Origin of the sequence: Bacillus paramycoides (assembly GCF_001884235.1) — a bacterium.
GTDB lineage: Bacteria > Bacillota > Bacilli > Bacillales > Bacillaceae_G > Bacillus_A > Bacillus_A paramycoides.
In genome coordinates this window covers 173,014-288,356 of sequence record NZ_MAOI01000079.1, presented here as the reverse complement: position 1 = coordinate 288,356, position 115,343 = coordinate 173,014, and the positions used below count along the sequence as shown (strand labels likewise).

Annotated in this window: 130 protein-coding genes and 9 pseudogenes (2 of these 139 only partly in view); 41 read left to right on the top strand and 98 right to left on the bottom strand. The window is 33.6% G+C overall.

Annotated elements, in window-relative coordinates; translation table 11 throughout:
- The 3 genes from BAU28_RS17595 to BAU28_RS17585 form a co-directional block, all read right to left on the bottom strand.
- Positions 1-593 carry the 5' end (the start) of a HelD family protein gene (locus tag BAU28_RS17595; protein ID WP_071719345.1) on the bottom strand. It extends 1,483 nt beyond the left edge of the window, so the window shows 593 of its 2,076 coding nt (coding positions 1-593); it begins with the start codon at positions 591-593; its stop codon lies beyond the left edge, outside the window.
- Between the two features lie 232 nt (positions 594-825).
- Positions 826-1,812 carry an LLM class flavin-dependent oxidoreductase gene (locus tag BAU28_RS17590; RefSeq protein WP_071719344.1) on the bottom strand — a complete coding sequence of 329 codons (987 nt, stop codon included), beginning with the start codon at positions 1,810-1,812 and terminating at the stop codon, positions 826-828.
- 92 nt (positions 1,813-1,904) lie between these two features.
- Complete coding sequence (locus tag BAU28_RS17585; protein WP_071719343.1) at positions 1,905-2,192, bottom strand: hypothetical protein; 288 nt, start codon at positions 2,190-2,192, stop codon at positions 1,905-1,907.
- 280 nt (positions 2,193-2,472) lie between these two features.
- Between BAU28_RS17585 and BAU28_RS30985 the strand changes: the two are divergent.
- A pseudogene (locus BAU28_RS30985) lies at positions 2,473-2,670 on the top strand (IS4 family transposase); the annotation flags it as partial.
- A gap of 108 nt (positions 2,671-2,778) precedes the next feature.
- On the opposite strand, the gene BAU28_RS17580 reads toward BAU28_RS30985, so the two are convergent.
- From BAU28_RS17580 to recQ, 3 genes are all read right to left on the bottom strand, one after another.
- Complete coding sequence (locus BAU28_RS17580; RefSeq protein ID WP_071719342.1) at positions 2,779-3,516, bottom strand: class I SAM-dependent methyltransferase; 738 nt, start codon at positions 3,514-3,516, stop codon at positions 2,779-2,781.
- 419 nt (positions 3,517-3,935) lie between these two features.
- Positions 3,936-4,319 (bottom strand): gamma-glutamylcyclotransferase family protein, encoded by a 384-nt coding sequence (locus tag BAU28_RS17570; RefSeq protein ID WP_071719341.1) that lies wholly within the window; start codon positions 4,317-4,319, stop codon positions 3,936-3,938.
- A 25-nt stretch (positions 4,320-4,344) separates the two neighbouring features.
- Complete coding sequence (recQ, locus tag BAU28_RS17565) at positions 4,345-6,462, bottom strand: DNA helicase RecQ (RefSeq protein ID WP_071719340.1); 2,118 nt, start codon at positions 6,460-6,462, stop codon at positions 4,345-4,347.
- A 228-nt stretch (positions 6,463-6,690) separates the two neighbouring features.
- Between recQ and BAU28_RS30455 the strand changes: the two genes are divergently transcribed.
- From BAU28_RS30455 to BAU28_RS17550, 4 genes are all read left to right on the top strand, one after another.
- Entirely contained in the window at positions 6,691-6,852 is a 162-nt protein-coding gene (locus BAU28_RS30455; RefSeq protein ID WP_083594784.1) for a hypothetical protein, read from the top strand.
- Between the two features lie 699 nt (positions 6,853-7,551).
- Positions 7,552-8,175, top strand: coding sequence for an acetylglutamate kinase (locus tag BAU28_RS17560; protein ID WP_071719339.1), 624 nt, complete (start codon positions 7,552-7,554; stop codon positions 8,173-8,175).
- Positions 8,176-8,304: 129 nt separating this feature from the next.
- A complete protein-coding gene (locus tag BAU28_RS17555) occupies positions 8,305-8,661 on the top strand; it encodes a cytoplasmic protein (RefSeq protein ID WP_071719338.1) in 357 nt (118 codons plus the stop codon).
- Between the two features lie 137 nt (positions 8,662-8,798).
- Positions 8,799-9,251, top strand: a complete 453-nt coding sequence (locus BAU28_RS17550) for a hypothetical protein (RefSeq protein WP_071719337.1) — start codon at positions 8,799-8,801, stop codon at positions 9,249-9,251.
- Between the two features lie 342 nt (positions 9,252-9,593).
- Here BAU28_RS17550 and BAU28_RS17545 read toward each other — a convergent pair whose 3' ends face one another.
- Positions 9,594-10,043: a DUF6884 domain-containing protein gene (locus BAU28_RS17545; protein ID WP_071719336.1), complete on the bottom strand. Its 450-nt coding sequence runs from the start codon at positions 10,041-10,043 to the stop codon at positions 9,594-9,596.
- Between the two features lie 319 nt (positions 10,044-10,362).
- Between BAU28_RS17545 and BAU28_RS17540 the strand changes: the two genes are divergently transcribed.
- Positions 10,363-10,551 carry a DUF4017 family protein gene (locus BAU28_RS17540; RefSeq protein ID WP_071719335.1) on the top strand — a complete coding sequence of 63 codons (189 nt, stop codon included), beginning with the start codon at positions 10,363-10,365 and terminating at the stop codon, positions 10,549-10,551.
- Positions 10,552-10,579: 28 nt separating this feature from the next.
- Here the strand turns inward: BAU28_RS17540 and BAU28_RS17535 are convergent, their stop codons facing one another.
- The 4 genes and pseudogenes from BAU28_RS17535 to BAU28_RS17520 form a co-directional block, all read right to left on the bottom strand.
- Positions 10,580-12,277 (bottom strand): M3 family oligoendopeptidase, encoded by a 1,698-nt coding sequence (locus BAU28_RS17535; protein ID WP_071719334.1) that lies wholly within the window; start codon positions 12,275-12,277, stop codon positions 10,580-10,582.
- A gap of 112 nt (positions 12,278-12,389) precedes the next feature.
- Entirely contained in the window at positions 12,390-13,319 is a 930-nt protein-coding gene (gene ppaC, locus BAU28_RS17530) for a manganese-dependent inorganic pyrophosphatase (RefSeq protein ID WP_071719333.1), read from the bottom strand.
- A gap of 178 nt (positions 13,320-13,497) precedes the next feature.
- Positions 13,498-13,713 (bottom strand): annotated as a pseudogene (locus tag BAU28_RS17525) (lytic polysaccharide monooxygenase); the annotation flags it as partial.
- Complete coding sequence (locus BAU28_RS17520) at positions 13,707-14,210, bottom strand: GNAT family N-acetyltransferase (protein WP_071719332.1); 504 nt, start codon at positions 14,208-14,210, stop codon at positions 13,707-13,709. The gene BAU28_RS17520 and the pseudogene BAU28_RS17525, both read right to left, overlap by 7 nt.
- Before the next feature lie 106 nt (positions 14,211-14,316).
- Here BAU28_RS17520 and BAU28_RS17515 point away from each other — a divergent pair, with 106 nt between their 5' ends.
- The 3 genes from BAU28_RS17515 (at position 14,317) to BAU28_RS17505 (ending at position 15,922) form a co-directional block, all read left to right on the top strand.
- Positions 14,317-14,958, top strand: coding sequence for an HD domain-containing protein (locus tag BAU28_RS17515; protein WP_071719331.1), 642 nt, complete (start codon positions 14,317-14,319; stop codon positions 14,956-14,958).
- A 97-nt stretch (positions 14,959-15,055) separates the two neighbouring features.
- Positions 15,056-15,580, top strand: coding sequence for a GNAT family N-acetyltransferase (locus tag BAU28_RS17510; RefSeq protein WP_071719568.1), 525 nt, complete (start codon positions 15,056-15,058; stop codon positions 15,578-15,580).
- Positions 15,581-15,649: 69 nt separating this feature from the next.
- Positions 15,650-15,922 carry a ribosome small subunit-dependent GTPase A gene (locus BAU28_RS17505; RefSeq protein ID WP_048371019.1) on the top strand — a complete coding sequence of 91 codons (273 nt, stop codon included), beginning with the start codon at positions 15,650-15,652 and terminating at the stop codon, positions 15,920-15,922.
- A 273-nt stretch (positions 15,923-16,195) separates the two neighbouring features.
- Here BAU28_RS17505 and BAU28_RS17500 read toward each other — a convergent pair whose 3' ends face one another.
- The 6 genes from BAU28_RS17500 to BAU28_RS17475 all read right to left on the bottom strand — a co-directional run bounded on the left by BAU28_RS17500 (position 16,196) and on the right by BAU28_RS17475 (position 23,508).
- Entirely contained in the window at positions 16,196-17,686 is a 1,491-nt protein-coding gene (locus BAU28_RS17500; RefSeq protein ID WP_071719330.1) for an alanine/glycine:cation symporter family protein, read from the bottom strand.
- A 102-nt stretch (positions 17,687-17,788) separates the two neighbouring features.
- Positions 17,789-19,276: an aldehyde dehydrogenase family protein gene (locus BAU28_RS17495; RefSeq protein WP_071719329.1), complete on the bottom strand. Its 1,488-nt coding sequence runs from the start codon at positions 19,274-19,276 to the stop codon at positions 17,789-17,791.
- 150 nt (positions 19,277-19,426) lie between these two features.
- Positions 19,427-20,359 (bottom strand): 4-hydroxy-tetrahydrodipicolinate synthase, encoded by a 933-nt coding sequence (gene dapA / locus BAU28_RS17490; protein ID WP_116500377.1) that lies wholly within the window; start codon positions 20,357-20,359, stop codon positions 19,427-19,429.
- 1 nt (position 20,360) lies between these two features.
- Positions 20,361-21,302 carry a proline racemase family protein gene (locus BAU28_RS17485; protein WP_071719327.1) on the bottom strand — a complete coding sequence of 314 codons (942 nt, stop codon included), beginning with the start codon at positions 21,300-21,302 and terminating at the stop codon, positions 20,361-20,363.
- Positions 21,299-22,336, bottom strand: coding sequence for a proline racemase family protein (locus BAU28_RS17480; RefSeq protein WP_071719326.1), 1,038 nt, complete (start codon positions 22,334-22,336; stop codon positions 21,299-21,301). The genes BAU28_RS17485 and BAU28_RS17480 overlap by 4 nt, the downstream gene beginning before the upstream one ends.
- A complete protein-coding gene (locus tag BAU28_RS17475) occupies positions 22,333-23,508 on the bottom strand; it encodes an NAD(P)/FAD-dependent oxidoreductase (protein ID WP_071719325.1) in 1,176 nt (391 codons plus the stop codon). Before BAU28_RS17475 ends, BAU28_RS17480 begins: the two co-directional genes overlap by 4 nt.
- Before the next feature lie 181 nt (positions 23,509-23,689).
- Here BAU28_RS17475 and BAU28_RS17470 point away from each other — a divergent pair, with 181 nt between their 5' ends.
- The 4 genes from BAU28_RS17470 (at position 23,690) to BAU28_RS17455 (ending at position 27,260) form a co-directional block, all read left to right on the top strand.
- Positions 23,690-25,351, top strand: a complete 1,662-nt coding sequence (locus BAU28_RS17470) for a sigma-54 interaction domain-containing protein (RefSeq protein ID WP_071719324.1) — start codon at positions 23,690-23,692, stop codon at positions 25,349-25,351.
- A 75-nt stretch (positions 25,352-25,426) separates the two neighbouring features.
- Positions 25,427-25,699, top strand: a complete 273-nt coding sequence (locus BAU28_RS17465; protein WP_071719323.1) for a (2Fe-2S)-binding protein — start codon at positions 25,427-25,429, stop codon at positions 25,697-25,699.
- Positions 25,696-26,028 (top strand): (2Fe-2S)-binding protein, encoded by a 333-nt coding sequence (locus BAU28_RS17460; RefSeq protein WP_025148574.1) that lies wholly within the window; start codon positions 25,696-25,698, stop codon positions 26,026-26,028. Before BAU28_RS17465 ends, BAU28_RS17460 begins: the two co-directional genes overlap by 4 nt.
- On the top strand, positions 26,025-27,260 hold the full coding sequence (locus tag BAU28_RS17455) for an NAD(P)/FAD-dependent oxidoreductase (protein WP_071719322.1): 1,236 nt from the start codon (positions 26,025-26,027) through the stop codon (positions 27,258-27,260). Before BAU28_RS17460 ends, BAU28_RS17455 begins: the two co-directional genes overlap by 4 nt.
- Positions 27,261-27,368: 108 nt before the next feature.
- Here BAU28_RS17455 and BAU28_RS30980 read toward each other — a convergent pair whose 3' ends face one another.
- The 4 genes from BAU28_RS30980 to BAU28_RS17435 all read right to left on the bottom strand — a co-directional run bounded on the left by BAU28_RS30980 (position 27,369) and on the right by BAU28_RS17435 (position 29,544).
- Complete coding sequence (locus BAU28_RS30980) at positions 27,369-27,842, bottom strand: hypothetical protein (protein ID WP_071719321.1); 474 nt, start codon at positions 27,840-27,842, stop codon at positions 27,369-27,371.
- Positions 27,843-27,881: 39 nt separating this feature from the next.
- On the bottom strand, positions 27,882-28,400 hold the full coding sequence (locus tag BAU28_RS17445) for a DUF6609 family protein (protein ID WP_071719320.1): 519 nt from the start codon (positions 28,398-28,400) through the stop codon (positions 27,882-27,884).
- A 398-nt stretch (positions 28,401-28,798) separates the two neighbouring features.
- Positions 28,799-29,107 (bottom strand): YxcD family protein, encoded by a 309-nt coding sequence (locus BAU28_RS17440; protein WP_071719319.1) that lies wholly within the window; start codon positions 29,105-29,107, stop codon positions 28,799-28,801.
- Positions 29,095-29,544, bottom strand: coding sequence for a hypothetical protein (locus BAU28_RS17435; RefSeq protein ID WP_002172319.1), 450 nt, complete (start codon positions 29,542-29,544; stop codon positions 29,095-29,097). Before BAU28_RS17435 ends, BAU28_RS17440 begins: the two co-directional genes overlap by 13 nt.
- A 257-nt stretch (positions 29,545-29,801) precedes the next feature.
- On the opposite strand from BAU28_RS17435, the gene BAU28_RS17430 reads away from it, so the two are divergent.
- Positions 29,802-30,566 (top strand): DUF1836 domain-containing protein, encoded by a 765-nt coding sequence (locus tag BAU28_RS17430; protein ID WP_000447229.1) that lies wholly within the window; start codon positions 29,802-29,804, stop codon positions 30,564-30,566.
- A 35-nt stretch (positions 30,567-30,601) separates the two neighbouring features.
- Here the strand turns inward: BAU28_RS17430 and BAU28_RS17425 are convergent, their stop codons facing one another.
- Complete coding sequence (locus BAU28_RS17425; protein ID WP_071719318.1) at positions 30,602-31,099, bottom strand: GNAT family N-acetyltransferase; 498 nt, start codon at positions 31,097-31,099, stop codon at positions 30,602-30,604.
- A gap of 38 nt (positions 31,100-31,137) precedes the next feature.
- Positions 31,138-31,305, bottom strand: a pseudogene (locus tag BAU28_RS30975) (HD domain-containing protein); the annotation flags it as partial.
- A gap of 281 nt (positions 31,306-31,586) precedes the next feature.
- On the opposite strand from BAU28_RS30975, the gene uptA reads away from it, so the two are divergent.
- On the top strand, positions 31,587-32,192 hold the full coding sequence (uptA, locus tag BAU28_RS17415; RefSeq protein WP_071719317.1) for an undecaprenyl phosphate transporter UptA: 606 nt from the start codon (positions 31,587-31,589) through the stop codon (positions 32,190-32,192).
- A 26-nt stretch (positions 32,193-32,218) separates the two neighbouring features.
- Here the strand turns inward: uptA and BAU28_RS17410 are convergent.
- A pseudogene (locus BAU28_RS17410) lies at positions 32,219-32,717 on the bottom strand (DinB family protein).
- A 145-nt stretch (positions 32,718-32,862) separates the two neighbouring features.
- Here BAU28_RS17410 and BAU28_RS17405 point away from each other — a divergent pair.
- Positions 32,863-33,087: a hypothetical protein gene (locus BAU28_RS17405; RefSeq protein WP_071719315.1), complete on the top strand. Its 225-nt coding sequence runs from the start codon at positions 32,863-32,865 to the stop codon at positions 33,085-33,087.
- 48 nt (positions 33,088-33,135) lie between these two features.
- On the opposite strand, the gene dltD is transcribed toward BAU28_RS17405, so the two are convergent.
- From dltD to BAU28_RS17365, 8 genes are all read right to left on the bottom strand, one after another.
- Complete coding sequence (gene dltD / locus BAU28_RS17400; RefSeq protein WP_071719314.1) at positions 33,136-34,317, bottom strand: D-alanyl-lipoteichoic acid biosynthesis protein DltD; 1,182 nt, start codon at positions 34,315-34,317, stop codon at positions 33,136-33,138.
- A gap of 269 nt (positions 34,318-34,586) precedes the next feature.
- Complete coding sequence (locus tag BAU28_RS17395; RefSeq protein WP_071719313.1) at positions 34,587-35,120, bottom strand: GNAT family N-acetyltransferase; 534 nt, start codon at positions 35,118-35,120, stop codon at positions 34,587-34,589.
- A gap of 113 nt (positions 35,121-35,233) precedes the next feature.
- Positions 35,234-36,856 carry a peptide ABC transporter substrate-binding protein gene (locus tag BAU28_RS17390; protein ID WP_071719312.1) on the bottom strand — a complete coding sequence of 541 codons (1,623 nt, stop codon included), beginning with the start codon at positions 36,854-36,856 and terminating at the stop codon, positions 35,234-35,236.
- Positions 36,857-36,875: 19 nt separating this feature from the next.
- The gene (locus BAU28_RS17385; protein ID WP_071719311.1) at positions 36,876-37,877 is read right to left on the bottom strand and encodes a C40 family peptidase; all 1,002 of its coding nucleotides are present in this window, start codon (positions 37,875-37,877) and stop codon (positions 36,876-36,878) included.
- 39 nt (positions 37,878-37,916) lie between these two features.
- Positions 37,917-38,969 carry a dipeptide epimerase gene (locus BAU28_RS17380; protein WP_071719310.1) on the bottom strand — a complete coding sequence of 351 codons (1,053 nt, stop codon included), beginning with the start codon at positions 38,967-38,969 and terminating at the stop codon, positions 37,917-37,919.
- 68 nt (positions 38,970-39,037) lie between these two features.
- On the bottom strand, positions 39,038-39,364 hold the full coding sequence (locus tag BAU28_RS17375; protein ID WP_002012954.1) for a DUF3870 domain-containing protein: 327 nt from the start codon (positions 39,362-39,364) through the stop codon (positions 39,038-39,040).
- Positions 39,365-39,452: 88 nt separating this feature from the next.
- On the bottom strand, positions 39,453-39,725 hold the full coding sequence (locus tag BAU28_RS31440; protein ID WP_071719309.1) for a hypothetical protein: 273 nt from the start codon (positions 39,723-39,725) through the stop codon (positions 39,453-39,455).
- Complete coding sequence (locus BAU28_RS17365) at positions 39,664-40,020, bottom strand: FtsB family cell division protein (protein ID WP_071719308.1); 357 nt, start codon at positions 40,018-40,020, stop codon at positions 39,664-39,666. Before BAU28_RS17365 ends, BAU28_RS31440 begins: the two co-directional genes overlap by 62 nt.
- 286 nt (positions 40,021-40,306) lie before the next feature.
- On the opposite strand from BAU28_RS17365, the gene BAU28_RS17360 reads away from it, so the two are divergent.
- On the top strand, positions 40,307-41,233 hold the full coding sequence (locus tag BAU28_RS17360; RefSeq protein WP_071719307.1) for an aldo/keto reductase: 927 nt from the start codon (positions 40,307-40,309) through the stop codon (positions 41,231-41,233).
- A 48-nt stretch (positions 41,234-41,281) separates the two neighbouring features.
- Here the strand turns inward: BAU28_RS17360 and BAU28_RS17355 are convergent, their stop codons facing one another.
- The 9 genes and pseudogenes from BAU28_RS17355 to BAU28_RS17310 form a co-directional block, all read right to left on the bottom strand.
- Positions 41,282-41,878, bottom strand: coding sequence for a DJ-1/PfpI family protein (locus BAU28_RS17355; RefSeq protein WP_071719306.1), 597 nt, complete (start codon positions 41,876-41,878; stop codon positions 41,282-41,284).
- The gene (locus BAU28_RS17350; RefSeq protein WP_048371064.1) at positions 41,875-42,366 is read right to left on the bottom strand and encodes an ankyrin repeat domain-containing protein; all 492 of its coding nucleotides are present in this window, start codon (positions 42,364-42,366) and stop codon (positions 41,875-41,877) included. Before BAU28_RS17350 ends, BAU28_RS17355 begins: the two co-directional genes overlap by 4 nt.
- Positions 42,367-42,750: 384 nt before the next feature.
- Positions 42,751-42,981 (bottom strand): hypothetical protein, encoded by a 231-nt coding sequence (locus tag BAU28_RS17345; protein ID WP_071719305.1) that lies wholly within the window; start codon positions 42,979-42,981, stop codon positions 42,751-42,753.
- Between the two features lie 167 nt (positions 42,982-43,148).
- Positions 43,149-43,649, bottom strand: a complete 501-nt coding sequence (locus BAU28_RS17340) for an invasion protein (protein WP_071719304.1) — start codon at positions 43,647-43,649, stop codon at positions 43,149-43,151.
- Between the two features lie 578 nt (positions 43,650-44,227).
- Positions 44,228-44,491 (bottom strand): hypothetical protein, encoded by a 264-nt coding sequence (locus tag BAU28_RS17330; RefSeq protein ID WP_025150904.1) that lies wholly within the window; start codon positions 44,489-44,491, stop codon positions 44,228-44,230.
- Positions 44,492-44,634: 143 nt separating this feature from the next.
- A pseudogene (locus tag BAU28_RS17325) lies at positions 44,635-45,069 on the bottom strand (shikimate kinase); the annotation flags it as partial.
- A 62-nt stretch (positions 45,070-45,131) separates the two neighbouring features.
- On the bottom strand, positions 45,132-46,928 hold the full coding sequence (locus BAU28_RS17320; RefSeq protein ID WP_071719303.1) for a Xaa-Pro dipeptidyl-peptidase: 1,797 nt from the start codon (positions 46,926-46,928) through the stop codon (positions 45,132-45,134).
- A 137-nt stretch (positions 46,929-47,065) separates the two neighbouring features.
- Positions 47,066-48,442 carry a sensor histidine kinase gene (locus BAU28_RS17315; RefSeq protein WP_071719302.1) on the bottom strand — a complete coding sequence of 459 codons (1,377 nt, stop codon included), beginning with the start codon at positions 48,440-48,442 and terminating at the stop codon, positions 47,066-47,068.
- Complete coding sequence (locus BAU28_RS17310) at positions 48,435-49,082, bottom strand: response regulator transcription factor (RefSeq protein WP_071719301.1); 648 nt, start codon at positions 49,080-49,082, stop codon at positions 48,435-48,437. The genes BAU28_RS17315 and BAU28_RS17310 overlap by 8 nt, the downstream gene beginning before the upstream one ends.
- 131 nt (positions 49,083-49,213) lie before the next feature.
- Here BAU28_RS17310 and BAU28_RS17305 point away from each other — a divergent pair, with 131 nt between their 5' ends.
- Positions 49,214-49,630 (top strand): hypothetical protein, encoded by a 417-nt coding sequence (locus tag BAU28_RS17305; protein ID WP_071719300.1) that lies wholly within the window; start codon positions 49,214-49,216, stop codon positions 49,628-49,630.
- A gap of 52 nt (positions 49,631-49,682) precedes the next feature.
- Here BAU28_RS17305 and BAU28_RS17300 read toward each other — a convergent pair whose 3' ends face one another.
- The 7 genes from BAU28_RS17300 to BAU28_RS17270 form a co-directional block, all read right to left on the bottom strand.
- Complete coding sequence (locus BAU28_RS17300; RefSeq protein ID WP_071719299.1) at positions 49,683-50,189, bottom strand: DinB family protein; 507 nt, start codon at positions 50,187-50,189, stop codon at positions 49,683-49,685.
- Between the two features lie 98 nt (positions 50,190-50,287).
- Positions 50,288-50,737 (bottom strand): GNAT family N-acetyltransferase, encoded by a 450-nt coding sequence (locus BAU28_RS17295; RefSeq protein ID WP_420271268.1) that lies wholly within the window; start codon positions 50,735-50,737, stop codon positions 50,288-50,290.
- Between the two features lie 106 nt (positions 50,738-50,843).
- On the bottom strand, positions 50,844-51,518 hold the full coding sequence (locus tag BAU28_RS17290; protein WP_071719298.1) for an HAD family hydrolase: 675 nt from the start codon (positions 51,516-51,518) through the stop codon (positions 50,844-50,846).
- 29 nt (positions 51,519-51,547) lie between these two features.
- Positions 51,548-52,249: a 5'-methylthioadenosine/adenosylhomocysteine nucleosidase gene (locus tag BAU28_RS17285; RefSeq protein WP_071719297.1), complete on the bottom strand. Its 702-nt coding sequence runs from the start codon at positions 52,247-52,249 to the stop codon at positions 51,548-51,550.
- 17 nt (positions 52,250-52,266) lie between these two features.
- On the bottom strand, positions 52,267-53,019 hold the full coding sequence (locus BAU28_RS17280) for a WecB/TagA/CpsF family glycosyltransferase (protein WP_071719296.1): 753 nt from the start codon (positions 53,017-53,019) through the stop codon (positions 52,267-52,269).
- Positions 53,020-53,031: 12 nt separating this feature from the next.
- Positions 53,032-54,642, bottom strand: coding sequence for a M3 family metallopeptidase (locus tag BAU28_RS17275; RefSeq protein ID WP_071719295.1), 1,611 nt, complete (start codon positions 54,640-54,642; stop codon positions 53,032-53,034).
- Positions 54,643-54,755: 113 nt separating this feature from the next.
- Positions 54,756-56,045 (bottom strand): APC family permease, encoded by a 1,290-nt coding sequence (locus BAU28_RS17270; protein WP_071719294.1) that lies wholly within the window; start codon positions 56,043-56,045, stop codon positions 54,756-54,758.
- Positions 56,046-56,187: 142 nt separating this feature from the next.
- Between BAU28_RS17270 and BAU28_RS17265 the strand changes: the two genes are divergently transcribed.
- Positions 56,188-56,622, top strand: coding sequence for an Lrp/AsnC family transcriptional regulator (locus BAU28_RS17265; protein ID WP_071719293.1), 435 nt, complete (start codon positions 56,188-56,190; stop codon positions 56,620-56,622).
- A gap of 99 nt (positions 56,623-56,721) precedes the next feature.
- On the opposite strand, the gene BAU28_RS17260 is transcribed toward BAU28_RS17265, so the two are convergent.
- A complete protein-coding gene (locus BAU28_RS17260; protein WP_071719292.1) occupies positions 56,722-57,990 on the bottom strand; it encodes a helix-turn-helix domain-containing protein in 1,269 nt (422 codons plus the stop codon).
- Positions 57,991-58,454: 464 nt separating this feature from the next.
- Between BAU28_RS17260 and BAU28_RS17255 the strand changes: the two genes are divergently transcribed.
- A complete protein-coding gene (locus tag BAU28_RS17255; protein ID WP_071719291.1) occupies positions 58,455-58,658 on the top strand; it encodes a hypothetical protein in 204 nt (67 codons plus the stop codon).
- A 52-nt stretch (positions 58,659-58,710) separates the two neighbouring features.
- Here the strand turns inward: BAU28_RS17255 and BAU28_RS17250 are convergent, their stop codons facing one another.
- Positions 58,711-59,571, bottom strand: coding sequence for a DegV family protein (locus tag BAU28_RS17250; protein ID WP_071719290.1), 861 nt, complete (start codon positions 59,569-59,571; stop codon positions 58,711-58,713).
- 256 nt (positions 59,572-59,827) lie between these two features.
- Between BAU28_RS17250 and BAU28_RS17245 the strand changes: the two genes are divergently transcribed.
- On the top strand, positions 59,828-60,259 hold the full coding sequence (locus BAU28_RS17245; RefSeq protein WP_071719289.1) for a GNAT family N-acetyltransferase: 432 nt from the start codon (positions 59,828-59,830) through the stop codon (positions 60,257-60,259).
- A 305-nt stretch (positions 60,260-60,564) separates the two neighbouring features.
- Here the strand turns inward: BAU28_RS17245 and BAU28_RS17240 are convergent, their stop codons facing one another.
- Positions 60,565-61,335 carry a GNAT family N-acetyltransferase gene (locus BAU28_RS17240; protein ID WP_071719288.1) on the bottom strand — a complete coding sequence of 257 codons (771 nt, stop codon included), beginning with the start codon at positions 61,333-61,335 and terminating at the stop codon, positions 60,565-60,567.
- A 446-nt stretch (positions 61,336-61,781) separates the two neighbouring features.
- On the opposite strand from BAU28_RS17240, the gene BAU28_RS17235 reads away from it, so the two are divergent.
- Entirely contained in the window at positions 61,782-62,102 is a 321-nt protein-coding gene (locus BAU28_RS17235) for a hypothetical protein (RefSeq protein ID WP_001062736.1), read from the top strand.
- Positions 62,103-62,157: 55 nt separating this feature from the next.
- On the opposite strand, the gene BAU28_RS17230 is transcribed toward BAU28_RS17235, so the two are convergent.
- The 5 genes from BAU28_RS17230 to BAU28_RS17210 all read right to left on the bottom strand — a co-directional run bounded on the left by BAU28_RS17230 (position 62,158) and on the right by BAU28_RS17210 (position 67,726).
- Positions 62,158-63,693 carry an MDR family MFS transporter gene (locus BAU28_RS17230; RefSeq protein WP_071719287.1) on the bottom strand — a complete coding sequence of 512 codons (1,536 nt, stop codon included), beginning with the start codon at positions 63,691-63,693 and terminating at the stop codon, positions 62,158-62,160.
- A 24-nt stretch (positions 63,694-63,717) separates the two neighbouring features.
- Positions 63,718-64,425 carry a polymer-forming cytoskeletal protein gene (locus tag BAU28_RS17225; RefSeq protein WP_071719286.1) on the bottom strand — a complete coding sequence of 236 codons (708 nt, stop codon included), beginning with the start codon at positions 64,423-64,425 and terminating at the stop codon, positions 63,718-63,720.
- 18 nt (positions 64,426-64,443) lie between these two features.
- Entirely contained in the window at positions 64,444-65,154 is a 711-nt protein-coding gene (locus BAU28_RS17220; protein ID WP_002172355.1) for a bactofilin family protein, read from the bottom strand.
- A gap of 13 nt (positions 65,155-65,167) precedes the next feature.
- On the bottom strand, positions 65,168-65,791 hold the full coding sequence (locus tag BAU28_RS17215; RefSeq protein ID WP_071719285.1) for a YhbD family protein: 624 nt from the start codon (positions 65,789-65,791) through the stop codon (positions 65,168-65,170).
- Positions 65,792-65,950: 159 nt separating this feature from the next.
- Positions 65,951-67,726: an ABC transporter substrate-binding protein gene (locus tag BAU28_RS17210; protein WP_083594811.1), complete on the bottom strand. Its 1,776-nt coding sequence runs from the start codon at positions 67,724-67,726 to the stop codon at positions 65,951-65,953.
- A 62-nt stretch (positions 67,727-67,788) separates the two neighbouring features.
- Here BAU28_RS17210 and BAU28_RS17205 point away from each other — a divergent pair, with 62 nt between their 5' ends.
- Positions 67,789-68,994: an MDR family MFS transporter gene (locus tag BAU28_RS17205; protein ID WP_071719283.1), complete on the top strand. Its 1,206-nt coding sequence runs from the start codon at positions 67,789-67,791 to the stop codon at positions 68,992-68,994.
- A gap of 15 nt (positions 68,995-69,009) precedes the next feature.
- Here the strand turns inward: BAU28_RS17205 and BAU28_RS17200 are convergent, their stop codons facing one another.
- The 8 genes and pseudogenes from BAU28_RS17200 to BAU28_RS17165 form a co-directional block, all read right to left on the bottom strand.
- Complete coding sequence (locus BAU28_RS17200; RefSeq protein ID WP_048371114.1) at positions 69,010-69,714, bottom strand: YjgB family protein; 705 nt, start codon at positions 69,712-69,714, stop codon at positions 69,010-69,012.
- A 24-nt stretch (positions 69,715-69,738) separates the two neighbouring features.
- Positions 69,739-70,584, bottom strand: coding sequence for a DUF5700 domain-containing putative Zn-dependent protease (locus BAU28_RS17195; protein ID WP_083594780.1), 846 nt, complete (start codon positions 70,582-70,584; stop codon positions 69,739-69,741).
- 159 nt (positions 70,585-70,743) lie between these two features.
- A complete protein-coding gene (locus tag BAU28_RS17190) occupies positions 70,744-71,139 on the bottom strand; it encodes a hypothetical protein (RefSeq protein WP_002172361.1) in 396 nt (131 codons plus the stop codon).
- A gap of 78 nt (positions 71,140-71,217) precedes the next feature.
- On the bottom strand, positions 71,218-71,460 hold the full coding sequence (locus BAU28_RS17185; RefSeq protein WP_002172362.1) for a GlsB/YeaQ/YmgE family stress response membrane protein: 243 nt from the start codon (positions 71,458-71,460) through the stop codon (positions 71,218-71,220).
- Between the two features lie 123 nt (positions 71,461-71,583).
- Positions 71,584-72,500 (bottom strand): annotated as a pseudogene (locus BAU28_RS17180) (nucleoside hydrolase).
- A gap of 51 nt (positions 72,501-72,551) precedes the next feature.
- A complete protein-coding gene (locus BAU28_RS17175) occupies positions 72,552-72,740 on the bottom strand; it encodes a DUF3970 family protein (RefSeq protein WP_002013371.1) in 189 nt (62 codons plus the stop codon).
- A gap of 69 nt (positions 72,741-72,809) precedes the next feature.
- A complete protein-coding gene (locus BAU28_RS17170; protein WP_048371119.1) occupies positions 72,810-73,595 on the bottom strand; it encodes a class I SAM-dependent methyltransferase in 786 nt (261 codons plus the stop codon).
- A 218-nt stretch (positions 73,596-73,813) separates the two neighbouring features.
- Positions 73,814-74,182 (bottom strand): hypothetical protein, encoded by a 369-nt coding sequence (locus BAU28_RS17165; protein WP_071719565.1) that lies wholly within the window; start codon positions 74,180-74,182, stop codon positions 73,814-73,816.
- Positions 74,183-74,673: 491 nt separating this feature from the next.
- On the opposite strand from BAU28_RS17165, the gene BAU28_RS17155 reads away from it, so the two are divergent.
- The 9 genes from BAU28_RS17155 (at position 74,674) to coaW (ending at position 81,090) form a co-directional block, all read left to right on the top strand.
- Positions 74,674-74,826 (top strand): YqbF domain-containing protein, encoded by a 153-nt coding sequence (locus tag BAU28_RS17155; protein ID WP_071719564.1) that lies wholly within the window; start codon positions 74,674-74,676, stop codon positions 74,824-74,826.
- A 170-nt stretch (positions 74,827-74,996) separates the two neighbouring features.
- Positions 74,997-75,431: an exosporium protein ExsC gene (gene exsC, locus BAU28_RS17150; protein WP_071719281.1), complete on the top strand. Its 435-nt coding sequence runs from the start codon at positions 74,997-74,999 to the stop codon at positions 75,429-75,431.
- Positions 75,432-75,737: 306 nt separating this feature from the next.
- On the top strand, positions 75,738-76,940 hold the full coding sequence (locus BAU28_RS17145) for an MFS transporter (protein WP_071719280.1): 1,203 nt from the start codon (positions 75,738-75,740) through the stop codon (positions 76,938-76,940).
- A 163-nt stretch (positions 76,941-77,103) separates the two neighbouring features.
- Entirely contained in the window at positions 77,104-77,397 is a 294-nt protein-coding gene (locus BAU28_RS17140; RefSeq protein ID WP_071719279.1) for a hypothetical protein, read from the top strand.
- Positions 77,398-77,620: 223 nt separating this feature from the next.
- Complete coding sequence (locus BAU28_RS17135; RefSeq protein ID WP_071719278.1) at positions 77,621-77,989, top strand: hypothetical protein; 369 nt, start codon at positions 77,621-77,623, stop codon at positions 77,987-77,989.
- A 161-nt stretch (positions 77,990-78,150) separates the two neighbouring features.
- On the top strand, positions 78,151-78,348 hold the full coding sequence (locus BAU28_RS30970) for a hypothetical protein (RefSeq protein ID WP_071719277.1): 198 nt from the start codon (positions 78,151-78,153) through the stop codon (positions 78,346-78,348).
- A 237-nt stretch (positions 78,349-78,585) separates the two neighbouring features.
- Positions 78,586-79,785: an LL-diaminopimelate aminotransferase gene (locus BAU28_RS17125; RefSeq protein WP_071719276.1), complete on the top strand. Its 1,200-nt coding sequence runs from the start codon at positions 78,586-78,588 to the stop codon at positions 79,783-79,785.
- A 57-nt stretch (positions 79,786-79,842) separates the two neighbouring features.
- Positions 79,843-80,241 (top strand): 3-hydroxyacyl-ACP dehydratase FabZ family protein, encoded by a 399-nt coding sequence (locus BAU28_RS17120; RefSeq protein WP_071719275.1) that lies wholly within the window; start codon positions 79,843-79,845, stop codon positions 80,239-80,241.
- Between the two features lie 27 nt (positions 80,242-80,268).
- Positions 80,269-81,090 (top strand): type II pantothenate kinase, encoded by an 822-nt coding sequence (gene coaW / locus BAU28_RS17115; RefSeq protein ID WP_071719274.1) that lies wholly within the window; start codon positions 80,269-80,271, stop codon positions 81,088-81,090.
- Positions 81,091-81,119: 29 nt separating this feature from the next.
- On the opposite strand, the gene BAU28_RS17110 is transcribed toward coaW, so the two are convergent.
- The 7 genes and pseudogenes from BAU28_RS17110 to BAU28_RS17080 all read right to left on the bottom strand — a co-directional run bounded on the left by BAU28_RS17110 (position 81,120) and on the right by BAU28_RS17080 (position 85,387).
- Entirely contained in the window at positions 81,120-81,611 is a 492-nt protein-coding gene (locus BAU28_RS17110; protein WP_071719273.1) for a 2'-5' RNA ligase family protein, read from the bottom strand.
- Positions 81,612-81,731: 120 nt separating this feature from the next.
- A complete protein-coding gene (locus BAU28_RS17105) occupies positions 81,732-82,211 on the bottom strand; it encodes a CcdC family protein (RefSeq protein WP_071719272.1) in 480 nt (159 codons plus the stop codon).
- Positions 82,212-82,252: 41 nt separating this feature from the next.
- Positions 82,253-82,924, bottom strand: a complete 672-nt coding sequence (locus BAU28_RS17100; RefSeq protein WP_048371140.1) for a DUF4052 family protein — start codon at positions 82,922-82,924, stop codon at positions 82,253-82,255.
- Entirely contained in the window at positions 82,921-83,793 is an 873-nt protein-coding gene (locus BAU28_RS17095; RefSeq protein ID WP_071719271.1) for an ATP-binding cassette domain-containing protein, read from the bottom strand. The genes BAU28_RS17100 and BAU28_RS17095 overlap by 4 nt, the downstream gene beginning before the upstream one ends.
- Positions 83,790-84,170, bottom strand: a complete 381-nt coding sequence (locus BAU28_RS17090; RefSeq protein WP_025150867.1) for a GntR family transcriptional regulator — start codon at positions 84,168-84,170, stop codon at positions 83,790-83,792. Before BAU28_RS17090 ends, BAU28_RS17095 begins: the two co-directional genes overlap by 4 nt.
- Before the next feature lie 96 nt (positions 84,171-84,266).
- On the bottom strand, positions 84,267-84,782 hold the full coding sequence (locus BAU28_RS17085; RefSeq protein WP_071719270.1) for a DinB family protein: 516 nt from the start codon (positions 84,780-84,782) through the stop codon (positions 84,267-84,269).
- 15 nt (positions 84,783-84,797) lie between these two features.
- Positions 84,798-85,387: pseudogene (locus BAU28_RS17080) on the bottom strand (DUF4825 domain-containing protein).
- Between the two features lie 440 nt (positions 85,388-85,827).
- Here BAU28_RS17080 and BAU28_RS17075 point away from each other — a divergent pair.
- From BAU28_RS17075 to BAU28_RS17050, 6 genes are read left to right on the top strand one after another with little or no spacing between them, the layout of a single operon-like run.
- Positions 85,828-85,968 carry a YrzI family small protein gene (locus BAU28_RS17075; protein ID WP_002172379.1) on the top strand — a complete coding sequence of 47 codons (141 nt, stop codon included), beginning with the start codon at positions 85,828-85,830 and terminating at the stop codon, positions 85,966-85,968.
- Between the two features lie 27 nt (positions 85,969-85,995).
- A complete protein-coding gene (locus BAU28_RS17070; RefSeq protein WP_025150865.1) occupies positions 85,996-86,139 on the top strand; it encodes a YrzI family small protein in 144 nt (47 codons plus the stop codon).
- Positions 86,140-86,167: 28 nt separating this feature from the next.
- Positions 86,168-86,311 (top strand): YrzI family small protein, encoded by a 144-nt coding sequence (locus BAU28_RS17065; RefSeq protein ID WP_002172381.1) that lies wholly within the window; start codon positions 86,168-86,170, stop codon positions 86,309-86,311.
- Between the two features lie 26 nt (positions 86,312-86,337).
- Positions 86,338-86,481, top strand: a complete 144-nt coding sequence (locus BAU28_RS17060; RefSeq protein WP_025150864.1) for a YrzI family small protein — start codon at positions 86,338-86,340, stop codon at positions 86,479-86,481.
- Positions 86,482-86,507: 26 nt separating this feature from the next.
- The gene (locus BAU28_RS17055; protein ID WP_002172383.1) at positions 86,508-86,648 is read left to right on the top strand and encodes a YrzI family small protein; all 141 of its coding nucleotides are present in this window, start codon (positions 86,508-86,510) and stop codon (positions 86,646-86,648) included.
- Positions 86,649-86,675: 27 nt separating this feature from the next.
- Positions 86,676-86,816, top strand: coding sequence for a YrzI family small protein (locus BAU28_RS17050; RefSeq protein WP_002172384.1), 141 nt, complete (start codon positions 86,676-86,678; stop codon positions 86,814-86,816).
- A gap of 240 nt (positions 86,817-87,056) precedes the next feature.
- Here BAU28_RS17050 and BAU28_RS17045 read toward each other — a convergent pair whose 3' ends face one another.
- Positions 87,057-88,142 carry an AI-2E family transporter gene (locus tag BAU28_RS17045; RefSeq protein ID WP_002172385.1) on the bottom strand — a complete coding sequence of 362 codons (1,086 nt, stop codon included), beginning with the start codon at positions 88,140-88,142 and terminating at the stop codon, positions 87,057-87,059.
- Positions 88,143-88,291: 149 nt separating this feature from the next.
- On the opposite strand from BAU28_RS17045, the gene BAU28_RS17040 reads away from it, so the two are divergent.
- Entirely contained in the window at positions 88,292-89,113 is an 822-nt protein-coding gene (locus tag BAU28_RS17040; protein ID WP_071719269.1) for an HNH endonuclease, read from the top strand.
- A 228-nt stretch (positions 89,114-89,341) separates the two neighbouring features.
- Here the strand turns inward: BAU28_RS17040 and BAU28_RS30965 are convergent, their stop codons facing one another.
- The 19 genes and pseudogenes from BAU28_RS30965 to BAU28_RS16955 all read right to left on the bottom strand — a co-directional run bounded on the left by BAU28_RS30965 (position 89,342) and on the right by BAU28_RS16955 (position 103,054).
- A complete protein-coding gene (locus BAU28_RS30965; RefSeq protein WP_001289319.1) occupies positions 89,342-89,434 on the bottom strand; it encodes a putative holin-like toxin in 93 nt (30 codons plus the stop codon).
- A 395-nt stretch (positions 89,435-89,829) separates the two neighbouring features.
- Positions 89,830-89,937, bottom strand: a pseudogene (locus BAU28_RS17035) (DNA mismatch repair protein MutT); the annotation flags it as partial.
- The gene (locus BAU28_RS17030; RefSeq protein WP_071719268.1) at positions 89,930-90,985 is read right to left on the bottom strand and encodes a hypothetical protein; all 1,056 of its coding nucleotides are present in this window, start codon (positions 90,983-90,985) and stop codon (positions 89,930-89,932) included. The pseudogene BAU28_RS17035 and the gene BAU28_RS17030, both read right to left, overlap by 8 nt.
- A 12-nt stretch (positions 90,986-90,997) precedes the next feature.
- Positions 90,998-91,471: a tetratricopeptide repeat protein gene (locus tag BAU28_RS17025; protein WP_071719267.1), complete on the bottom strand. Its 474-nt coding sequence runs from the start codon at positions 91,469-91,471 to the stop codon at positions 90,998-91,000.
- A gap of 101 nt (positions 91,472-91,572) precedes the next feature.
- Entirely contained in the window at positions 91,573-92,262 is a 690-nt protein-coding gene (locus BAU28_RS17020; RefSeq protein WP_048371156.1) for a phosphopantothenoylcysteine decarboxylase domain-containing protein, read from the bottom strand.
- A gap of 12 nt (positions 92,263-92,274) precedes the next feature.
- On the bottom strand, positions 92,275-93,075 hold the full coding sequence (locus BAU28_RS17015) for an AAC(3) family N-acetyltransferase (RefSeq protein WP_131801207.1): 801 nt from the start codon (positions 93,073-93,075) through the stop codon (positions 92,275-92,277).
- Between the two features lie 327 nt (positions 93,076-93,402).
- Complete coding sequence (locus BAU28_RS17010) at positions 93,403-94,227, bottom strand: VanW family protein (protein WP_071719265.1); 825 nt, start codon at positions 94,225-94,227, stop codon at positions 93,403-93,405.
- A gap of 107 nt (positions 94,228-94,334) precedes the next feature.
- Positions 94,335-94,460 (bottom strand): hypothetical protein, encoded by a 126-nt coding sequence (locus tag BAU28_RS31320; protein WP_276327752.1) that lies wholly within the window; start codon positions 94,458-94,460, stop codon positions 94,335-94,337.
- Entirely contained in the window at positions 94,450-95,697 is a 1,248-nt protein-coding gene (locus BAU28_RS17005) for a glutathionylspermidine synthase family protein (RefSeq protein WP_071719264.1), read from the bottom strand. Before BAU28_RS17005 ends, BAU28_RS31320 begins: the two co-directional genes overlap by 11 nt.
- Positions 95,698-95,717: 20 nt before the next feature.
- Positions 95,718-96,323 (bottom strand): hypothetical protein, encoded by a 606-nt coding sequence (locus BAU28_RS17000; RefSeq protein WP_071719263.1) that lies wholly within the window; start codon positions 96,321-96,323, stop codon positions 95,718-95,720.
- A 107-nt stretch (positions 96,324-96,430) separates the two neighbouring features.
- A pseudogene (locus BAU28_RS16995) lies at positions 96,431-96,848 on the bottom strand (GNAT family N-acetyltransferase).
- Positions 96,849-96,908: 60 nt separating this feature from the next.
- Positions 96,909-97,847, bottom strand: a complete 939-nt coding sequence (locus tag BAU28_RS16990; RefSeq protein ID WP_071719262.1) for a DMT family transporter — start codon at positions 97,845-97,847, stop codon at positions 96,909-96,911.
- A 463-nt stretch (positions 97,848-98,310) separates the two neighbouring features.
- A complete protein-coding gene (locus BAU28_RS16985; protein ID WP_018783228.1) occupies positions 98,311-99,021 on the bottom strand; it encodes an alpha/beta hydrolase in 711 nt (236 codons plus the stop codon).
- Between the two features lie 198 nt (positions 99,022-99,219).
- Positions 99,220-99,744 carry a DinB family protein gene (locus tag BAU28_RS16980; RefSeq protein ID WP_071719261.1) on the bottom strand — a complete coding sequence of 175 codons (525 nt, stop codon included), beginning with the start codon at positions 99,742-99,744 and terminating at the stop codon, positions 99,220-99,222.
- 15 nt (positions 99,745-99,759) lie between these two features.
- Positions 99,760-100,260 (bottom strand): GNAT family N-acetyltransferase, encoded by a 501-nt coding sequence (locus BAU28_RS16975; protein ID WP_071719260.1) that lies wholly within the window; start codon positions 100,258-100,260, stop codon positions 99,760-99,762.
- Between the two features lie 31 nt (positions 100,261-100,291).
- Entirely contained in the window at positions 100,292-100,837 is a 546-nt protein-coding gene (locus tag BAU28_RS16970; protein ID WP_071719259.1) for a GNAT family N-acetyltransferase, read from the bottom strand.
- 14 nt (positions 100,838-100,851) lie between these two features.
- Entirely contained in the window at positions 100,852-101,553 is a 702-nt protein-coding gene (locus BAU28_RS16965; protein WP_071719258.1) for a nucleotidyltransferase domain-containing protein, read from the bottom strand.
- A 16-nt stretch (positions 101,554-101,569) separates the two neighbouring features.
- Positions 101,570-102,253 carry a DNA alkylation repair protein gene (locus BAU28_RS16960; RefSeq protein WP_071719257.1) on the bottom strand — a complete coding sequence of 228 codons (684 nt, stop codon included), beginning with the start codon at positions 102,251-102,253 and terminating at the stop codon, positions 101,570-101,572.
- Between the two features lie 144 nt (positions 102,254-102,397).
- Positions 102,398-103,054: a hypothetical protein gene (locus tag BAU28_RS16955; RefSeq protein ID WP_071719256.1), complete on the bottom strand. Its 657-nt coding sequence runs from the start codon at positions 103,052-103,054 to the stop codon at positions 102,398-102,400.
- A gap of 217 nt (positions 103,055-103,271) precedes the next feature.
- Here BAU28_RS16955 and BAU28_RS16950 point away from each other — a divergent pair, with 217 nt between their 5' ends.
- Complete coding sequence (locus tag BAU28_RS16950) at positions 103,272-104,099, top strand: peptidoglycan-N-acetylglucosamine deacetylase (RefSeq protein ID WP_071719255.1); 828 nt, start codon at positions 103,272-103,274, stop codon at positions 104,097-104,099.
- Positions 104,100-104,141: 42 nt separating this feature from the next.
- On the opposite strand, the gene BAU28_RS16945 is transcribed toward BAU28_RS16950, so the two are convergent.
- Together BAU28_RS16945 and BAU28_RS16940 are read right to left on the bottom strand one after the other, a co-directional pair.
- Positions 104,142-104,567, bottom strand: a complete 426-nt coding sequence (locus tag BAU28_RS16945) for a WapI family immunity protein (RefSeq protein WP_071719254.1) — start codon at positions 104,565-104,567, stop codon at positions 104,142-104,144.
- A 67-nt stretch (positions 104,568-104,634) separates the two neighbouring features.
- On the bottom strand, positions 104,635-105,180 hold the full coding sequence (locus BAU28_RS16940) for a TetR/AcrR family transcriptional regulator (protein WP_071719253.1): 546 nt from the start codon (positions 105,178-105,180) through the stop codon (positions 104,635-104,637).
- 173 nt (positions 105,181-105,353) lie between these two features.
- Here BAU28_RS16940 and BAU28_RS16935 point away from each other — a divergent pair, with 173 nt between their 5' ends.
- Positions 105,354-106,802, top strand: coding sequence for a DHA2 family efflux MFS transporter permease subunit (locus BAU28_RS16935; protein WP_071719252.1), 1,449 nt, complete (start codon positions 105,354-105,356; stop codon positions 106,800-106,802).
- 56 nt (positions 106,803-106,858) lie between these two features.
- Here the strand turns inward: BAU28_RS16935 and ltaS are convergent, their stop codons facing one another.
- The 5 genes from ltaS to BAU28_RS16910 form a co-directional block, all read right to left on the bottom strand.
- Positions 106,859-108,832 (bottom strand): lipoteichoic acid synthase, encoded by a 1,974-nt coding sequence (gene ltaS, locus BAU28_RS16930; protein WP_071719251.1) that lies wholly within the window; start codon positions 108,830-108,832, stop codon positions 106,859-106,861.
- A gap of 533 nt (positions 108,833-109,365) precedes the next feature.
- A complete protein-coding gene (locus tag BAU28_RS16925) occupies positions 109,366-110,991 on the bottom strand; it encodes an ABC-F family ATP-binding cassette domain-containing protein (RefSeq protein WP_025150843.1) in 1,626 nt (541 codons plus the stop codon).
- Positions 110,992-111,198: 207 nt separating this feature from the next.
- Positions 111,199-114,315 carry an MMPL family transporter gene (locus BAU28_RS16920; protein WP_071719250.1) on the bottom strand — a complete coding sequence of 1,039 codons (3,117 nt, stop codon included), beginning with the start codon at positions 114,313-114,315 and terminating at the stop codon, positions 111,199-111,201.
- 245 nt (positions 114,316-114,560) lie between these two features.
- Positions 114,561-115,127, bottom strand: a complete 567-nt coding sequence (locus BAU28_RS16915; protein ID WP_071719249.1) for a TetR/AcrR family transcriptional regulator — start codon at positions 115,125-115,127, stop codon at positions 114,561-114,563.
- 126 nt (positions 115,128-115,253) lie between these two features.
- Positions 115,254-115,343 carry the final stretch of an NUDIX domain-containing protein gene (locus BAU28_RS16910; RefSeq protein ID WP_071719248.1) on the bottom strand. 366 nt of this gene lie beyond the right edge of the window, so only the last 90 of its 456 coding nucleotides appear in the window; the start codon falls outside the window, past its right edge — the gene reads right to left on this strand; its stop codon occupies positions 115,254-115,256.

Here is a 115,343-nt window from a genome sequence, read left to right as displayed (position 1 = left end):
AATGGTAAGTTTCTTTCCGCACGAATAATATCATTTTGCTCCGATTGTATAGTCGAAACGATATCTTTCAATTTATTGTCTTTATTCTCGCCTAATCGATATAGAAGAAAATCATCAGCATGCGAGACATCTTCATTTCCTTTCACATATGTATCAACAACACGTTCTAATTCTCTCTTTCGAATGGAAATGTTTCGTTTTAAATAAACATCGCCTTCTACTAATCCGTCTGGTGATTGATAAAATGCTAATTCTTCTCCACCGGTAAATGAATAAAACATGCTTGCGACAGGTGCTCTCCAATCAATTACAATTGGTTTCATCGTGTCTTTATCTGAAACACCGACTTTACCGATGTAAATCGGCATAACTGCTTCTTTTCCATCCTCTTGAAAGTCTAGTCTTCCAAAGTAAGGTTCTTGTACACCAATACGTAAGTTTTGTCTATTAGACTCCCTCATACTTTCAAGAATTTGCTCTTTAAAATCTTCTCCATAATACACCGGGATTTTTTCAAGCTGTTCTAATTGATCATCCATCGTACATAAAGTATCTTTCATTGTTTGTAACTCTTCTTCAAATATGTTGCTCATTTTGATGATTCCCTCCTGTCCGTTCCAATTTTTTCAGTCGAAATATAATTTTATAAAAAACACAATCATAAAGTCAATAGTTTAAGTGAGAATTTTCCGAAATAAAGAAAAGATAGTGATAAGCCCATCCCCATCAAGCTGAGATTTTGAAATATCCTCAAAACAAATTTTTTCTCTATATTTATTTATGAGAATTACATTCATTTTTTTGTTTTGGGGACCAATCAATTTTTCACTTACATACAGGAATTACATACTTACCAAATAAATCTAAAGATGAAAGCACTTTATGATGTTCTAATCCACCAAAATTCATTACTGCCATAAAATTCGTAACACCTATTTCACTGTAGGACTGAATTTGTTTAATAACTTCATCAGGACTTCCTATTACTGGATTGAATTTATGTTTAAGGTCTTCATATGAAATATTCGTCCCACGCGGAGTATTCATAAATAGTTGATAAGGGCCTTTTGCATTTGATTCAGCATCTGCATATGTTTCACCAACATGAACATGAAATGCAATAGGGATTTCCAACTCTTCTGGATTACCGTATCCTGACTTTAGATACGTATTCTTGTAAGTATCAATCAGCTTTGCTAATTCATCTCGTGATTTACTAAACCCAAGCCCCATGAAATTGTTTCCCATACTAGCAACATGATTAACACTTTTTTCACTAGAGGTTGCAATCCAATGAGGCGGAAACGGAGCTTGTGTTGGCTGAACATTAAGCCTAAGGTCTTTGTATTGAAAAAAGTTCCCTTGATGAGAAAAAATCTTGCCTGACCATGCCTTACGTAGCACTTCTAGAGACTCGTTAAAACGCTCAGTTTTGTCCTCCAATGAAATATTATAACCATCAAATTCCTTCTGTGCATATCCACTACCTAGCCCCAAGTCTAATCTTCCGTTTGATAAAAGATCAACCATCGCATAATCTTCAGCAACTCGTATAGGGTTGTGTAATGGCAGTACTGAAACACCCACACCAAGGCGAATTCTATTCGTCCTTTGAGATACCGCAGCGAGCAAAACTGCTGGAGAAGGATTAATACCAAAATCTGAGAAATGATGTTCTGCAAACCATACTCCATCAAAATTCATTTCTTCAGCCCGAACAGCTTGCTCCAATACCTCATTATAGAATTGTTTAGGAGTTCGAGATAATTGATCGGGGTAATTGTCAAATATTGTAAACTTACTGAATTTCATTTAATATCGCTCCTGATAATTTTATTTAGTTTCTTCACTTCATAGATTGCTTACAAAAAATCTAGATGGTACTGTATTTGAAAATAATCATTCTAGTTATCCGAATCATTCCACTGACGACTTATTTCTAGCCCATAATCCATATCGTAAACTTCTTTTATAGCTTTAACTTTTTCCAGACTTTCATCGCTAAACACAGGTTTATTTTCAAAAGAATGTAGAACGATTCTTTCAAGAAGAACGCCTAGCGAAATATCATGATATTCTGCCATCGCTTTCAAAACTTTTACCATTCTTTTTTCCATCCTAATTCCAGTCTGCACACGTTCAACTTTAGTTTTTGTATTTTTTTCATTTATTTGTTCAGTATTTTGTTTCATAATTACACATCCTTACCGTTAAAAATAATATTTTGGTACCTTGATAATAATGTATCATTATAACACTGGTGCATATTTTGTCAATTGTGTCATTTTATTATTGCTTAAACATAATTGATTCTCGCCCTATTACTATCATCAAGATAATGTAAAATCGTATCCATATAACGAAAAAAACGCTATTCTTTTTATAGAAATATACAAAAAGGATAGCGTTTTTAATATGAATTTATCGATTTTTAATGAACTAGTATTAGTTTCTAAAGAATTACAATGATATATGCCACCTAATACTTTGGAGTGATTAGTTAGAAAGATCTGATTCGTTTAACAAACAAGTGAATATAGTTCACAAGAACTAGTAGACCTATGTGTTTGGTTAAGCCAAAACATAGCTCATACTTTATTAACTCAACTTTTCAGTCGATTAGAAGCTAACACAGATATTTCTATGAGTACAGAAGCACTCAACCAAAAATGTAAACCAACTATTTTCGTCGTATTTGTTTATTAGATTCTACAAATTTGAAATTCCCCTCACATAAACTTAGCTTAATGTGTATGAGGGATAAGCCCTACCTTTTCCTTATTTCTTTTTTACTTTTATACGATACGATAAGCACTTATGTAAAGAAGCTTTCTCTTTATATCGCGATTTCTCAAAATCAAATGCGCCGCCTGGGAAAATTGCTACAATATTTAAATTTGCTTCATCACATAGATTGCTAATCTCTTCCACTGTATAGCAACGTAAAGACTGTGTCACAATATCATTTGGATAATTAGGATTCCACCAATGATCTAGCATTCTTTCATTTATACTGTCATACTCATACTTTCGCATCGCTGAACCAAGTGGCATTTCTCTCCCATTCACTTCTTTCCAATACAACGGTTGATAAATATCAATTAATGCACAACCATCATCTTTCATCCATTTTTTAATCCTGTTTAATAGAAACATTTGTTCTTCATCTGTTCCTACACCAAAACCGTCTAAATAGCTGACTACATCAAATTCTTCTTGAATATCAATTTGATAGAAATCACCATGATGAATCGTAATATCTTTGCTAGAATGCCCCTTTGCAAATTCAACTAATTCTGATACAAGTTCTACAGTCGTCATTGTTACGCTTAACTTTGACATCGCTCTAGCAAATCCACCATTTCCTGCACCGAGTTCTAACATCGTTTGAAATGGATGACCAACTTGTTCTTGTACTTCTATAGCAACCTGCTCTAGCCAGCTTTCTGTATTTATATCATAATTTAGTAATTCAAATTGTTTTTTGTAAAATTCCTTTACATTTAATTCGTTCATTTTAAAAATCCCCCTTATTTATTACCTATATTTATATATTATCAAAATAAACGGAATATTCAAATGATACCCAGTCTTTATTCACAATTTTTCCCATTAGATAAATTTTGATGCGCCCTCCTCTTTATTTTGCGCACCCATAAAACAATAAACCTTTATATAGAGATTTTAAATACTATCATGTGTGAAACAAAAAACATTCAAAACTATCACTATATGTTGGAAGAAATTAGAGGTCACTCTGTCTATACCGAAGGTCACATGAAAATTAAAGATGTAATTATGGGAATGGAAGAAGCTTATAAAAAGTTTGAAGAAGATTCATTAAAAAATACTTAAGTAATTACAACCAAAACTATAGTAAAAAGCAGATAGCGAATTATTCTACTATCTGCTTTCACATTATTTTATAGCTGCTTTCATTTTCCTTTTTGATACTTCACCCAATCACCAGAAATGATAACCTTCTTCAACATTTCTTTATCTTGAGCAACATACACATATACATGTATTTCTCTATCCTCAAAATATACTGATTGTGTAAGCCGGTCATATAGATCAGTCTCTGCATTACCTGTATATTCTTCGAGCTCATCTAATTTTTGCAGCACATCATCATTTACTTCATAAATTTCCCCATATACTTTTTCCTCGCTTGAACAAATCATTGCTGGATACCCTTCTCCAGTATCAAATAATTTCCCATACGTCCATGCTCCATCTGCGATACATGTTGCACCTTGCATATAATGAGCATTCGTTTGCTCTTTTCTTAACGTACCATAAACGAAAACGTGATGCATATATCCCTATCCCCTTTATATGTCTCTACTTCCTCATTTGTAAATAAGCACGAATCATAAAGTAACTCACTTCATCTGAAAGTTGTTCTTTAATTGATTTCAAACCACCTTCTGCATTTTGTACGGCATTTTCAATAAGAGATTCACACTCTGCTGGAACGAAGCTTTTCCAGTCTACTTCCATACCATCTTCATAGCAACGAATTAAATGATTTTCGATTGTTTGTCTTGATAGATCACGCTTTTTCGCAATCTCACCTAGATTAATGCCTTGTTTATACATTTCATACGTTTCTAAATGAGAATTTGCTGATGCTTTCCCTGACTTTTTACGCTCTGTAACAACTTCCGTCTTAATTGTTTCAGCATAGTTTGGATTTTCTTCAATAAAGTGCTGAACTGCTTGTAAGAAGTGAGAACCGTACTTCACAAGTTTGTGTTCTCCAATTCCTTTTACAGTTAAGAGCTCAGAGTCACTTTGCGGCATTTTCGCGCACATATCTTTTAACGTTTGGTCAGAGAAAATAACGAACGGCGGTACACCTTCTCCTTGTGCAATTTCTTTACGCACTTCACGCAGTACTTCAAATAAAGGATGGTCTTGAACAATTTGTCTCGTTTCTACTCGTTCTTTGCGTAAAACGTTCTCTTTACCAAGTAATACGTCTTTTCCTATTTCCGTTACTTTCAATGTCGGATACGTACCATGTTCAACTGCGATTAACTCCTCTGATATTAAAAACTCAATAAACTCACTAACTTCTTTTACACTACGGTTTGATAAAAGCCCGTACGTAGGCAAAGTATGAAAATTGAATTCAATGACTTTCTTATTTTTCGATCCAGTTAATACTTGTGCAATCATTTGTTTTCCAAATCGTTGATTCGTCCTGATCATACAAGATAGTACCATTTGTGATTCTCTCGTCACATCGATACTTTCACGGTCGTCAGTACAATTACCACAGCGGCCACAATCTTCCTTCGGCTCTTCTCCAAAGTACTGTAAAATAAATGATTGTAAACATTGTTCTGTATGACAGTAATCAGTCATATTTTGGAGTTTTTCAAGCTCATTAGAAAAACGAGATTCTCCTGTTGATTGATCAATTAAAAAGCGCTGCACTTGCACATCTTGTGAAGAATATAACAAAATACATTCACTATCTAATCCATCACGACCAGCACGTCCCGCTTCTTGATAGTAACTTTCCATATTTTTCGGAAGTTGATAGTGAATAACGTAACGAATATTCGATTTATCAATCCCCATACCGAATGCAGATGTTGCTACCATAACACTGACTTCATCTCGTAAAAAGAGTTCTTGCTGTTCATTTCGATCGTGATCGCTCATACCTGCATGATATTTCGATACCGAAACTCCTGCTTTCCCTAAATCTTCATATAATTGATCGACTACTTTTCTTGTAGCTGCATATATAATCCCAGATTCCTTCTGATTTTGACGAATATAATCTGCTAAATATGCATTACGATCTTGTCCTTTAATCACCGAAAACGATAAGTTCTCGCGCTCGAACGTTGTCATAATTGTATTTTCTTGATTAATTTCAAGTGTGCTACAAATATCGTCACGTACTTGTGGTGTTGCTGTTGCGGTTAACGCTAAAACTAGCGGTTTTTCCGGAAGATAATCTAATATGCGGTGTATATGTAAGTAACTCGGGCGGAAATCATGTCCCCACTGTGAAATACAGTGTGCCTCATCAATCGCAATCATCGGGATTTTCATATCCATAAGTTGGTCAACAAACTCCATAGAATCAAGACGCTCTGGCGCCACGTAAAGTAACTTGTAGTGTCCTTGTTTTGCCAATTGAATTCGTTGATTTGCTTCTGCAATAGAAATAGAACTATTAATATACGTAGCGGAAATACCGTTTTGTATTAATGTATCTACTTGATCTTTCATAAGTGAAATCAAAGGTGATATAACTAATGTTGTTCCTTCGAATACTAATGCGGGAATTTGATAACAAATTGACTTACCACCGCCCGTAGGCATAATACAAACCGTATCTTTCCCATCTAATACATTTTTAATTGTTTCATCTTGTCCTCTTCGAAATGACGAATAGCCGAAATAAGACGCTAAAAGTTCTTGAGCTTTTGTAAACAAAAAAGAGTCACCTGCTTTTCTATATCTTTCATCTATTTCTATTATATCATCACTTATGCGTCATGAAAGTGATGAATGAAAGAGTTATATATAATCTCTCATCAAACTGATTCTCGCAAAATACAAATCTAGTACACAAAAAGAAAGAATTTCAATATAAATATTCATTTTATTTGCCTTCCTAGAATACTACTAATCGTATACATATGAATTTGAGGAGGTTAAAATATGAAACGTCGTTACAATAGCTCTATCCAGCCTAAAGCGTCAAATAAACAACTCCAATTCTCTAATAATGATGCGTGGAAATATGAATCATTTTATAAGTATCAGCCTTTATTTTCTTATAGAAAGCTATTTAATTTCCTTTCTCAACTTTTTAAGCGTTAATACATGTGTCAAAAATAAATCATTCACACTAATTTTCTCAATATAAAACGTATAGACTTACTACAATACAGTTGTTACCATATATAATAATCTGTTGGATAAACCCCTTATGTTGACCTGCTTAAATTAGCAGGTCTTTTTTATGATTGCATATTCCAATGTATCCTAATCTGGATTACAAGTCTTTTCTCCATTTTAGGACCCTATTCCACTCACTACAAATGATTATTATCCAATAAAAGCAAACTACAAATCAGTTACATTCATTTAAGCAATTCATTTTTTCTCAATACACAAAGTGACTTTCATTTGTTACTATGAAAGTACTCCAGATGAGTTTTTGCTCATCAACATTATCTAGTTAAAGGGATCTGCCGCGGGAAGCAGATCCCTTTAACTTTATTAAAAAGCACCCTTTTCATTTGGACACATTTACCAGGTCTTTTTGAGAGAATTTTATGTTAATATTACGTAGTCGAGTCCGACATCTCGGCAATACCCTTTTGAGGTCCTGCATCTTCCCTTGCAGGGCCTCTTTTATTTTGAAATTCCTTTAATCCGCATATAACGCAATTAGGTTTTTATTCATCATTTCAATCCACTCCTTTTCCTATTCTCGAAAAAATTCTTGGACACGTAACTTAAAAATAACGGTTATCATACTGTAATGTATACATGTTCAAAGGAGTGTCACTATTTATGTATACTTATTGGCAATCATATTACTCCCCCACTCATAACCCTTATGGGAACTTTGATTTATTAACACGAAATTACCGAATTAGTAAAAACGAGAACTTTTTAAAAGGTTATATGCGTTCTTTATGGGAACAACATGTCGCTTGGACGAGATTAGCTATTATAAGTATCATCTTTGACTTACCAGATGTAGATGCTACTGTTGGACGTCTTCTACAAAACGCAACACATATGGGACTATCTCTTGAACCGTTCTATGGTGAAAATGCAGTTAAAATATATAGTGCATTAATTAAAGACCACTTAGTGCTTGCTGCTGACCTTGTTAAAGCCGCAAAAGCAGGCGATCAAAATGCCGCTTCATCTATAGAGAAAAAGTGGTATGCAAACGCAGATGAAATTACTGATTTTCTTCACAGTATTAACCCGTATATAGATAAGGAAGACTTTAGAAAGATGTTTTATGAGCATCTAGCACTAACAAAAGCTGAAGCACTCGCCATTTTAAATAAAGATTATGCTTCAGGCGTAAAACTGTACGATAAAATTGAAAAAGAAGCATTGGAAATGGCTGATACTATAACGGATGCAATCGTAAAACAATTTCCTCAAGTATTTCAATAAAAACAAGCCGATTTCTCTTCAAATCGGCTTGTTAAATTTTCTATCTATATGATATTTACACCTCACCTCTTTACATTTAGCTTATATCGATATATTTTATTAATAGCCATTTTTATAGGAGGAAATAGTTTGATTAACGCCATTGGTCTCGTTTTTATCCTTACTAATAAATACGAGAAAAAGAAAAAAGTTTATCTGAATGAGAAATTTGCACTAATAGACATAATTGATTCTAAAGAAGTATTTGATGATGAAGGTAATTCATTAGTAGAACTAACTTGTAAATACAGTATTTACTTAGATGAAAAATACTATTGTAAATCTCTCGATGATTATACTGGACAAGTATTCCCTTTCTTAAGTGCAAAAATAGGAAAAGGTCTCCTTAGAAATTTAAATTATTATTTTTCTTACATTGATGTATATGATAAAAAACCACCTGTTAAAGAAATAAGACCTCTTATGAAACATGTAACTAACAGATAGCAGAAAGTATTCAAAAAGAAAGCACCTAATTTCAGATGCTTTCTTTTTTTGAATCACTAACTCGCTAACTTTCATCTCCTTCTAAATATATGTACCCAAGCATACTTTAAAATAAAAACATTGGAGGATTAGGCTGAATGAAATATTCAGAATCAATCGTAAGTAAACGGCTTCGAAGACTTAGAACAGTTGGTGTATTTTTTATACTATTTTTAATCGCGTGGCTTGGATATACAAAATTTCTTTATGGAAATGGTTTTCTTTTAGAAAAGAAAACTTCAGTTGAAGCAATGAATACTAGCGTTACTGGAGAAATAGAAAAGAATTTCCATGTAAACTTACAAGGCTTTCGCAAAACGAACCTTGATACACTTATAGAGGCTAGTAAAACCGATCTGAGCGAACTATCCTTAATTGAGCTTATCAATACATCTTGTTCTCAAGATTGCATAAGTGAGCCTTCAACTTACGTTAAATCAGACCACGGATATATCTTTTATAAGGAATCTAACGGTACTAATGTAGCTTTAAAAATTAAAAAACAAGATACGTGGGAAATTGAAAAAAAATCTGTTCAAAATGGAATTTAAAAGATTCATACACAAAAAAGAGTACTTACTTCAAAGTACTCTTTCAACAAAAATTACCACTTACGACATTTATCATCATCATCTTCTTCACGTTTACGATTGCAACGGCAATCATCACAATCGCAGTGACGTTTACGTTTACGTCTACAACAACAATCATCACAAAATCTATTACAATCTGGGAAATGTCTACAACGACAATTATTTCTCATGAATATGATTCCCCCCTAATACATAATAGAATTCATCATATTCTATGTTTGAAAGTATGAAATGACTTGTTTACTAGTCTATTATATATATCAATGTGATGTAATTTGAATCTATAGTACTAATTCATCCCTATACTTCCTGCTGCGCTTCCACAGCACCCTTCAACCTCTGCAACATATACCCAATCCCTCTACATCCTTCTAACGGATATGTAATGATTTCTTCTGGATATAACTTCGTCACTACTTTTTTATGCTTCTTCCCCGCAAGTAAGACGATCTCATCAAATTGAAGTAAGCCTTTATCAAACATCTGCTTTTGTAATTGTTCTATACTAATAATCTCACTACTTTTTGAATCAAATGCGAGATCATAATTTTCCTGTACAATATCATTTGGCCTTAAAAATCCATGCTTTGCTGATAATATAACCCAGTTTTCGAAAAACTCAGTTGCGTACGCCTGACATGCTTTTCCGAACGGACTAATATATACATCTTTTGCCTCTGTCGGGCCGTAATCTGGATACTTATCCCAAATTTTCTTTTTTCCGCATGGAATTATGCATAGCCTTTTCATCGTTATTTCTTACCTCGTTTCTATCTTACTTATGAAATATTAATTTTTCAGTACATTTTTTTGCAAAATACTATATAATAATCTCGAAAGATAAAATTACATTATCTCCCATATTTAGTTTGATTTCTTTTAGAACAGTCGATTAAACATATATATTATTACATAAACACACCGTACTAAAGTCACTTTCATACAACATGCATACACCTCATCCTTTAGTAAATTTGTTAAGATTTCGTAAAATCAAGTACACTTAATCTTCTAATCCCTATTCAATAGTATGATATATAAATGTAGTATTAAAAGGAGGTGAGCAACTATGAAAAATATACTCCCAGCATTATTAGCTTATATTATTGTTTGTATCATCGCAATTATCATTCCAGCATCTGACGGCTATAATTCTGTAGGATGGAAATTATTTGTTGGGCAAGCGTACGCAATACCTATTTTCATTATTGCTGCTATTGCTACATTTTTTATAAATAAGAAACGATCTTATGAATAAACGTTCGGGAGGATAGCGGATGCTATCCTTATTTTAATTCGCTTATCATATCAAGTACAGCCCCGGCAGTACTTTGTACAACTTCTTGCGAAAAATCAAATGTAACACCTGTATTTTCATAAATCTCCTGTATAGATAAATTCCAATCCGTACTCGCTCCTTCTTTAAACAAAGTAATCGCCTTTTCTTGATTCTCCCGATATATTTGAAATAATTGTAGTGCTCCTAATTGTGCAATTGCATATTCAATTTTGTAAAAAGGATACTGAAAATAATGGAACGATTCTATCCAACTCGCACCAATTCCTTCCTCATAGCCTGTAATATCGACTAATGAAAATTTATACCTTTTACATAATTCAAGATATTTCTCATCCCGTTCTTCTGATGAATGATTTGGATTTGTATAGAACCAGTGTTGAAATAGATCACCTGAAACTGGCGTAATTAATATAGACAAAGCCCGATGCAGTTGTTCTTGTTGTGCTTTTTTATATTCATTCTCTTCCTTATAAAAAATATCAAGCTTATCCATTAGTAATAGCTCGAGACTATGAGAATACAGCTCAGCTACTTCTTCACGAAGATATTTTTCTTGCATACTACTTTCATTGTTAAACTGTTTATAGAAATGAAGCGCATGACCCACTTCATGTATGAGTGCATTAATTGCGTTAAATGACGGGCTAAAATTAGAATAAACAAAAACATCCTTACTATGAGGGAAAGTAAAACAAGCAGCTCCTGGCGCCTTATTTTCCCGTTCTTCTACGTCAATTAATCCTGATTTCCTTATATGAATAAATTCCTCATGAAAATATGAATCCGTCTTTCGTAACATCTCTTCAACCCCATCCAATAAATCATTGGAATTTTGAAATGAAACTTTCCGCAATGTACAGGGAGCAAGATCCCATGGACGATACGCTTTTACACCAAGATCCCTTTTAAAAAGATTGCCTAATCGTTTCCATACGGGTACAACAAGCTTCTCTATAGATTCATGAAGCACATAACAGTCTTCAATACTATATTCTCTGTTTTTTAGCTTAAAAATATATTCGCTATAATTGTTAAACCCTGCATTTAGGGCTATTTGATTCCGTAATTGTACAAGTTCATTCATAATACAATCTATTTCTGGTTTTACTACACTTCTTGCTTCACATAAAGCATGCCATGCCTTTTCACGAATGATTCTATTTGGGTTATCTAACTTTGCTTTAACGTATGCGTACGTCCTTATTTCGTTATCCCAATTGATTGTTATGTTAGACATAATTTCTCTATACTTCGTTATAAGACCCTCTTCCTTAACGGCAAGAGAAATATTCTTTTCATTAAATATTTTGCTCTTCACCAATCTTATTTTTTTCATATATCCGTATTTTCGTTCATCTAATAATTTCGAAAACGGACAATCAATAAATTTCTGATCAAATTTTGCATTATATTTTTTTAAAAGTGGCTGAATCACATTTTGATTATACTTATGTAAATCACGCATAGCACTATCTTTTGAATCTCTATACACAGTAATTAAATGACTCGTTAACACCTCTTCCACTTCAGCAGTTAAACGCTGTTCCTTCATTAGCCATTCCTCTAATTCAGCAACAGAAGAAATATTTTGATTTAAAAGTGATCGAAATTTGTTTTCCAACGTTTCCAAGTCATAACATTTCCTATTTTTATCCCATTTTAACGTCTTTGAGCCATTAAACATACGCAAGCCTCCTCGTTAAAAATTCTAATTTTCTATCATTTTAAAAGAGAAAAAAAAAGACAAGCAGCCAATCTGACTACTTGTCCTTCCTGTTTATCCGTACTCAATAATATTAAGCTTGGAATGCTTCTGTTAGTACTGGTACGATTTGTTTTTTACGAGATACAACACCTTTTAAAGTAGCTGTGTTGTTTTCTAATGTTACGTTGTATGCTTTCTCAACAACGTTTGCTGCTTTACCGATCGCAAGACCGACAGAGTCGTTAGTTAAGATGTCAGTTACAACGAATAAGAATAGGTCTAAACCTTTTTCTTCTACTACTGCAGAGATAACTTTTTCAAGTTCCGCTTGGTGTACAAGAACGTCGTTTGTGTCAACAGCGTTTACTTGTGCGATTTCAACTTTCGCGTTACCCATTTGGAATTCTTTAGCGTCAAGGGAGATTAATTGCTCCATTGTTTTTCCGCTTAAATCAGCACCAGCTTTTAACATTTCTAATCCGTAGCTATCTGCGTCAACACCAGCGATTTCCGCTAGTTCACGAGCAGCTGCAACGTCTTGTTCTGTGCAAGTTGGAGATTTGAATAGTAAAGAATCTGAAATGATTGCAGATAACATTAAACCTGCAACTTCTTTACGAATTGCAACGCCATTTTCTTTGTACATTTTGTTTAAGATTGTAGCTGTACAACCAACTGGCTCACAACGGTAGTATATAGGATCGCTTGTTTCAAAATTAGCAATACGGTGATGGTCAATAACTTCTAACACTCGAACAGATTCGATATCGTTAGCACTTTGTTGACGCTCGTTATGGTCAACTAAAATAACATTGTCCACTTCGTTTGCTACTGTCTCAACAAAACGCGGTCCTTCTACTTTAAAATAGTCTAACGCAAATTGAGTTTCACCGCTGATTTCGCCTAAACGTACAGGCTCAGCATTCATTCCTAATTCTTTTTTCAATTCTGCATAAGCAATTGCAGAACAAATTGCATCTGTATCTGGGTTTTTATGCCCGAAAACTAGTACTTTTTCCATGATTTCCACCTCTTCATGAAAAGGATATCTTAAAGAAGCAAATATGACAATATTTTAGACACATTTTTTTATAAATAATTGCACTTTCTTCTATATTTTACATCGTTTTCACAAAAAAAGATCATCTAAGATGATTTAGATGATCAAAGGCTACCTTTTCTTAAAATAATGTAGGAACTTACACTACATTGTTAAATGCTAACTTTGTAGCTAAACCATTATTTACAAGGTTCACATCAATAACTTGATAAAATGCATTTCCTGTGTCTGCAATTTCCCAAACCACTAAAATAAGATGATATCCACTTCGATCAGTAGGTACATTCGCCTCATGGGTTACTGTTGTTTCTGATCTAACTCCACCATCATTTTTTACATAGAAAGGTACTAAATCATTTTATAATAAATTACCGTTGCATCTAACTCACCATTCGGAGAAATTGCATACCCTGGTATTTTACCGGATTCTTGATAGTCTAATGACTTGTACAATTTATTAGAAGGATCTCCTTCTCTAGTATCTAATACTAAAAGAGACCTGTTTTCTTGTTTTGCTCTCTCTTCTGCTTTTTGCATAAGTGAACGTCCAATACCGTTACGTCTAAAGTTTGGGTGAGTCATTAACTTGCAAATCTCGGCTCTATGGATCCCGTTAGGCTTTGTAACTAAGTGTAATTGAATACTACCTGCCACTTCATTGTTTACTTTAGCAACATATAATATCACTTCTGGTGCTAAAACCGTTTGCCAATAATTTGTTGCTTCTTTTTGCTCAAGTGTGGGTAAAAAACCAATTGATGCTCCATCATCTACTACAGTTTGCAAAAGTTTAGAAAGTTCTTCAATACTATCTTCTATTAGTTTAATTTCTTCAATTACTAAATTCTGCATTACTTTTCCCCCTTTTGTTTTTATTTTAACAATTTTTAAAGCAGGAATAATTAAATATTAAGATGAAATTATTGAAGATATGATTTTTTAGAGAAAGGATACCTATATGAAGTATATATTAGATAGGACATACGCAAGAGAATTACTCGAGTGGGCATATGAACAAAACCCAGGTCCTTGGTTCGAACATTCAATTCATGTTGCCCATGCAACTGAAAAAATAATTGTAGAACTTATTGAAAATGGGTATGACCTAGATGTTGACGTAGCATACAATGCTGCCCTCCTGCATGATATAGGAAGATACAAAGGTTTTACCAAATCTGTTATTCATTCCTATGATGGCTATATGTACATGAATGATTTAGGGTATACCGGAAACGCCATTATATGTGTGACGCATTCATTTCCTTGCAAAAATGAACATATAGATATCGCAGCGGAGTGGAGTCTTGTTCCCGATCATATGAAAATCCAGTTGGTTGACACACTGAATGAACATAGTGACTACGACTTATATAATAAAGTAATTACCCTCTGTGATGCTCTCGCTGACGCGGATGGCTTTACTACGCTTGAAAGAAGATTGGTTTCCGTTGGTTTACGTCATGGCACAACCTCTCATACCTCATTACATTGGAAAGGATTCTATGCAATTAAGAAAGAATTAGAATCTTTAATCGGTAAGAGCATATACACACTTCTCTCTGATGTAGAGAAATCAATTTATGAAGATATAGAATATTGAAATAAACACCATCACTTTAGCACAAGAGCGAAATTATTGAAGAAAGAGTTCTCCCATCAATCAAAGAAATAAAATAAAAAAACAGTTTAAGGAGTTGATATATATTTTAGGAAGAAGTGGAGAACGTGAAATACAAATTAATACTTGGCAAGAAAGCAGCCTTAATCTCCTTTTTAAAATAAACGCCCCAGAAATGATGGAATATCTAGGAGGACCTGAAACGAAAGAACAAATTTTAAAACGACATAGACGTTATCTTAAACTTGGTGATAGCGGGCAAATGTTTAGTATTACTCAATCTCCCGATTTTGTGGAGGTTGGTTCTGTCGGGTATTGGAAAACTACTTGGAATGATGAAAGTTTATATGAAATTGGATGGAGCGTACTACCTCAATTTCAAGGAAAAGGAATAGCAACACTCGCAGTTAAACTAGCAATTGATGCAGCAATGAAAGAGAATAAATATAACTTTATACATGCTTTCCCTTCAATTCATAATCCTGCTTCAAATGCAGTTTGTCGTAAGCTTAACTTTACATTTATTTCTGATTGCGAATTTGAGTACCCACCAGGTAAATTAATGCATTGTAACAATTGGCGGTTAAAAATAAATACAGATTGAAAATGATAAAATTTATATGTATGATTCTAAAAAACTCTTTCAAAAGTGGAGGGATTGCTTATTAGTAAGATGGGATTTGACTTAATAAATCATAAAGGTAACTTTGATTTTGGGTATGAAAATATAGCGGATATATCTAGGAGATGTAAGTTTTCTAACTGTTCGCATACAAATGAACCACAATGCGCGGTTAAAAAAGCTATCTCTGATGGAATTCTTTCTGAAGAAATATTTAATAATTATTATAGAGATTTAAACGAAGCACAATATGTTTCTAAGCAAAGAAATAAAACAAAAGCTATTGACTATATGAAACAACTGAAACTCTTTCAAAAAAATTAGGCTAAAATAAAAAGCTCTCCTTACAAGCTTATTTTAAGGAGAGCTGTTTCGCTTTTAATATCTTTGATTTTTCTATTCCACCATACACTCATGCGCTAGAATCATCACTGAGTACATTTTAGTTCTACAGAAATTACAACTGAGACACAACAAACTTCAAATACCCCTTTACTAAGATCAATACAGCCTTTTGTTTAAGGATAAACAAGGACCACCATATACACCTTTAAAAAGAGCGAATTTTCAGTTTTTTAATTATAAAAATTTGCATGTTTAAAATTTAACACTATCATCCACCGACACTTTTTCTTTAGAGTTTCTTCTTTCACCCTCTTTACTCCGCTCTTCCCAAATCGTTAAACCTTCAATCCCTACGTTTTTAGGATCAAAAACTGGATCTTTTCCTTCTTTTTTCTGCGTCTCATAATCTTTTAACACTTTTAATGCTGTTTTACTTAATAGTAGAATCGCGATTAGGTTTAACCATGCCATACTCCCAATTCCTAAATCTCCGAGATTCCATAAAAGCGAAGCTGATTCTACACTGCCGATATAAACCATAATTAAAAATCCAATTTTTAAAACTGGTTTTAACCAATTATATTTGAGCCCACGATCTAAATAAGTAAGCGTCGTTTCAGCAATATAGTAGTAAGCGAGTAACGTTGTAAATGCGAAGAAGAAGATTGCGATTGAAATAAATAATGGACCAAACCCTGTCATAACAGTTTCAACTGCTTGTTGTGTATAAATTGGACCTGCTTCCACATTTCCTATATTCTGTACAATAGCACTTTTCCCTTCAGGTGTTACATTGTACATACCTGTTATTAGAATCATAAGAGCTGTCGCTGTACATACGACAATTGTATCGATGTATACGGAAAATGCTTGAACTAACCCTTGTTTTGCAGGATGCGATACTTCAGCAGCGGCAGAACTATACGTCGCTTCTCCAACACCAGCGACATTTGAAAATACTGCGCGCTTTACTCCCCAAGCAATAGCTGCTCCAACGATTCCGCCAAACATTTCATTTACACCAAACGCACTTGAGAAAATAAGACCGAACATATTTGGGATTTCCGTTACATTCGCAATTAATATAATACATGTAACAATTACATATCCAACTGCCATAAAAGGAACAAGCATTTGAGAAACGCCTGCAATTCTTTTTACTCCACCAAAAATAATCGCTGCTAATAATACGACTAAAAATATACCAGTTACATACTTGCTAATGCCAGAAGAGTTTTCAAATCCAACAGCGATACTACTAGATTGAATACCTGGTAATAAAACGCCATATGAAAGTGTTACAACGACTGCTACAATGACCGCAAACCATTTCATTTTTAAGCCTTTCTCAATGAAATATGGTGTACCGCCGCGATATTCATTCCCGACTTTACTTTTATATACTTGAGATAATGTTGATTCAACAAATGCACTAGCTGCTCCTAATAGAGCCATTATCCACATCCAAAATACAGCTCCAGGCCCGCCGAAAGCAATTGCTGTCGCTACCCCTGCAATATTCCCAATTCCAACCCTACCTGATAACGCCAAACAAAATGCTTGAAAAGATGATATTCCTGTCTCTGAGCTTTTCCCTTCAAAAAGTAGTTTAATCATTTCTTTAAAATAACGAATTTGTAAAAAGCGAGTGGCTATTGTAAAATACACTCCTGCTCCTAATGCGAAAACAACTAAACCGATACTCCATACTTGCCCTACTAACCATTCTACTAACTTCTCCATCCAAATCCCCCTTATAATTCTTTTGAAAAAGCAATTTTATATATAAGAAAACGGACAACCTTTATCATACCTTCCAGTTGCCCGCATCCTCTTTTTATTCCATTATTCCTTTATATTTACCCAAACACTCTTCACTTCTGTATAATTATCAAGCGCATATGAACCTAACTCACGTCCAATACCAGATTGCTTATATCCACCAAATGGTGCAGCAGCATTTTCTAAGTTATAATCATTAATCCACACTGTTCCTGCCTTTAATTTATTGGCAACTTGATGTCCTGTTTTAATATTTTGTGTCCATACACCCGCTGCAAGTCCGTAAGATGAGCGATTCGCTCTTTCAATTACTTCTTCCGTCGAATCAAATGGGAGTACAACTACGACTGGTCCAAATATTTCTTCTTTGACGATTGTCATATCGTCTGTAACGTTCGTGAATACTGTTGGCTTGACGAAATAACCTTTTTCAAATGCACGTTCTCCACCAGCTGCAACAGTAGCGCCTTCAGCTATTCCTTGTTCAATGTAATTTAGCACACGCTCTTGTTGCTTTTTAGATACGAGCGGCCCCATTTCAGTTTCCTGCTCCATACCTGCTCCAAGCTTTACGTCATTTGCCATTTTTACAAGTTCATTTACTACTGTTTCATAATGTTTCCGATGAACAAACACGCGAGATCCTGCACTACAATTTTGACCATGATTATACATAATTCCTTGGAACGCACCGTTAATCGCTTCGTCTATATCAGCGTCTTCTAAAATGATATTTGGTGACTTACCACCAAGTTCTAACGTTACATGTTTAATTGTTTCTGCAGATTGACGCATAATATATTTCCCTGTAACTGTTGAACCTGTGAAAGCTACTTTATCAATATCATGATGGTTTACAATTGCAGCACCTGCTTCTTGACCGAAACCTGGTACAAAGTTTACAACACCGTTTGGAAAACCAGCTTCTTTAAAAAGCTTCGCTGTATATAGTAAAGATAAAGGTGTTTGCTCTGCCGGTTTTAATACAATCGTACAACCTGTCGCAAGTGCAGCTCCCATTTTCCAAGAAGACATAACGAGTGGAAAATTCCACGGAATAATTTGGCCTACAACGCCAACAGGTTCATGGCGTGTGTAATTTAAGTAATCTTTTGAAATCGGAATCGTTTGCCCGATAATTTTTGTAGCCCAACCCGCATAATAACGGTAATTTTCTACTGTCGCTGCAATGTCATCTTCAAGTGCAACTTGATAGGGTTTCCCATTATCCAATGCTTCTAGCTGTGCTAATTCTTCTTTATGCTCTTCAATTAAATCTGCTAGTTTATAAATAAGATGCGCTCTTTCAGCAGTAGTCATTTCTGTCCAAGGACCTGATTCAAATGCGGATCTTGCCGCTTTTACTGCGATATCAATATCTTCTTCTTGCGCTTCACATACGACCGCAAGAACATCCTCTGTCGCTGGATTGTAAGTTTCAAACGTCTTCCCACTAGTAGAAGGAACAAATTCGCCATTAATAAACATTTTAATTTCTTCATTTAAAAACGCTTTCACTTTTGGTTTCAGCTCAATGTTTGTCGTTAACATATATACTCTCCCCTTTATTTAAACAGCTGCATGGGCTGCAATTTCTGATAAAGTGAAACTTTAATCAGTGGGGGGTTTTTCCCCGCTGATTATTAGTTGAACCAATCGGGCTTTTACGGGCAGTCCGACTCCCACATAACTTTCTTGCATCTACCGCATTTTGAGGTGGGGGTCAAACTGCCCGTTTATGCGGGATAAAATCGTTTGAAGTTTTTGATCTTCTTCTACAGTTAAGCCTAGTCTCGGATAACGTGAAGGCCCCCCAGCTTGCCCGTGTAATTCCATTGAACGTTTAACGATTTGTACATATTTTCCTGATCCTTCAAGAAATTCACAAAGAGGTAAAATAGCATCATTTATCTCCCACGCTTTCTCTAACTCCCCATTTTGAAAATGCCCATACATTTTCGTAACGAGACCTGGAACGATATTTCCTGCTACTGAAACCCATCCCGTTGCACCAACTAAATAGGATTCCATAACTAAATCTTCAGATCCGCAGAAGACTTGAAAAGCACCTTCGCCTTGTCTTACTAAATCTCTCGCTTTTCGAATATCTCCGCTAGATTCTTTAATATGTGTAACATTTCCACACTCTTTTCCGATACGGAGCATTAGCTCTGTACTCATATCAACACCAGAAGTAAACGGATTATTGTATAACATAATTGGTATATTTACAGCGTTTGAGATTTCTTTAAAATGAAAATAGATTTCCTCTTCTTTCGGTTTACAATAGTAAGAGTTAATAATTAATGCACAATCCGCTCCGTGCGCTTCTGCATATTTCGTATATTCAATCGTTTCTTTCGTCGTCTCGGCAGCAGTTCCAACAATTACTGGAATACGGCCATCAACTTCTTTCAATACTGTTTCTACCATCTTAAATCGCTCTTCTTTTGATAAACTAACAAATTCTCCCGTACTTCCATTAATAATAATTCCAGCTACTTTTTGCTCAATAAAGTAGTTTACGTTTTGTTTTACACCATCCCAATTAATCTCTTGAAACTCATCCATCGGCGTTATTAATACTGGAAATGCCCCTTTAATCTTTTGCATCTTTATCTCTCCCTTTAACATTTTATTTTAATAAGAAACCTGTCGGAAATGGATCTGTAGGGTCTAATATAAACGTCTGCATTCCTGTAATAAACCCTCTACTTTCAAAACGGAAAATGTATCCTAGTTCTTCTTTCTTCACTTTTTCCACTGTTATAAAGCTATTAAATATACTTTCGTTTTTAAAAGGTTTATCCGTTGTAAAATCATTTTTAAATAAAGCATTAACATAAGACACAATTGTAGAAACAAACCCCGGTGAACGCACAATAAAGTTATCCTCATGAAATGTAATCGTCTTTATATGATTTTCTTCTTTTGACGAAGGATCTACTAAAATAAGTCTTTTTATAATAGATTGTTTTTGAATAGCTTGAAGTGTAGATTCTCCCCATTTTTTTAATTTAGAGATGTTTTCAATACAAATTTCTGGCGAATACGTATCCTTTTCTACAACTGCATATACTTTATCTGCTTGTATGAGAGAATAACGTATATTACCAATCTTCAAGTCTTTCTCAACCATATAACATAATTTGCTTTCAAACGAAACAGATATAACTTCATCATGCTCTATATAAGCGTTGACTGAAAATATGCCGGATAACGTTTCAATTTTGTATTGATTAGAATCTCTCTTTTTTAAATATCCGCTTTCTAGTAACATCGTTATTACCGCAACAATGCCGCCGTAATGAAGAGGAATGGATCCTTCATGATTAAAAAACAATACAGCTGCATCGACTTCAGTATGAATAGAAGGAGCAACAATACATCCATTTAAACCGATAAAACCACGTGGTTCATTTAATAAAAGCTTCATTTCTTCTGCTAATTCGCCTGAAAATTGTTCATTTAGTTGCTCCAAACTGTAGTAGTATTTGCATGGTACGTCTTTAATGACACGAAATGCCTCGCCAGCTACGTGCACATCTACTGCTGTATACATTTTTTGAATGTTCATTTTACATCCTCCGTTTCATGTTCCATCGGCGGAATTAGCAAAAAGCCTTCTTTAAGTGGATCCTTTTCATTGTAAAAAAATCTATGCATACCCATAAGCCAAGCTGATCCCGTAATTTTCGTTACTACAGCTTCAATATTTTCTACAGATGTTGTATTTATGACACACCCTTTAAATAGAGAACCTACAATACTCTCATGAACGAATTCTTCATCGATGTCGATTTTTTTATGAGCGTATAATACAGCTAACTTCGCTGATGTTCCTGTACCACATGGAGATCGATCAATTCCTCCTGGTGGAACTACAACTGTATTTTTCACATGCGCACTTTCATGAGTAGGATCTGTATAAAATTCAATATGTGTTAATCCTCTTATAAACGAATATTGCGGATGAATGATTTCAAACTTCTCATTAATTGTATTTCTAATATGAATCGCCTTATCAATAATTGCAGAAGCGTTTTCTGGCACTAACTCTAAACCTACTGACTTCGCATCGATAATGGCATAAAAATTCCCTCCATACGCAATATCAGCCTCTACAGTTCCAATTCCATCGACGTGTACAGAAATATTTTTCAGTAAAAAAGCTGGAATGTTACAGAAGGAGACTTCTTTCGCTTTACCATTTTGAACAGTAATATCTACTTCAACTAAGCCAGCTGGTGTATCTAGCTTTAAAGAAGTAACTGGTTCAACTATGGGAATTAAACCTGATTCAACTAAAGCTGTACATACACCAATTGTATCGTGACCACACATCGGTAAATATCCACCTGTCTCTATGTATATAACGCCTATATCAGCTTCCGGATGACACGGATCTGTTAAAAGTGCCCCCGACATTACATCATGACCACGTGGTTCATTCATTAACAATTTTCGAATCCAGTCATACTCCCTTTTCATATGTAACATCTTCTCTGCCATCGTCTCTCCACTTAACTTAGGAAGTCCGCTAATTAATGTCCTCGTTGGATTCCCGCCCGTATGTGTATCAATTGTCGTAAAGATTCTTTGTGACCTCATCCGTTTAACACCCTTTCTGTAAAACGACTCAAACGAAGTGGTTCAATAGGAATGATTGTTTCTTTTTCATTTAATAACTCCTCAATTACTTTCCCAGTAACCGCTGCAAGACTAATTCCATCACCTTCATGTCCTGCTGCTATAAAGTAATTCGGGATATGTTCCACTCGTGAAATTATCGGCAAATGATCTTCTGTCCACGGGCGTAATCCAGCATATGAACGAATCACCATCATATCTGCCATTTTCGGATAAAAACGAATCGCTCGGTTCGCAATACATTTAATGACTTCATTATTTATTCTCGTATGAAACCCTACAAATTCCCTACTGCTACCAATTAAAAAATTTTGGCTTTCTGTTGGCTCAAACACAAGAGCTACCCCGTATTTTTCAGTTAAAGCATCCACTTTTCGTTTTCCACCAAATTTAGAAATTAAATAACCAAATTCCATTACTTTACGAGAACCTACGTGCTGTTGTCTTGAAGCTACAATAATATGTCCCTTTCTCGGTTCAATTGGGATATTCACATCTAACATCTGTCCGATTTTAGGAGCCCAAACACCGGCTGCGTTCACAACTTGCTTCGCGGTAAACGTCCCATTTGTCGTTTCTACAATAAAGGATCCGTCTATATCCCTTTTCATTTCCTTTACTTCTGTATGATTAAAAGCTTTCGTACCAAATTTTTTCGACTCTGCAAGAAGTGAAAAAGCAAGAAGGTATGGATTTACAGTTGAATCAGTTGCGCACTCTAAACCACCCAATAAATCATCTGCAAAAAATGGTGATTCCTCTCTTATATCTTGCCTATCAAGCATTCGAAACGGTAAACCAACTTCTTTTTGACGATTCACCCATTGCTGTGCTGCCTCCATCTCTTCGTCTGATTCACAAACGAGAATGCTTCCTGGTGCCCTATATTCAAATGAGTGCTCCAACTCTTCACTTAATTCAGTTACTAATTTTTGACTTACTAACGACATTTGACTATCAAACCCTGGGTCTTTATCAATCGCTAAAATGTTCCCGTCACACCGTGAAGACGTCCCACTGACAAATTCCCCTTTTTCAATGATTGTTACGTCTCTTCCATATTTTGAAGTGTAATATGCAATAGAACATCCTATAATTCCACCACCTATTATTAAAACGTCACAGTGTCTCACATAGCACCCTCCTTTCTCCTAAATCTCTCACTTTCTATTTATGCAATTGGTGTGCCAACTCTACATACAGAAATATTTATATGAAATAATTTTTATTTGTAAAAATATTTTAAATTTATCGTAAATAGGTGTATTATTTTTTTATCACTGTCTAAATTTTTATACATAACAGGAGGGCACTATGGCATTTTCATTTCCAACAATAAAAGAGTTTATAAAAATTTTGTCAATTGATCGTACAAGTATCGTTAAGCACATGAAACAGGAAGGTGAAAAATTTTATTACATCCCTTCATCTACTGAAGAATGGCGTTGCGCAGTTATATATGAAGAGGACTCTTTCACTGCTTTAATCGACGCATTTTCTCATGAACCAGCCGTTGTCATTATTAACGAAAACCAAGAACCTATATGCTGTATAACTGCTCAGCAAACGATTCCTTTTCTTTATAAGTACTACAATGAACTACAAGCTTTTTATAACACTGTTATTCAAACGTCGGATTCTTCTGTTACAGTCATCGACGATAAAGAATGCGTTCGTACTTGGACAGATGGTGCTGAGAAAATCTTTTCAGTCAACCAGAATGAAATTATCGGACAACCCATCACTCGTTTTTTTGATTATAAAGATTTAGAAATTTTACATTCATTACATGACGGAAAAAGTATAATCGCTCAGTTCCATCAGCCTCGCCCTGATTTATTCGTTTTAATTAATTCAAATCCTGTTTATTGTAACGATGAAATTATCGGAGCAGTCGTTTCTGAAACGGATGTTACAAATCAAGTTGTATTGAATGAAAAATTATTTAATATGTCGCATGAAATGCACCGTTTAGAACAAGAAGTAGCAAAATATAAAGATACATCTGACCCTTTCCATGCGATGAATGGAAAAAGCCCTGTCATACAAAGAACGATTCAATTAGCTAGAAAGGTTTGTTCTGTGAAATCTACAGTTTTAATACTTGGCGAAAGTGGTGTTGGAAAAGAAGTATTTGCGAAGGCAATACATGAGGCGAGCGAAACAGCAAATGCCCCTTTCATTTCGATTAACTGCGGTGCAATTCCAGAAGCGTTATTTGAAAGTGAATTATTCGGTTACGAACGAGGAGCGTTTTCTGGTGCGAATAGTAAAGGTAAGAAAGGTAAAATAGAGCTTGCACAAGGCGGTACTTTATTCCTCGATGAAATAGGCGAAATGCCGCTCGATATGCAAGTGAAACTTTTACGTGTACTGCAAGAACGAAAGTATTACCGAGTTGGTGGAGAAAAAGAAATAAATATAGATTTCCGCATCATCGCTGCTACAAACCGTGATTTACAAGAAGAAATGAGGAAAGGAACTTTCCGAGAAGATTTATACTATCGCTTAAATGTAGTTAGCTTGCATATTCCACCACTGCGTGAAAGACGAGAAGATATTATCGAATTAACGTACTCCTTCTTAAACGATTTTTCAATAAACTATAACAGACCAGTTCGCGACTTACCTTCAAGCACTATGCATGAGTTGCTTCATTACAATTGGCCAGGGAATATCCGTGAGCTCCGCAACGTAGTTGAAAGACTCGTCGTATTTGCGTCAGACGGCATTATAAAACAAGAATATTTACCGTTTCATACAAATGATACTTCAGAGAACCAAACGTCTCATTCCCTATTACTCAGCAACAATAACACGATTCTTTCATTACAAGAAGAGATGGATGAGCACGAGAAAAAGGTAATTGAAAGAGCTTTACGCATTTTAGATGGTAATAAATTAGAATGTGCGAAACAACTTGGGGTAACGAGAGCCACATTATATAACCGTTTAAAAAAACTTGGGTTACAATAATCCACCACCCCTCCTCTATATTGGCATAGTTTTTGCATCATAATTAGTGCAAACCGAACTAGAGGAGGAATACATATGACGAATAAAGAGAACTTAATTGTTTGTCGTTGTGAAGAAGTTACATACGGACAACTACAAACAACAATTGCTGAATATAAATGCTCGGCAAGAGAATTAAAACTACGAACACGTGCTGGCATGGGATTTTGTGGTGGCCGTACATGTAGAATGATGATAGATCGAATGATTGAAAGTACAAACCCTGACATAACTCCTAATGAAATTCCATTAAAATATCAGCCACCAATACGTGCAGTTACTTTCGGAGCGGTAGGTGAAAATCAATGAGTAGAATTACACATCACCCTATTTTAGGTAGTTTAAATAATAGTCAGCGCATCACTTTTCAATTTAACGGTCAACAATACGAAGCATATGAACATGAAACGATAGCGGCTGCTTTACTAGCAAACGGAATACGAACGTTAAGAGTCCATGAAGATAGTGGAACGCCGCGAGGTATTTATTGTAATATCGGGCATTGTTCTGAATGCCGAGTGACGGTAAACAATCAAACGAACGTACGAGCGTGCTTAACTGTTGTAGAAAACGATATGGTTGTTGAAAGCGGAAAACAGCATCCAAATATCGTAAGAGAGATGGTGAAAAAGCGATGAGCGATGTAATTATTATTGGCGCAGGGCCGGCGGGATTATCAGCTTCCATCTCTTGTGCACGTTTTGGACTTAACGTACTTGTTATTGATGAATTTATGAAACCTGGCGGACGATTATTAGGACAGTTACACCAAGAGCCTACTGGAGATTGGTGGAACGGAATAGAAGAATCGAAACGTCTTCATGAAGAAGCAAAATCACTTTCAGTCGAAATTCGATGTGGTGTTTCCGTCTATAATTTAGATAAAGATGAAAGTTGTTGGTTCGTACATACAAATATCGGTACGTTAGAAGCGCCGTTTGTACTTATTGCTACTGGGGCTGCGGAGTATTCTATTCCCCTACCTGGCTGGACACTTCCAGGGGTTATGTCAATTGGAGCAGCTCAAGTTATGACAAATGTTCACCGAGTTCAAGTTGGTAAAAATGGAATCATTATCGGTGCTAACATTTTGTCATTCGCCATTTTAAACGAATTGCAACTAGCTGGAATTACAGTGGATCACATTGTACTTCCAGAAAAAAGCGAGTTAAGCCAAAAAGCTGGTGAACCAGAGGAAGTTTTGAACTCCCTTTTAAATGCAGCTCACCTCGCTCCGTCCGCTTTCCTACGCATAGGTAGCCGTTTTATGAAATATGATTGGATTCGAAAAGCTGGATTAACCTTCTATCCAAATAACGGGATGAAAATAAACGGAACACCACTTCATCTCCGAAAAGCTGCACTTGAAATTATCGGTACAGATCAAGTTGAAGGTGTACGTGTTGCTAACATTGACTCTAAAGGAAATATTATTAACGGATCAGAAAAGATATATGAGGCAGACTTCGTTTGTATTGCCGGAGGTCTATATCCGCTTGCCGAGCTTGCCGCTATAGCGGGATGCCCTTTCCATTACATTCCGGAATTAGGCGGACATGTTCCACTTCATTCAGAAGAAATGGAAACCCCTCTTCCAGGTTTATTTGTAGCTGGAAATATTACCGGAATTGAAAGCGGAAAAATCGCGATGGCGCAAGGAAATGTCGCTGGATATTCAATTGTAAAACAAGCTAATAGAAATTCCAATTCGGTTGAACAACACTTGAAACAAGCAATTCAAAACGTCCACACTGTACGTCAACAAGCAGCAATTCAGTTTAATCCGCTGGTTGATGTTGGTAGACGGAAAATGAATGAGATTTGGCGTGATTTTCAATCATTTGAAGAAAAGCAACAAATGAAAGCGTGAAAAACTAGTTTATAAAAAAAGCGGTGGATTCATTTCCACCGCTTTTTTTATAATTTTTAGTACTACACCTAGTATTTCTGTTACGTCAATTACAGGAACCAAAAGTAATTATCTATTTTTCATTCCGACTAAAACTTTCGATATCGCCATCCATAAATTCACAAACATTACAACTCCGCAAATATTAGCGACAACTACATACAGTCCTATAAATTGGTTTTCAAAGCGGAACAACGGAGTGTAATAAATGGCCATTATTAAGGCTATAACCATGGAAAACAGAAGCAGTTTTTTCCTAGTTATCATATAAATACAATACAAAAACGTATAATAAGCCCAGAATTGCGCAGCATACCATGCATGAGATAGTCGAATACCTGTTTTCGTATGCAAAGTTGTTAAAACCAGTATGCATATTACAAGTACTGCAATTAATGGCGCGATTCTAACAAATTGCAAAAGATTTATTATAAAGCGTTTTTTTGTACTGAGATGATTTACTTCATATTTAAACATCTGTTTCGTTATATAATGAACAAAAAATATTAATCCTACACTAATAACTAACATAAAAAATATCATTACTATGCCTTCTTTTCTGAAATTTTTATCAACTATATTTTAAAAATCAATAGGACTTAACCTAATAAAAATTACACCAAATAAAATTTTCATTAAACCATCTACTACAAAAAAGACATCTAGATTTACGTTAGTAATGATTAATCCTATGGATGCATTGATTATTAAAATAACGGACAGCAAAAACATAATCTTCCCATGTACTGGAATAAACGGTATAAAGTGAATACCTACTGCTAAAAGAATTAATAGCCAACAACTTCTATAATCATCACCACCAAAATGAAAAGCGAGAAAAACTAAAATAGCCAATATAATTATTGAAAAATTAGCCCACTTTTTTTGTTCCGGTGTTCCAGAACCAACCGCCAATCTCCTCCTAGTTTTAGGGCTCAATTGCCATATCATTCCTAATATATAAACAATAATAAAAGGCCACACATTTGGATATCCGTTATGTTTTATTAAAAGTAAGAACATTGCTATTCCAGCAATTATTAGCCAAATTCCATTAATCTTTTGCCTAGGATATTTATAAGTCTGTGTTTGTGTTTCCATGTTCCGCTCTCCCCATCTGGATATTTCTAATATTCACAATTGATATACTCCCTTTTCAAGAACCTCTAAAAGGAAATTCAGCTAAATTCACACCATCATTCATCTACCTCGCTTTGAATAACAAAGTATAAGATTCCTAAAACATCATATCAAATATAATTGCAATTCCTTTGTCGTAATTGGTCGAATAGATAAATAATAGTCGTTTTACGTCAGAAAAACCATTCTTTCATGAAATTTACGATTTATTTGGAGAGCTAACCTTGGACTAGATAGTTAAAATGATGCAAATACTAAATTGAAAATACATGAAATACTGGATTTTATCCTAATAGAAGAAACATACTAACAATATGAATCAAAATAAAAACTGTTAGAGCATACAGCTCTAACAGTTTTTATTTTGATTCATTATTAAATTTCGCTAATGCGTAAATGCCTTCTTCATCATCTAATTCAAGTTGCAATCTTGCTGCAAATGAATTGACGTTATATTCTCGGTCAAGCAACAAGCGTAGTGCTTCGATTAAGTTTGCTTGAATTAATATTTGCTTGCGACCATTTACCTCTACTTCAGCAGAGAAACCGTAGTCGTCATCATACATTAGTTCAACTAAAACTTCTTCTGGTCCAACTTGTCTTTTTTCAGCGATATATACACAAAGTGCATTTATAAGCTCTTGTTCCGAAATTTTTATTGTTTCCATGCTACTTCATCCGCCTTTTTCTTACGTTGGTCTTTGAAGTATTTAAATGCACGAACTGCTAACATTACGATACCAGCCATTACTAACATATTTACCATAAACGCTAATACAGAACCAAGAGCTCCCATATTTGCAAATAAGCTACCCATTAGTAAACCACCAAGACCACCTAGTAATAAACCTTTCATAAAGCTTCCTTTATTACTTTTTGGCGCTGTGTTTGTTGCTTTTGTTTTTGAATCAGTTGTTGTTTTTTGTGAATTTACATTAGAATCTTTTTTGTTTAAATCAACTTTTGACTTTTGACCTGAACTTGGTGTATATGATTTTTTACCAGATTTGTAACTTTTCGCTGCCGCATGATCTACGAACATAAAGCTACTAGCCCCAAAGATAACCATGAATGCTGTCATTACTGCTACAAGTTTTTTCAACATATTATATCCATTCTCCTTTTATATAGATATATGTGAAATCTATCTTTCTTGTAAATTTAGAATGATAGATTTATTTTAAAACCATTTTAAAGGTTCTTATGAACTTATTATATGAACTTTTGTCGAAATATGCAAGCATTATTTACTTACGACAATTTCATAACATAGGAAAAATTAAGCAAAACGGAATTGACTTTAAATGAAACAAAACATATTATAAGTTCATAAGAACTTTTTATACTTTTGGAGGTGAAAAGATGGAAACATTTCATCTCACACGAAACGAAATGGCAACGCTACTTCTATCACTAAGAGGATGGAATACGAAAAAGCCTCTCGGTATTTTACAAGAAGCTTGGGCAAAGTCACATAAAAAAGATATTGAAAGCGGACAAAGCGTCACTGCTTTTATTACAACCGCACTTTCACCTATTTTTGAAAAACTGATTAAGATTGACGATACGGACGTCGGTTTTTCTTTAAACGAAATAGTTGCGCTTGGCAATCAGATTGAAAACACGAGTTTCTCTGTAACTGCTATGCAAAACTGGGTGAAACGAGATATAAAAGAAATGATTGGCTCCCCTCAAAAAGGGAAGAAATATTCAATCGAACAAGCAGCCTTACTATTCATTGTTGAAGATTTAAAAACAGCGCTTGATTTTGAATCTATTCGTAAACTATTACGACTTATCGTAAATGACCCGGCCGATCGAAGTGACGATTTAATTAACCCTGTTCATTTATATGTTGCTTATTCCTCTTTATTTGAAGAACTAAATCAAGGGAATTGCATACAACTAAATGCTACAGATACAATTCATACGATTGAAAATATTGTAAAAGAAAAAGCTGATAAAATCGCAAGTAAGTTCGATCAAATAAATAACGAACAACGCGAAGCAATTCGTAACGCTATTATTATCGCTACACTCTCTGTACATACCGCATATGTACAAATGCTTGCGAAGCGATATGTGACAGCAACTTTGTTTTTACAAAATTTAGATGTGAAACCGTAAAAAATAGGAGCAGAAGTGCTCCTGTTTTTTAATTTCTATACTATTTTACCCTCCTTAACTCTTTGCATCTCATACATTTTCAAATGATTCTCTACATACGATTCAGTCTTTTTGAACCCAGCTTTCTCATAACATCGAATTGCCCTCTTATTATCTTCCCTAACTTGCAATACAACCGCTTGTATATCAGGGTCTAAAAATGATTTAGTGATAAAATAATTTGTAATCTCTGTTCCAAGCCCTTTTGAATATAAATTTGAGACGCCAATCAAGATTGAGTACACCATCACATATATATCGTCATTTCTCTTCTTTTTTAATCCAACTCTCCCTATTACTTTATCCTCTACTACGATCACATGATAACTTGCATAAGATCGGGACAGTTTTTCAGTCCAATACTTTCGAAGTTCTTCTATTGTATATCGTTTGAATGGTTTCACGTCCGCAATGTCATGTAATTCTTCGTCGTTATACCATTCTAAGATAATTGGTAAATCATCCATTTCTAATAAACGTTCATGCCAATCCATATTTTCACCTCATCTACTTTTCAAATTACTACACCTAATTAAATTGAATACGCGTATTCTTTTATTGGCAAATTCACTATGTCTTGAATGTAAAGTGATCGTTCTATAATATCTTCTAACCGACCATTCCTATGAACATAAATACCACCAACGTATGAACTATAAGCCTTCTTTTCAGTTATTACCGCCAAAGTACCATTTCCCTTTTAAAATTCAACACTTACATTATTATACAAAACTTTCAGTCTACTACCTCCTTTCCTTCTCTTTAAATATGAGAAATTTTTAATACTTTTTTCATTATCTCTTCATGAAAACTCAATTTATATCGTTTACTATAAATACAAGGAAAAAATACGAGACATAAAAAAGTATTTAAATGGAAATATGTTCATTAAATAAGGTATAATTTGCATATAGTGAACTTTTTATGTTGTTAAATAAAAAGAACTTCCCCCTAAAAATTTATGAACTAGAAGGTGCAACAATGTTAAGTAGTTTTATTCATTCAGTATTAACGTTTTTTGAAGGATTAGGTTATTGGGGCATTATGCTTGGACTTATGATTGAGATTATTCCAAGTGAAATTGTCCTTGCTTATGCGGGATACTTAGTATCAACTGGAAGTATCTCATTTGTAGGCGCAGTTATATTCGGTACCATTGGCGGAATCATTGCCCAAGTCTTTATTTATTGGATTGGACGATATGGTGGTCGCCCTGTCTTAGAACGTTATGGGAAGTATATTTTCATTCATAAAAAACAAATTGATGCTGCTGAAGATTGGTTTAATCGTTACGGAACTGGCGTAATTTTCACTGCACGTTTCATTCCTGTCGTTCGTCATGCAATTTCAATTCCTGCTGGGATTACAAAAATGCCAATTTCACGTTTCATTACTTTAACAGGACTTGCGATTATTCCTTGGTCTATCATTTTCATTTATTTAGGTGAAAAACTTGGAGAAAACTGGGGTAATATAAATGACGTTGCCGGACCATATGTGAAATCTTTCGCTATTGGCGGGGTTGTTCTTATTATTTTATATTTCGCGATAAAAATATGGTTAAAAAAACGTAAAAACCTTGCTTAAAATTCTAAGTAAAAACCGCTATACATTCAATTAGAATTATAGCGGTTTTTATTGTAGACACCATTTTTTTAGAAATTGTATAATTTCTTCTTTATGTTTTAAATCATGTTGAATGAGTGATGAAAAATAATCGTTTAATCTCACTCTTTTCGTGCCGAATTGATAGTCATCATTAAAATTCCGGGCAGGAATTTGGTTAATTTGATCAACTAATTGTTTACGAGTGAATATAAACTGATCTATTAATTCTTCTTTAGAAATACCAGACCTCGCATATCTCATTGCACTCTTGTTCATTTCTTTCACATCCGTTGGAACATCAGGTACATATTGCGAGCTTATAAAGTACAACATTCTATACTTCATTAAAAACTCATCCCAAACTATAAAATGTGAAATCACATCCGCAGTTCCCCATGAACCATTTTTAAATGATTGAAACCATATATCATCAGATATACCCTTCAATGTTTGGCACCATTCTATTAGGCTTAGCTTTTCTTCCAGAATCCTTTCTTTCTCCATAATTCACTCCTCTTCCACACTTATAATTCATTCATATTAATGACTTCTAGATATTTCATTAAAACCCTCCAGTTTAAGATGTACATGGATAAGTTACAATTCATTTGTAACTTCGTATAGTAACTCAAAAAGGAGCGATTTCCCTATGCATTGGCAGCAAAAAGTATCATACTTAATTGGTCGCCCTGTTGGTATTTCTCCCATTAATGGGCAAGGGACTTCCGGTGTTTTATGCGGCGTACAAGATAGTCAATTATTTGTTTACGAATACCTTTACCAAGCTCAGTTCGCCATGAAACATTATGACTTTAGACAAATTCAAGATATACATGCCTTTCCAAATTGCCCACATCAAAATCATTTATATTAAAAAAACAGGAACGGCTTTATCGCCATTCCTGTTTCCATTGTTTATACATTATTTTTCAGAGTAAAATTTCTGCACTGCTTCATCAAAATAGATCCAGCCTTTCCAGCCTAAATGAATTGTATCTTTTAAGAAATACTTATCATATTCATGGCTAGAAAAATCGACTACTGGGTATCCGGCTTTCTCGACTTGCTCGCGAACCTTATTATAATACACATCACGGCGTTCTTTTGGGAAACCAGCGTAATCATACCACGGTCCGTTTACAGGTACAGAAATAAAGAGTGGTTTTACATGTTTTTCTTTGAAAAGATCTAACACAATTTGTAAGTCATCATATTCTGGTGATTCATCATACGATTCATTTGCTCTAAAGTTTTTTAAAGCTTTTAACTTTTTCTTTAAATTATGTTTATAGTAATACGGATTTTCTATTCCGAATGTATTTGTTGTGGATTCCGCCTTACCTTCTTGTTCCGCTTGTTTACGTGCATCTTCCCAAGAAATTGAACGCAGTCCCGTATTTGTTTTCTCTTCCATTGGTTCGATCTTAAATAGAGAATTAAATAAATCTCTATGATCTAAAATATTCCGGTACATATATGCTAGCGGTTTAGCTAGTCCAGCTTTGACGTTATGTTTTGTATCGTCATATACAATACTTTCTAGCGAACTACTTAATATCGCATCTTTACGAACAACTTTATAATCTAGTAAACGTTTCGCAATTTTCTTCTTCATTTCAGGATTAATTTCATCATTAAAAATAAAATGATATGCTTGTTGTTTAGAAAAATTATTTGAAAAGTCTCCCTGTGATACACCCGTTTTTGTAAACCATTGTGGTGAAAGAACAAAGACTACTTTTTTACCTTCTAATTCATCCATTGTAGACGTCATATTTAAAATATGAGCCAAGCTTTGCGTACCGCCAGTTCCTATTAGAAATGGTGTAAAACCTGCAGGGTTTACTTTGAAATAATTAGACGGATGATATGCATCCATTCGTAAAAATTCTGATGAACCATACATCGGTAAATACTGCGAGTTCTCTAACATTTTCTGTTGTAGGAAAACACTTTGTAATTTCTCTTTTTGTAAGGAAGTTGCCGCATCTTCAACCTTTTTATCGCTAATAAGTGATACTAAACTTTTAGATGGGATAAGCACTACAATGAAAAAGAGTAAACACGCTAAAATAATTGGACCAAAAGCATGCTTCATTTTCATCGATTATTCCTCTTTCTATTACGAATAAATTGTAACCCTTGTTTTTGACACGCCATCATTTCTCTCCTTTTTCTATATACATGTTCCATTCTATTTATCTATTATTTACATGTATGTATTTCCTTCCTTCGCTCTATTAAGCCCTATAATTAAAGCGTAAGAAAATGTTTCCAAAGAAACATGTTAATTATACAAGATTCTACATAAATTTCACACTGGAATTTTAGTAATAATTTTATTTTTAAGCGATAAAAAAACATATAAAATGTCTATAACTCATTAGAATATGTACAGAGTTCAAAATAAGATAATAAGCGTCCACTATGGTCAACATCGAAAGTATATGTAAATCCTTGCTTCCGCAAAAGTTTCTTTGAATTCTCATTTGCTATTTTCACTCTAGCGATTATTCTTTTTAGATTCATCACCTCTGTTGCATATTGAATGGAAGCCTCTGCTGCTTCAATCGCATATCCATTCCCCCAATGCTCTGGGTCAAGAAGATACATAATTTCTATTTCCCCTGTTTCATCTACCTTTCTTAAACCACAATGTCCTAATAGCTGGCCTGTTTCATTTTTGAATAACAGCCATACACCAAAATCATACTGTTCCCAATGCAATATAAGTTGACTAATATACTCTTTAGTTTCGTCTAGTGACATACCTCTTGATTTAGCAAGCCATTTACCAACCGCTTCTTTCTTCAAAATATTATACAATTGATCAACATCTTCTAAATTTGGTCTTCTCATGGACAACCTTTTCGTACGCATTACTTTCCCCTCTACAAATACAGACATAATCCCCCTCCTAATACTGTTTACAGACTAGTAAATTATACCATGAACTACCATCCGGCTTTAACTAAAAAAAAAACAGACTATCAATACATGACATCTGTTTTTCTCTTACCTTATTTTTGTATGTCCGCCCATTTTAAGCTTGTTGCTGGACCAAATTGGTGAACATATAAATCTTTTACGTACGGTTTTTGTAAGTAAGATAGTCCGCGCTGGAATACTGGTGCAATTACTGCATCATCAAGAAGTACTTTTTCAGCATCTTGCATTGCTTTCCAACGAACTTTCTCATCATTACCTAATTCTGTTTTAATCTTCTTAATTAGCGCATCGTATTCTGGATTTGCATACCCTGTATTATTAACGGTACTTCCCGAAAGGAAAACTTCTAAGTATGTCATTGGATCTGGATAATCAGGTAGCCAGCGTGATAACGACATTTCATATTCTTTTTTCTTCTCTAACGCTAGTTTTTGAGTATGTGGTTGTAATTTCACATTTACTTTTAGCCCTGGTAAGTTTTTCTCAAGCTCTTCTTTAATATACTCTCCTACTTTTTTAAAGTTTTCTAAGTCATAGTTTAAGAATTCTAACGTTACTTCATTTGTTCCCGTCTCTTGCTTTGCTTTTTCCCAATATTCCTTTGCCTGTTTTACGTTCGTCTTATTAAACTCTCCAGCCGTATCTCTAAAATCTTTCTTATCTGGCCCCTTTAAAAATCCTTTCGGAACGTAGTAGTTCGCAGCTACCGAACCATCATTTAAAAACGAGGTTGCAAGTCCCTTCTTATCAAAAACTGTGCTAAGTGCAAGACGTGCGTTTTTATTTTTAAGAATCGGTACATTTTCATTGAAACGGAAGAAATACATAACTGGATCTGTATATTGTTTCAGTTCTTTATTATTTTTATATTTATCTACGAATTCTGTAGAAATGACAGCTCTATCTACCTTATCTGTTTCATATAAATTTACCGCAGTTAAAATTTCTTTAACAATTTGATAGTTTACTTCATCTAATTTCACTTCTTTTTTATCCCAATATTTATCGTTTTTCTTCATTGTAAAGCTCGCTTCGTGCTTCCACTCTGATAACGTAAACGGCCCATTATATATCGCTTTATTCGCCTCTAAGCCATATTTATCGCCTTGCTCCTTCGCAAACTTTTCATTTATTGGATAGAAAGACGGTAAAATTAATAGCTTTGTAAAATATGGTACTGGATGTTCTAACTCAACAACAAACGTTTTATCATCTTTTGCTATCACACCTAATTCTTCTAATCCTAATTGTTTCTTATTTATCTTTTCCGCATTTTTCACATCGTACGCAATATATGCATATTGAGAGGCTGTATCTGGATTAATAAGTTGCTTCCAAGCATATACGTAATCATGAGCTGTTACTGGATCACCGTTAGACCATTTCGCATCACGCAAGTGGAAGGTATATGTCTTTCCATCTTTACTCACTTCATATTTTTGTGCCCCAGCCTGAATCACTTCATCATTTTTCGATAAACGGAATAATCCTTCCATAACATTGTTTAAAACATTAAACGAAACTGCATCTGTTACTTTCCCTGAATTCAATGACGGAATTTCACCCGTTTCTAATAATTGTAATACTTTCTTCTCATCTTTCGGCTTTGTAACTGTTTTTTCTTTCGCACAGCCTACTAAAAATGAAGAGACAAGTAGAGTACTAACTAATGAATAGCGAACAACCTTTTTCATATAAAGCCCCCTATCTTTTTCAAGGTAAGTAACGACGAGCACCAGCGTATTCTTCTATATATCCTAGTTTATTTAGCGGAATAATTTCTACCGATCTTTCAGCTCTTGGTGAATGAATCATATTGCCATCACCAATATACATTCCAACGTGATGAACACTACCTTTTCCTTGATCATGTGCGAAGAATATTAAATCTCCCTTTTGAAGATTTTCCTTATCAACTGCGATTCCTGCTTTTGACTGTGGCCCCGAATCTCGCGGGATTGTAATACCATGCGATTTATATATCGTATGAGTAAATCCTGAGCAATCAAAGCCAAACCCACTTGTACCAGCCCATATATACGGTAATCCTAAAAACATCTTACCGGTGTTTATTAGATCATCAGCTGTTGGCGTAGGAATATCATTTTGAGAACGGTGAACAGTTCCATCTTTCTTGCGTAACCACGCCTTCTGACCATTTGGTAATAGTACGCGGTACGAAATAGTATCTTCACTTAAAAGTGGTAACCGCGTATTATAACTTACCTCAAGTGATTTATGTTTTTCAAAAGGATTTATATATAAAATAGCTGTCGGTTTTGTAATTAAAACGAAGGGCTGTCCTGCCTTATCTGCAAATTCTTGATTATACGCTAATTGTTTTTCAGGCATCCATCCGGGGTACCCTTCCTCATTTCGCGGCGTTGGCTGTCCATGCACTAGCACTTTCACCCAATCACCTCGTTTATCAATTACAGTTACTTCTTGACCGAGTAACGCTTGCGTTTCTAATTTATTTGCGTTTGTTAACCAAAGTTTCTCATCTAGTGTCATTGATTTCGTCCACTTCCATAAATCAACAGGATTACTTGCACTAGGTGCATCAATTGGCCGAAGTGAATCGGGTGCAGTCCATAACGTTGCAGCCGATACGTCTATATACGCTTTATTTTCTTTCCTCTCTTCAGCGTTCGCCGCTGTAAACGATGAAAAAATAAATAATGTTGTTAATAATGCAGTCCCCGCTTTTTTCATACATATCCCCCTTAAAAGATAGTTTGCTAGACACTACTTCTAAGACTTTATATTCACTGCAGAATGCAGGTTTACCTTTGGACCTGTGTAAGTCATTCCTTCTGGTTCTTCTACTAACCATAATGGTGCATCAAGATCAAAGTAATGAATATTCGGATGAGCCGCAGCTAAATGCGACACAGCGCTAACTGAAAGTGAAGATTCCATCATACTTCCAACCATACATTTTACACCAGCTGTTTCTGCAATATCCGCAATTCGCCAGGCTTCTCGTATACCGCCACATTTCATTAATTTAATATTAAGTAAGTCTGCATATCCTCCTTGGACGAGCTTTAACGCATCCCTTGCTGAAAAGATGCTTTCATCTGCCATAATAGGCGTTTGTACATTATCTTTCACGTATTTTAATCCATCCCAATCTTTCGCATGAACAGGTTGTTCTACAAATTCTATATTTAAATTTCTATTCTCCATTTCTTTAATGATTGAAACCGCTTCTTTCGGATTCCATCCTTGATTTGCATCTAAACGTAACGTCGTATTTTTTGGCACTACATTTCGAATTGCCTCAATGCGTTCCAGATCTAAATGTGCCTCTTTACCAACTTTAATTTTTAATGTTTGGAATCCTTTTTCTATATGCTTTTTCGCCTCTTTTGCCATTAATAATGGTTCATCCACACTTACAGTAATATCCGTATAAATCTCTTTCTTTCCACCTAGTAATGCGTATATAGGTATACTATGAAATTGACAGTACAAATCGTATAAAGCCATATCTACCGCTGCTTTCGCACTTGTATTTCCTACGCAGCTCATTTGAATTTGTAACAATAACGTTTGAAATTGCAGTATGTCTCTATCAACTAATGCGGAACGAATTGATCCTAATATTGCCTCCTCAATCCCGCTGGCGAAATCACCAGTAATAACTGGTGTTGCTGCCGCAGCTCCTTTTCCAATAATCCCTTCATCTGTATGAATAAACACATCTATACTTTCAATTTCCGTTACGGTACGAAGCGCTGTTTTAAACGGTGTATGAAGCTTTACACGTCTACGATTTACTTTTACATCGATAATTTTCATTTTGTTCATCCTTTCGTTGTCCAACAAAAAAATCCAGCCATAAGAAGATTCTTACGGCTGGATTTTGTCTATGAATGTGTAGACAAAGCAGCAATCTGATTATATTTTTTCTGCGCATCTTTTAGCGCTACAAGTAGCGCCTTTTGAGACGAACCGAAATATCGATTTTTTATTTCTGTTACTAACGCTGGGTCATTAATATTTTTATGTAGAAACAAATATTTAACAAATTGAGATGTTAATGCAATTGTCGCTGAGCAATCTGCATCTACAATTTCCCCTGTATCCTTCTCAAGAACAAATGCTACAAAATAACTTTTGAACTTTTCGGTAATGGGATTATTTTGAGGTGCTTTCGCATCCCCTACGACATAAATTGTATTTGATGCGTACACAGCTATCTTCCTTTCTTATACGAGGATAACGGTTTTCTTAGCAGGCGTATGAGCTATTAACTCAACGTTGATTAAAAAATATATCCGCTTACCTTGTATTATATACAATTGACAGAATTTTAACAATATTTATTCCGACATATATTCCATAATTATGAAAATCTCTTAAAACAATTGGAAATGGCTCACACTCCTCATTTTTACAATATGTCATCACTCCTTGTACCATGACATTCATACAACAAACTCCTTCATTCATACATAAAAAACAGTTAGCTATCGCTAACTGTTCCACCACTTCACTTCGGCAATACGAATATTGTTTCGTTTGACTTAGAAAATTGATACTCTTTTCTCGCAAACTTTAATATCTCTTCTTCATTATCGGTTAAATTCTCAATGTTAGTCTTTAAAGAACCTTGATCTTTCTCTAAAGAAACTAATTGTTTCTTTTGATTCGTAATTGTATCTTTTTTTTCATTTATTATTTCTTGCTGTTTCGTTAAAATATATTGAACGTACAAAGTAGTTGCAGCGATAAAAATGAACATGAAAATAAAACGCCTTAACTTCTTCTTATTTATTGCTCGGTTGGCATTAGGCTGTGATAGTTGCTCTGGTATATTAGGAATATTTACTCTTTTGAGTTTCCTCATTTTCAAATCCCCCTAACCCATATTTTTCACTGCCATCGGCACGATCTTATTAACTTAAATTCTATTCTTATAAAATAAGCTCCTTCACAAAAAAATCTCATAAATTAACCAATTAGAGATAGCGTTCGACGACATTTCCCTATTCAAAATGAAAATTTTTATTTATGCTGCAATAAAATAGTAGTTTATGTTATTCTTTTTCCTCTATTGTAGAAAACATTTTCACACACATTCATCCTCCCCTTTGCATACCGATGTTATAACATGCTTACAAGGAGGAAAAATGATGCACTACCGTACATTAGGTAAAACCGGAATTACCGTTTCAGAAATTGGCTTTGGAGCGTGGGCGATTGGTGGTGATGAATGGGGGCCCGTTAACGATTCACAATCTATAACCGCTATGAAAAAAGCAATCGAATGCGGTGTGAATTTTATTGATACTGCTGATGTATATGGACTAGGTCATAGTGAAAAATTAGTAGCACAGGCAATAAAAGACTACCGTAATAATATCGTTTTATCAACGAAAGGCGGACTCATTGGGCATCACTATGATCCAAATGGAGAGCCTGTTTATAATACAGCTGAAAAAGTAATCGCGGTATTTGACACTAGTTTACTGCGCCTCCAAACAGACTATATAGATGTTTATTTCTGTCACATTTGGTGGGATAAACAAGAAGAAACAGAGGCATTTTTACGCGCATTTGAAATATTAAAACGGGACGGAAAAGTAAGAGCTGTAGGTGTTTCAACTCATGACCTACAATATATAAAACACTTCAATAAACACGATGCAATTGATGTTGTGCAACTTGATTACAACATATTAAACCGAAAACCAGAAAACGACATACTGCCATACCTAAAAGAGAATAATTTAGGAGCTGTTATACGCGGTCCTTTAAAAATGGGGATATTAACTGGAAAATTCACAAACGCAACAACTTTTCCTGATGGAGATTTACGCAAAGAATGGCCAAAAGAAACTTGGTTTCAAGAAGATTTACAAAAAGTAGAGAAACTACGATTACTCTCAAATGAAAATCAAACCTTAGGGCAACTTGCACTTCGTTATGTCCTCACTCATCCAGCGGTATCGGTCGCAATTCCTGGTGCAAAAACAGAAAAGCAAGCGAAAGAAAACGCAGGTGCGTCAACTCGTCCCCTTTTTACAGATGAAGAGTTAACATATATTCGTTCACTATAGAACAAGACCAACTGCTGGAAATACCCAGCAGCTGGTCTTGTTTTACTTTTAATATTTTAAACCAATATCGTATTCCATTCTTTTCGCAGTTTCTTCAGCAATCCGAGCACCCAACAAATTTTTCACAATGTGAAATGACATGTTAATTCCGGCCGAAATTCCGCCAGACGTAATAATGTGCCCCTCATCGACAAACTTTACATTCTCTAATACTTCCACATTCGGAAAATCATTTCTAAAATTTTCAATACTTGCCCAATGTGTTGTCGCTTTGAAGCCGTCGAGTAATCCAGCTTTCGCAAGTAAAAGCGCACCGGTACAAACAGAAGTCATTAACTTTACTTCTTTCATTTGCTGACGGATCCAATTTATTATTATTTCATTTTTCATTTCGTTTTCTCTAGCACCTAACCCACCAGGAATAATTAAAATATCAACTGGAGGTAAGTCTTCGATACTATAATCTGGTTGTACCTTTAATCCATTTCTCGCTGTAATCATTTCTCCATCTTGACTAACAGTATGAACTGTAAATGGTTGACCTTCACTTGTTGCTGTAACGGAAAAAACTTCAAATGGGCCCGCAAAATCTAACACTTCCACTTCATTAAAAAGAAAAACCCCTACATTCCAGTGGCTAATCATAGGCTCACTTCCTCTTGCAAATGATGTAATAGAGATTCATGCCCTTTTTCTAAAGCAATATCATATGCGGTTTTCCCATCATTTTTCTTAATCATTTTATTAGCACCCTTTTCAAGAAGTAATATAATGATTTCTTCATTTCCTAATAACGCTGCTTCATGCAGTCCTGTCCAACCACCACTTTGCGCAGCATTCACATCTGATCCCTTTTCAATTAAGAAAGCTACAAGCTCGCTTTGCTTATTCGCAATTGCTGCTTGAAGTGGTGTATTTTCATTTTCGTTTTTTGCTCTAATATGTATATCCGCTCCCTGTTCTAAAAGGAAACTTGCAATTTCTTTCTGTCCAAAATAAGCAGCTAAATGAAGCGGTGTCCATCCATCTTCACTATATGAATTTACAATACTTTGATCCGAGTTTATTATCTCCACTACTTTTTCTTTTTCCCCGCTTATAACAGCTTGTGATATTAATATGATTTGTTCCATAATGAGCCTCCACTTATAAAGATATTAAGTATTCTTTATATAATTTCTATTAATAATCACATGTTCCTTTCAAAATATATAAGTTTACATAATAATATTATTTTTGTAATTTGTTATACCAATAAAAAAACAATCCCTCAAACGAATGGATTGTTTTTGAATTTCATTTTTATAATCACTTGAAAATTGCATCATTTTTACTTATAACAAATTAGCATTAATAAAAATGAAATGAAATTATACATTTAGCAGTCATGAACTCTTTGCATATCGAAACCGATTTTCACTTAAATCAAAAGTTTTTAATCATTCGAAAACAAAAATACAATTTACCCTTACGTTTGAAAAACACATATGTAGCAAACTTCTATAACAGTACTCTTATTATACTAATCTATAACAATTCTGCCTTCTTCCCTTACCGGTATCTTTTAATACATAAGACTTTATAACGAGCGCTGTTAGTGAATCCGTTAATGTTTTATATGATAAATTCGAAAGAGCTAATAGATCGTTCGTATATAACATTCTATGCTTCTCTAATAATAATAGTACTAATCGTTCTGACGGTTTTAATGTTTCATCACTTTCTAGTATAAAATCTATATTTTTCATATTCCCTACATCTTACTCCTTATATAAAAAAATGATTTTAGTAATTATTTAATATAAAAATACTACACAACAAATTCGAAGGTATATTAAAATAACACATCCCTCAAACACTATTATACTATAACATAAAAAAGACATTTCCCCAAATTGGAAATGCCTTTTTATATCTATTTCTCTTTTTTATATAATTGATAAGATTGTTCTAGCCCTTTATTATATTTCGTATTATTATCTGTCCATTCTCCTCCTAAATTTCCTGGCCATCCTGATGTATTAGCAACATATTTAAGTAAATCCCAATCCTTCAATCCTTTTTTCACACCGCGTTCATATGAATTAACCATGTTAGAGATTGCTATTGTTGCATTTATTTGCGAGTCCATTAAGCTCTCTTCTGACAATTGTGCTGGTGCTAAACCACCACGATGTAATTGGAATAATCCGAAAGATGTTCCATTGTCCCCTATCGCTTTTCGATTAAACTTTGTTTCATGATCAGCAATAGATAATGGTATCCAATCTGGAATACCATGCCTCTTTGCAACTTCACTAATTACTTGTTTATTATTTTTAATCTCTTTCTTCTTTTCATAGTTGGTATAAATTACATAAATTAAAGTAAATAATGTAAGTAATAAGAGTATATATTGTAGCGCTTTTTTCATCATTTCATCTCCTGCTTTGTGTATGTTTCACTATCTACATACACTATAAGACTTTTATGTGACATTCATTTGACGAAATGATATTAATCATACATAAGCAGTTACCTTTTTAACGAATTTACCGAAAGAATTCTCCTTCCTCAAGCGTGTGAAGTGCGCTAGCCCAACGGTAGGTGGGAGATGAATTTCGGTTTGGCATAGCCAAAAACTTTTGATAAACTAGCTATATGAAGTTCTTTGATAACTTGATATATAAGGTTGCAGGAAGAAAATAGAGTGCGAAAACCAAGCCATTCGGTTCCTGCGTAAAATATCAACCGTACCAAAAGAGCGTCCAAGCGTTGGACATCTAGGGTTGGAACACTCCAAAGTAACGCTCAGGGAGATGAAAGGTTGCTTTCGTCGTGGAACTGAGAAGCTCCCACTTCAAGCTTTGCTAAGTGGCGAGTAGTTCACCTATCGATCTAATAACTCAAGTTCTTCTAAAATCCCTTCAACAAATAAAAACGGTTCGTCTTTCATGCTCTAAACATGAATGGCTAACCGTTTTTCCAGTGTCTTCTTAATTAACATGCTCTACCTTAAATATTTATTGCAATATGCGGTTTGCTGTAATGACTCGTCCCACCGCCACCTACTACTACTTTACCGCCTTTTTCGAAGATTAATAATTTACTTGAACCATCTGAAAGAAGCACTATTACTTCAGCATGATCACTTGTAGCCTTGTAGATTACATAACCACTTTTTGAAATACAAGTTTCCCAATTCTCATCAAATTCTGATCTTACTACCCGATTAGAATACACTTGATTTTCAATTCTTCCTTGTTCTTCGTTTTCCAAATTTATTCACCCTAATTTCCTAAAGTGTCATTTACATTAAAATAGCAGTCCTATTTATAATAGTGACCGGCTTTAATATAAATAGTATATGTGGTTATTAGGAGAATGCTTGGACAATGAAAACGTAACAGCATTTATGTATTTTACAATCGAAATTTCTCCTTAATCATTAACGCTACTTCTTTCGCACTTAAATGAGTATTATTAATTTTTATATACTCTTCTTTTTTAATTTCACCATGAAGTGAGTTTAATCTATGTTTTTTCATCGTTTCTTTTAAATTTTTTTCAGACCATTCAATGTCTCTTTTTTTCGGTTTATGCTCTAGTCTATGTGGACTTTTATTACGCTCTAATCTTTCACCCAGTTCTGCTTCAAGTTCTACAAAATATACCGTTCCACCTTTGGACTCAAAGATACTTACTACATGTTGTATATAATCCCAATCAGATTGAAGATCCAATGCCCATACATATGTAAATATCATTCCAAAAAGGTTACTTTTAGATACTTCTTCAAATATTTCATTACGAAACAAACTTACTAACCTTTTTGCTTCATTTGTACTGTAATCAAAGTCACTCAATATAAAAGAGCTTACCTTAGTAAGCTCTCCTTTCTCATTCATCTCATAAACCTTTACTTTACAATAGGCAATGTCACTTCACTCAATTTCACTGTTAGCTTTGTTCCTGCTTTCGGCCTAATTGTATAATCGTAGTCACTTGCGATTAAAACGACTCCTATTTGATGTCCTTCTTTAAATACGTAATCATCTGGCTGCATGTCCCATGTAAATGTGTAATCTTTACCAGGTTGAATCACCGTTGAATTATTTATACTATTCAAATTTTGTGAATCCATCCAACCTCTCGTTACGATTTCAGGCTTTGCTCCGCCATAATCAACAAGTAATGCTGTTAAATTTGATACAGACCGATCAATATTCCCTTTAAATGAAATCTTCGGCGTACCGCTTATTCGCATATCTTTTTGTAGTACAGGCATTGTATATACTAATCGATTTGCTACTTCTAGCTCTGGGTTTTCTACTAATTGATTCGACTTTATTTTAGCATCATCTACAAATGAGAAAACATTGTTTACTGATCCCATACTTAATGGCAGATTGACTGCTTTATTACTTAAATACATACGGATTTTTGATGGTACAGCCGCCGGATCTGGCCAATTTTTTATTTTTTGCCACGTTTTATTTTCACGTTGCACATCTACCATCGGTTCATCCATAATTCCATTTTCAATTCCATATAACCAATAATCGAACCATTTATTTTGTGTTTGCTGCCAGTTATTACTTGTTGTCCCGCCGTGTCCCCCTTGATGTAACCACATTTTACGAGGAACATTATTTTCACCAAGAGCTTCCCACCACTGTGCGAATTGCTTCGTTTTTACATTCCAATCATTTAAACCGTGAACAACAAACACACTAGCTTTCACATTTTTAGCGTCTTTTACATAGTTACGTTTATCCCAAAAATCGTTATAATCACCTGTTTTTCGATCTTGTCCAGCAGTAAGTTCGTTAATTATTTGCCCGCAAACTTCAGGGTTCTTTCTTGTCAGTACTGCTTCCGCCATATTATCTGTATCTTCTCCTTGATAACCACCTGGCGCAATTACCGCCCCATTTGCACGATAATAATCGTACCAACTACTAATCGCCGCGATTGGGATAATTGTTTTTAAACCTTCAACTCCAGTCGTTGCGACAGCATTTGGCAATGTCCCATTATAAGAAGCTCCTGTCATACCTACATTACCCGTAGACCAATTTGCATTTACTTCCTTACCATCCTCTGTATATGCCTTTGCACGTCCATTTACCCAATCAATAACAGACTTTGTTCCAAGTATTTCTTGTTCATCTCCAGTTGTCGGACATCCATCTGATTTTCCAGTACCGATACTTTCCCCTAAAATGACTGCATATCCTCTCGGAACGTAATAATTGCCGTACGAACCAAGATTAACCGCTGCATACGGTTTTCCTTCATACGCATACAATTCTTCATCGACATTATAAACAGGAACATCTTTTAACCCAGCACGATATGGACTCATTTCATATATAACAGGAACTTTCACATTCGGATCAGTCTTTGGACGCATAACCTTAATAGATACACGATCCTTTTTACCATCTCGATCACTATCAACTTCTGTCTCTACAAATAAATTCTCAATAATTGAATCATCAAGAGAATAGATTGGTTTCGTCATCCCATTTTCTAATTCAATTTTCGTGTTTGGAATTAAAGCTTCTGAAACTTGACCATTTAACTTAATATCACTCCCTTTTACAGAGGCCCCTTCCTTACTTTCTGCATGTGCAGTCATATTAGAAACTCCTGAAGTAATTGTTAAAGATAATATAGTCGACAGCGTAATTGCTAATTTCTTTTTCTCCATGCACTTCCCTCCCATATATTCCTTCTCTTACTATACATTAAAATTACAGAAAATTCAGTTTATATTTCATATAAACAGTTGAGAAATTTGTAGAACATTCGAATCTTTTTAGATAATAGAAAAGGAACTAACAACAATTAGTTCCTATCTATATATATATAAAATTGTATTTCCCCATCTTCTACAGAAACTCCGTATTCAAAACCATGTCTTTCTAATATACTTTTTACAATCGCTAGCCCTAATCCTGTCCCTGATTTTTCTTTACTACGAGAAGATTCTAATACGTAAAAAGGCTCCCAAATTTTATCTATATCTTTAATTCCCTCAGTATCAATTCCATTTTGAACTTGAAAATACACAACATCATTTTTCTCTTCTAATGTGATTTTAATATTTTGATTCGTTGTATATTTTATCGCATTAGAAATTAAATTTTGAAAGACCATTCTCATTTTATTTATATCAGCATAAACAATCGAATTATCAGTGTTAAAGTCCACCTGCATATAGATTCCTTTCGATTCCAGTTCAATCTTATGCTTATCTACTATGCTTTGAACTAATGATTCAATAGGGAATTCTTCTTTTTGCAAAACATCTCTTTCTAGTTTAGAAAATCGTAATAGTTCTTCAATTAAGTTTGATATTTGATCTGTTTGTTTAATGATTGTATCCACAAACGCACCATCATCTAAACCGTCCTTTATGCCCATAGAATATGCTTTCACTAATGCGATTGGTGTTTTTAATTCATGAGTTACGTCACCCATAAATCGTTTTAAGTGTTCATTTCGATCTGTTAAATCTTTATGTGCTTCATGCAATTTATCACTCATGACGTTAATACTATTTGCTAAATCACCTATTTCATCATTCGTTTTCACTTTCGTTCTTTTGAAATCTAGATTTGAAATATCTTCAGCGACATCACTTAATTCTTTCAATGGAGTTGTAATTGTTTTTGAAAGTATCCAAACAAGTACAACGACAAGAAATATTGAAAAACCTATAATGTATAAATAAAATGAGTTAAGTGTTTTTATCACTTCATTGGAATGTGCGATAGAAACTCCTACTAAAATCAACATATCATCTTTCGCAATGTATTTCGCAAAAAAACTAGATTTTATCTTCTCTTGATCATAAATCTTATTTGATTGCCCAACGTTCTTCACTTTCGTAATTTCTTCTTTTGTAATCCAAAGTTTATTTAGTACAACTCTCTTTCTTGTAAGTTGCAGACGTAATTCATCATTAATATCATCTTCCGAATTATTTATTGATGTGTACGCAATCGTAACATTATCTTCACTTTCAATACTATGACTAGCGTCATCAAGTTGTTCCCTCGGTATCGACTGTATTTGTGCTGTAATTCCATCTAAACTTTCACGTGTTTTGTATATATTATATTTTGGCAAAAAATAATTAATCAATAATAAAGAGATCGAAAAAATAAGGATGACTGTTAAAGAAATACTGAAAAATAACTTTTTTCCAAGCTTATTCACACTCTTCCTCCAAACTATATCCTAAACCGCGATGCGTCTTTATTATATTTTCTCCAATTTTTTTACGCAATCTTCTTACATGCGTATCAACCGTTCGCTCTTCTCCAAAATAATCAAATCCCCAGACGATATCTAACAACTTTTTCCGTGTTAAAATCGTTCCTTTATGACTTAAAAAGCATTTTATTAATTGTAATTCTGTCTTTGTAATGTCTAATTCTTTTTCATTTTTATACACTTTATTTTTAGTGAAATCTATTTTTAAATCTTGAACTTGGATCACATCATCATGTTGTACAAGCTTTTTCGCTCGCGTTATTAGCACTCCTGGATGGAATGGTTTTTTCACATACTCATCTGCCCCGCTTTGAAGTGCTGCTAATTCATCTTCACTTTCACTTTTCGCAGTAAGCATTAATACTTTTACACTTGAATTCTTTTTTATTTCCTGACAGACAGTAATACCGCTACTTTTCGGCATCATCCAGTCTAAAATAGCTAAGTCAATTTTCTCATCATAAAATATTTGAAGTGCTTCCTCTCCATCCTTCGCTAATAAAACTTCGAAGCCTTCTTTTTCAAAATACGCTTTTAAAATCTTCAGCATATCTTGTTCATCATCTGCGATTAATACTTTCATTCTCTTTCCTCCGTTACCTTGAAACCAATAGTTACTTTATGATCTCCTATCATACAATTTCTTTGTTACATCAATGTGACAGAAAAATATTTACAACAATTGAGGGTATAGTAAGTGTGAGGTGTTGTTTTATGTTCAAAAAAATAGGAGTCATTACTCTTCTCTTCTTTTTATTATCAACAAATGCGTTCGCAAATACAAATAAACAAATTGAAGTATTTGATTGCAAAAAAGAAATGGTAGTTCAAAAACAATCTTTAGATGCGGCTATTCAAAAAGAAGCAGTTCAATATGCAGAATCAATTACTGGTCCATTTAAAAACTTAAATGTCGTTCCGAAAGATGGTCATATGATAAAAATCCCGTTATCGAAACCTGTTCCTATTACAAATCAATGGCTACATACAACAATCGATGAAGTACTCATCCTTCTCCCACTTAACGAAAAACCTTACATTATGCTTTACGATGATGAGAATAATCCGCATTTTTATTATGTAAAAGGTGATCCGAAGATTTTATTAAAACAAATGAATGTTAAACTATAATTAATTAAAGAAAGATCCCACAAGTATCATTCGTGGGATCTTTTTTTATCAGTTAACAAGTTGATTTTTTAATATGATTTTCATTTAAAAAATTAATAATCTGCCTTTTGTGATGGTTATCGTGATCTACAAATTCTTTAATAATATATATAAGAGAATACGGTATTCCGGTATGTGGACAATAAGATACTCCATTGGAAGTTAGAGGTTTCTTTAGCTTTCCAGTAGGCAGTAAGCTAAGTTCTTTTACGAGTAACTCTCTTTTAGCTTGTGCTTCTTCAATAAGTTTTATCATAGATATGCCCGATTTTGCATAATGAGATGCTATTTTATTATATGTATCAAAGTCAGGGAACTCCATTCCCTGCTCATCTCTCACTGATGATAATGTCTCGCGTAAAAGGTATTCATCCCAGCTCTTAATATGAGATACGATCTCACCAACAGTCCATTTCCCCTCAGATATTGGTGTCATCCACAATTCTTCTTTCATATCTTTCAATGTATTTATCCAAATTGAATATTCTTTGAAATCATTAATAATTTTATTTTCTCCCATCATCTAATTCCCCATTCTAATTATAGATTTAAATAAATCATACCATAAATCCACACAGAACAGAACGAACGTTCCCTAGAAGGGCAAATAATAATTCACTACATCTTTTTATCTAAGTTTAGATAATGGCTCGTTCCTACATACATTGCTCCTTTCACAAATCCATTCGAAGTATAAAACCGGTCCCCCTGTTCTGTATCTGTACGTAAGACAACAATATTAAAATATATTTTTGCATCACTTATGATTCTCTCTAACAGTATCCTTCCTAATCCTTTCCGCCGATAATCTTTTAAAATATAAAACCTCCTTAATCGACCAATCTTATTATCCTTCGTATATGGATCTTGATTTAATCCCCCGATTCCAATTAACGTATCACCTCGAAAAATGCCATATAAACATTCACCCGTTTTGCTAAACGTATTTCTTTTACTTTCATATTCATTTATTAATTTTAATAAGAAGTTAAAACCTTCTTCTTTACTTTCTTTGACAAGGTGATTGATCTCATACTTTAGTAAATCTTCAATTCGTTTAATTTGTATATTTTCCAGTTTAATCAACTACTTTCTCTATCAAAATATATCTTTTTAAAAAATAAAAATGCCCAAGAACATATCCTCCTGAGCATCTATTTGACTGTGAACTTATTCAATTTGTTATGTAAGTATTCTTCAATTCTGGTACTATCCCCTTCAACTCCATTAAATCATCTATTACTAAATCCGCATGAGCAAGCTCATCTTCTTGTGCAAAATCAAAATTACATCCAATCGCAATTAAACCGTTATCTTTTGCAGCGTTAATATCAGATAAACGGTCTCCAACTACCGCTGCCTCTTTTATATCATATTTCATCAAAATGCTTTTTACTAAGTCACCTTTATTTAGCGATTGTATTTGTTCAATACTGAACATTTCCGTAACCCATTGGTCTAAATCATAATAAGATACGATTGCTTGTAAATATTCCGTTAAACCGTTACTAGCAATGTAAATGGAACAGTTATTTTCTTTTATAAAACTAAAAACTTCCTTTACATTTGGATATAAAGCCCCTTTTCCGCTCTTTATGTTTTCAATTAATCTCTCTAAAAAATAAGCATCTGTTTGTTTTCTTACTTCATTTGAATGATCAGGTAACAGCGTTTCCCAAACTTTTGGTAAAGGTACACCCATAATTTCACGATATTTATCAATAGGTGTTTCCGCATCCCATAATTGTAGCGAACGTAAATGATTAAATGTATCATCTAGTGATAATTCTAAAATTTTTTCTGTTTGAAATAAGGTTCCATCCATATCAAAAATTAGTGCTTGTAACATTTCAATCTCTCCCATTCTTTACTTTTGAACTACAAAATAGTTTTACTCGATTTATTTTTAAGCATCTCGACAATAATTTCTGAACAATAATTCGCGGCCGTTTTCGCGAAATCATCATATGAAACTTGCGCCTCATCATCTGCACTATCAGAAATACTTCTCATAACGAGAAATGGTATGTTATTTATATGAGCGACATGCCCAATTGCTGCCCCTTCCATTTCAGTACAATGTGGTGCATACTCATTGATAAGTTTAATCTTTAATATTGAATCCTCAACGAAGCATTCTCCGCTGACAATTCTTCCTTCATGTGCAGAAATGTTTAAACTACTACTATTACAAGCTTCTCGTGCTAACTCTCTTAATTCTTTACTTGCAGTAAACGATTCTTGAAACGGAAATAAATTCTTCATTTGATTTTTACTAACATCATGATGCGTAACATTTGTAGAAATAACTAAATCGCCAACTTTCACATCAGGATGCAATCCACCCGCAACACCTGTATTAATGATAGAATCCACATCATATTTATTAATTAATATTTGTGTACATGCCGCTGCATTTACCTTTCCTACACCACATCGAGTAATAATAACTTCTGTATCCATGAACTTTCCTTTATAAAAAGGCATTCCGGCAATAGTATGTTCTTCTTTTATATGTAGTTTCTCTAAAAGTAAGTCTATTTCAATTTGCATTGCTCCGATAATACCGATTCTGTTCATATATGTAGTCCCCTTTATTAATTTGTGACCCCTTTAATCCTCTCCGCCATAACCGATAGTAAAAACTTCGGAAGTACAAGTTGCCTCTTTATTCTTTTTGGTTGTGAAATTAATCTATACAACCATTCTGTTCCAGTATCTCTCATTATTTTGGGTGCTCTTTTTACAGTGCCTGATAAAATATCAATCATGCCTCCGATACCAATAGATAGTGGAACGTTTAATGTTTGTAAGTTGTCATAGATAAATTCTTCTTGTTTAGGTGAACCTAAACCAACTAGTAGTAAATGTGGCTTGAATTGTTGAATTTGAGTCTTTACTTCTTCTATTTCTTCACCGTTTACAAATCCATCTCGTCCTTTAAAAGAAGCATGTGGAAACTTCTCTTTTAATTTTTCTAATGCTTTTTCATTACTTTCCGGCGCAGCTCCAAATAGAAAGACACGATATCCTTTTTCATTACAATGTTCTATTAAGTCGTGTGTTAAATCCGCTCCAGTAACACGCTCTTCCAGTGTTCCTTTTAATATTTTCGAGCCAATTATTACGCCAATCCCATCAGCAGTAATTAAATCCGCGGATAATAACATCTTTTTAAACAGCTTTGATTTAGCCGTCTCCTCCTTAGCAGACATAACAATTTCAGGATTTGCAGTAACTACAAATCTTGGTTTCTCTTGCTTTTCATATAACCAGTCTTTTAATAAACTTATAACCCTTGAATACCCCAAAGTAGAAAACGGTATTCCTTTTATATATTGTTGATCCACTTCTCTCTCCCCTTATATAAGCTGCAAATATTCATCAATATCCCTATGAATTTGTATAAAAGCTTTACTCCAAAATTCATAATTTGTTAGATCAATATCAAAATGTTTTTTCATCAGTTCTTCAACTGGGGCCTTTCCTGTTTCTCGTAAAAATTCTTTATACCTCAAATGAAATTCATCTTTATTTTCTTTCATTATTTCTAATAAGCTAAAACTTACTAAATAACCAAATGTGTATGGATAATTGTAAAAAGGAACATCTGCTATATAAAATTGAATGTATTTCATCCAAACGAATGGCTGATACTCTGATAATGCATTTCCGTACGCCTTTTCTTGCGCCGCTATAGACAATTTTTCTATTTCATGAGCACTTACAGGACCTTTCTTACATTCTTCATAAAAACTCTTCTCAAACTGAAACGATGCACGAATTGCCATTACATAATTAAAGCTATTTCTAATTTTCCAGCTAAGCAATGCTTTTTTCATTTCAGTATTTTCCGCTGTTTTTATTAAGTGATTTACAAGTACCACCTCAAAGAAAATAGACGCTGATTCAGCTGTACTCATTGGCAAGTAATCATCTAAAAATGAAGTGGATTGTTCAAAACTCATAACATAAAAGTGCCAAGCATGTCCTAATTCATGAGCAAGTACTCTTACACTATCAATACTTCCATCATAACGCATTGAAATACGTGATTCTTTTTCGCTGAAAAAAGGTGCACAAAATCCACCTGGCGTTTTATTATCTCTCGGTTCAGCATCTACCCAGCCATTCACAATCGCATTCCGTGCGAACTTTTCCAATTCTTCATCTACATTTTTTAGTGCATCATATATGTTTTGTACTCCTACTGAAAAAGGAAATATTGTCTCATTACTTTCTTTTAATGTCATGAGTTCATGCCATGTAATTGAATCCTTATCTTTTTTATACACATTTAAAGCACTTACTAGCTTCGTAAGATTTTGTTCCGTTGTGTTCCACATTTGAGTTAATACAGTTTCAGAAATGCCATTCATTTGAAGGGATTGAGTTAAAACTTCTCTCCTTTCTAATTCATTACTCTTCGTGTTACGTAATCTTCCTATTTGATTCAATACAGTAGCAAAAATCTCTTTTTCCTTACTCAAAGCATTTGTAAGTGAATCAAATACTTTTAATCTTTCATTATGATCATCACTATTCATCGAAAGGTAATTCGCTTGTCCAAAAGATAATGTCTCTTTATCGTGTATTACTTCTATCTTATTTCGTAATTGTATGTACATATCTTCCCAAGCTTTTAATTCATTTTCTATTAGTTTAATACTTGAGTTATCATCATTAATACCTTGCTTCTTACTAGATTCTATTAATAGTTGAACTTCTTTCTTTAATTGGTTTATTGTTACACTTAGTAAATTATTTTCGGGTGGCGTATCATCTTCAGTAGCACGGCAATATAAATAATACTCCGCTTTTTCAATAGCCTGTATAAGTTGTGAAAGGGTTGCTGGATCTTTTGTTGCTTTATATTCTACTTTTAACTGTTCTATAGAAAACATAAGATCTTGTTCATTAGAATATAGCCTGCATAAATCCCATTTAGTTGGAGTTTGTATAAGCACATTCATTTTAATAGCCTCCTATTTTTACAAATAGTTACAACAAGTTCATCCCTCCATAATTATATATGAACCTTCAATATTTAGATATCTCTAAATATTGAAACTTAAACGAATGCATTTTAACATTCCTTATTCTGTTCCCTCCCATTTACAAGTTTACTTTTTCTTAAATATAAATAGCATAAAGACGCCAAAGCTACTACTACCGGAATAAGCATGACTCCGCCAATAAAAGGATAAACCGCTACACAACATGTAAAAGCGATTATAGAAAAAATTTTACCTAACCTGTTCTTTATTAACTTAATTCCGGCCGCAGCACCGACTATATACGTAACAATCCCCAGTGAATTCGGTATTAATACGATTCTATCTATACTAATATGAAAAATGAGACTTATTAACAAACCTATTATCGCAATAAAACCTACAACTTTTATTGCGTTTGTTGGTGCTGCTCTTTTTTCATTAATACATGCTAAATAACGAGGTGCAACTTTTTCTTTTCCTAACGAAAAGCCTAAACGGCCCATACTAGCAATAAATGCATTTGTAGTTCCTAAGCAAATCATAAAAGCTACAAATCCCATTAACCATGCAAATTGACCGCCTAATGTCTGTTTTATTACAAGTACTAGAGCTGTACTATTATCAGAATTAATATGATATAATTTCGTTCCAATTACTGATAACGCAATCCCAACATATAAAACTCCAATAATAATAATCGCGAATCCCGTAGACAAAATAATATTTCTTTTTCTAGGCGTTTTAAATTCTGGGGCCAAACTTGCAATGGCTTCCCATCCGAAAAACGACCAAAATATTAACAAAGAAGCCTCTAAAATCGGCTGTATGTTATCTAATGAAATATGTATATTTATATTTTTCATTTCAATATAAGGTAGCGAACTTATAATTGTTACGAATAAAATCAAGAAAGTTAATACACCAATATATATTTGAAACAATCCACTCATTTTTAATCCGCATAAATTGAAAGCAATAGAAATACTCAATATAATTAGCGCAATAATGTACGTGTAATATGATGGTAAAGCAAATACTTTCACTATATACATTCCACCAGTCATTGATACAACAATTTGCCCAACGCTACCCGCAATAAAAAAACACCAACCTATCATTGCTCCTACATTTTTACCGAAAGCCTTTTCTGAAAAGGTCGCGATTCCACCTGCACTCGGATATTCAATCGATAAAAAAGCGAACGTAAATGCAAGTGGAACACTTAGTAAAATCATAATTAACCAAGAAATAATCGCATTCCCTTCTGCTATACTCGCTGTCATACCAGGTAAAATAAGTATTCCTGATCCTAAAACGGCTCCGACGTATAAAGCCGTTCCCTTTTTAATAGAAATTGTTTCTTTGAAATGATTAGACATTACATGCACCTCCATTTATATTTTAATTATAGAAAGTTATCAGTCTATTCAACATTCAAAAGTGCATGTAATTTAACATTAGATTTTATATTATGGAACTATTTCAGAAGTTTGCTTTCAATTTTGTAAAGGAGTATGAGTAATGGATGAGATCGATAAGAAAATAACCCTATTATTACAAGAAGATGCTAGGATGACAATTACAGAAATGACTGAGCATTTACACCTTAGCCGTCCTAGTGTTACGGAAAGACTAAAAAGATTACAAGATGTAGGAATAATTGAAAAGTATACAGCACGAATATCACTAGATGCAGTTGGAAAATCAATTCAAGCATTTTTAAGAATAGAAAATTTAAAAATTCCATGTAAAAAATTTGAAGAGAAAATATATGAAGAACATAGGGTACTTGAATGTCACCGAGTAACAGGTGAAAGTAGCTATTACTTAAAAGTAGCGGTTCACTCAATGAAAGAATTAGAGGAAATAATTGATATCGTTATACCCTTTGGTACAGTAAAAACTTCGATGATTTTATCGTCACCAATACCCTATCGACCGGTAGTTGTAGAATAAAAATAAAAGAGGGTATCCCTAAGAGCATAAAACAACCTACTCTTTTGGATACCCTCTTTAAATTTACAATTTATAAAAGGATTCAGCTGGATTTCTCTTTTAATCCATTTTATTTTCAGCTGAAATTTTAAAGTACTTCGCAGATAATTTATAAGAGCGATTCTCATTATAAAAGTTACCTAATTCAAAGGATAATTCAGCAACTAAGCGATGTTGCTTTTTTTCCACTCCCACTTCAATTGCTTTTTGCATATTTTTCTCATATTCATAATAATCTCCACGTATTTTGAATATTTTAGCTTTCAAACCAGATAGTTGGACATGTGCAATTGGTACATCATAAATCGATAAAAAATGAAATGCTTCATTCATAACTTTATTAACATTTTTCCAATCTTTAAGTTCTATGTACACCTCTATCATGTTTCGTAATGCATATACCTTTTGATGTTTCTCCGATAAAAGGTTACTCAATTCCAAAGTTTCTTCATAGTATTTAATGGCATTCGTATAGTCTTTCAAACCTTGATAAATTTTTCCATAATCATAAGAAATTATAGGTAAATACGTTGAATCACCATTAGTAGCCACACTATTTTCTACTTTCTGTAAGGTTTCAAGCGCTTTTTCATATAACTCATCTATAATATACAGTACTGCAAGCATTAAAAGTGTATTTATTACGTTTTTCTCCATACCATTTTTTCTGTATATGTTGTAAGCTTTCAGGGCATACAAACGACTAATACTTTTATCTTTATACAGCTCCTTATATACAAGACATAAATTATAGTATATATGAGCATGTTGTTCAGTTTCTTCTACACCAAGTAAACTCTCAGCCTGTACATAAATATCATGTGCAGCAATGTAGTCTTGTTTATAATAAAAATAATAACCTCGAGCTTTTAAATAATATATATAATCTTCAGTATCTTGCATTTCCACCTGACTTGGAATCATTTGCGAAGCTTGATCTACAAGCGACTTCACATATAACAAGTTTTTTTGTCGGGCATGATAGTATATAAGTACACCATATACCTTTAATAATGAAGGGATTGAATCCACTTCACGAACGTATAATTCTAACAAAGATAAATCAGCCTCATTTATACTTTTATCTTTTTTATATTTATTACATATTTCAAGAATAGTAAGCTTTATCTCCTCGTAATTGCCATCTATAAGATAATCGCCATCAATACCTAGCTTGTTAGAAACTTTTTTTATAAAAGAAGATGATGGTTTGATTTTCCCACTTTCTATTCTACTTAAATATGTTATTGAACATATTCCTGATACGATTTCCCCCTGTGTTAATCCTTTATGCATACGAACTTGGCGAATACGTTCCCCTATTTCCATCTCTCTACTCTCCCTGTTTAACCATTTCATGCTTTTTACGAATTAAGTCATTATGTATCCACAGATTTTTCATACTAAATAAAATGTATAATTTCACAAATGTAAAAAAATGTATCACTTATTTTAATTTTACATTCATACTATGATTATTTCTAGATAGCTTGTTAAATTTAATGGTTTAAATTTGGGTTTTTTGGCCATTTTTTTCATACAATTTTACTACTTGTTATTAACAAAGATAGCGCCATATACTTGAATTACGATAAACTTAATGAAAAGGATTTAACTACATGTAAACTATCAGTCTTAATTTAGATCGTATGCTTAATTACATTTACCTAGTACATGGAAGACATCTATTGTAAATCAAAATAAATTAAATGAGCTTAATAGATGAATTATCAATATCACATCCTAGTAATTAGTTTGTCGAATTATTTATTAAACACGAAAGGATGATAAACATGATTGTAAAACCAAAAAAAGATTCAACGCGCAAAATAGTAAGATATGTTGGAGGCGCTGCTACTCTTTTAATACTAGCATCCTTCCTTTATCAGTGGAACAATGGTTTAGTAGTTGATGATACTGAAACATTTAGTTTCATACTAGCCTTCACTTGTTTCCTTTATACCTTCTTACCTATAAAACAAAGCACTCATAAATAATAAATTTTATATTTTATTTAAAGAAAAAAGGATTGATCAAAAGATCAATCCTTTACTCTACTTCATTTAAGAAAAATAATGTTATAACACCAGGTCCTGTATGTGCACCAATTGCTGCACCAATTGTATTAACGATAAATACTTCACAGCCAAATCTTTCTGTAATTAACGCTTTTAGTGCTTCAGCTGTTTCTAGATCATCACCGTGTGTCATACCAATTGTTTGACCTTTAAGGTCTTTTCCACGCTCTTCCATAATATCAACAATTCGGCTTAATACTTTCTTTTTTCCTCTTACCTTTTCAAGTGGTACAAGTTTTCCTTCTTCCACATTTAAAATCGGCTTAATGTTTAATAAACCACCGATGAAACCGGCTACTTTACTTAAACGTCCACCTCTAACAAGGTACTGCAAGTCAGCTACAGTGAAGATGTGCTCCATATGCTCCATTAGAAAAGCGACACGGTTTAAGATTTCTTCTTTTGATGCGCCTTCTTTTGCCATTTTAGCAGCTTCTAATACGACAAGCCCTTGACCAAGCGAAGCACATTTCGTATCGATAATTTCTAAATCCAATTCAGCATATGTTTCTTTCACTTCTTCTTTAATGACAACTGACGATTGATATGTACCAGACAATTCAGATGAAAAAGCTAAATATATACAAGGATTTCCTTCTTTTGCATAGGAAACAAACTTTTCTTGGAATGTTTCAAGTGAAGGCAATGAAGTTCTGTAAGCAGCGCCTTCTCTCATTTTTTGCAATAATGTAACTGACTCTAATGTAACCCCATCTAAATACTCTGTTTCTGCTTCATCATATACACGGAGTGGAATTAAATCTATATCATATGCTTGCAGCAATTCTTCCGGTAAATCCGCCGCACTATCCGTAATGATTTTAACGCCCATTTTTAAACCTCTATTCTGTTATAAATATATAAAAAAATAAAATAAAAATATTACTTTTAAATTATATACGTAAAACAAGAATGAAGAAAGGAAAAGTACTCTATATTGTATGCACTCTTCTTCAAAACTTTAACTATTTATAAAAATGATTTCGTTTTCACTTATTCCCACTAATTATTATGCCATATATGAATTACAATTTGCCTCGTAATATATATAATGAGAATATTAGTTTTTGTCTAAAGGAGGAACAATTATGGGGATTCAATTAGCTACATCTAATGATTTAGAATGGATTAATATCCAATACGAATCAATAGGATTTGTACCGAGTGATTTAAAGCGGGATAAAGTTGCGATCATTACATACAACGATGAGTATGCAGGTGTCGGTCGATTAGTCCGAATAGATGAAGATACTATTGAAATGGGAGGGATTTTTATTCTCCCTGAATTTAGAGGTCTACAATTAGCTGGGGAACTTGTTTCATTTTTAGTACAAACTGCAAAAAAATTACAAGTACAAAATGTGTATTGTCTTCCTTTTAAGGAACTAGAAAGCTTTTATAAAAAATACGGCTTTACTGAAGTTGATAATACTCAAGAAGTTGTCCATCCAATTATTCTAAAAAAATATAATTGGTGTTTAGAAACTTATGATAAACATGTATTACTATTTAAGTTGTGAGTTTTGTAAAAAAGGAGTTAATGTACTTTGTATTACACCTCACATTATAACAAGTAATTATCTATGCTATTTAATTAGCTTCTTTATTCAAACAACATATACGCCAAATCTGTTAAAAATAAAAACCGACTTAAAAAGCCGGTTTTTTAGTCAATAGATTGTGAAATCTCCTCATCATTTAACTAGTTATATGATTCTCCAATTTTTCAATAGGAGTTATCAACCATTCTATGGCAAACATTTTCATCTTCATTCGTTCCCTTTAAATTTTTTAAGTTGTACAATTCGTACAACTTCGCCTTCATTCACCTAGTATTCACAAAATAAGTATCATACGCCTTATCAAAAACATATCCTAGCTTTTCTGCTAGTTTGGCAGACGTATTATTCGCTGCGTCCCAGTTTGGATATTTTCCATTTTCTAAACAATCCAATATTAATGCCGCACTAACTACAGTCGCCAATCCCTTTCTTCTATGATTCGGGTCAGTAGCAACTTCGATTTCGATACCATCATTATAAATACTATATGATGATGCACCGCATACGACTTCTCCATTATACAAAATACTATAACCTACACCTCGATTTACATAATCATCTATTGAACTAAATTGACTTGTAAAATCTTCAGAAACTTTGTGTAATGTTGGGTTATTTGCAATATACTTATCTATTTTTCTTAATTCATATCCATTTGGAAGTACCGTTATAAATGATTTTAATTTCGTACGATTTAACAATTCTGGATTTCGTTTGAATTTATACCGTAAAATCTTATCTATTTTTCTTTCATGAAATGCTTCTAAACGCTTTTTCCACTCATCACTATTTACAATTACTAAAATTCTTTCAGGAATGTTACGTAATAACTCTTCCGTTTCTACCGCGGTTGGATCTCCGCCATAAAATGTGAAAATCCCCACTGTAATTTGCGCTACTGTCGGATTTTCGAGATCGTTCACCCAAGCGGTGCCCATATGTCCTTGTAAATAAGAAAGTAGAACAACATTATTAAAATCCTCGAACATAGAAACTAATTTTTTTCTTGTATGTATATTTGATTCATATATCATTTACTTTCCTTCTTTCTTTGAAAATCAATTTTCCGTTTGAACACACGTTAATCATCCAAATTTGAAAAGAATGATTCCTTTTTAACAGAAGTTGTGTACTTCATTAAAAAATCAAATAATTATAAATCATACGCAAATACAAACTCATTATAACATCTACTTACATTGAAATGATGCTATAGCTAGTTAATAACTGCTTTTAATTCATCCTACATTCAATACTTCCGCATCATTTTTAAAGTGAATATATGATTATTCGCAAATAATGAACAAAATATGTGAAGAATATATAATTTTCTATATAAGTACACATAACAATTTCATCTTTTTACAAAAAAGCGTTATAATAAAGTGAAACTTCTATTAGAGAGGGACTTTATCTCGCTCTTATGATTAGTTGAATCAATTGTAGCCTCTACGATTACGTTATAAAGGAGATTAAAACAATGGCTAAAATTAAAGTATACCAAGCAAAAGAAGAAAATATGGAAGCAGTAAAAAACATTATTGATGTTGAGGAACAAAACCCAACGGCTGAAAACTTACAAAATCTATATGAATGTGTATTAGCTACTGAAGATATGGCATTGCCTGAATCATACATTGAAGAAGATATCTTAATTGATTCTATGGAAGTTATGGTTAACGCTTCTCAAAGCAAGCTAAGAGACTTAGGTACATATGATGTAATCGAAGTTCAAAATAAAGGTAAGAAAACACAAATTTTATTATTAGCAGACGAAGAATACGAAATTATTGAAGGCTAATTGAGATTCGTACATACAAAAAGGCTCCTTTCCAAATTGAAAGGAGCTTTTTTCTTTATGCTTTTGATGTCTCACTGTTTATCTTGTTTTGCTCTTTCTTATATACCATGCGCTCATTTCCCATAAAGAAAATGAATACGAACGCTAAACCTGCTGGGACTAACGCCCACATAAATGTATGAACGATTGAACTAGAAAGAGCTTCAATAATTTTATCTAATATTTGCGGTGGAATTTGAGATCTTGCAGATTCTGATAGAATAGCTCTTGAATCTCCCAAAGCATTTGTATTCATTCCCCCGCTCATACCTTTAAATGCCTCTTCTAATTGATCCTGGAAACCAGTTCTTTGAATCATTCCAAAGATTGTAATACCAAGTGTCATACCTAATGAACGAATGAAGTTACTCGTTGAAGTCGCAGACCCGCGCTGCTCCATACCGAAGTTGTGGATAGCAGCCATACTTAGTACAGAGAATGAGAAACCGACTCCGAAACCGATAATAATCATATACACAGTTAATAGTACACGGCTTGTTTCTGGTGTTAACGTGCTTAATAAGAATAATCCGATTAGCATAATTACAGCAGAAATAATCATGATATTACGGTAGCTAAGTTTCGATGTTAAAAATCCACCTAGCTGCGCTGTTACGACTGAACCTAACATCATTGGTAATAACAATAATCCTGAGTTTGTTGCGGTGCCACCGTATACACCTTGAATAAATAACGGAATGTACACAGTTGCTGACATAAATGCCGCTCCATAAAATAATGCAATAATTGTACTCATTCCAAACAGACGTTGTTTAAACATTTCAAATGAAATGATTGGTTCTTCTACTGTTCGTTCAATAAAAATAAATCCAATTATTAAAATAGCAAACCCAGCAAATAAACTTAAAATAAAGCTAGAATCCCAATCATACTTTTGCCCGCCTAATTCTAACGCAAACATTAAACAAACTACTGCACCAACTAAAGTAATTGCGCCGAACCAATCAATCTTTTGCTTTCTATGAACTCGTGACTCTTTATAAAATAATGTAATAAAAATAAGTGCTAAAATTCCAAGTGGTAAGTTAATATAGAACACCCAGTGCCAACTAATGTAATCCGTAATATATGCACCAAGTAGTGGCCCAAAGATACTTGATAAACCAAATACTGCTCCGAATAATCCACCCATTTTTCCGCGCTTTTCAGGTGGGAAAATATCAAAAACGATAGTAAATGCGATCGGCACTAGTGCCCCGCCGCCAATACCTTGAATGGCACGATAAATACCTAACTGTGTAATATTTTCAGCAGTTCCACAAAGTGCCGAACCAATCATAAAGACGATTAAACCGAAAATAAAGAATCTCTTTCTGCCATACATATCTGATAGCTTACCGAAAATCGGCATACCTGCCATTTCTGCAACCATATAGGCAGAAACAACCCATACAAAGTTTTCAAGACCTCCTAAGTCACCAACAATCGTTCCCATTGCTGTTACGACAATGGTATTATCCATTGATGCCATTAAGATGCCCAGCAATAAACCGGCAACAACGAAGCCGAGTTTATTATTCTTCTCAACCATATCTCTTGCTCTCCCTCATACTACTTACATTTGTTTATGTTCTTTTACGACTGATTTCCCTTTCTGGTTAAAACTAGTATGATATTCTACAACACTAATTTCACAGCCAGGACCAATTATAACATGATTTCCTCTTACTACGTCTGCTATTGTATGTTCTAAATAAATATCATCTCCTTCAATAATTGATGTTTGAAGGTTTCCGGCATGACTTGTAAAAGGAATAAATCTCGCTTTTTTACGTACTGTAATCTTTTTCCCACCGATTTCTCTCACTTTACTTCCTTCATAACGTAGTGAGATTTCAATATTTTCAGCATTAAGCAAACCATCACTTTCAAGACCACCAGTTAGTAATAATTTTTCTACCTCTATATCTCCCTTCACATTTAAAGCGCCTTTCACATCTACGAAATCACCTGAAAACTTCCCTTTAACTTCAATCATACCTCTAACTATTGTTTTTTGAATATGACCATCACCATGTATTTGTGTATTACCATATATTTTTACATATTCCGCTTCTACATTGCCTTGCACTTCACTATCTCCATACACGACATAATGTTTAGCTTTCATATTTCCACGTACATCACTCGTCCCGTATGTCTTAAACTCATTACAACTCATATTGTTAGAGATTGTTCCTTCGCCACGTATCTTTACTTTGTTATATTCTCCCCCCGCTGAATTGCCAGAACCATTTACTGTAAGGCTATGTTGATGTTCCATACTGATTTCTCCCTTCCTTTAAACCTGCTTAATTTCTTTTACATTTGCGCTTTGATCAACATTAAGAACCCCGGTATATTCAATCAGTTCAATCTCACAGTTCGGTCCTACTGTAACATTGTTTCCTCTTACCGTTTTTATGTGAGCATAATCAATATCGATATTGTCACCTTCTAGCAGTTCAGCTTCTAACTGTAAGCCAAATACTGTTTTAAATAGTCGACTAAAAGCACTCAATCTATGTTTTACTTTAATGGTTTGACCACCAATTTCTTTCGCTCTACATGTGCCGTGAATATTTATATTAATTTCATCTGCGCTTAATAATCCACCAACTGTAAATTGTCCCTCTGAAGAAAAAGTATCTACTTCACAATTACCATCAATCGTCGCTTGGCCATTGATTTTAAATTCTTCACCGGTTACATTTCCACCTATTGTTCCTTTTCCTGCAATTTTCAAAGTGTTCGCCTTTACATCTTGTGTAATTGTCGCTTTCCCATCGATTCGCATCATATCTGCACTAACTGTACCCTCAACTTTACCTGATCCACTAATTCTTGCATTACTACTTTTCAAATCACCAGTAACAGTACCGTAACCATTACATTCGAATTGGTCACATTCAACGTTTCCATTAACAGTTCCTTTTCCATTTAGTTGTACTTTATGAAACTCGCCGCCATTCGATGAACCGTAACCGTTTATAATTAAATTTTCTGTACGCATTATTTCTCCTCCACTACAACAGTTTTGTTTTTAATGCTTCTGTATAATTCATAATTGCAACACGTAAAACAATCTTTGTTCCTTTTTCAAAAATTAAGTCTTCCACGTTTGATACTAAGAAGCATGTAGAAATCCCTAACTTCCGAATGATAACTAAATCACAATTTTTATGCTTAATCGTTTCATAATTTTCACGTAAAACTTGTAAGACCATTTTCCCTTCTTCTAAGCTAATATCTCCTGATTGAAGAAGTTCTTCTAACATATATACATAAAGAATATCTACAAATTGAAAATCTGCTACTTTGTTCGTTTTCTCAATGAAAAATTGTAAAACTGGCTCTGAAGCAATGCCCTTACGTACGACATCATCCTTCGTTAAAAGAACCTCTGTTACGCTCGGTGAGAACATATTTGCCAATTCATCAAGTGATAATTCCTCTTTCATCGTTTGGATTTTATCAATACGTTCTAATATCTTTTCTTTTGGAAAAAATGTTTCCTGACCTGTGAACGTTGATTTCCTTACAAACCAATCTTCCGGTATTAAATTTTTTCTCTTCCACCTATATAACTGTCCGTATGAAATACCAGTTAGTTCTAATAAATCTTTTTTTGAAATTAAATCTGTACTCAACTGTATGTCACTCCTTCCTAATAACAATGTAACATAACACTGTTACGCCGTAAATAGACTTTTATCACAGGTAGCGTAACAATGTGTAAAACAAACCTGTCTTACATACAAAAAAGGCTCTTACACATCTCATAAAAAATGCGTAAGAACCTTTATAAATCAAGGTTTAAACCATATTTCATAAAAATCAATCCAACCTTGTGAATTAATTATTATATTTTGTATTTTTTCATGTGAACTTACTTGCTGTTTGTTACGATATAAAGGAATGATATGCATTTGACGTAACAATGTGTCCTCAATATCACGTAACAGTGTCACCCGTTTATCTAATTGATTCTCTATAAAATAAGGCTGCAATACTTCGTTAAAGTTTATATTGCTATGCTGATGAATAAAGCTATTTTTTGTAAGAAACATATATAGTAAACTCTCTTCAATACGCTCGCTAATTGTCGCGCTATCATGCATAATATCAGCCTTTTGTATCGTACTTATTTGCAACAACTCTTCTGTTTCAAGAAACTCAATATCAATTTTAATTCCGTATTTCGTACATTCTTTTTGTATCCAATTTGAGTCTTCAACATGATCTTGTCCTGTAAATGTATATAGACGTAGCGTTTCATTACGGTATGAACTATCTTTAATAAGTCTATGTATATCCTCATTTGTATGTATTGTACCGCTCTTTGTTAGTACTAATTCTTCTGCTATTTCGCCGCGCGCTCCTTGTAATTCTTCAATAATCTCCTTGCCATGGATAATATTATATAAAGCTTTCCGGAACTGCGTATCTTGTATAGGTCCCTCTTTTGCAGTATTTAACGTAACATATGTTACATTCGACTCAAGTCTAGATAGTTCTTTATAATGCTTTTCTATATTTTTATAACGTGCTTTCGCTAATATATCGTACGTATTCACTCTGCTCTCTACATTCCATAATTCAATTCGATCGAGAAATGGTCGCTCGCGAAAATAAAAATCATTTGCTTCTAATACGAATACATCCTCATTATTTTCACATAACCGAAACGGTCCAGTACCGAGTAACTTCCCATCTTCATCTTCACTTACAATAGAACATTGTTCTGCACTTAAAGCATGTAAAAACAACTTGTTATCAGTAGATAAACGAACCTGCACAATGGAGTCATCTAGAATATGTAAACTTTCAACGTGCTGTAACATCCAAGCATGCGGGTTATTTTTCGCTCTCATAAATCGCTTAAATGTATGTTCAACATCATGAGCGGTTAGTTCTTTTCTATTATGAAATTGAACGCCTTTTCGTAAGTAAAAGGTCCAAATATGTTTCTGATCATCATATTCCCAATAAAACGCAAGTCTTGGTTCTACACTGTTTGTATTTCCGTCTACATACACTAACGTGTCGTATATATGTTTTACCATATGACATTCCGAACGCATCGTGGCGTATACAGGATCTAATGCAATGTCTAGATTCATTTGAACTTGCAAACGTAGTACATCTCTTCTCCCCTGTGATGTCCTTTCAACTTGATAACCAAATATCGAATCAATCCAAGTTTGAAATTGCGTTAGAAGTGATGGGAAATACGAGCTATATCGCTCAATAAATGCGATTCCACTTTTTACGTCTCCTTGTTTCGTTATTTCTTTTCCTCTTTCCAAAATTAAAGAAAGTGGATGCTTTTGAAAGGATAACTTCGAACGATTCCCTCTTCCGCGGCCCGGAAACCATAATATCCAATTTAATTCTTCTAATTTTTTTATAATTAGTTTACTATTTCTCTCTGTACAAAATAATGTTTCAGATATATTTTGTATTGTCATTTCTAATTTCTCGCCCTCTGATCTCCCTTTTCCATACTGGAGCCATAGGTTCATATATTGCTCCAAAATAGTCATAAAACGCCCCCTAAAAGATGAAAAATCTTCCTCTTTCATTCTACCCTTTTTCATTTCTATCTTCCATCTTATCATTTCAATATAGAAAGGAGGAAATAGAAATGCATCAACTTATAAAACGTTATAATAAGCCCATTCTCATTCGATTGTTAGGTGAATTATTAATTCGGACGACTGAATCAATGTTGGCTATCATTTTTATTGTTCATGTTAATAAAGCTTTAAATGGTAATGTCATAGTTACGATGCTTCTTTTCGGATTACAGCCACTCGCTGACATTGTGTTTACATTAATCGCTGGAGGTGTAACAGATAAATTCGGACGAAAGAAAATCATGTTACTTGGATTACTTTTACAAGCTTTCGCCGTAAACGGATTCGTTTTTGCTGAATCAGTCGCCTTTTTCGCCTTATTGTACGTCTTAAATGGTATTGGCCGCTCTTTGTATATTCCGGCACAGCGCGCTCAAATCGCTGACTTAACAAAGGAAAAACAACAGGCAGAAATATTTGCTGTTTTGCAAACGATGGGAGCAATCGGCTCTGTAATTGGCCCATTAATCGGCGCTTTTTTCTATAATAGTCATCCTGAGTACTTATTTATTGCACAAGGAGTGACTCTTACTCTGTATGCCGTGCTCGTATGGACACAGCTTCCTGAAACAGCTCCCCTCATAAAAAGCGTTAATAAAACTAAAGACGTGTATTCACCAAAACATTTTATTTCGAAACATTACGCTGTGTTTGGACTTATGGTTTCTACGCTACCTATTAGTTTTTTCTACGCTCAAACAGAATCAAATTATCGTATATTCGCCGAAAGTGTATTTCCAAATTTTCTATTCGTACTCGTATTTATCTCAACCTGTAAAGCTGTCATGGAAGTGCTTCTCCAAATTTTCCTTGTGAAATGGTCTGAAAAATTTACTATGCCTAAAATCATTGTTATTTCTTATACTTGCTTTACTATCGCTGCGATTGGCTACGGTTATTCCACAACAATATGGTCATTATTCTTTACATTACTCTTTTTAGTAATTGGAGAAAGTATCGCTTTAAATCATTTACTACGATTCGTTGCACAAATGGCTCCAAGTCATAGACGTGGATTGTACTTTTCTATATACGGTATACATTGGGATATTTCAAGAACTTGTGGCCCTCTAATAGGAGCATTGTTATTAAGTAACTTAAACGGCAGTACACTATTTTATATTTGCGCCTTCCTATTAATAATCGGTGGCATCATTCAAGCATTTTTTGTTCAATCGTTAGAAAGGAACAAAGTAAAAGAGCTGTCCCTATAGGAACGGCTCTTTCATTTAACCTGCCATTTTATTAATACTATCTTCCGGTGAAAATACAGAAATATGATCTACTTTACCAGTCGATTTCGGAATAACAAATTTCAACTCGAACTGATTATTTACTTTATAGACGTATATTTTGTCATTACCGTTTACTTTAACAGATGCTGGTTTTCCTAAAGCCTTTTCAATTTCTTGTAACGTAATCGATTTGAGTTCTGAATGATAAGAGCGAACGTCAAAGACTTGTGATCCTTTATTAAATCCAAACACAACATTTTTATTTGTAAAAGTCGCATACATCCCGTTCCCTGCCGATTCAGTCTTATCTGCTTTCCCCCATGCCTTCTCTATTTCTTCTATATCACCTGTATGCGCTGCATATGGAACATTAGGAACTTTACCTTCTTTCGCTTGTTCAAATAAATCATTAATATGATTTATTAATTTTTGATTAAGTGCTGTATTTTTCGAATTAGAATCTGTTGACGGTTTTGCTGAATCTTGGCCTTTTGGTTTTTCCACAGGTTCTTTCTCTTTTTTCGAAGCGGTGTCCTCATTCTTTTTACTCGTTTCCGGCGTATCGTTCTTTTCTTCCGTACTATTTTCCGATGTTGGATTTGTTTGTTTCTTTTCCTCTGTACTCTTACAAGCCGTTAATGCCATTACACACGTTAAAATCAGGAAAAATATAAGTACTTTCATATATACTTTCATCATTTTCAGCCTCCCACTTCAACATATTCACTTTTGTAACCATTCCATTACACTCTCATTCAAATTATTTTTGCTCCAAAAAGTAAGTGCTTCGCTTTCCCCGAGAGTATGCACAATATACTCCATATACGATGTTCCTAAAAAATAACCGAGGCGATTGTATCCAAAATGGTTCCCTCCTGATAGACGGAACCATTCTTTCTCTTTTTCATCTGTCCATCCTTTAACATAATCTTGTAAAAAACGTTTCTTAATGTGCTTTTCGTTTTCTTTATAACATTGTAACGATGGATCACCATCACTACTATATGAATAGTAAACGGACTCACGTAAACCTTTAACTATTTGTTGTGATAAATAGGTCGCGACCCCTTCACGATATAAACTTACCGCCGGATCAGTCCATTCAGCCTTTGTCCAATCCATCCTATTCTCTTGTAACACCACATTATGATATATATGTCCGATCTCATGAGCAACGATAACACGGAGATGCTCCCTTTCAGAAGATAATTTCTCTGCCGCAAAAAATATATCTCCAATAATTTCCCTTTCCACAAATGCATTGGAACCAAATCCACCAACAAATAAATGAAATGTTACATTTACTTCAAAGCCAAATTGAGCACGATAGCGCTCAATTACTTCTTGAATAATAGATGGTAAAGTTTCCGAAATGATAAGAATGTCTTCTAGTTTTACTGGATACTTGTCAATCGCATTAGAAAGACGTTCTTCCGTTTTCGGACAGTGAAACTTAAAATACTCTTCGAATGCTTCTGGGTGTTTATCATAATAATTGTTTAAGTCGTTCAATCCTATATGATTGTTGTCAAAAAGCTGAAAAAAACTTGGAATTGTATTATTAATCATTTTATTCATCTCCTTGTATGCATACACCTTCTCTCCTTACTTGTTACAATCCTCCTTCTATAGCTTTAATGAGTAGCCAAAAAGGATTCTGTAAATACAAAAAACCAACAGGAAGTGTATAATCATTCCCTGCTGGTTTTATATTATAAATATGTATTTTTACACTTCGATAGATTTACCGTCTTCAACAATATGGTAAAGTAAGTGCGCTAAGTGATGAATTGGACCATACTCTTCCTCTTCTTCATTTGTTTCACCTTGGAATTCAAGATCATTTAAGTATAATGCTAAAAATTGATAGAACAATTTCAAATCAAATCCGTAGCAAGCACTTGGTTCTTCATGATCTCCTTCATATTGTAACATTAAGTATTGGTCGTTTCCTTCTGCATCTTCTGCATCAAAGAATACGAAGAAACCAACGTTTGTATCTAAATCAAATAGATGACGAGTACCTTTTTCTGTTGCTTTATCGAAGTCCTCTTCACTTAATTTATGTACTGTTGTTGCCTTTGCATTATCCTCTTGATGAAAATTTACTGTAAATGTTTTCAATGCTGACACCTCCTGATTGTATAACAGTAGCATAACATATAAAAAGGACTGCTTACAAATGTAAACAGCCCCCTGAACTCATTTCCGCATTGCACGGAATATAAAGCTTACGATAAAAATTAAAATAATCGCACCTATTAAGGCCGGAACAATCGCATACCCGCCTATAACAGGTCCAAATTTACCAAGTAATAACGTACCAAGCCAAGAACCGACAATACCCGCAATAATATTTCCAATAACACCGCCCGGTACATCTTTTCCTGTAATTAAACTTGCAAACCATCCTAAAATACCACCGACAATTAAAGACCAAATCATATAATAACCTCCTTTATTTTTGACCAATAAAATTATAATCAGAAACAATTGCTTACCATTAGTTATGTTACATTTTTCGTAAGTTATTCGTGAGTTAAAAATCATACATGTATGCTCAACTTACTAAGGACAATCTGGCTTCAATATTGTTCTCATAAATTCGTCTTGAAATGCTTGATAATTAAAATCAACCGCAACACTTTGACCTCTTGTTACATCATTTAGCGTACTAATCCAAACTGATGATTTTTTTCATTCAAAAATATCATCAGTTATAAATGAAATGAACGGAAGTAAATCGTGAATCGGACTCCCTCTAATACCTGGATATTCTTTTTTGTAAAAGTTCTCGTAATAAAAATCAATCACTGGTTTAATACGTTTCGCCTGCCCTGTACATTCTTTATTAATAATATCAATCATTTCAGGGGTAATAAGAGCTCGTTGCGTTACATTTAAAGGGTATATAGTAGCATTCTTTGTATTTTTCATAACGATATTCGCCGCAATGGGACCTCCATTAAATTTAGCTTCCGATACTGCTGTAACATTACCCGGAAATAGAAAAGCACCGCCCATTATAGAATAAGAACATACTCGATTCATTAAATTGAGGTACAATAAAAATAATGTTGCAAGTGTTGTTAATCGTCCCGTCGCCACAATAATAATATCTTCTGGACAAGGCTCAATTAATTTAATCAATTCACAAAAAATTTCTCTGTCACAAATTCACATTTTCAGTGGAATAATTGGACCTAAACCGTGATCACCATGAATTTCAGGGAAAAATAAAGGTTCTTCTGCTGTCACATCAGTCTACTAGCACCTTCAATTATCTTCACTTCTGCAGCATAAACATTTTCCATAACAATTTCCCGTGACACATTACCATACTCTGTAACGATACCTATAATGTCTAATTTGCATGTTTTATTCGCATAAATTAACGCTACCGCATCATCAATACCAAAATCTCCGAAAAAAATTATTTCTTTTATTAAATTTCCTTCCCCCTCTCCAGCATAATCTACTATCATTATTATGCGAAAAAGACAAGGGGGTGAAACGGAGATAATTAAAAAAGCCGCCTATTTATTGGCGACTTCAATCTTCTTATAAGATAAATATGCTAGTACACTTTTGCTTGAATCATATTTTGGATTATTCCCTTTTCTCGGTTCTCTCATATGTGTTTTTTCAAATCCAGGAATGTCAGGCATTTTCTCCAAAAATTCAAGCATCTCTTCCTCAGTTCCCTCAATACGTACACGAATCATTGTTACTATTCCTCAATTCTCATTTTCTCTGTACTAAGTATATCGTACTTCGGAAGGACTGCAAGAAATTTATCTTTTTAATGTTGAACTTTTTTTACATACGAACAGTGCCATTTCAGTATAAAACGATTCTATTTTATTATTTTCAAACTGGATTTTAAAGAATTCCTGCATTTCATTTGATGTTTTCATCATACACTCTGTTAGCTTTACGCGCTTTTGCACTGGCACATCCATCATATCGCACCACCAGTCAAAATCGAACTTTTTGTCAAAAGTAAGACATGACTGCATTTGCAAACCATGTTTTTCTAATAAAGTAATCCATTCCGTCTTTTTCAAAGCTCGTTCATGGCTCGGATCTCGCTTCTTTTCGATAAAGTTATAAAATGTATCAAATTCATTATTTTCTGGTGAAACATTATCAATTAATATAAATAATCCATTATCTTCCAATGTTCGGTTTACTTCAAAAATAAATTGCAAAGGGTCAACAAAGTGATGTGCTGCAATTCGACATGTAATTGTATCAAAGGATTCATCTGCAAATGGTAAACTCTCTGCATTTCCTGCTACAAAAGACACATTTTCATGCCCGTTCCCCTCTATAAAACCTTTTGCTTTTTCTAACATTTTTTCTGTTAAATCAAGAGCGACTACCTCTTTAAACATAGGGGCTAGCAAATTTGCAACATGTCCCCCACCAGTAGCAATATCAAGAAGACGCGTATTATGACGAGTTTTAACTTGCTGAACTACATATTGTAAATCCGGTCCATTTGCATGAATTTTACTTTTCACATACTTTTCTGCATTACTACCAAATTGTTGTTTCACAAGCTCTTCTTTACTCATTTTTATCATCTTCTTTCTATTGTTATTTACATATACGATTCATTTAATTAATAAGTTCTCTTTACATATTTTCAAATCCTCTTTTAAACATATTTGTTACATACTCATAACGTAATTCTTGTATACAAATCGTAGTATTAGAGTGATTGATGACTTAGATTTTTAAGAGAAAATAAAAAAGGCTGTGAGAAATTATCCCACAACCTCATAAAACGCCTTTACAAAAGGGCCCATTCACATTCTTCTAAATGATGAATATTCTCTTGCAAATCCACAAAAATTTCAACTTCATTATTAGTTGCCAATCTTGCATACATTCCAAATTGATTCATACCAACCCATATCCATTCTGCTGAACCTTCAAACACTGCTTTCTTTATATGTCCTAACTTAACAAGTTCCAATCTAAGAAATTTATCCTTATTAACTGTTTGTTTATCTAATAAACCATACTCTTTTCCATTTTCTAATAACGAGATAAACTTCCCAGCGATTGGATGTTCTCGAACAATAAAATGATACTCCTTTTCATCTTTAGTCGCTACAATCAAACAGGAAACAGATACATAAAATCCAGAATTTGGCATACACATATTGATCAGCTCCTTTATTGGTTTCATAAACATCATAACAGTTTAATATTTAAATTAAGTTAATGTAATGTAAAAATATAAAAGCTGATTTCCATTAGAAATCAGCTTTTACACACTAGTAGTATTTAAATTTTTGACAAATCTTTTTATAGTGTTTCTTTTTCTTCTTCATTTCCCGACATTAAGTTCCCTATAGCATCTGCGGTAACTTCAACTACAAATTCACAAATCCCTGCTACAACTTCTCCAATTACTTCATCCATCTTACTACCCCCTTGTTTTTTGTAACCTATTTGTAGTATAGAAGATATTGGTTTATTTTAACTATCGGAAAAGGTGACATGAATATTACAAGTTTGTAAGCTATTTCAATGTATTTTTAAATTTATACTTCTACCCTTTGAAACTTTAAGTATTATTAACAACCAGATAGGTCATCATAATATAAAGCAATTAAAAATCCTAACTTAGAGGAGGCGTGTAAAATATACTACGTAAAATTAATTAAAGGTCAATCTTTCTATGCTTTTGATCATCGTTTCTTAGTCTCTCAAGAAGAAAAGGTTTCGGAGAAAATTTTTAATTACTTACGCCGTAATGAATTCTTCGAAGTACGTAAAGAAGAATATTCTGCCTAAAGTATGAAAAGCATCAAGAAATAACTCACATAATTGTGATTCATTTTTGATGCTTTTATATTATCTACCTACATTCAACATTATTTCTCAATTCTCTTAAAATCTTATTATATATATCCAAGCTAATTCTTTGTTACCTTCATATTTTAGTATATGAGGAGGTGACGAAAATGACTCATATTATTGATTACCAAGCAACTCAGCCTATAAATAAAACTGGTGAAACAACTTTTACAATTCCCCATTCTCCAAAAAAAGCAATTCTAGCAAAAATTAAATTAAAAATTTCAAAAAGAGATTCTCGTAATAATCGAGTAGAATTAATTGCTACAGTTGGAGTTGAAGGTATAACGGGTATATCACAAATATTATTTAGAATTTTCCGTGACGACACTGAAATTTTCAACACACAAGTTGGGATTGAATCTACAGATTCTGAGCAATTCTACGCTCAAACATTTCAAGCTATAGATCAAGATGTTAGCCGCGGGACTCACAAATATTCATTAACTGTAGAAAATCTAACAAGTGCTGCAAGAGCAGACGTTGTTGGCCCTTTATCTTTTAGCGGTTTAGCTATTGGACAAGATCATAAGTGTCGCTAAGTGAATGTATTGTTTAATTTTGCATAAAAAAAAAGCGAGACGTAGTATATACGTTCTTGCTTTTTTTATTTTTTCTATGCTTATCTTTACTATCAATTGGTATTTAATCATAAGTTTTTTTACATTGTGAATTGCTTATTTCAGTACTTAATAAAGCAAATTTTTTACAAATCAAAAAGATTGAAATCCACTAATGAAACACGTAATATAGACTCTGACTCTAAAAAACACGTTAAAAAATAACGAATACATAAGGAGGTTTTATATACGATTTTTTAATTATAAAAGACTGCGAGGTTTTTAATTATGTGGCGTAATAAAAATGTTTGGATCGTATTAATTGGGGAGTTCATTGCTGGTCTCGGTTTATGGCTTGGTATTCTTGGTAACCTTGAATTTATGCAAAAATATGTCCCTTCTGATTTCATGAAATCAATTATATTATTTATCGGACTGTTAGCTGGCGTTCTAGTTGGTCCAATGGCTGGCCGAGTAATTGATCAGTATGAAAAAAAGAAAGTTCTTCTTTACGCTGGATTTGGTCGTGTTATTAGTGTTATTTTCATGTTTTTCGCTATTCAATATGAAAGTATCGCCTTTATGATTGCTTTTATGATTGTACTTCAAATTTCAGCAGCATTTTATTTCCCTGCATTACAATCTGTAATCCCACTCATCGTTAGTGAGCATGAGCTATTACAAATGAACGGTGTACATATGAATATCGGTACAATCGCTCGTATTGCAGGTACTTCACTAGGTGGAATTCTTTTAGTTGTAATGAGTTTACAGTATATGTATGCCTTCTCAATGGCAGCATACGCTTTATTATTCCTCTCAACTTTCTTCCTACAATTTGAAGATAAAAAAACAGCTACATTAAGCAAACAATCTGCTAAAGATAATAGTTTTATGGAAGTATTTCGTATTTTAAAAGGAATCCCTATTGCTTTTAAAGCACTTATATTAAGTATTATCCCTCTTTTATTTATAGCTGGATTCAATTTAATGGTTATTAACATTAGCGAAATGCAACATGATCCAACAATTAAAGGATTCATATATACAATTGAAGGTGTAGCGTTTATGTTAGGTGCATTCGTAATTAAACGTTTATCTGATCATTTCAAGCCTGAAAAATTACTATATTTCTTCGCATTTTGTACCGCTTTTGCACATCTGTCCTTGTTCTTTAGCGATATAAAATGGATGGCTCTTGCCTCATTTGGTTTGTTTGGATTTAGTGTTGGCTGCTTCTTCCCTATTATGTCGACAATTTTCCAAACGAAAGTGGAAAAAAGCTATCATGGGCGTCTCTTCTCATTCCGTAATATGTTTGAAAGAGTTATGTTCCAAATTGTCTTACTCGGCACAGGCTTCTTCTTAGATACGATTGGATTACAGTATATGGTTCTAATTTTTGGAGCCATTTCATTGTTAATTATTTTTATTTCCCTATCTAAGCAGAAACAATTTGAAAAACAATCATCACAATCTGCGAAATTATAACATAAACATCTTGGGCATGGATCTAGTATTATACTGATCCATGCCTCTTTGTTTTATATGAACAAAACCTGATTACTATGTTCACTGTAAATATTTAAAGGATTATTCCTTCCTACTTTCGAATACAGTATTGGAAAGATTATCTAAAAAAGGAGTTTTGGAAATGACTGCCTGCGTACAGTTATTAATGATCTTTCTTTTTGTTATAATTATGTTTAGCGTAATTAACTTTTTAGCCATTTCCCTATCTCAACATAGCGTTAAAAGAAGAATTGTTGCCGGTTTCGTATTTTTACTGTTAACTCCCACTGTCTTTCTTACTACTACAGCATTGGCTTCTATATTCAATAAAGTTGGATTTGGCGCAGCTAACCTATCCTTTAGTATTGCAGGTATTTACATTCTAAATGGAATAGCAATTCTTCTTTCCTCCACATTCATTATTAAAAAAGCATAGTGTTGATTTAAAATAGATTAGACATATAATTTACTTAAATAGTTATTTGGCATGGATCTGGCTTTTTACTGGGCCCATGTCTTTTTTTATGCCTTTCCTTTCAAACAAAGACAATATTTTCATGTAAAATTTATTAATTCTTTATAAAAATTTAAACTTTATTCATTACAATATTCCTATTGTATTCGCACGTTTATAAATACTAATAAGAAAGGAGCACAAAATGAAAAAGTATCTACTTATTGTCCCTATACTAGTCGTTTTACTAAGTGGATGTAGTAATAATGATATATTTGGTTCTTGGGAAGTCGTTGATAATAAGAATGGTGAATGCCCTACGTATTATAAATTTGAAACAGTTGTAAAAGAAGAAAAGAAAGAAAAAATTGTTCAAAACTTAGTAGAAATGCATACAACGAATAAAAAAGAGGATTTATATAAAGGATCGTTTGTAAAAAACTCTAACGTGTATCACATTGATTATGGTAACTCGTTTACATCGGATCAATCTATAAAAGTTGTCGATAGTAAATTAAATGTATACTTTATGAATGCTGAGAAAATGTGTACATATAAAAAATTAAATGATTAACTACTAGAATTTAACAACTTCCAAATACTACAAAAGCGCAGAATGTATTTTCTGCGTTATTTCACTTTAGACGACTTCCTCTAGAAATATATTTCTCTTTTAAATTCTTTAATTTGAATGTAAAATTATACAATAAATTAAATCACTGTGAGATGCTTGTTTTGAGAAGCTTAAGTTCTTTAATTATATCAACAATTTGTTCAGTAACCCTTATCATATGGAACGCTCTTTCATTTTATGAAAAATACACTACAGGTAACTCATACTATTGGATTAGCGGTATATTAGGCATCGTATTCGTATTCTTTTTTATTCAAAACTTGCGAGATTTTATTAACAAGAATTACAAAACTTCCTAAATAATATGGAATAAAAAATGTGATAGATTATCGAGTTAGCCTGTCTATCATTTAGACATCCCTTTCAAAAAAATTGAAAGAATAAATGACTTGTGAAGTATGACATGTATTCCAAACATCCCTCCTCTTAATTTGTCAATCGTTTTAATTTTCTTAAAAAAATGATAAAATGTAAACATGTGTTTTCAGAATAGTTAAAAATGCAGAAAGAAAGCACAGTTTTTAGGAGGGGTTTTGATGACTTACACATTAGCAACTAGAATGAAAGCATTCCAATCTTCTATATTTAGTGAATTAGGAGCTTATAAAAAAGAGAAAATTGCAGCAGGTCATAAAATGATCGATTTAAGTATCGGGAATCCTGACATGCCTCCTGCTGATTTCGTAAGAGAAGCCATGGTACATACAGCAAGTGCAAAAGAAAGTTACGGATATACGTTATCAGGTATTCAAGAATTCCACGAAGCTGTAACTGAATATTATAATAATACTCATAATGTTATATTAAATTCTGATCGAGAAGTTTTATTACTAATGGGCTCGCAAGATGGACTTGTACATTTACCTATGGTTTACGCAAACCCTGGAGATATAATTTTAGTTCCAGACCCTGGTTATACTGCCTATGAAACTGGAATTCAAATGGCCGGTGCAACATCTTACTACATGCCGTTAAAAAAAGAAAATGACTTCTTACCTAACTTACAAGATATTCCTGAAGAGATTGCTGAAAAAGCGAAGATGATGATATTAAACTTCCCAGGGAACCCTGTTCCAGCAATGGCTCATGAAGATTTCTTTAAAGAAGTTATCGCGTTTGCAAAAAAACATCAAATTATAGTCGTACATGATTTTGCTTATGCTGAATTTTATTTCGATGGTAAAAAGCCAATAAGCTTCTTATCTGTCCCTGGTGCAAAAGAAGTTGGCGTTGAAATTAATTCTTTATCTAAAAGTTATAGTTTAGCTGGTAGCCGTATTGGCTATATGATTGGCAATGAAGAAATTGTCGGTGCACTTACACAATTTAAATCTAATACAGATTACGGTGTGTTTTTACCAATTCAAAAAGCTGCCTCCGCTGCATTACGACACGGCACTGAGTTTTGTGAGAAAAACCGTGGCATTTACCAAGAACGTAGAGATACTTTAGTTGATGGATTCCGAACTTTCGGTTGGGATGTCGACAAACCAGCTGGCAGTATGTTCGTCTGGGCTGAAATTCCGAAAGGATGGACTTCTCTAGAATTCGCTTATGCTTTAATGGATCGTGCAAATGTCGTTGTCACACCAGGTCATGCATTTGGTCCTCACGGTGAAGGATTTGTGCGTATTGCACTTGTTCAAGATAAAGCCGTCTTACAGCAAGTCGTTGAAAATATTAAAAATAGCGGTATTTTCTCTCTTGAAAAAGTAGATGAATTAGTTAAAAATTAATTACAACTCCCCCTGCTTAACTTTTGCAGGGGTATTATTATTAACTGGAGGTACGGTATGAAAATTAAAGATACTCTTCCCCATCGCTATCCATTTTTAATGATCGATAAAATTACAAGCGTTAAGGAATCTCAATCAGCTACAGGATACAAGCTAATTACACATAACGAGTGGTTTATTAATGAAAATCAAAACTACATGCCTCATATGTTAATTGTAGAAGCACTTGCCCAACTTAGTGCATTTGTAAGCACAAGTGAATCTGATGGATTAGGTTTTCTCTCCTCATTAGATGGAGTTGAGTTCCATGAAAAAGCATATCCTGGTGATAAACTTGACTTACATTATGGGCTAACACGTAACCGACGAGGTTTTATTCTCGGTAAAGGAATTGCATCTGTAAATGGTCAATCAATCGTTACAATTGAAAAGCTATTAATATACCAAGCTGATTAAACAGACTACATAGTTAGGGGTAGGAAAATGGAGAGTACTGTCGGTATCGATGCTGGAGGAACATTAACAAAGATTGCTTACTTTAACGAAATGAACAAATTAGCTTTTGAAAAATTTTATTCTCATGAACAAGATAAAATTATAGATTGGCTCAATAATAATAAATTAATTACGAAATTATGTATTACAGGTGGGAAAGGTGAACAACTACAAAAACTGCTTTCAAATTCATACGAGATAGTAACATTAAATGAATTCGTTGCAACGCTTACAGGTGTGCGCTATATCCTAAACGAAGAAAATCATTCTATTAACAATTTTGTTTTAACAAATATCGGGACAGGTACTTCCATTCACTACGTTGATGACAAAGAATATGTTCGCGCCGGTGGAACTGGAGTTGGCGGCGGTACAATTATGGGCCTTTCAAAGCTATTAACAAATTCAGATCATTTTGAAGACGTAATTCCTCTTACGAAAATAGGTTCAAGAAAAAGTCTAGATATTTCAGTTGGAGATATTTATGGTGGTATTCTCTCTCCTATCGATAATAGCTTAACTGCTAGCAATTTCGGAAAAGCGGCCATTACAGACTCAAATTATAGTAGCTCAGATATACTAGCTACCGTTCAAGGACTTGTCGGTGAAGTTGTCACAGCATTAAGCCTTCAATTCGCCGAAGCGAAAAACATTGACCATATCGTTTACATTGGATCTACCTTATGTAATAACGTACACCTTCAAAACATTATAAGTAGCTATACAGAATATCAAAACAAAATACCAGTCTTTTTACAAGATGATGGTTATAGTGGTGCAATTGGTGCTTTACGCTATGTTACAAATTAAAAAAGCTGGCTTTTGCCAGCTTTCTATTTTTATAGAGACACTTCAAATTCAATAAACGATTCTCCAATTCGTTCCACACTAATTCTATCGATTACACAGTTCAACCTCTCATGAAAAATAGGAATCTCCTTCGCTATTTCAACAGCTAACTCCGCGCTACTTTTTCTTCCGACTGTTACATGTGGTATGTATGGAATATCCGTTCTTAAAAATTGTAGTAAAGAGCCTGTATACAAACTAGCATGCAGTTCTTCTATTTGCTCTTTCCCTCTTTCCACTTCCAAAAACAAAAACTCTCTCTCGCTGCTTATTCGGCTAGCAAACTCAATTTCAATTGGCCGAATTTCTTTGGATAAATTTAAAATATGCGATTTCAGTTCATCATTTGAAATCGCACTTTCAAAGGGAAATACAATTGTTATATGTGGTCGGATTAATCCGAATAAAGGATCATGCTTTTCTCTCATACTCTCTATTTCATCAATGGGCATGTTATTTAAAAAAAGTAAAATTGTCCGCATTTTTATCTCCTTCACTCTCCATCATTTTTTTATATTTATCATATTGCATGGTACCTTGCACTTCAACAAATTATTTCACTTGCATATAAAAAAAACTTCTCAAATGAGAAGCTTTTATTTTTATATAGCATGATTACTATTCCCACGCCAAACTTTTCTAAATTTTATATAACAGGCAATTCTCCACGGAATGATATACGATACTGCAACGACGTAAAATAATAAACCAATCGTTTGTTGATCTAGATCAACAATATATTGTCTTGAACCATATCTCAAAACAACCAGCGCAATAAAAGTAATTAAAAAAGCTGCACTTTTTTTCGTATAAATATTCCCATCATCTCTTCGCTCATAATTTGTTAGAACTATAAGTGGTATAGCGAAAAGAGCACCAATGAATATCGCTATACCCACCTGTAATATAGCTGGATGTACTGGACCAAAAAGCAATAAAATACCCGGTGTTAAAAATAGTAATGGCCACAAAATACGTTTTCCTGTTCCCTTTATCGGTTTATACATAGAGCGGTAACGACGCCAAAAAATTAGCAATGCCACGCATAAAAAGACTGTTATTAGTGAAGAAGTATCTCCCATTTTCTTTACCTTCTCTCCTAAAATATTTATCTAATAATGCTTTAAACCATTTGTTCAAATGACACTTTACGAATGAATATACCACTAGTCATAATATAAACGACAATTAATCCAATTGAAATGACAGTAAAATATGGGATGTTTATTAAAGATAGATTAGTTATAGAAATTAAACTTTGTATTCCTACTTCTCCATAAAGCGCACTATTTGCTGATAAAAAAAATGTTCCACCAATCATAAGGCCAATCCACTTAAATCGTTGTTTAATAACTACTGCTACTTGAAAGAAACATGATATTGTAACATACAATAATAATTGGACAATGAACTGTTGTACTGAGTTTTCTCCTAAACTGGAATTTACAGTACTATACAATGTATTCTGTAAAAGAAACACTTGAAGGAATGAGAATAATGCTGCTTGTAATATAATATAGCAAACTGATCCAATGAAAAACTGTAATCTCGTTACTCCGAACGAAACAGCTAAACGAAATACATCATCCTGTATAATAAAGGTGCTTACTACTATAAAAAATATACTTGCAATCGAAGGGTTATTTAAAATATGTTGTAAAAACCCTTCTTTTATTCCCCTTAAATCTACTGCATTTGTTGTTCCTTTTATTAGAAACGCCACAATCCAAAATATTAAAATCGCTTTATAATGAAAATTGATATGTAACTTTAATTGCTTCATTAACATCGTCATTTCACTTCACCACCCGTTATATGAATAAATAGTTTTTGTAATGTGATTTCATCAACTATTAAGCCTGTATTTTCAATAGAATGATAATCTTCAGTAGAAAGTTCTTCCCATATAACTGCAATCCCTTTATTTCCATAAACTTCTCGATTAACAACTTTTTTATCAATTAAAAACTCATCCACTCTATCTTTTTGACCTGAAATCGTATGGCCTTGTTGTAACAAATTCTCTACTGATGATTGAACTATTAATGCTCCGTCTTTTAATATGATCACATCTTCAATAACATGGACAATTTCTTCTACTAAGTGTGTTGATAAAATAATTGTTCGAGGATGCTCTCCGTAGTCTTCCAAAAGTAAACTATAAAATAATTCCCGATGTGCCGCGTCCAAACCGGTAGTTGGTTCATCAAAAATAGTAATAGGCGCCCTGCTTGCTAGTCCTTGAATAATTCCTACAACTGTTTGCATACCGTGCGATAATTTATGATATTTCTCTTTCGTATTAAGCTGAAATTTCCCCGCAAGTTCTTCAGCATACTTCTGATCCCAATTTTTATAAAACATGTTACATAGTTCAAAAATCTCTTTTACTTTATAACTTAAATGAGCTTCTTCTTTCACCTTTACAAAACAAATATTTTGCATCGCATTACTATTTTCAAAAATATTTTCACCAAATACAGATACACTGCCACCACTTGAAATAATCTGCCCTGCGAGTATGTTTAATAATGTAGTTTTCCCTGCTCCGTTTCTTCCAAGCAAACCATATATTTTATGCTCTTCCAATGAAATTGTTACTTCATTTACAGCTAGTTTCTTTTTATATTTTTTGGACAATTTTTTCGTTTCAAGTGCAATCATTCCTCTTTCGCCTCCTTTGTAATTTTTTGAATCATATCCATTAATTCTTCTTTAGAGATTTCTAATACTTTCGCTTCTTCCCATACTTTAGGTAAATACTCTGTCATAAAAGTATTTTGCCGCTTCTTTAATACGACTTCCTTCGCACCACTTGCAACAAACATTCCAATCCCTCTCTTTTTAAATAAAATGCCCTCATCCACTAATAGATTTACCCCTTTCGCCGCAGTTGCCGGGTTAATTTGTAGCATCTTTGCAAATTGATTTGTAGATGGAACTTGTTCTTCCTCAAGCAATATGTCCTTTAAAATATCAGCTTCGATTGTTTCTGCAATTTGTATATATATTAATTTATTTTGCTCCAGAGTTGGTTTCACAATTTCACCACCTTAGATTCATAGGTTCATTACTTATGTAATTAACCATATCACATCATTTTATTTTTTACCATAATTTTCATAAAATAAAGAGAATCATTCGATAATGAATGACTCTCTTTCAAAAATTTTCGTATTTTCAACCTTCGTTCTCAAATCCTTTTCATTGATGCCATTTTGACAAAAGTTAAACCTCTCTCGCTTTAAAGATTTCGTTCGGTCTACTACTTGCCCTAAATGATAACTTGTGTGCTCGACTAAATGTAATAAGCTATGCAGATCAATTTCGGTTCTTCCTTTACACGCTTTTATATACTTGTTTCCCCATTCACGAAATACTTCTTCTACAATTTCCAGCAGCATTTCAGCACTTAATGACTTCGTTGGAAAGTACTCTTCAATCCCCTTTTCAAAATTTACATTTGGATTCGAGTAACGAATCGTATTTCTTTTTACATGTTCGCAGATGTGTAATACTATACCTCCAATTGAATTAGCCTCTCCTTCTCTTTTCCACAAGTCTTCCGCGTTTAAACACTTTAGTACTTGTGTTAGCTTTGGTAAATAATGATCATACATTCTGAAATAAGAAATTTTATAAACAAGCTCCATCTTTCCCCCACCATCTCACTTAGTTTCCCGTATAGGATGTTCATCAAAAAATTGTTTCCGAAAATCTTTATTATTAACAAGCGCTACTATTTTTTCTAGATTACCGTAAAAGAAGTTCATTATGATTCCCTTATTCCATATTTGATCACCTTTCGGAAAATCATTAAATTCTTTATAAAGTATGGGCAAGAGTTCTTCTCTTTTCAGAGTAAAATTCTTAGTTTCCAGCTGAAACTCATACCCTTTCGCATTTGGTACTAAAATTGCAAGATAGCATTAAAGAGAAAGTTCTTTTTCATCGTATCCTTTTCGTCAAACCAATACGTCTCAATCATATCTTCTGTTAAGTTATCGTTCTTTTTCTCACCGTATTTCACCGTGATTTTCTCATTTTTCAAGCTTAAACTTTGAGCTGTTTCACCACCAGGTAAGTTGTTAACAATCGCAGACACATCGGAATTATTTCCAACGTATGTCCACGTATATTTCTTAAAATCCGCTGGTCCAATATCTGATATTTCTTTTATTCTCCCTCCGTTAGAACAAGCAGTAACAAATAAAAAAATTGTTAGCATAACACCTGCTATTTTATTCATATAGTTCATTAGACACCCCCACTTTCTATATATAATTCGAGTAATACAATATATACATTCAAAACCCTTCAAAATATACGCATTTTAATCAAAATTAAAAATTTTCACTTTTTATGTTTACAATTATCCATTAATTGTATATACTTACTAACGTAAGAAAAATATTCTAAAAGGAGGTCGAATGAAATGATGAAATTACAATTACATGCATTAACTTTAGCGTTAGTTGCGCCTTTGTTTTTCGGACAATTAAATAGAAGTTCGACCACCCTAATGGAGAATTGAAAATCGTACATTATTTCTTTTAATTCATAAATTCGCCACAGGAGGTCGTATGCTTTCCTGTGGCTTTTTCACGCCCAGCCATAGGAGAACGTTATCTTCCTGTGGCTTTTTTGTGCGATTTTTTGGTCTCTTACATTATTTTTTAAAGAAAGGAGCAACATTTGATGACTATTAGCGTATTGTTTTTAAGTATTACGATTCAAAGAAATACTCTTTCAAATGCTGAAATTCTTCATAATGAGCAAATTGAAAAAGCTATGAACGATGTAAAGGAGCGCCAAGTGCTTTATTTTGATCACCTGTAATTCCTTTTCGAAAGGAGGAATTCGTTTATGACTTTTCATATTTTCTTTTTTACGGCGGCACTTCAGAAAAAAACTATATCTGAAGCTGAAATCTTTCGTAAGCAACAATTAAAACAAACTATGGATAAAATAACGGACATTAAAAGTTCGTATTATACACAAATGTATTAAAAATATATTTTAAAGGGGCATTATCTTAATGAAATTTAAAGCATTCTTTTTAACTATCACTATTCAAAAACGTAAACCTTCAAAAGATGAATTTTTACGTGAACAACATATCAAAAACATTATGGACGAAGTGAAAGAGCGTCAATCTTCTTATTACAATCGTCTTTACTAAATAAATTATAAAGGGGTAATATCTTAATGAAATTTAAAGCATTCTTTTTAACTATCACCATTCAAAAACGCAAATTTACTAAAGATGAACTTTTACGTGAACAACATATTAAAAACATTATGGACGAAGTGAAAGAGCGTCAATCTTCTTATTACAATCGTCTTTACTAAATAAATTATAAAGGGGCAAAAATCCAATGAAATTTCGAGTATTTTATTTAACGATTACCATTCAAAAAAATAAGCTATCTGAGTCTGATATGCTTCATGACCGACAAATTAAACAGGCTATGGACAACGTAAAAGAACGACAAAGTCATTACTGTAGTCACCTGTAATTCCTATTCGAAAGGAGGAATTCATGTATGAAGTTTCACCTTTTCTTTTTAACCATTACGATTCAAAAAGAGACGATATCTGAAAATGAAATAAAACAAGAGCAACAGTATAAACAGATTATAGATGAAATTCGTGATCGTAGAAGCAAGTACTACACTCACCTATAATTGTATGAAATTATTTTAGAACGAAAGGAGTCGATTATGATGTTAATTACGCACTGTAAAGAAATGATTTGGATAGTTCAGAGGGATTCCACATAGTTTATTGAGCTCATTTTATGCAAGTTTTCTGCTCGATTTGATATATAAAAAATATATAATAATATTCATTTAATACACTCTTTAAAAACAAATTACAAATAAAGATACACCACTTCAAAAGTGGTGTATCTTTATCAATATATTCTATTTCCGATTACTCCGTTTCGTCTTAAACAATCTCACTAAGTTCGAAACAACTGTTTTAGTTACCGCATAAACAGGCACTGCTAAAATCATCCCGATAATTCCCGCAAAGTTACCTACCCCTAAAATAAGGATAATAATCGTTAATGGATGGATGTTTAATTTTGAGCTCATAATACGCGGTGATATGATGTTACTTTCAAACTGCTGTACAATTGTTACAATGATAATTACGTACAGAGCTTGCATCGGAGAAACAAACAAACCTACAATGACAGCTGGTGCTGCTCCGATAAATGGACCTAAGTTTGGAATAATGTTTGTAAATGCTGCGATAATCCCTAAAACGAAAGCATACGGTAAACCGATAATTAAATAACCGATAAATGTAAAAGCACCGATAAATAAACAAACGAGCGCTTGACCTTGAATATATGCAGATAATGTTTCGTTCGTTTCCTTTATGATACGAAGTCCTTCTTCTCGGTAAGACTCTGGTAATACACTAACAGCTTTCCCTGGAAATGCATGTCCATCTTTAAACATATAAAATAAAATGAATGGTACTGTAAATATGACTAATGCAACGTTCGTGATAATACCAAATAAAGCCGTTGCACTCGACGTAATAGTATTTGGTATTTCCTTTAAGTATTCAATCGCATTTTTTTCAATCGCTTCAATGGAAACGTAGTTTTGAGTAGATAACCATTCAAATAGCCTGTGATGGGATAAATCTTGTATGTATACCTTTCCCTCTTTTATGTATGTCGGCATATTTTTTACTAAATCCATTAACTGTTGTGAGATGGTTGGAACGACTACTCCAATAGCAACTCCAGTTAATGTAATGATAAAAAGGTACAGCAGTAAAATCGCTAAACTTCTAGGTACTTTTTTATTCTCCAAGAAAACTAACACAGGGTTAAATATGAAGTATAAAAATAGCGCGATTAAAATTGGGAAAAATAATGTTGATATGAAGATACCAATCGGTTGAAATAGAAACGATATTTTCGTGCAAATAAATATGATTCCTACAACCATCAGCACTTCTAATGTCCAAAAGTGCACTTTCGATTTCAAAAAAACGTCCTCCTTTAAACTAGCACTTCTCTCCATTGTACCAAAATAAACATGAATTTTACATAATATTTTCCTTTACAATATTCCAAAATATCATTAAATACACTACAATGAGATTACAAACAAATTTGCAGGTAAAGGTGATAAAAATGACACAATGCATCATTTGCAGAAAAGATACGAAAGAACTAAGTGAACAATATGTCATCCCAGAGATATTATGTGGATATTATTTCACAAACTCAATTTGTGATTCCTGTCATGAACATATGACAACAAATGTTGATCGTCCTTTAATTAGGCATAAATTAAGTCAATATAAGATTGAGCAAATGAAAAAGCAAATCGACTCCCCTCTCTATACGAATGAACATGGTGAGGAGCTGGCAGCTGCTGAGACGGATGTTGTCGAAGTAAGTGATGAAATACTTTATTCCAATGCATTAATTATGAAACTATGTAAAAAGCACGATATTTCTCTGCATAATGAAATTTGGAAAGAAGAGCGTGTAACAAAAGTAGCAAGTTCTATTCAACGTGAATTACTTTTAGATAATCGTAAGTATAAAATGAGTGTATTAAAAATGGCGTATACTTTCGCTGTACAAACAATTGACGGCTACTTTGAAGATCCAGATGCGATTAATATTTCTACCATTCTATCGAATGCCGATTTCATGGAGTTAAAGGAAAAGAGTATTGTCCGTGACTTAAGCAAAAGCTCTTTATGGAATACATTAAATACAAAGAGTGATAACCATTACTTTATTTTACTTAGCGATAAAGATGGCCTATTCTGCTTCATTCGTCTATTTGATATTTTTGATATTGTCGTTCATTTATCAGAAAAGAGATATGATCTTCCATCACCAATTGTCGGAGTGAATAATGTTGACAAACAAGAGTTTTATGTAGAAAGTTTAAAACAGTATATGGATGGGCTATTTAAAGAAACTACACCTTCTATTTAATCCATATAAGAACATACGGTCTCCTTTCTTGTTGAAAAGACACTGTGTTATAATAAGTATGAAAAGAACAATACAATCACATAAAACAATTAAAAACTGTATATAAATAAAAAAGACTAGTGTGCGGCTACACACTAGTCCACGTAACTAAGCAGATTGGATTGTTCATTTATCCTATTTGTTTCGTACAAACACAACAACCCACATTCTATAGGCATAGGTGGGTTGTTATTTTTTGAGCTTGTCAATTAAAACGACAATAAACGTTAACAATGCAACGAGAAACAGTCCACCCTGCAGTAGCAACGCAATTTCACTCACGTATTATCACCCCCCTCCTACTCGGAGAAGTGATAATTGAACAACCAACCGTACCATAAGTTACCTCTTAATTTTACCATATTTTTTAATTATTTACGATGAAAACCCGCAAGCTAGTAAGCTGCGAGTTTTTTATTTCTCATTATTTTTTATGTGGAAAAATCTCTTTCTGTTTAAATATAGTCTCCGTTTCTAAAATCATTCGAGGTAAGAAGACATGAATTGTACCTGTTAATACGTCTGTTTTTAATTATATCCTTTACTCCCCTTATTAAGAAAGTATACAGTTATTCACTCTACTGTTTGTTGTCGATATAATTTCCTTTACTATTCCGCATCATAAAAACTCCTTCTATAATGGAAGGAGTTAATGAGCCACTACTATTTTATTAACCACGATTCATATATGGCCCTTTATTTTTATCGATTACTAATATGTTATTATTTTCAATACAAATGCCAAATACACCAAATGCACGATGATATTTTGGGGATTTACTCATGTTTTAACTTTTCCATAACCGCATCATAAAATTTCCGCTCATCATCAACATTTAAATGGACACGACTTACCGTTTTAGAAAATCCGTATAACAACTGTGCTTTCATCGGCTCTTTTAACATTATTTCAAAAGTTGCAGGTTCTTTTATAAATTCCATAACAGTTGCGTCAAGAAGCTCTTTCTCTACTTCTTTCGTTAATGGTTCTCCTTTATAAAACGCAATGTTATCAATTTGTGTAAATGGTATAACGATTTTCTTTCCTAATCCAATTTGAATGATCACTTTTTCTTCCGCAACGATAATTGGATTTTTACGCATTGCTTGTATTTCAGCTAAAAAATAGAACAGCGTATATATGTTCAAAATGAGTAAAATCCAAGCTACGACTGGATTCCATTGATGCAGTAAGTAATGAAAACCGATACTTTCAATTACTGTTGCATGAATAATCATGATATACACACCGATTGCACCAGTCTTTTTATGATAAGAGTATGCGAATTCACCTTCTGGTACTTTTTCACGCCATGACAAAAAGGCATAATAAAGTAATTTACACTCTGAAAGAATGACATTCACCGCTGTACTTCTTTTCATAATAGTATCAAATGCTTTATCAATCGCATATGAAAATGATGCATACTCTTTTTTATAGTCTTTATATAGTCTTATTATTTTAGGAAGAACTTTTATAATTTTATATAGAAGGAATAATTCAAAAGCTACAAAAGCTACTTCTCCTGCGACTATTATATAAGATACATAGGAAAAAGCTTGTAAATAATCGCTTGGAATAATAAATCTCGCAAATATATATCCAGCAATAACTACAGGAAACACATACTTTAACGAATATCTTTTTCGTATAATAAAGAAATATGTGATGACTGGAATTACGAACATAAAATCTAATAATGAACCGAGCACTACTTCTTTTGGAGCAGCTGGTACAATGGGAAGGGCATACAATAAATAGTTTGACAACACAATTAAGGATGTGAGCCCGATCCAAATACCTTTTCTCCTTCGCGAAATGGATAAATTCATACGTTCACTCCTCTATTTAAAAACCTTATTTAAATGGTCTTTATAAAATGAAATGGCACGTTCAAATTCTTTTACCTCATCTACTTTCACAACAGTTTCTAACAGTAATTTCATCGCTTCTTCATGATCTTTGACATTGTATTTTGCAATTGATAAAAATACTTTCATCACGTCATTGTCTGGAAATTTATTCAGCCCTGCTTCTAATACGGCAATTGCTTTATCGTATTCTCCTATACAACGATACGTACTGCCAAGACCTATATAAGCACCACAAAGTGATTCACCTTCAAGGCCATTCGCAATCGCTTGTTCATAATACGGAACAGCTTCCGTTTCAAGCCCCATTACATCATGTATCCAAGCACATTGGTAAAGTACTTCTGCATCTCTCGTAAAGTTTGTTAACCCTATTAGTATCTCTCTAGACTGCGCATATTTCTTTTCATTTTTTAATTTAATAGCTTGCTTTAATAATTGTTCCATAGGATCCACTCCTCACAATTGTTCATTATGTATATCCAATGGCATTATCAATCACATTTATTACATAGTATGCGGCTTCATCTCTTTCTAAAATCGTAAATTTACAAAGCTGTAATGCGATTGCATAAGTGTTCTAATCTACTTACAATTTCTTTGGCTGTTTCGTCTTTTCCATTACATAGCTTTACATCACCATTTTCTCCAATAACATGATGCACAGCTCCGCGAGAATATAAAGAATGCGGTGAGTTTGCTACCATTACACTTGCTTTTGCATCGTTCATTCTTTTATTCGCCCTTTCGATTAGTTCCTCTTCATTTACATCACTTTCAAGTTTAAAGCCAACAAGTATCGTTTCTGGATCCCAGTTCTTTATTTGTTTTAATACTTTTGGTGCTTTTTGAAAATGAATAATTGGTGCGATATCACTTGAAATCTTTCCGTTCATATTAAGAACAGTTCCATCTTGATCACAGATTTTTTCAACAATCCAATCTGAGCCCGCAGCAGCCATAATAACTGCATCAATTTTTTCATGTGTAATAATACTTTTCATCTTATCTTGTAAATCAATAATCCCCTCAAATGGATGCAATTCTAATTGGTTATTTACATCGCCTGGCTTCTCAGCAAAATAGCCATGTAAATATATAACATGTGCTCCTTTTGCCATTAGCTCTTCCGCAAGAATTCTTCCAATCGTACCTTTTGCTAAATTAGTATGTCCTCGTACTTGATCCCATTTTTCTAGGCAACCACCGCTCGTAATTAATACCTTTTTCCCCTTCATCATAACCATCCCTTACTGATTTTTCGCACGAAACCACTCTGTTCCAAAGTCAACTACATCACGTTGCTTCATAAAGCGGCACGTTGCATTCCCTATCTTCCCAAGCGTTACAGATCCTTTACGTTCGAACTCCACTCCGATCTCTACAAACGTATCAGAATCATAATCCATTTCATCAAACTCTTTCCATACTCTTACACCGTTCTCTATAATAGGAGCTCCTACTTTTATTAATTCACGCGCTCCTGTACGTACTTCAGATAAATGAACGGATGTATTGGAGTCATACCCGACACCAAGTAATAATATGTATCCATCTAAATCGTATATTTTTCTTAATGGCGATTCTTCTCCAAAACTTATGGAAAGTGAATGATTCGCTGTAATTTCCTCCGCATGTTTCCCCCATGCTGCAAAACTACTGAGCGGATGGTTGCTCCGCAATACATTCGGATATGTACGAAAACATTCAACTACTTTTCCCATTGCCCTTGTTGGTGTTATACGTGGGTCAAATGCTGGGACGTTATCACGGATAATTTGCCACCAGTCTTCTGGTACAGGTGGTCTTGCCCAATGTTTCGGATCAGATAAATCCGAAGATTGCGTCGGCATAATGATTGTTCCCTCTTCCGTAACAACTTTCATTAATGCCTCTACTACCGCAACTGCTCCGCCAGATACCCAGCCAATGGAACTTAACGAAGAATGTACAATAACTGTCATTCCTTTTTCTATCCCTAGTTCTTTCAAATCATTTGTAATTGTTTCGATTGTATTTGGAAATTGTGTACTCGTCACTATTTCATTCATTTTCACGATTGTTCCCCCATTTTGATTTAAACTAATACATAAATATATTATCATATTTTTCTTAATTTTTAACTTAATTATCCACTCTATTGTAGAATTAACGAAGTACAATAACAAAACCACTTGTTTCATTCCTAAATCAAAATACAATAAACGAAGCCCTAGAATAGCTGACTTTACAGTTCTATCCTAGGGCTCTTTCTATTTCGATGTGCGAAATACTACATATTGCTTACATGTGACCTCATATATTTTCCTTGGAAGAGTTTAATTTGAAATGTTTTACATTGCTATTTCAAATATCTTTAAACGAGTGAAAATTTCGATTTATGAAGAACCTGCTATTTTCTCATCATCTACTTCATATTGTACTAGGCAATCATTTTCTATGATTAGTTCTTTACCAACTATGTTACCTGTGACACGATCAACAATTTTTTTATAAATTTTATTTTCCCTGTATACTTGACCATCTGCCTTTTTTACAAAACGATGATCCTCTTCAATAATAGAATACGAATATGGGGGATACTGTGATGCCCTAATTTCTCCGTAAATGTATTCCTCGTCAATATGTAGATTAATTTGATAGGAAATATTTGAATTGTTCTTTAATTTTAAATCAATAATCCCATTCATCAAAGTAGCGCCTGTTCCAAATGGAATCACCCGTCCATAGTCAGGGAATGGATCAAAACTATGACGATACCTTTCTATTGTTTCCAACTCTGAATGAAGAAACATCCAGTAGAGAAGATTCCCTAACTGACAAAGACCACCGCCTATTCCCTTTATCGCTTCACCATTCATTAAAATAATTCCTTCTTTATATCCAGCCTTTTCATCAGAATTACCAACAAGATGCCAAAATGAAAATGTTTCTCCCGGTTTAATTACAACCTTGTTTATTTTGCTTATAGCTAATCTTAGATTAGTAATTTTGTTGTATTGCAGCTGTATGTCCGTATCACCTAATTTTCTAATAAGTAAAGATTTATGTTTATAAATTCTGTAAGGTAATGGGTTTTGTTCAAATGTTTTTGGAAATTTATACCCTTCAAGACGGTCATGTATTTTTTTAAACAACCTGCGTTGTCTAATTCTGAAGGGAATTAAAATCGGGAACCTTTGTGTTAATAGTTTTCTTGCCATTGAAAGTCGAGCCCCTTAATATATTATTCATCGATATATTGCATTTAAATTTACATTTCTTTCAACATCATGAAACGTTAGCTACTACAAAATATAGTCTAAGATTATTATTCTGGCGGGAGTGTATATATAACCTTTCCTTCAGCATCTAAAAACTTCATACGTGGAATATCATTCTCATCAACTATCATACGAATACGCTCTTTACCTTTGCTATGTATATTACCCTTCAATCGTAACCCCAGTGAACATTGATAAATTCCCTGTTATTCTTTCACCTACTCGTAAAAACAGTCCCGCTGCTCTTCCGCTAATACAATGAGAACCGATAAGTAGTTTACCAGTATACGGTCCATCCCACGTATCAATTGTATAGTCAGGCATGTCTACGTATTGCTGATATATTTTTCGTTGTTCAAAATAATACTCTGTTTGATCTTCAGCTAATAGTTCATCATTTTCATAAATAGAAACTCCGCCGCCTTCGCGTCCAAATAATGGTTTTGAAACATATGATTCTTTTCTTTCTAAGAATCGTTTATTTGTAAAATACGTTGGAAGGAAGTATTTCTTAATGATCTCTCGCTCTTCTTTTTCAAAGAAAACTTCATCTTCGTAAAGTTGCCAAATTAATGCGAGTACACCTTTATTTTGCACTACAAAGGCGGCAGGTGGATTTATAATTTGCACTCTTTCTTGTGCGATATGATCTAAAAATTGTAGACCAATTCTTTTTCCCTTCTTATCAACGTCCGACACTAAATATTCAATTGGATATAGTCGGTATAAATATTTAATTCGGTCTCCGCTCGGTGTATATAATCCATCATCTGCAACAACAATATCTTGTATTCCTACATAATCCGTTTGTTGTTGTAAGCAATAACTTCTTAAAAACTGAACTGTTTGATGATCTTCATCATGCCAATCGTAGCTTGTAAAATAAATCGTTTCGTCAGGACTTATTTTGTAATCATGTTTAATTTGTTCCCAAGCTTGCACAATATGCTCTTCAATATGATTCGGATGATTTACATCATGATATCGACACAATACTTCATTCGCGACAGATGGTTCTAAATAACCGGTCGGAGTATCGCAATTTACTTCAATTAATTTAATATCATCATGATTTACGATGAAATCAAGCCTTGTAAAATATGAAAATAAACCAGTATGTTTCATTCTTGCAATTTCCCACGTCTCTGGTGGAAAACTAAGTTTTTGAAATTGCGCTGGTGTATTTGTAATGTATTGATATGTTTTATATAACACATACATAATTTCTTCTGTCGCTTTAGAAATTGCAGTATATGTACGTACTGGCATACGATACATACCAGTTGCCATATATTGATTCCATTCTTCACTCTCTAACAAACTCGGCCATGTAAATCCATTTCTACCAGCCTCTTCTGCAAGAGAAAACCAGATTTTCATATACTCTTCCTGTTCTTTTTCTGTATACATTTCTCCATTATCCTTTCAAATTAGGATCCAGCTGGTGCTTTTGCGTTTCCAATTCCACTTGAACCAGAATTCACTTTCGGCGTTTGTGTAGTAGAAGATTTTGACGTATTTGAATCTGGCGTCACTTTAGTCGAATTGTTCGGCTGTTGCTTATTTAAATCCACTTTCTTTGAAGAATCATTATTACTACTAGTGCCTCCATAATATCCACCACCACTGCCACCAGTTCTGCGCTCATCCTTTTCACTGTATGGGATAAAATTATTAGTATATGGTTTCTTCATAAGATTTGGTTTCGCCGTATTATACATATTCGACGTCTTACTTGCTAATAAATACCCAGCCACGAACGGAAGTATTGGCAAGTGTGAACCCTCATTATTAAATGTAGCAGGTGAATGATTCTCTCTACATAATTCTTCTTTTTCTATATTTTCTGTTGTTGGTGCTTTATCATCACAATTTAATGTTTCTTGTTCGCTTTCTTGCTTCGTACCATCTACTTTTACAGCACTACTTTCTTTTTGTGTGCTCTCTTCATCATTATCAGCACATCCTGTTAATAGAAAAGATGACACTCCTATTGAAGCTGCAATTTTCACAAATTTGCTTTTATCCATTCTCATGTGTTTTACACCTAATTTCTATTTATCTATATTTTTCCAGTTATCTTTATTATATACTGTATATATCGTTTTTTTCAAACTAAACTAAATATGTAAAATTACATATTTCACATACTTCTAAACTGTTCATTCTTGCAATGGCAATGAAATCTTTCCACCCCTGGATGTTTTTCTCCCAAACTTTTAATCTTAAATCTACACTTTTTATAGAATTCAACTGCCTCTTCGTCTGTCTCTGCCTCTATATATGTTAACTCATACTTCCTAATTATTTCTCTTATCATTTGAAGTGCAATTCCTTGATGACGATATTTTTCATCAACAGCTATGTGGCATATTCTCGCTCTATTTGTATCAATTAACGCTATTCCAATGCAAGCCTTATTCCCATATTTATATAGGCACTACATGATTATTTTCATACAATGACACTGCTTTAATTAAATTTATTTCACTTGGACCGGTCGCATGCTTTAATACTTCCTCAATTGGATCTTTTTCTATATGCTCAACACGTTGTATCATCATATCGTCATCCCTTTCCATGAAAAAAGACTAGCTCTTTATAGGAAAGAGCTAATCTATTTACGCAGTTATTTTTTCTTCTTTTTTCACAACTACAGCTACATAACTATGCAATATCATTCCAACAATAACGAGACTCATTCCAATCCAAGATAAAGAAGATGGAATTGGAGCAGATAACCAGAGAAGCTCTCCTACTAACGCAAATAAAACTTCACCGGACTGTGTCGCTTCAACTGTTGCTAATTTTTGCGGATCATCTTTTACAAGATCAGTCGCAAAGAAGAACAATACTGTCGCAATTAAACCTGAACTAATTGCTACGATAAAACATTGGATAACTTGGCTACTTGACGGTAATCCATTTGCAGATACCTCGTAACCAGATAGTATAAACCAAAATGGTAAACTTGCTAAAGTCATACCGAGAACCCGCTGAAATACATCTAATTCCCCTTTACATACTTGCATCATTTTTCGATTTCCAAGCGGATACGCAAATGCTGCAATGAGTACAGGAACTACACATAAAACGGTTTCACGGATTCCTAAAGAAGAAGCGTGTTCTACTTGCATGAGAACAACACCGAATAAAATAATACCGGACATTACTAATTCCTTTATCGGAAGTTTTTTATGCAATGGATCTACCGCGAAAAATGGTGTTAACAATATACCTGCAACTATCGTAATTTGCCAAGTTGAAGCAACGAGCCAACCGGGTCCAAACGCTCCAGCGAAACTAAGCGGTGCATAAAAGAGACCAAATCCAACAATACTCCATAATAGCCATTCTTTCGGATTATTTTTCATATATTGAAAGAGTTGTTTTAAGTTCCCTCTATACATGACAATAAGTAATAACATTGGGACCATAAAGTAATACCGTAACGATGCACTCCAAATCCAGCTTCCACCTTCTAAGTCCATCGCCCGATTTAAAACGAAGGTAAAGGCAAAGAAAAACGATGCCAATATCCCTATTGCAATAGCTTTCATCGTAAAACCCCTTATTATAGTATTTATTTAATAGATAATCCTCGAGCCATTCTGACAAGAAATTCTTAACAGAACATTAAATTATAAAAATAATATATTTTTAATATATGTGTAAAAAAATGTGTATGAACACTCATTTATTGTTTATATAAAGTGAAACTTTAATCAGTGGGGGTTTTGTTCATCCCCCACTGATTATCAGCCCTCACCAATCGGGCTTTTACGGGCAGTTGATCTCCCACCTAATTCCTTTGCTTTACAGCCGAATTTTGAGGTGAGAGTCTTACTGCCCGTTAATGCCGGATAAAGTTTGTAACCAGGCATTCTATTACTTCTAACACTTTAATATAAGGTGATGTTTTAAAACAATGTTGAAATTATATAACTTTTAAGGGAAGACATTTTGACTTCCCTTAATTCGCTTTTAAAGAAGATTATACATCAATCATTTTTTATTTTATTATCATTTAACGTATATATGTTTTTTCAGCCATTGTCTGAAATACTGCAACTGTTCCTCAGTATGGAAATAGTGTTCTCCATTCTCCATTACTTGCAAATTACAGTTAAAACGTTTATTAAATTCAGATACAACGTCAAACTCACATAAGTTATCTTCTGAACCATAGAGAATTGAAGTTGGATTATTCCAAGCAACAATAGGATGTTCTTTCACATAACAGTAGTAATCCCAATAGAGAGTTTGTCCAATAGGTGTAGAAATTTCTTTCTCTATTTTTAGTCTACTCTCACTTACGTTAAACCATGTCATCATATTATTTATGATACGTTCCATATTTACCACAGGAGAGAGAAACAAGCACTGCTTCAACGGCTCATGGCTATATTCTAATAGACTAAAATACGCTCCCATGCTACAAGCAAAAATGCTTATATTATTTGATAACGATTTTGCATAGGTCATAATTGTATTAAGGTCTTGGACACAGTTTTGAACTTTGCAAAGATAAGTATCATCCTTACGGTCACCATGTTGAGGTAAATCAAAACTAAGCACTTGATAACCTACTGCTGTTGCTTCTTCTGCAAATACAATAATTGAGTCATCTGCCTTGTTTGACATGTTACCATGCACCACCACAAATAACTTATCTGATTTGTCACCCCACAAAACCGCTGGAATATTTTCTATTTTAAAATTATTTTTCATCATTACAATTTATCCTCCATGAAATACAAATACGTCGTAAAAAATGGCTACCAACAACGGCACATTCAATTGACTGGGTTTTAATTGAGAAACCAAAAGACTACCATAAAAATTTGATGTTAACTTGGGAAGAAAAGAAAAAAACAATTTAAAATGAACTCCCCTAATCTATTAATTAAGGGGAGTTTTTCACACTTACATTTAGACTATATGTAGTTGATATTCTTTGTATAATTTTCTCAATCGACTTATATGTGCTTGATGATACCGATTATGATCAGCTATATGCCATATCCCCCACCTTATAGTCGCACTTTCGCTCTTTTCATAGTAAACTTCACGGGTTAAATCATCTTCTGTTAGTTTCATACATTCCTCATAAAACAAATATTGCACCTCTTCATAATCTTGCATTAATTCTTGCAATGTATGTTTTCTTAAACTTGGCAGTTTACCTTTTTCATTTAACATAGGCCCATATTTGTTTTCTAGTAGCTGTGGAACTTCTTCTCCTTTTAAACGGTATACCCAGTGTAAATCGACAACTGCTAAATGTTGAAGTAGTTGTCCTATGTTATTTTCATTATTTTCAGACCCTTTAAAGGACAGTTCCTTCTTTTCAGTACCTTCAACTAGATTCTGCAATCGTTTAAATGTATCAGATACTGTCGCATACAAAATTGCTACTTGCTGATTCATATTTTTTTCTAAATGAAGATCTTTCATAATAATATCCTTCCTTTAAAGAAACAACACCATATTTTCATCATCACTATACAAACCATTCATCTTTATAGCTCTTTTTTCAATTGCATACGTTTTAAAGCCCATTGATCCATACAATTTTTTTGCTGGTTCGTTTGTGGATACAACTCCTAAAGTTAATTGCTCTAGTTTTATATCTCGCGCTCTTTGAATTGCATTTGCAATTAACTCACGTGCCAATCCGTTCCGTCTGTTTTGTGCATCTACATACATCGCAACGATATGACCTTTATGCTTATATGCCTTTTTCTCTTCTGTTAGTAAAGTGACAACTCCAATTAATTGATTTTCTTTATTAAAAGCACCGAATGTACAACTAGTAGCAGATGTTAAATTACTTGCAACTCGGTCAATAGGATGTTCCTGACGGATTGCCTCTTCATAAGTTGTTATAAACGCCTCTGGATTTACTTGTAATGCTTGTAAACGTAAATCCCAATATTGTTCTGCATCTTCTTTAGTAAGTAATCGAATCATTTCCCTACCCCTTTTGGTTAACATAATATTTTTATAATCTATTAAATAAAGACTGATATTCTTCTTTTAACATACTATAACGATAGCGATGAATGAATTCACCATGGCGTAATCTATCATTTCTCATTATTCCTTCACAAACAAATCCAGCTTTTTCATAACTCTTTCTAGCTTGTAAATTATCTTCGTCTACTCGTAACCATATTTTTTCTAATTCGAATTCAGAAAAGCCAATTTGTAACATACTGTATAAAGCTGCCATTCCATATCCTTTACCCCAATATTCTTTATTTCCAATAGCAATCCCTAGTTCAGCATTTTTATTCGTTTTATCAAAGTTTTTAAGGTCTACCCATCCAATGTGTATCCCCTTATCAGTTAGAATAGCTCGTTGTTCATATCCATTCTTTCGACTTATACACATTTCGATCCATCCTCTCGTATCTTCACGAGTGAACGGTGGATATTGATTTGGTACAACTAAGTGCTTTGTTACTTCTGTATCTAATGACCACTTGTACCGATCTTCTACATCAGCTAGTGATAGTTCTCTTAATTGAACAACTGGTAAATTCATTTTGCTACCCCTTCTCATTTCCCTATAGAAAATCCTTCGAACATTCTTCCCCCATACTCTTCTAACGTTTTTTCTATAAAAGCGATTAATTCCTTTTTCTCCCCTGTTTTATAAAAGTGATCAAAAACCGCAACAAATTTCTCTGCATATACTTCGTCGTACCTTTTCAATACTCTAATGAACCATTTTGAATTTCCAAGCCATTGGCCATTTACCCTCAAAACAAATTCATGTACTAAATCAGCTAATAAATTTGCGATGAACAACTCTTCTTCTCTCCTTGTCGCACCAATAAAGTCATCCAAAGCATCCGTAATAAAATAGCGCTTCTGCTTCATCGTTTCTTCGGTCCATTTTTCAGGGCCTTTATTTAATAGTTCATTTGCTTCTCTTTTTAGCTCTGCTACAATTTTTTCTTTTCCTTTTAAAACAAACGCTTCTGAAACTAATTGAGGTAATGAAGGTCTCCCGCGTTCACAATCACTTTTGAAAAAGGTTTTGTACGTTTCAAAATTATGTACAAAAACTTCAACAGGCCAGCCATTACTATAGAAAGATTCTCTATAACAAGATAACAAACTTTGGTCGAAAATTATAATATCAAGGTCCGATGTTTTTGTCGCTTCTCCTCGTACAACGCTGCCTCCTAGTAAAGCTACATCACAATTCGGAAATTGTGATGTAATTATGCTTCGTGCCACTTCAACTGGTTCCATAACCTTTCCCCTTCTCTTATTTTACTTTCTTTTTTTCAGTTCTTTCTCGAGTTTTTTTAATATAAGCTTCTGCATCTGGTGTTTTGCATGATGTTGCCCCGTGATCAACATCTACTTTTCCAATCTCACGTGCAATTTCAATTGCTTTTTGTTCCAAACTTTCATTTCGAACCCCTATTGCAATTAAAGCCCTATTCATCGCTTCTCTTTTTCGATTTTTTTCATTATGTATATGAATTTTAATCTCTTCTAAATACGGTAAGAAGAAATCATCAACTAACGCTTTATTTTTCATAGCAATATTCGCTAATAAAGACCAACCTGCTCTTCCAGTCCATTCATCGTCAGATTTCGCCCATTCTTCCATTCTTTCTATAGCGATTGGTGACGTACATATAGCCGTCATAAGAACGTCCATTAAACAATAATAATCAACTTGCTGTACCCATATATTTAGTTGTTCTGACGTTAGTTTCTTTGGCTCTAAAATCATCGTTGCTAAAGTCATTGCATCCATATTTTTTGTTTCCCATAATGAGATTGCTAAATCATGATCTTTCTTTATCTTCTTTTTTAACAATTTCAAATTCGCAAAACTAACTCCGAATAACGGCTCTTTCGCCCCATGATTTTTAAACGTTTTACGATTTTGTTCTGTTCCATATTCCTCTAGTTGCTGCATTACTTCTTCAAGTTGCATATGTCCACCTCTTTTATTTATTATGTTGACTTCACATATGTATGTACGATATATTCTACATTACTTTTTGGTTTTTCTATATTTATTTTTCAAATACGGTATGTGAAATTTTTGATTATGCATTCTAAAACAAACTACATTTTCTTATTTATTTTTCACACTCTCTATATAATACTCTACTAACGCATTCAACGGATTTATTATGTTCCTTCCTATTATATTTTCTATCCTTGTAGCAGCATCTACCATCGATAATTGTGCAACTGAAAGCATTTCGTTTCTACCTTTCATAATTTCATATAAATATTTTTCTAATTTAGTATCATGCTCTTCTTTACGGCCTTGCATAATTAACTCAAATATCCCCCCTATCACTTCTACTTTTACATGTATAGATTTATTTTTCCGCTGAGCGTATTGTTTTAATCGTTCCATCGTTCCTAAAACAGTGCTGGCATTCGTAAAAACTATTGTTTGTGGCCCTTCAACATGACAAAGCATTTCAAAGAAGGGCTCATCAATTTTCAATATAGGTATATCTATTTTGAAATTTTCATCTAATAGCGTAATATAATCTGTACAAGTTATTAAAAGTGTATCCACATCACTTTCGGCAATATACTTTAAAAGATCATTCAATTTATTTCGTGCTTGTTCTCTTTCAAAATCGCAATCTTTTTTTAATATGTGTGATAAAATGGGATCTACAAAATGGAGTATTTCTATTTCAAAAGATTGAAACGCTCGGTCAATGTATTCAATATTTGAATGATGAGCATGTAAACAAGCTAATTTTTTCATACTTATCCTCCCTCTCCGAAACTAAAAACATGTATGAACCGTAATAAATGCAGTTCCATACATTCAATTCTTGTTTCATTTTATTAAACCTGCAAAACGCTGAAATCTTGCATATTTTTTTACAAACTTTTTCGCACTTGTAAAAAGTTTTTTTGCATTTCCCCTTCTAAAATTGCTAATATAATAGAGTAGAACTTTTATAGAGAGAAGGAAAATTATGCGCAATGGAATTCGGATGACAACTTTAGTAAAAAGGGCTCTGTTTATATGCGTCGGGGTATTATTTACATACGAGGCCGCTTACGGATCAACACATACCGCTCTAGCCAGTACAGAGGATGAAGCTAAATCTGTTCAACTTGTAAGTGAAATCCAAACATCCCTAGCACCAAAAGAAGCTCCAAAGCACTATAACGGGCAAGTTAGAAAAGTTGCTTACTTAACATTTGATGATGGTCCTGGAAAATACACAGCTGAGCTTTTAGATATGTTAAAGAGTGAAAATGCAAAAGCAACATTCTTCCTAATTGGTTCAAACGTTAAAGCCTTCCCTGACCTTGTAAAACGCGAAGATGCTGAAGGCCACTATGTTGGGATGCACAGTATGACTCATAACTACAAGAAGCTTTACACAGAAGGTCATTACGTTGATGAAATGAAAGAAGACCAAGGCTTAATCGCTGGTGTTCTAGGAAAATCACCTGTATTAACACGTCCTGCTTATGGTTCAATGCCAGGATTAAATGAAGCCCTTCGCAACAAAGTTGTTGAAAATGGTTTAAAAGTTTGGGACTGGACAATTGATTCATTAGACTGGAAATACAACAAAATACCAGTAGACGCTGCATCTGCTAAAATCGTAGAAAACGTTCTAGCTCATGCTACAAATCCAACAGAAGTTATCCTTATGCATGATATTCATCCACAATCAGTAAAAGCAGTACCTGGAATTATTAAGGGACTGAAAGAAAAAGGATATGAATTAGAAGGCTATAATGAGAATGAACACTTCCCATTAAACTTCTGGCATGATAATCGTATGTAATAAAAAGACTTGATTCCCTCTTGTAGGTTATCAAGTCTTTTTTTATCGTTTTGGGAATTTTCGTTGTTGCTCTTCAATAGAACGAGTAATATTATCTATATCCTCTTGCGTTATACCGATAGAAAATTCGTACTCCTCTTCCTTACACCATGAAGGATTAAGTTCCTGCGATAAGCGAATAACAATGTGAAACTCCCCTTCTTTTTCTCCAATAAATTCAAACGCTACATTTGGTTCTATGAAATCTAGTTCGTTATATGTTGGGTTTGGTAATGATTGAAACCATTTTATCATGTACTGTAAGTCGGTAGTTTGTAAAAAAGGATCCATCGTTTCAAAAACTTTATTTTCTTCTGACAGTCTCGCTTTTACTATTAACCAATTTCTATCACACTCGTCTTTTGCATCTTTATATTGGTATTTCATAACCTCTAAATGTAATGTTACTTTTTCATTTTTAAAATTCATGAATATCCCCTTCTTTCTCGGAATCTTTTGTTTGTTAAAGTTTTATTAATTCCGATCCTTAAAACCATTACCCTTTATACATAAAATAGATTTGATTTGCAATATAGTCTGAACTAAAGTGAAGTCCATTCCTTATCCACCACATGATGATACCTACCAAAGAGGCTGTTTTAATATCAACTGCAACATAATCATCTGGCAAATCCTTTTTCGTATTCTCTCTTCTCGTTTCTATTAATTGCTTTAAAAATAAAAATAATTGCTCCTCAAATTGATTCATTTTAAATAATATAAATAAATAATTTCGGTGGATATATAAATAATCAAGCAATTGTGTTAGCTTTTGTTTTTCTGATAAATCTTTTGCATGTATTAAATCAACAATTTTATTAGAAAGCTCATTTAAAATCTCGTTAGTGATTTGGTCTAGTAAATCTTGAATATCTTGATAATGTAAGTAAAAGGTTGTTCGATTTAATCCTGCCGTTGTTGCTACTTTCTGAACCGTTAAGCTTGAAATACTAGGATTCTCACATAAAAGAGAAAAAACAGCATTTTTAAACATTTCTCTTGAACGAACTGTACGAGGATCTTCTTTTTTAGATGTAGACATTTTGAAACTCCTTTATAGATTTTCTCTTTACTTACTCGACAGTGCATACCTTCTATGTCGAGTAGTGAACATTTTCAAAAAAACTGTTCATGGTCAAAGAAAATATATTTTGTTACCATTAATTTTATCGACATGATGTCGATAAATCAAGAAAACAATGAAGGAGTTTACCAATGCAAAAGGAAATATCAGAAAGAAATAAAAAACTTATATTAGTTGTCCTCATTACCGGTTGTTTTTTATCAACATTAAATCAGACGCTATTAAATGTGGCGATGAGTAATTTAATGAAAGTATTTGATGTTACGGCTGCAACAGTTCAATGGCTATCGACAGGCTTTATGCTCATAAATGGTGTTCTGGTACCAATTACTGCATTTTTAATGAAACGATTTACAACAAGGCAGCTATTTATTAGCTCTATGCTCTCTTTGTTTATTGGGACTGTTCTCTGTGCATGCGCCATGAATTTTGGCATTCTGTTAATAGGAAGAATGATTCAAGCAGTTGGGGCAGGAATTATTATGCCACTAATGATGACTGTTATTTTATATTTATACCCTAGTGAAAAGCGTGGAAGTATTATGGGGACCATCGGCTTTGCCATAATTTTTGCGCCAGCCATCGCTCCAACATTATCTGGCTTTATCATAGAATATGTATCATGGAGATGGCTATTTATTGGATTAGCTCCATTTGTATTCATTGTTATTATTCTCGCACTTAAATACTTGATGAATGTTGCAGATACAACAAAAGCAAAATTAGATATCGTAAGTGTCATTTTATCAACGATTGGCTTTGGTTGTGTTATATTCGGATTTAGTAGTGCAGGAAGCAAAGGATGGGATCACCCAGTTGTTATTACAACAATTATCATCGGTATAATCGTTACAGCTTTATTCTGTTTACGTCAAATAAAGTCAAACGATCCATTATTGAATTTATCAGTATTTAAGTATAAAGTTTTCACTCTTACATCCGTCATTAACGTACTCATTACGATGATTATGTATGCTGATTTAATTCTTTTACCGATTTACTTGCAAAACGGACGAGGTTTTACTGCATTTGAATCAGGTTTACTTCTATTACCTGGAGCTGTAATTAATGCCTTCTTATCACCTATCACAGGGAAAATGTTTGATAAATACGGGGCAAAACCACTCTTTATTACAGGTTTAATATGTATCATTATTTCGATGTGGGGTGTCATTGATTTGACCGAATCTACAACTTATATGTATCTAATGGTTCGTACCATTATTCTACGAATTGGATTAAGTTTCATTTCGATGCCTTTAAACACAGCAGGCTTAAACGCTTTACCAAGAGAACTTGGTTCACATGGTTCAGCAGTAAATAATACGATTCGCCAATTAGCAGGTGCTATTGGAACAGCAGTCATCATCACTGTATATACAATTCAATCGACTTCACATATTTCACAGTTATCTAGTGAGAATGGAAGCATATCAGCTATGCAAGTAACAAAGTTATCTTCTATCTTCAGCTCAAGTGATGCCTACGTATTTATGTTAGTCTTATCTTTTTTAGCTTTGATTATTGCATGTTTTATGCCTAAAAAAGCAACAATTCAAAAATACGAAAGTAACTCTTAAAACAAAAAATCCTACTCGTATAGATAGTATTCCATACGAGTAGGATTTTATATTATTTATTTTGTTTCCCCGTCTTCAGTCGTCTTCACCTTCGTTTTATTTTTATCACGATGGTTATAGTTGTACTTAGAACGATCTACTGGAGTGAAGCCTTCTGGTGTGTAGAATCGTAATAAGTCGCCGTTAACAACTTGGTCAGAGTATTTTAGTGATTTTTGAACCATTTGTTCATTTTGTTTTATTTCGTCTGTAAATTCTACAGGATTTCCAGTCGCTGTATCATAGTATTTGCCATTCAGCGCAGTAACTGTTGGGCTTACATAGTTACCGTTACGGAATGCAACAACTTGTTTATGATCCGGCGATAATAAATCTGATCCGAATTGGACATAATTCTTTGTATCTGTACCTAGTAAGTGTAATAACGTTGGAAGAACGTCAATTTCTCCGCCGTATTGATGTTGTACGCCACCTTTCATTCCTGGTACGCGAATGATTAAAGGTACACGTTGTAACTGCGCATTTTCAAATGAGTTCATTTCTTTACCCATTATTTGAGACATTGCTGCGCCATGATTATCTGAAATACCGTAATGGTCACCGTACATAACGATAATTGAATTATCGTATAAACCAGATTGTTTCAAGTAATCCATGAAGCCTTTTACAGACTCATCTAAATAGCGTGCTGTTTGGAAATACGTATCTACAGAAGAGTCACCTGTTTTCGCTGGTTCAATCGTTGCTTCCGCTTTATCAATAGGATAAGGGAAATGGTTCGATAACGTAATGAACTTCGTATAGAACGGTTGTTTTAACGTTTGTAATAACGGAATTGATTCATTAAAGAACGGTTTATCTTTTAAGCCATAGTTTACTACATCTTTTTCATTCATATCATAGTATGACGCATCAAAGAATTTATTAAAACCAAATGATTTATAAATATCATCACGGTTCCAGAACGTTTTGTAGTTACCGTGGAACACTGCTGATGTGTATCCTTGTTGACCTAAAATAGCTGGTGCTGATTGATACGTGTTATGAGCTTTGTTTGTAAAAACAGATCCTTGTGGTAATCCAAACATTGAATTCTCTAACATGAACTCCGCATCAGATGTTTTACCTTGTCCTGTTTGATGGAAGAAGTTATCAAAGTATAACGTATTCGCATCTTTTGTAAATGAGTTTAAGAACGGTGTAACTTCTTGGCCATTTAGTTTGTAGTTTAGTAAAAAGTTTTGGAATGACTCTAGATGAATATAAATTACGTTCATTCCTTTTCCTTTACCAAAATACTCAGGATTTGGACTTGCATAACTTGATGCAAGATAGTTTCTTACTTCTGTCATACTATCTCCATCTGCTAATGCACGTTCTGTTGATGCTTTCGCACTTTGAATGCCATCATAAATCGTATAGTTGTACGCCCCTAAATATTTCACGATATAATTGCGGTCAAATGTTCTAGTTAATAATTCAGGACGGTCAGATTCTGCAAGTCCTAAGTTAATACTAAAGAATAAAATACCTACTAAAAATACTAGAGATAATTTATGCTTCGCAACACGGATTGGTTTAGGATTTACAAATTTCATTGCGACTAAAACAATTAAAATGATTGTATCTAAGAAATATAGCGGATCATATAAGTGTAGCAATGCAAAAATACTACCACCTAAATCTCCAAAGTTATTCGTTTGTGTTAATGTCGGGAACGTAATAAAATCGCTGAAAAAGCGGTAATATACTACGTTTGCGTATAAAAGTATAGACATTAGCAAATTAATAACAATTAACCAAATGTAAGCTCGTTTCCCCTTTGCGAATAATGCAAGACCTAAAAATAGAACTGCTGAGCTTAACGGGTTGAAAAACAGTAAGAACTTTTGGATTGTGTTTGATATCCCTAAATTAAATTCTGTCACATAAGCTGCGTATGTTTTTAACCAGAATAAAATAACGGCAAACACGAAAAATCCAAAATGATTGCTTAACACTCGCTTACTCTTTAATAGTATTTGTTTCATTTCTCCACCTCTTTTGATCATCCAAGGCTTATTTTGATATAAGTCTGTCTCTCTATTCAATTTTTCTTCTTCAAATAGGTTTTATTTGTTTAACTATATGAAGAATATTAGTAATTATAATTTGAAGCTATTATTTATTCAACTATTTCTTTTTAAACATTTTGACCTTGGTTTCTATTTAACAAAATAATTTTGTAACATTTCCTGTTTTCTTACATTATGTTCTTCCCTAAATTCATCCGCTAATTAGAACATTACCCACTATAAACCTTTATTCATAAATCCGCAAACATATCTATCTCCAATTTTGGAACATTAATGCAATATACTAAAATTCACTATAAAAAACAGTTTATTATCATTTCAAGGTTTATCCCTACTTCAAAAATTTCTTGCTATCATTAATATTATTGTTGAATAATTATTCACTTTATTTGAAAATAAAATTTATATTTCCCTTTCAGTAAATGACAAAAAAGAGCTGGCACACAGTCGAAAACTCGACTTGTGAGACAGCTCCTTTTCATCGTTTATTATTGACCTTTGTACATTGCATCTACTTGTTTTTGAAGTTCATCATTTTCTAAGAACTCATCGTAAGTTGCCTCTTTATCGATTACACCGTTTGGCGTTACTTCGATAATGCGGTTTGCAATTGTTTGTACGAACTGATGGTCATGAGATGTGAATAACATTGTACCTTTGAATGCAATTAAACCGTTGTTTAATGCAGTGATAGACTCAAGGTCTAAGTGGTTCGTTGGATCGTCAAGTGTGATTACGTTCGCACCACTTAACATCATTTTAGATAGCATACAACGAACTTTTTCGCCTCCAGATAATACAGAAACGTTCTTCTTAACTTCTTCACCTGAGAATAACATACGGCCTAAGAAACCACGTAAGAAGCTTTCTGACTCATCTTGTGGAGAGAATTGGCGTAACCAATCAACTAAGTTGAAGTCACTGTTCTCAAAGTATTTAGAGTTATCTCTTGGGAAATACGATTGAGATGTTGTAACACCCCATTTGAATGAACCGCTATCTGGCTCCATTTCACCCATAAGGATTTTAAATAATGTTGTCATCGCAATATCGTTACGACCGATAAATGCAACTTTATCACCTTTATTTAAAGTGAAGTACACATTATCTAACACTTTTTCACCATCAATTGTTTTAGAAAGACCTTCAACAGTTAATAAGTCATTTCCTATTTCACGCTCAGGTGTGAAACCAACGAATGGATAACGACGTGATGATGGTCTAATATCATCTAATGTAATTTTATCTAATAATTTTTTACGAGAAGTTGCTTGTTTCGCTTTAGATGCGTTTGAGCTAAAGCGTGCAATGAAGTTTTGTAACTCTTTTACTTTCTCTTCTTTTTTCTTATTAGCATCTTGTGTTAATTTTAAAGCTAATTGGCTTGACTCGTACCAGAAGTCATAGTTACCAACATAAAGTTGAATTTTACCGAAATCAAGATCAGCCATGTGCGTACAAACTTTATTTAAGAAGTGACGGTCATGGGATACAACGATTACTGTATTTTCAAAGTTCATTAAGAAGTTCTCTAACCATTGAATCGCTTTTAAGTCCAAATGGTTGGTAGGCTCATCTAGTAATAGAATGTCAGGTTTACCGAATAAAGCTTGAGCAAGTAATACTTTTACTTTCTCTGCCCCAGTTAATTCTGACAATTTCTTATCATGAAGATCTTCACCAATACCAAGTCCTTTTAGTAAGATTGCAGCTTCTGACTCAGCTTCCCAACCGTTAAGCTCAGCGAACTCACCTTCAAGTTCAGCAGCACGCATACCATCTTCATCACTAAAGTCTTCTTTCATGTAAATAGCATTTTTCTCTTGCATTACTTTATAAAGTTGTGTGTGACCCATAATTACTGTTTCTAATACTGGGAACTCTTCATATTCGAAGTGGTTCTGTTTTAATACTGCTAGACGCTCACCTGGCGTAATATGTATGTCACCTGTTGATTGTTCGATTTCTCCAGATAAAATCTTTAGAAATGTTGATTTACCAGCACCGTTTGCTCCAATTAAACCGTAGCAATTACCTGGCGTAAATTTTATGTTAACATCTTCAAACAATTTGCGATCCGCGAAACGCAAACTAACGTTACTTACTGTAATCATTTGTGTCCTCCTACTAATACCGCTTATTTCAGCGTTTTCTCACCGATTGTCTTAAAAAATCGCATATTACGACTCAATTATTGTAGACTATAGCTATTATATAGTAGAAGCTGGATGAATAGCAACGGTTGATTACTTTTATGGTGTGAAATCAAGCCCATAATTGCATAAAAAAACTGTAGAGAAAAACCTCTCTACAGTTTTTTATTACTTCGTATCAATTATTTTCTTTTTATAACTTTGTATTTTACTTGTTAACCCTATTAAAGCAGGTAACAATATCGGCATCACTATTAAAGCTAATAGTATAAGGGCAATGCCAACAACTAATGCCACTTGTATAAGCGTTAATACACCTGAAGGAATTAATGCTGCAAATGTCCCTCCTAAAATAAGTGCCGCTGATAATACAACTCCTCCTATGTGACGAGATGCATTTACAATCTTCGTTACTGAATCCCCTTCTAGCTCGTTATAACGCATCATTAAGAAAATACTATAATCCACTCCTAAAGCAACAATCATAATGAAGCTAAAGAATGGAACATTCCAGCTTAATGACTCTACATTTAATAAATGTGCACTAATTTGTTCACTAATACCAAGCGATGCAAAGTACGCTAAAATTAATGATCCAATGATAAAGATTGGGTTTAAAAATGAACGTGTAATCACGATTAAAACCAGCGTAATACCAATTAACATAATCGTAGCTGTACGTAAGAAATCTTGCCCGGTTACTTCTTTTAAATCAACGTTTCTAGCTGTTGTCCCGCCGATTGCTTTTTTCGCACTTTTTAGTTCTGTTCCATTTAAAGCACCATCTATTGTTTTATTTATTTCTTGAATAATTGGCATTGCCTCTTTTGAATACGGATTTACATCTAAAATGATAGTCATTTTAGCAATTTTTCTATCATGTGACATAAACGTATTTAATACTTTCTGGAAATCTTCTCCCTCTAAAACTTCTTTCGGAATATAAAATTTCTCAGAGCTTTTCGACTCATTTAGCTCGCCTAAATATTTTTGAGCGTCCCCTAGACCGTTACTTACTTTTCCTAAACCCTCTGTACTTTTAGATAAACCTGATTGCAATTGTCCCATCTTTTCTTGCAAATCTTTAAGTCCAGTTAATAGTTGCCCTTGCCCATCGTTAATTTTCGTTAATCCAGATTGTAACTCAGCTGATTTGTTCGCAATTTGCTTTGAACCTGTAGCTCCTTCGTTCAAGCCATTTTTCAGTTCAGCAGCTCCTTTTTGTAGTTGCGTTACTCCATTGTTCATTTCCTTTAAACCATTATCTACTTTCAATAATGATTGATTTGCTTCTTTAAATGAACTCATCGCTGCTTTGTGCTGCGTCGCTAATTGATTTAATTCATTTGAAAGGACATTCAATTGCTTCTGAGCTTCTTTTGCAATTCCTAATGTTTGCTGTATATTAGGATCCTTTGCTAATTCTGGTTTTGTTTGAATGAAATTGTTCATTAACGTTTCAATTTGTTCATATCCTTTTTTCGCACCATCGATCGCTTGAGAAATACTTCCGAAATATTGATCGTAAGAACTTAAACCTTTTTCTAACTGAGCATAACCAGCATGAAGCTGCGAAGTTGCATTTGAAAGGACATTGATATTTCCGTTTAATGATGCTAGCCCATCCTCTATTTGCTTCGCCCCATGTGCCCCATTGTTTATTCCATTTGATAATTGATTTAAAGCTGTTCCTAATGCTGATACACCATTTTTCGCCTCATTTGTTCCATCAATTAACTTTTGAACATTTGCAAGACTATTTGAGTCATTACTACCCATTTTGTCTTTAGCATCTGTTAATCCGTCATTAATTTCTTTTATTCCACCATTTGCATCTCCTAAGCCTGTATTCAGTTCTCCGGCTTGTTTATTTATATATAATTCTTTAATCTTATCTCCAGTTGGACGCGTCGGTGAATATACTTCTGAAACCCCTTTAACTTTCGAAATTTTTTCAGTTAGTTCATCTAAAGTTTGTAGAGAAGTCGCTTCATCTAGCTTTTTGTCAGATTGAATAACTAACGTACCCGGTGAAGAGAAACCAGGCGGGAAATGCTCTTCTATTACATTAATCCCCATTTTTGATTCATACTTATTATCTACTTCAAATAAATCATTGTAATTAAGCGTGTTAGAATATTTTAATACGAAAGGAATCGATATCACAAATACAATGATTAAAGCAACAAATGGTCTTGCTACTGAGTTTTTCGCAAAGAATCCCCATAAACGACTATCCTCATGACCTTTAAATGTTTTAACTGGATAAAACATTCCTTTCCCTAATAACACCATGAAAAAAGGATTTAAAGTGGTTAATACCAATAGTAATATTGCGATGCCTATTGCTACTGCTGAAGTAGATTGATATAATTTAAAACTTGCTAAAACAAGTGATGCAAACCCAATTAGCACTGCTACTCCACTATATAAAACGGTTTTACCTGCCGATTTAAATGTCTCTTTCGTAGCTAAATATGCATTTTCTTGTTTACTTAATTCTTCTTTAAATCTCGTATATAATAAAATGTTATAATCTGTTCCAACTCCAAACAGGACGACAACTAAAAAGACTTGCGTAAAGTTTGAAAACGGAAAATTAAATTGATCTACAAGATGGGCAATTACCCCCATTGAAACTAAATAAGATACCCCAACTGTAAGAAGAGAAATAATTGGAACTATTGGCGAACGAAAAACAATAATTAAAACAACAAGAATGAAAATGATTGAGATAACTTCTGTTTTTTTCACTCCCTCTTGTGTGGATTTAAGAAAGTCATCCGCTATTAAATCACTTCCTGTTAAATACGTTTTTACACCTTCTGGTTTAATTTTATTTTGAAGCCCGCTTGCAACTTTTGATATTTCACCATGTTTTTTATCTACCGATATTTGCGTTAAAATAGTCGTATTATCTTTAGAAACTAATTGTTTCTCCAAGTCTTTATTATCTAAGTGTGTGACAATCTCCTTAATTCCTAATTGCTCTTTTTCATTTTGTAAAGCAGTGATAGTTTTCGTTATTTCCTCTTTTTGCTCATTTGTTAAAGCCTTCTTACTTCCACTATTAAAGACAGCTATAATTTCATACTTTTCAACTCCGTCTTTATCCATTTTTTTTATCATCTTGTCAGCTATACTGCTTTGTTCTGTTTTTGGAATAGTAATTTGCCCTTTTTCTTTCACTAATTTATCCATATTAGGCATTGTTACTATCATTGTGATAGTAATAACTATCCATAATAGAAAAGATAAACTTCTCCAACTTTTTAACTTACTCATATGAATCATCTCCCGTTATTAGAGTTGCATGCGGAATGAATATTCATTCCTATTTTTAAATATGCCTTTCCGGAATGAACGTTCATTCCTATTATTCTATCAATCATTTTTTCGAATTCTATTAAAACTCATTCTATCGGAATGAATATTCATTCCCTTAGTTGTACAGATATACCAGCTCCTGTTCTCATTTTACATATCTATTTAGGAATGAATATTCATTCCTATCCTTATAAGCTATAGAATCAAATGATTCTAATAGCATTCCAAGAGCTTTCTTCCAATTCTTTTACTAATTCTTTTGTATATTCTAATTCCCCTGTCGCCATTACTTTTATTAATTTTTCAAGTGGTTGATATATGATAATAATTAGTGCAACTGGAGGTAATGGACGAAGAAAACCTTTTTCGATTCCATCTTCAATAATATTCATAAAGAAGCCAATAAAATCGTCAAATATTTTCTTACTCTGTTCATCAAGAAAATAACTATCACAGTGAGAATTTGTAAAAAGAAAAGCATCCACATTGTTTCGCGCAAATTCAAATAAACGGTTGTATATATGACTAAACTGTTCACGGATATTTGCTTCAACAGGAAAATCGGTTTTTAATATTTCAGATAGTTGTAACATACATTTTGAAAATAATGAGTTAACGAGTGACTCTTTATTTTCAAAGTAACGATAAATAGTACCTGCACCGACATTTGCTTTTTCAGCGATCATCGGAATAGTTGTACCATCGTACCCGCGCTCTGCAAAAAGTTGCATTGCAGCATTAAAAATATCGTCTTGTTTGTTTTTAGCCATTTTTCCCACCTCAATTTTCAGGAATGAAAATTCATTCCGGTTTTAATTATAAATTACATGGATTAAAAGTCAAGTGTGTGACTAAGCCAATGTCGCATTTATCAAATAACACACTCAACTAGGTTATCAATACATTTTTTGAATTATCCCTTCAAAAAAATTCTTTGTATCATCATGACTTAAAACTCTCAATACATCTTGTATTTTAAAGAATTG

Excerpts from the sequence above, each read along its gene's own strand:
- BAU28_RS17365 (WP_071719308.1), bottom strand. The coding sequence starts at position 40,020 with ATGAGGAAACTCAAAAGAGTAAATATTCCTAATATACCAGAGCAACTA.
- BAU28_RS17225 (WP_071719286.1), bottom strand. The coding sequence starts at position 64,425 with ATGGAACATCAACATAGCCTTACAGTAAATGGTTCTGGCAATTCAGCG.
- BAU28_RS17265 (WP_071719293.1), top strand. The coding sequence starts at position 56,188 with ATGGATGAGATCGATAAGAAAATAACCCTATTATTACAAGAAGATGCT.
- BAU28_RS17545 (WP_071719336.1), bottom strand. The coding sequence starts at position 10,043 with ATGAAAAGGCTATGCATAATTCCATGCGGAAAAAAGAAAATTTGGGAT.
- exsC (WP_071719281.1), top strand. The coding sequence starts at position 74,997 with ATGACTCATATTATTGATTACCAAGCAACTCAGCCTATAAATAAAACT.
- BAU28_RS17250 (WP_071719290.1), bottom strand. The coding sequence starts at position 59,571 with ATGGGCGTTAAAATCATTACGGATAGTGCGGCGGATTTACCGGAAGAA.
- BAU28_RS17550 (WP_071719337.1), top strand. The coding sequence starts at position 8,799 with ATGAAATATTCAGAATCAATCGTAAGTAAACGGCTTCGAAGACTTAGA.
- BAU28_RS17065 (WP_002172381.1), top strand. The coding sequence starts at position 86,168 with ATGAAATTTAAAGCATTCTTTTTAACTATCACTATTCAAAAACGTAAA.
- BAU28_RS17100 (WP_048371140.1), bottom strand. The coding sequence starts at position 82,924 with ATGACGATGTTAATGAAGCAATTAAAGTTACATATCAATTTTCATTAT.
- BAU28_RS17145 (WP_071719280.1), top strand. The coding sequence starts at position 75,738 with ATGTGGCGTAATAAAAATGTTTGGATCGTATTAATTGGGGAGTTCATT.
- BAU28_RS17240 (WP_071719288.1), bottom strand. The coding sequence starts at position 61,335 with ATGATATATGAATCAAATATACATACAAGAAAAAAATTAGTTTCTATG.
- BAU28_RS17390 (WP_071719312.1), bottom strand. The coding sequence starts at position 36,856 with ATGAAAAAGGTTGTTCGCTATTCATTAGTTAGTACTCTACTTGTCTCT.
- BAU28_RS17005 (WP_071719264.1), bottom strand. The coding sequence starts at position 95,697 with ATGTATACAGAAAAAGAACAGGAAGAGTATATGAAAATCTGGTTTTCT.
- BAU28_RS17085 (WP_071719270.1), bottom strand. The coding sequence starts at position 84,782 with ATGGAGCTTGTTTATAAAATTTCTTATTTCAGAATGTATGATCATTAT.
- BAU28_RS17110 (WP_071719273.1), bottom strand. The coding sequence starts at position 81,611 with ATGCGGACAATTTTACTTTTTTTAAATAACATGCCCATTGATGAAATA.
- BAU28_RS17075 (WP_002172379.1), top strand. The coding sequence starts at position 85,828 with ATGACTATTAGCGTATTGTTTTTAAGTATTACGATTCAAAGAAATACT.
- BAU28_RS17560 (WP_071719339.1), top strand. The coding sequence starts at position 7,552 with ATGTATACTTATTGGCAATCATATTACTCCCCCACTCATAACCCTTAT.
- BAU28_RS17505 (WP_048371019.1), top strand. The coding sequence starts at position 15,650 with ATGGGATTTGACTTAATAAATCATAAAGGTAACTTTGATTTTGGGTAT.
- BAU28_RS17540 (WP_071719335.1), top strand. The coding sequence starts at position 10,363 with ATGAAAAATATACTCCCAGCATTATTAGCTTATATTATTGTTTGTATC.
- BAU28_RS17255 (WP_071719291.1), top strand. The coding sequence starts at position 58,455 with ATGATTGTAAAACCAAAAAAAGATTCAACGCGCAAAATAGTAAGATAT.
- BAU28_RS17095 (WP_071719271.1), bottom strand. The coding sequence starts at position 83,793 with ATGATTGCACTTGAAACGAAAAAATTGTCCAAAAAATATAAAAAGAAA.
- BAU28_RS16970 (WP_071719259.1), bottom strand. The coding sequence starts at position 100,837 with ATGAATTTACCAGTTGTTCAATTAAGAGAACTATCACTAGCTGATGTA.
- BAU28_RS17305 (WP_071719300.1), top strand. The coding sequence starts at position 49,214 with ATGTTCAAAAAAATAGGAGTCATTACTCTTCTCTTCTTTTTATTATCA.
- BAU28_RS17025 (WP_071719267.1), bottom strand. The coding sequence starts at position 91,471 with ATGGAACAATTATTAAAGCAAGCTATTAAATTAAAAAATGAAAAGAAA.
- BAU28_RS17170 (WP_048371119.1), bottom strand. The coding sequence starts at position 73,595 with ATGAGTAAAGAAGAGCTTGTGAAACAACAATTTGGTAGTAATGCAGAA.
- BAU28_RS17220 (WP_002172355.1), bottom strand. The coding sequence starts at position 65,154 with ATGCGTACAGAAAATTTAATTATAAACGGTTACGGTTCATCGAATGGC.
- BAU28_RS17000 (WP_071719263.1), bottom strand. The coding sequence starts at position 96,323 with ATGAGAATGGATAAAAGCAAATTTGTGAAAATTGCAGCTTCAATAGGA.
- ppaC (WP_071719333.1), bottom strand. The coding sequence starts at position 13,319 with ATGGAAAAAGTACTAGTTTTCGGGCATAAAAACCCAGATACAGATGCA.
- BAU28_RS17135 (WP_071719278.1), top strand. The coding sequence starts at position 77,621 with ATGAAAAAGTATCTACTTATTGTCCCTATACTAGTCGTTTTACTAAGT.
- BAU28_RS17445 (WP_071719320.1), bottom strand. The coding sequence starts at position 28,400 with ATGGAAACACAAACACAGACTTATAAATATCCTAGGCAAAAGATTAAT.
- BAU28_RS17580 (WP_071719342.1), bottom strand. The coding sequence starts at position 3,516 with ATGAACGAATTAAATGTAAAGGAATTTTACAAAAAACAATTTGAATTA.
- BAU28_RS17230 (WP_071719287.1), bottom strand. The coding sequence starts at position 63,693 with ATGGTTGAGAAGAATAATAAACTCGGCTTCGTTGTTGCCGGTTTATTG.
- BAU28_RS17590 (WP_071719344.1), bottom strand. The coding sequence starts at position 1,812 with ATGAAATTCAGTAAGTTTACAATATTTGACAATTACCCCGATCAATTA.
- BAU28_RS17125 (WP_071719276.1), top strand. The coding sequence starts at position 78,586 with ATGACTTACACATTAGCAACTAGAATGAAAGCATTCCAATCTTCTATA.
- BAU28_RS17380 (WP_071719310.1), bottom strand. The coding sequence starts at position 38,969 with ATGAAAATTATCGATGTAAAAGTAAATCGTAGACGTGTAAAGCTTCAT.
- BAU28_RS30980 (WP_071719321.1), bottom strand. The coding sequence starts at position 27,842 with ATGATATTTTTTATGTTAGTTATTAGTGTAGGATTAATATTTTTTGTT.
- BAU28_RS16975 (WP_071719260.1), bottom strand. The coding sequence starts at position 100,260 with ATGATTCGATTACTTACTAAAGAAGATGCAGAACAATATTGGGATTTA.
- BAU28_RS17395 (WP_071719313.1), bottom strand. The coding sequence starts at position 35,120 with ATGTCTGTATTTGTAGAGGGGAAAGTAATGCGTACGAAAAGGTTGTCC.
- BAU28_RS30455 (WP_083594784.1), top strand. The coding sequence starts at position 6,691 with ATGAAACGTCGTTACAATAGCTCTATCCAGCCTAAAGCGTCAAATAAA.
- BAU28_RS16990 (WP_071719262.1), bottom strand. The coding sequence starts at position 97,847 with ATGAAAGCTATTGCAATAGGGATATTGGCATCGTTTTTCTTTGCCTTT.
- BAU28_RS16960 (WP_071719257.1), bottom strand. The coding sequence starts at position 102,253 with ATGCAACTTGAAGAAGTAATGCAGCAACTAGAGGAATATGGAACAGAA.
- BAU28_RS17200 (WP_048371114.1), bottom strand. The coding sequence starts at position 69,714 with ATGATGAAAGTATATATGAAAGTACTTATATTTTTCCTGATTTTAACG.
- BAU28_RS17520 (WP_071719332.1), bottom strand. The coding sequence starts at position 14,210 with ATGCAGAATTTAGTAATTGAAGAAATTAAACTAATAGAAGATAGTATT.
- BAU28_RS17340 (WP_071719304.1), bottom strand. The coding sequence starts at position 43,649 with ATGATGAAAAAAGCGCTACAATATATACTCTTATTACTTACATTATTT.
- BAU28_RS16945 (WP_071719254.1), bottom strand. The coding sequence starts at position 104,567 with ATGAATTTTAAAAATGAAAAAGTAACATTACATTTAGAGGTTATGAAA.
- BAU28_RS17285 (WP_071719297.1), bottom strand. The coding sequence starts at position 52,249 with ATGAACAGAATCGGTATTATCGGAGCAATGCAAATTGAAATAGACTTA.
- BAU28_RS17405 (WP_071719315.1), top strand. The coding sequence starts at position 32,863 with ATGCATTGGCAGCAAAAAGTATCATACTTAATTGGTCGCCCTGTTGGT.
- BAU28_RS17455 (WP_071719322.1), top strand. The coding sequence starts at position 26,025 with ATGAGCGATGTAATTATTATTGGCGCAGGGCCGGCGGGATTATCAGCT.
- BAU28_RS17120 (WP_071719275.1), top strand. The coding sequence starts at position 79,843 with ATGAAAATTAAAGATACTCTTCCCCATCGCTATCCATTTTTAATGATC.
- BAU28_RS17015 (WP_131801207.1), bottom strand. The coding sequence starts at position 93,075 with ATGAATGAAATAGTGACGAGTACACAATTTCCAAATACAATCGAAACA.
- BAU28_RS17195 (WP_083594780.1), bottom strand. The coding sequence starts at position 70,584 with ATGATTAATAATACAATTCCAAGTTTTTTTCAGCTTTTTGACAACAAT.
- BAU28_RS16965 (WP_071719258.1), bottom strand. The coding sequence starts at position 101,553 with ATGGAACCAGTTGAAGTGGCACGAAGCATAATTACATCACAATTTCCG.
- BAU28_RS17055 (WP_002172383.1), top strand. The coding sequence starts at position 86,508 with ATGAAATTTCGAGTATTTTATTTAACGATTACCATTCAAAAAAATAAG.
- BAU28_RS17465 (WP_071719323.1), top strand. The coding sequence starts at position 25,427 with ATGACGAATAAAGAGAACTTAATTGTTTGTCGTTGTGAAGAAGTTACA.
- BAU28_RS17270 (WP_071719294.1), bottom strand. The coding sequence starts at position 56,045 with ATGTCTAATCATTTCAAAGAAACAATTTCTATTAAAAAGGGAACGGCT.
- BAU28_RS17350 (WP_048371064.1), bottom strand. The coding sequence starts at position 42,366 with ATGGAACAAATCATATTAATATCACAAGCTGTTATAAGCGGGGAAAAA.
- dltD (WP_071719314.1), bottom strand. The coding sequence starts at position 34,317 with ATGAAAATGAAGCATGCTTTTGGTCCAATTATTTTAGCGTGTTTACTC.
- ltaS (WP_071719251.1), bottom strand. The coding sequence starts at position 108,832 with ATGAAACAAATACTATTAAAGAGTAAGCGAGTGTTAAGCAATCATTTT.
- BAU28_RS17105 (WP_071719272.1), bottom strand. The coding sequence starts at position 82,211 with ATGGGAGATACTTCTTCACTAATAACAGTCTTTTTATGCGTGGCATTG.
- BAU28_RS17345 (WP_071719305.1), bottom strand. The coding sequence starts at position 42,981 with ATGAAAAATATAGATTTTATACTAGAAAGTGATGAAACATTAAAACCG.
- BAU28_RS17245 (WP_071719289.1), top strand. The coding sequence starts at position 59,828 with ATGGGGATTCAATTAGCTACATCTAATGATTTAGAATGGATTAATATC.
- BAU28_RS17060 (WP_025150864.1), top strand. The coding sequence starts at position 86,338 with ATGAAATTTAAAGCATTCTTTTTAACTATCACCATTCAAAAACGCAAA.
- BAU28_RS17585 (WP_071719343.1), bottom strand. The coding sequence starts at position 2,192 with ATGAAACAAAATACTGAACAAATAAATGAAAAAAATACAAAAACTAAA.
- BAU28_RS17385 (WP_071719311.1), bottom strand. The coding sequence starts at position 37,877 with ATGAAAAAAGCGGGGACTGCATTATTAACAACATTATTTATTTTTTCA.
- BAU28_RS17485 (WP_071719327.1), bottom strand. The coding sequence starts at position 21,302 with ATGAACATTCAAAAAATGTATACAGCAGTAGATGTGCACGTAGCTGGC.
- BAU28_RS17070 (WP_025150865.1), top strand. The coding sequence starts at position 85,996 with ATGACTTTTCATATTTTCTTTTTTACGGCGGCACTTCAGAAAAAAACT.
- BAU28_RS17480 (WP_071719326.1), bottom strand. The coding sequence starts at position 22,336 with ATGAGGTCACAAAGAATCTTTACGACAATTGATACACATACGGGCGGG.
- coaW (WP_071719274.1), top strand. The coding sequence starts at position 80,269 with ATGGAGAGTACTGTCGGTATCGATGCTGGAGGAACATTAACAAAGATT.
- BAU28_RS17320 (WP_071719303.1), bottom strand. The coding sequence starts at position 46,928 with ATGGAGAAAAAGAAATTAGCAATTACGCTGTCGACTATATTATCTTTA.
- BAU28_RS17030 (WP_071719268.1), bottom strand. The coding sequence starts at position 90,985 with ATGAATTTATCCATTTCGCGAAGGAGAAAAGGTATTTGGATCGGGCTC.
- BAU28_RS16950 (WP_071719255.1), top strand. The coding sequence starts at position 103,272 with ATGCGCAATGGAATTCGGATGACAACTTTAGTAAAAAGGGCTCTGTTT.
- BAU28_RS17300 (WP_071719299.1), bottom strand. The coding sequence starts at position 50,189 with ATGGGAGAAAATAAAATTATTAATGATTTCAAAGAATATTCAATTTGG.
- BAU28_RS17020 (WP_048371156.1), bottom strand. The coding sequence starts at position 92,262 with ATGAAGGGGAAAAAGGTATTAATTACGAGCGGTGGTTGCCTAGAAAAA.
- BAU28_RS17210 (WP_083594811.1), bottom strand. The coding sequence starts at position 67,726 with ATGAAAGAGGAAGATTTTTCATCTTTTAGGGGGCGTTTTATGACTATT.
- BAU28_RS17235 (WP_001062736.1), top strand. The coding sequence starts at position 61,782 with ATGGCTAAAATTAAAGTATACCAAGCAAAAGAAGAAAATATGGAAGCA.
- BAU28_RS17495 (WP_071719329.1), bottom strand. The coding sequence starts at position 19,276 with ATGTTAACGACAAACATTGAGCTGAAACCAAAAGTGAAAGCGTTTTTA.
- BAU28_RS17430 (WP_000447229.1), top strand. The coding sequence starts at position 29,802 with ATGGAAACATTTCATCTCACACGAAACGAAATGGCAACGCTACTTCTA.
- BAU28_RS17140 (WP_071719279.1), top strand. The coding sequence starts at position 77,104 with ATGACTGCCTGCGTACAGTTATTAATGATCTTTCTTTTTGTTATAATT.
- BAU28_RS16940 (WP_071719253.1), bottom strand. The coding sequence starts at position 105,180 with ATGTCTACATCTAAAAAAGAAGATCCTCGTACAGTTCGTTCAAGAGAA.
- BAU28_RS17310 (WP_071719301.1), bottom strand. The coding sequence starts at position 49,082 with ATGAAAGTATTAATCGCAGATGATGAACAAGATATGCTGAAGATTTTA.
- BAU28_RS17260 (WP_071719292.1), bottom strand. The coding sequence starts at position 57,990 with ATGGAAATAGGGGAACGTATTCGCCAAGTTCGTATGCATAAAGGATTA.
- BAU28_RS17290 (WP_071719298.1), bottom strand. The coding sequence starts at position 51,518 with ATGTTACAAGCACTAATTTTTGATATGGATGGAACCTTATTTCAAACA.
- BAU28_RS16985 (WP_018783228.1), bottom strand. The coding sequence starts at position 99,021 with ATGATGAAAAATAATTTTAAAATAGAAAATATTCCAGCGGTTTTGTGG.
- BAU28_RS17185 (WP_002172362.1), bottom strand. The coding sequence starts at position 71,460 with ATGATTTGGTCTTTAATTGTCGGTGGTATTTTAGGATGGTTTGCAAGT.
- BAU28_RS16955 (WP_071719256.1), bottom strand. The coding sequence starts at position 103,054 with ATGAAAAAATTAGCTTGTTTACATGCTCATCATTCAAATATTGAATAC.
- BAU28_RS17275 (WP_071719295.1), bottom strand. The coding sequence starts at position 54,642 with ATGAATGTGCTTATACAAACTCCAACTAAATGGGATTTATGCAGGCTA.
- BAU28_RS17570 (WP_071719341.1), bottom strand. The coding sequence starts at position 4,319 with ATGCATCACGTTTTCGTTTATGGTACGTTAAGAAAAGAGCAAACGAAT.
- BAU28_RS17435 (WP_002172319.1), bottom strand. The coding sequence starts at position 29,544 with ATGTTGAAAAAACTTGTAGCAGTAATGACAGCATTCATGGTTATCTTT.
- uptA (WP_071719317.1), top strand. The coding sequence starts at position 31,587 with ATGTTAAGTAGTTTTATTCATTCAGTATTAACGTTTTTTGAAGGATTA.
- BAU28_RS17010 (WP_071719265.1), bottom strand. The coding sequence starts at position 94,227 with ATGGCAAGAAAACTATTAACACAAAGGTTCCCGATTTTAATTCCCTTC.
- BAU28_RS17355 (WP_071719306.1), bottom strand. The coding sequence starts at position 41,878 with ATGATTAGCCACTGGAATGTAGGGGTTTTTCTTTTTAATGAAGTGGAA.
- BAU28_RS16920 (WP_071719250.1), bottom strand. The coding sequence starts at position 114,315 with ATGAGTAAGTTAAAAAGTTGGAGAAGTTTATCTTTTCTATTATGGATA.
- BAU28_RS17535 (WP_071719334.1), bottom strand. The coding sequence starts at position 12,277 with ATGTTTAATGGCTCAAAGACGTTAAAATGGGATAAAAATAGGAAATGT.
- BAU28_RS17440 (WP_071719319.1), bottom strand. The coding sequence starts at position 29,107 with ATGGAAACAATAAAAATTTCGGAACAAGAGCTTATAAATGCACTTTGT.
- BAU28_RS17040 (WP_071719269.1), top strand. The coding sequence starts at position 88,292 with ATGACACAATGCATCATTTGCAGAAAAGATACGAAAGAACTAAGTGAA.
- BAU28_RS16980 (WP_071719261.1), bottom strand. The coding sequence starts at position 99,744 with ATGAAAGATCTTCATTTAGAAAAAAATATGAATCAGCAAGTAGCAATT.
- BAU28_RS16935 (WP_071719252.1), top strand. The coding sequence starts at position 105,354 with ATGCAAAAGGAAATATCAGAAAGAAATAAAAAACTTATATTAGTTGTC.
- BAU28_RS16925 (WP_025150843.1), bottom strand. The coding sequence starts at position 110,991 with ATGATTACAGTAAGTAACGTTAGTTTGCGTTTCGCGGATCGCAAATTG.
- BAU28_RS17425 (WP_071719318.1), bottom strand. The coding sequence starts at position 31,099 with ATGGATTGGCATGAACGTTTATTAGAAATGGATGATTTACCAATTATC.
- BAU28_RS17360 (WP_071719307.1), top strand. The coding sequence starts at position 40,307 with ATGCACTACCGTACATTAGGTAAAACCGGAATTACCGTTTCAGAAATT.
- BAU28_RS17500 (WP_071719330.1), bottom strand. The coding sequence starts at position 17,686 with ATGGAGAAGTTAGTAGAATGGTTAGTAGGGCAAGTATGGAGTATCGGT.
- BAU28_RS16915 (WP_071719249.1), bottom strand. The coding sequence starts at position 115,127 with ATGGCTAAAAACAAACAAGACGATATTTTTAATGCTGCAATGCAACTT.
- BAU28_RS17165 (WP_071719565.1), bottom strand. The coding sequence starts at position 74,182 with ATGCCAAATTCTGGATTTTATGTATCTGTTTCCTGTTTGATTGTAGCG.
- BAU28_RS17515 (WP_071719331.1), top strand. The coding sequence starts at position 14,317 with ATGAAGTATATATTAGATAGGACATACGCAAGAGAATTACTCGAGTGG.
- BAU28_RS17175 (WP_002013371.1), bottom strand. The coding sequence starts at position 72,740 with ATGATTCGTGTACGTATTGAGGGAACTGAGGAAGAGATGCTTGAATTT.
- BAU28_RS17205 (WP_071719283.1), top strand. The coding sequence starts at position 67,789 with ATGCATCAACTTATAAAACGTTATAATAAGCCCATTCTCATTCGATTG.
- dapA (WP_116500377.1), bottom strand. The coding sequence starts at position 20,359 with ATGTTAAAGGGAGAGATAAAGATGCAAAAGATTAAAGGGGCATTTCCA.
- BAU28_RS17470 (WP_071719324.1), top strand. The coding sequence starts at position 23,690 with ATGGCATTTTCATTTCCAACAATAAAAGAGTTTATAAAAATTTTGTCA.
- BAU28_RS17460 (WP_025148574.1), top strand. The coding sequence starts at position 25,696 with ATGAGTAGAATTACACATCACCCTATTTTAGGTAGTTTAAATAATAGT.
- BAU28_RS17050 (WP_002172384.1), top strand. The coding sequence starts at position 86,676 with ATGAAGTTTCACCTTTTCTTTTTAACCATTACGATTCAAAAAGAGACG.